The 115,343-nt window shown below is 42.3% G+C and carries 111 protein-coding genes, 1 tRNA gene, 1 other RNA gene and 6 pseudogenes (1 of these 119 cut by a window edge); 23 read left to right on the forward strand and 96 right to left on the reverse strand.

Going from position 1 to position 115,343, the window contains the following annotated elements; all coding sequences use genetic code 11:
* Positions 1 to 1,268: the 5' portion of an ABC transporter ATP-binding protein gene (locus I872_RS09535; RefSeq protein ID WP_015605880.1), read on the reverse strand. The gene continues 439 nt to the left of window position 1, outside the view; the window shows 1,268 of its 1,707 coding nt (coding positions 1–1,268); it begins with the start codon at positions 1,266 to 1,268; its stop codon lies beyond the left edge, outside the window.
* A gap of 158 nt (positions 1,269 to 1,426) precedes the next feature.
* Between I872_RS09535 and I872_RS09540 the strand changes: the two genes are divergently transcribed.
* Positions 1,427 to 2,443: an NAD(P)H-dependent glycerol-3-phosphate dehydrogenase gene (locus I872_RS09540; RefSeq protein ID WP_015605881.1), complete on the forward strand. Its 1,017-nt coding sequence runs from the start codon at positions 1,427 to 1,429 to the stop codon at positions 2,441 to 2,443.
* Positions 2,444 to 2,473: 30 nt separating this feature from the next.
* A complete protein-coding gene (gene galU / locus I872_RS09545; RefSeq protein WP_015605882.1) occupies positions 2,474 to 3,376 on the forward strand; it encodes a UTP--glucose-1-phosphate uridylyltransferase GalU in 903 nt (300 codons plus the stop codon).
* Between the two features lie 247 nt (positions 3,377 to 3,623).
* On the opposite strand, the gene I872_RS09550 is transcribed toward galU, so the two are convergent.
* The 14 genes from I872_RS09550 to I872_RS09610 all read right to left on the reverse strand — a co-directional run bounded on the left by I872_RS09550 (position 3,624) and on the right by I872_RS09610 (position 18,253).
* Complete coding sequence (locus I872_RS09550) at positions 3,624 to 4,307, reverse strand: rhomboid family intramembrane serine protease (RefSeq protein ID WP_015605883.1); 684 nt, start codon at positions 4,305 to 4,307, stop codon at positions 3,624 to 3,626.
* Positions 4,291 to 4,827, reverse strand: a complete 537-nt coding sequence (locus I872_RS09555; protein WP_015605884.1) for a 5-formyltetrahydrofolate cyclo-ligase — start codon at positions 4,825 to 4,827, stop codon at positions 4,291 to 4,293. Before I872_RS09555 ends, I872_RS09550 begins: the two co-directional genes overlap by 17 nt.
* Positions 4,828 to 4,847: 20 nt before the next feature.
* Positions 4,848 to 5,981, reverse strand: coding sequence for an N-acetyldiaminopimelate deacetylase (locus I872_RS09560; RefSeq protein WP_015605885.1), 1,134 nt, complete (start codon positions 5,979 to 5,981; stop codon positions 4,848 to 4,850).
* Between the two features lie 91 nt (positions 5,982 to 6,072).
* Positions 6,073 to 6,771 (reverse strand): 2,3,4,5-tetrahydropyridine-2,6-dicarboxylate N-acetyltransferase, encoded by a 699-nt coding sequence (dapD, locus tag I872_RS09565; protein ID WP_015605886.1) that lies wholly within the window; start codon positions 6,769 to 6,771, stop codon positions 6,073 to 6,075.
* Positions 6,772 to 6,953: 182 nt separating this feature from the next.
* On the reverse strand, positions 6,954 to 7,712 hold the full coding sequence (locus I872_RS09570) for a hypothetical protein (protein WP_015605887.1): 759 nt from the start codon (positions 7,710 to 7,712) through the stop codon (positions 6,954 to 6,956).
* A gap of 75 nt (positions 7,713 to 7,787) precedes the next feature.
* Positions 7,788 to 9,137 carry a hypothetical protein gene (locus I872_RS09575; protein WP_015605888.1) on the reverse strand — a complete coding sequence of 450 codons (1,350 nt, stop codon included), beginning with the start codon at positions 9,135 to 9,137 and terminating at the stop codon, positions 7,788 to 7,790.
* 392 nt (positions 9,138 to 9,529) lie between these two features.
* Complete coding sequence (locus I872_RS09580) at positions 9,530 to 10,339, reverse strand: hypothetical protein (protein ID WP_015605889.1); 810 nt, start codon at positions 10,337 to 10,339, stop codon at positions 9,530 to 9,532.
* 18 nt (positions 10,340 to 10,357) lie between these two features.
* A complete protein-coding gene (locus I872_RS09585; RefSeq protein ID WP_015605890.1) occupies positions 10,358 to 11,242 on the reverse strand; it encodes a hypothetical protein in 885 nt (294 codons plus the stop codon).
* 182 nt (positions 11,243 to 11,424) lie between these two features.
* Positions 11,425 to 12,774: a glucose-6-phosphate isomerase gene (locus tag I872_RS09590; protein ID WP_015605891.1), complete on the reverse strand. Its 1,350-nt coding sequence runs from the start codon at positions 12,772 to 12,774 to the stop codon at positions 11,425 to 11,427.
* Between the two features lie 723 nt (positions 12,775 to 13,497).
* An RNA gene (gene ffs / locus I872_RS11180) (signal recognition particle sRNA small type) lies at positions 13,498 to 13,583 on the reverse strand.
* A gap of 38 nt (positions 13,584 to 13,621) precedes the next feature.
* Positions 13,622 to 14,089: a tRNA adenosine(34) deaminase TadA gene (tadA, locus tag I872_RS09595; RefSeq protein ID WP_015605892.1), complete on the reverse strand. Its 468-nt coding sequence runs from the start codon at positions 14,087 to 14,089 to the stop codon at positions 13,622 to 13,624.
* Positions 14,090 to 14,370: 281 nt separating this feature from the next.
* Entirely contained in the window at positions 14,371 to 15,963 is a 1,593-nt protein-coding gene (locus tag I872_RS09600) for an ATP-binding cassette domain-containing protein (protein WP_015605893.1), read from the reverse strand.
* A gap of 139 nt (positions 15,964 to 16,102) precedes the next feature.
* Positions 16,103 to 16,747 carry an HAD family hydrolase gene (locus I872_RS09605; RefSeq protein WP_015605894.1) on the reverse strand — a complete coding sequence of 215 codons (645 nt, stop codon included), beginning with the start codon at positions 16,745 to 16,747 and terminating at the stop codon, positions 16,103 to 16,105.
* 213 nt (positions 16,748 to 16,960) lie between these two features.
* Positions 16,961 to 18,253 carry an adenylosuccinate synthase gene (locus tag I872_RS09610; RefSeq protein ID WP_015605895.1) on the reverse strand — a complete coding sequence of 431 codons (1,293 nt, stop codon included), beginning with the start codon at positions 18,251 to 18,253 and terminating at the stop codon, positions 16,961 to 16,963.
* Between the two features lie 302 nt (positions 18,254 to 18,555).
* On the opposite strand from I872_RS09610, the gene gshAB reads away from it, so the two are divergent.
* The 3 genes from gshAB (at position 18,556) to I872_RS09625 (ending at position 23,183) form a co-directional block, all read left to right on the forward strand.
* The gene (gshAB, locus tag I872_RS09615) at positions 18,556 to 20,808 is read left to right on the forward strand and encodes a bifunctional glutamate--cysteine ligase GshA/glutathione synthetase GshB (RefSeq protein WP_015605896.1); all 2,253 of its coding nucleotides are present in this window, start codon (positions 18,556 to 18,558) and stop codon (positions 20,806 to 20,808) included.
* 248 nt (positions 20,809 to 21,056) lie between these two features.
* Complete coding sequence (locus tag I872_RS09620) at positions 21,057 to 21,902, forward strand: hypothetical protein (protein ID WP_015605897.1); 846 nt, start codon at positions 21,057 to 21,059, stop codon at positions 21,900 to 21,902.
* Between the two features lie 24 nt (positions 21,903 to 21,926).
* Positions 21,927 to 23,183 (forward strand): toxic anion resistance protein, encoded by a 1,257-nt coding sequence (locus I872_RS09625; RefSeq protein WP_015605898.1) that lies wholly within the window; start codon positions 21,927 to 21,929, stop codon positions 23,181 to 23,183.
* Between the two features lie 289 nt (positions 23,184 to 23,472).
* Here I872_RS09625 and tpx read toward each other — a convergent pair whose 3' ends face one another.
* The 4 genes from tpx to I872_RS09645 all read right to left on the reverse strand — a co-directional run bounded on the left by tpx (position 23,473) and on the right by I872_RS09645 (position 26,628).
* A complete protein-coding gene (gene tpx, locus I872_RS09630; RefSeq protein ID WP_015605899.1) occupies positions 23,473 to 23,964 on the reverse strand; it encodes a thiol peroxidase in 492 nt (163 codons plus the stop codon).
* A 152-nt stretch (positions 23,965 to 24,116) separates the two neighbouring features.
* Positions 24,117 to 25,049, reverse strand: a complete 933-nt coding sequence (gene scbA / locus I872_RS09635) for a metal ABC transporter substrate-binding lipoprotein/adhesin ScbA (protein WP_015605900.1) — start codon at positions 25,047 to 25,049, stop codon at positions 24,117 to 24,119.
* Positions 25,050 to 25,070: 21 nt separating this feature from the next.
* Positions 25,071 to 25,907: a metal ABC transporter permease gene (locus tag I872_RS09640; RefSeq protein WP_015605901.1), complete on the reverse strand. Its 837-nt coding sequence runs from the start codon at positions 25,905 to 25,907 to the stop codon at positions 25,071 to 25,073.
* Between the two features lies 1 nt (position 25,908).
* A complete protein-coding gene (locus tag I872_RS09645) occupies positions 25,909 to 26,628 on the reverse strand; it encodes a metal ABC transporter ATP-binding protein (protein ID WP_015605902.1) in 720 nt (239 codons plus the stop codon).
* Between the two features lie 148 nt (positions 26,629 to 26,776).
* Between I872_RS09645 and I872_RS09650 the strand changes: the two genes are divergently transcribed.
* Entirely contained in the window at positions 26,777 to 28,669 is a 1,893-nt protein-coding gene (locus I872_RS09650; RefSeq protein ID WP_015605903.1) for a M13 family metallopeptidase, read from the forward strand.
* 71 nt (positions 28,670 to 28,740) lie between these two features.
* Here I872_RS09650 and I872_RS09655 read toward each other — a convergent pair whose 3' ends face one another.
* Together I872_RS09655 and I872_RS12355 are read right to left on the reverse strand one after the other, a co-directional pair.
* The gene (locus I872_RS09655; protein WP_015605904.1) at positions 28,741 to 29,262 is read right to left on the reverse strand and encodes a potassium channel family protein; all 522 of its coding nucleotides are present in this window, start codon (positions 29,260 to 29,262) and stop codon (positions 28,741 to 28,743) included.
* A complete protein-coding gene (locus I872_RS12355) occupies positions 29,205 to 29,405 on the reverse strand; it encodes a hypothetical protein (protein ID WP_231913937.1) in 201 nt (66 codons plus the stop codon). The genes I872_RS09655 and I872_RS12355 overlap by 58 nt, the downstream gene beginning before the upstream one ends.
* Positions 29,406 to 29,585: 180 nt before the next feature.
* Between I872_RS12355 and leuS the strand changes: the two genes are divergently transcribed.
* Complete coding sequence (leuS, locus tag I872_RS09660; protein ID WP_015605905.1) at positions 29,586 to 32,087, forward strand: leucine--tRNA ligase; 2,502 nt, start codon at positions 29,586 to 29,588, stop codon at positions 32,085 to 32,087.
* Between the two features lie 177 nt (positions 32,088 to 32,264).
* Positions 32,265 to 32,954 (forward strand): VIT1/CCC1 transporter family protein, encoded by a 690-nt coding sequence (locus I872_RS09665; RefSeq protein ID WP_041826840.1) that lies wholly within the window; start codon positions 32,265 to 32,267, stop codon positions 32,952 to 32,954.
* Positions 32,955 to 33,036: 82 nt separating this feature from the next.
* Here I872_RS09665 and tsf read toward each other — a convergent pair whose 3' ends face one another.
* Together tsf and rpsB are read right to left on the reverse strand one after the other, a co-directional pair.
* Positions 33,037 to 34,080 carry a translation elongation factor Ts gene (gene tsf, locus I872_RS09670; protein WP_005591546.1) on the reverse strand — a complete coding sequence of 348 codons (1,044 nt, stop codon included), beginning with the start codon at positions 34,078 to 34,080 and terminating at the stop codon, positions 33,037 to 33,039.
* 81 nt (positions 34,081 to 34,161) lie between these two features.
* The gene (gene rpsB / locus I872_RS09675; RefSeq protein ID WP_015605907.1) at positions 34,162 to 34,944 is read right to left on the reverse strand and encodes a 30S ribosomal protein S2; all 783 of its coding nucleotides are present in this window, start codon (positions 34,942 to 34,944) and stop codon (positions 34,162 to 34,164) included.
* A 274-nt stretch (positions 34,945 to 35,218) separates the two neighbouring features.
* On the opposite strand from rpsB, the gene I872_RS09680 reads away from it, so the two are divergent.
* Positions 35,219 to 35,289, forward strand: a tRNA-Cys gene (locus I872_RS09680).
* Positions 35,290 to 35,644: 355 nt separating this feature from the next.
* Here the strand turns inward: I872_RS09680 and nusG are convergent.
* The 4 genes from nusG to pbp2a form a co-directional block, all read right to left on the reverse strand.
* Positions 35,645 to 36,181 carry a transcription termination/antitermination protein NusG gene (gene nusG / locus I872_RS09685; protein WP_015605908.1) on the reverse strand — a complete coding sequence of 179 codons (537 nt, stop codon included), beginning with the start codon at positions 36,179 to 36,181 and terminating at the stop codon, positions 35,645 to 35,647.
* Between the two features lie 294 nt (positions 36,182 to 36,475).
* Positions 36,476 to 36,655, reverse strand: a complete 180-nt coding sequence (secE, locus tag I872_RS09690; protein WP_015605909.1) for a preprotein translocase subunit SecE — start codon at positions 36,653 to 36,655, stop codon at positions 36,476 to 36,478.
* Positions 36,656 to 36,664: 9 nt separating this feature from the next.
* Positions 36,665 to 36,817 carry a 50S ribosomal protein L33 gene (rpmG, locus tag I872_RS11195; RefSeq protein WP_015605910.1) on the reverse strand — a complete coding sequence of 51 codons (153 nt, stop codon included), beginning with the start codon at positions 36,815 to 36,817 and terminating at the stop codon, positions 36,665 to 36,667.
* Between the two features lie 60 nt (positions 36,818 to 36,877).
* Complete coding sequence (pbp2a, locus tag I872_RS09695) at positions 36,878 to 39,100, reverse strand: penicillin-binding protein PBP2A (protein WP_015605911.1); 2,223 nt, start codon at positions 39,098 to 39,100, stop codon at positions 36,878 to 36,880.
* A gap of 151 nt (positions 39,101 to 39,251) precedes the next feature.
* Between pbp2a and I872_RS09700 the strand changes: the two genes are divergently transcribed.
* Positions 39,252 to 40,139 (forward strand): RluA family pseudouridine synthase, encoded by an 888-nt coding sequence (locus tag I872_RS09700; protein WP_041826841.1) that lies wholly within the window; start codon positions 39,252 to 39,254, stop codon positions 40,137 to 40,139.
* A 481-nt stretch (positions 40,140 to 40,620) separates the two neighbouring features.
* Here I872_RS09700 and I872_RS09705 read toward each other — a convergent pair.
* The 44 genes and pseudogenes from I872_RS09705 to I872_RS09910 all read right to left on the reverse strand — a co-directional run bounded on the left by I872_RS09705 (position 40,621) and on the right by I872_RS09910 (position 79,241).
* Positions 40,621 to 41,817, reverse strand: a pseudogene (locus tag I872_RS09705) (acetate kinase).
* 35 nt (positions 41,818 to 41,852) lie between these two features.
* Complete coding sequence (locus I872_RS09710; protein ID WP_015605914.1) at positions 41,853 to 42,818, reverse strand: class I SAM-dependent methyltransferase; 966 nt, start codon at positions 42,816 to 42,818, stop codon at positions 41,853 to 41,855.
* A gap of 80 nt (positions 42,819 to 42,898) precedes the next feature.
* The gene (gene comGG / locus I872_RS09715) at positions 42,899 to 43,306 is read right to left on the reverse strand and encodes a competence type IV pilus minor pilin ComGG (RefSeq protein WP_015605915.1); all 408 of its coding nucleotides are present in this window, start codon (positions 43,304 to 43,306) and stop codon (positions 42,899 to 42,901) included.
* Positions 43,287 to 43,724: a competence type IV pilus minor pilin ComGF gene (gene comGF, locus I872_RS09720; protein WP_015605916.1), complete on the reverse strand. Its 438-nt coding sequence runs from the start codon at positions 43,722 to 43,724 to the stop codon at positions 43,287 to 43,289. The genes comGG and comGF overlap by 20 nt, the downstream gene beginning before the upstream one ends.
* Positions 43,708 to 43,977, reverse strand: coding sequence for a competence type IV pilus minor pilin ComGE (gene comGE / locus I872_RS09725; RefSeq protein ID WP_015605917.1), 270 nt, complete (start codon positions 43,975 to 43,977; stop codon positions 43,708 to 43,710). The genes comGF and comGE overlap by 17 nt, the downstream gene beginning before the upstream one ends.
* Entirely contained in the window at positions 43,967 to 44,401 is a 435-nt protein-coding gene (comGD, locus tag I872_RS09730) for a competence type IV pilus minor pilin ComGD (protein WP_041826842.1), read from the reverse strand. Before comGD ends, comGE begins: the two co-directional genes overlap by 11 nt.
* A complete protein-coding gene (gene comGC, locus I872_RS09735) occupies positions 44,361 to 44,678 on the reverse strand; it encodes a competence type IV pilus major pilin ComGC (RefSeq protein WP_015605919.1) in 318 nt (105 codons plus the stop codon). Before comGC ends, comGD begins: the two co-directional genes overlap by 41 nt.
* Positions 44,675 to 45,691: a competence type IV pilus assembly protein ComGB gene (gene comGB, locus I872_RS09740; protein ID WP_015605920.1), complete on the reverse strand. Its 1,017-nt coding sequence runs from the start codon at positions 45,689 to 45,691 to the stop codon at positions 44,675 to 44,677. The genes comGC and comGB overlap by 4 nt, the downstream gene beginning before the upstream one ends.
* Positions 45,639 to 46,580, reverse strand: coding sequence for a competence type IV pilus ATPase ComGA (gene comGA / locus I872_RS09745; RefSeq protein ID WP_015605921.1), 942 nt, complete (start codon positions 46,578 to 46,580; stop codon positions 45,639 to 45,641). The genes comGB and comGA overlap by 53 nt, the downstream gene beginning before the upstream one ends.
* Before the next feature lie 84 nt (positions 46,581 to 46,664).
* Entirely contained in the window at positions 46,665 to 47,036 is a 372-nt protein-coding gene (locus I872_RS09750; protein ID WP_015605922.1) for a DUF1033 family protein, read from the reverse strand.
* A 134-nt stretch (positions 47,037 to 47,170) separates the two neighbouring features.
* Entirely contained in the window at positions 47,171 to 48,439 is a 1,269-nt protein-coding gene (locus tag I872_RS09755; RefSeq protein WP_041826843.1) for a CapA family protein, read from the reverse strand.
* A 242-nt stretch (positions 48,440 to 48,681) separates the two neighbouring features.
* Complete coding sequence (comW, locus tag I872_RS09760; protein ID WP_015605924.1) at positions 48,682 to 48,909, reverse strand: sigma(X)-activator ComW; 228 nt, start codon at positions 48,907 to 48,909, stop codon at positions 48,682 to 48,684.
* Between the two features lie 173 nt (positions 48,910 to 49,082).
* Positions 49,083 to 50,519, reverse strand: a complete 1,437-nt coding sequence (locus tag I872_RS09765) for an MATE family efflux transporter (RefSeq protein WP_015605925.1) — start codon at positions 50,517 to 50,519, stop codon at positions 49,083 to 49,085.
* A gap of 13 nt (positions 50,520 to 50,532) precedes the next feature.
* On the reverse strand, positions 50,533 to 51,591 hold the full coding sequence (locus tag I872_RS09770) for an NAD-dependent epimerase/dehydratase family protein (protein WP_015605926.1): 1,059 nt from the start codon (positions 51,589 to 51,591) through the stop codon (positions 50,533 to 50,535).
* An 11-nt stretch (positions 51,592 to 51,602) separates the two neighbouring features.
* Positions 51,603 to 52,325, reverse strand: coding sequence for an IspD/TarI family cytidylyltransferase (locus I872_RS09775; RefSeq protein WP_015605927.1), 723 nt, complete (start codon positions 52,323 to 52,325; stop codon positions 51,603 to 51,605).
* Between the two features lie 2 nt (positions 52,326 to 52,327).
* Positions 52,328 to 53,608, reverse strand: a complete 1,281-nt coding sequence (locus tag I872_RS09780) for an O-antigen polymerase (protein ID WP_015605928.1) — start codon at positions 53,606 to 53,608, stop codon at positions 52,328 to 52,330.
* Positions 53,609 to 53,645: 37 nt separating this feature from the next.
* Positions 53,646 to 54,569: a LicD family protein gene (locus tag I872_RS09785; protein ID WP_015605929.1), complete on the reverse strand. Its 924-nt coding sequence runs from the start codon at positions 54,567 to 54,569 to the stop codon at positions 53,646 to 53,648.
* Positions 54,570 to 54,573: 4 nt separating this feature from the next.
* The gene (locus I872_RS09790) at positions 54,574 to 55,530 is read right to left on the reverse strand and encodes a glycosyltransferase (protein WP_015605930.1); all 957 of its coding nucleotides are present in this window, start codon (positions 55,528 to 55,530) and stop codon (positions 54,574 to 54,576) included.
* A gap of 3 nt (positions 55,531 to 55,533) precedes the next feature.
* Positions 55,534 to 56,355 (reverse strand): glycosyltransferase, encoded by an 822-nt coding sequence (locus I872_RS09795; RefSeq protein ID WP_111694594.1) that lies wholly within the window; start codon positions 56,353 to 56,355, stop codon positions 55,534 to 55,536.
* 6 nt (positions 56,356 to 56,361) lie between these two features.
* A complete protein-coding gene (locus I872_RS09800; protein ID WP_015605932.1) occupies positions 56,362 to 57,237 on the reverse strand; it encodes an NAD-dependent epimerase/dehydratase family protein in 876 nt (291 codons plus the stop codon).
* 6 nt (positions 57,238 to 57,243) lie between these two features.
* Positions 57,244 to 57,847, reverse strand: a pseudogene (locus tag I872_RS09805) (sugar transferase).
* A 14-nt stretch (positions 57,848 to 57,861) separates the two neighbouring features.
* Positions 57,862 to 59,669: pseudogene (locus I872_RS09810) on the reverse strand (polysaccharide biosynthesis protein).
* An 18-nt stretch (positions 59,670 to 59,687) separates the two neighbouring features.
* Positions 59,688 to 60,386 carry a tyrosine-protein kinase gene (locus I872_RS09815; RefSeq protein WP_015605934.1) on the reverse strand — a complete coding sequence of 233 codons (699 nt, stop codon included), beginning with the start codon at positions 60,384 to 60,386 and terminating at the stop codon, positions 59,688 to 59,690.
* A gap of 8 nt (positions 60,387 to 60,394) precedes the next feature.
* Positions 60,395 to 61,090, reverse strand: coding sequence for a CspC family polysaccharide chain length determinant protein (locus I872_RS09820; protein ID WP_015605935.1), 696 nt, complete (start codon positions 61,088 to 61,090; stop codon positions 60,395 to 60,397).
* Between the two features lie 28 nt (positions 61,091 to 61,118).
* The gene (cps4B, locus tag I872_RS09825) at positions 61,119 to 61,850 is read right to left on the reverse strand and encodes a capsular polysaccharide biosynthesis protein Cps4B (RefSeq protein ID WP_015605936.1); all 732 of its coding nucleotides are present in this window, start codon (positions 61,848 to 61,850) and stop codon (positions 61,119 to 61,121) included.
* Between the two features lie 3 nt (positions 61,851 to 61,853).
* Complete coding sequence (gene cpsA / locus I872_RS09830) at positions 61,854 to 63,311, reverse strand: LCP family glycopolymer transferase CpsA (RefSeq protein ID WP_015605937.1); 1,458 nt, start codon at positions 63,309 to 63,311, stop codon at positions 61,854 to 61,856.
* Positions 63,312 to 63,643: 332 nt separating this feature from the next.
* Positions 63,644 to 64,243, reverse strand: coding sequence for an anaerobic ribonucleoside-triphosphate reductase activating protein (gene nrdG / locus I872_RS09835; RefSeq protein ID WP_015605938.1), 600 nt, complete (start codon positions 64,241 to 64,243; stop codon positions 63,644 to 63,646).
* A complete protein-coding gene (locus tag I872_RS09840) occupies positions 64,209 to 64,754 on the reverse strand; it encodes a GNAT family N-acetyltransferase (RefSeq protein ID WP_015605939.1) in 546 nt (181 codons plus the stop codon). The genes nrdG and I872_RS09840 overlap by 35 nt, the downstream gene beginning before the upstream one ends.
* Before the next feature lie 9 nt (positions 64,755 to 64,763).
* Positions 64,764 to 65,261: a GNAT family N-acetyltransferase gene (locus tag I872_RS09845; protein ID WP_015605940.1), complete on the reverse strand. Its 498-nt coding sequence runs from the start codon at positions 65,259 to 65,261 to the stop codon at positions 64,764 to 64,766.
* A gap of 52 nt (positions 65,262 to 65,313) precedes the next feature.
* On the reverse strand, positions 65,314 to 65,454 hold the full coding sequence (locus I872_RS11350) for a hypothetical protein (protein WP_015605941.1): 141 nt from the start codon (positions 65,452 to 65,454) through the stop codon (positions 65,314 to 65,316).
* Between the two features lies 1 nt (position 65,455).
* Complete coding sequence (nrdD, locus tag I872_RS09850; RefSeq protein ID WP_015605942.1) at positions 65,456 to 67,651, reverse strand: anaerobic ribonucleoside-triphosphate reductase; 2,196 nt, start codon at positions 67,649 to 67,651, stop codon at positions 65,456 to 65,458.
* Between the two features lie 121 nt (positions 67,652 to 67,772).
* Positions 67,773 to 69,329 (reverse strand): glycosyltransferase family protein, encoded by a 1,557-nt coding sequence (locus tag I872_RS09855; RefSeq protein ID WP_015605943.1) that lies wholly within the window; start codon positions 69,327 to 69,329, stop codon positions 67,773 to 67,775.
* Positions 69,330 to 69,364: 35 nt separating this feature from the next.
* Complete coding sequence (locus tag I872_RS12045; RefSeq protein ID WP_167320503.1) at positions 69,365 to 69,505, reverse strand: hypothetical protein; 141 nt, start codon at positions 69,503 to 69,505, stop codon at positions 69,365 to 69,367.
* Between the two features lie 292 nt (positions 69,506 to 69,797).
* On the reverse strand, positions 69,798 to 71,333 hold the full coding sequence (cls, locus tag I872_RS09860; protein ID WP_015605944.1) for a cardiolipin synthase: 1,536 nt from the start codon (positions 71,331 to 71,333) through the stop codon (positions 69,798 to 69,800).
* A 180-nt stretch (positions 71,334 to 71,513) separates the two neighbouring features.
* On the reverse strand, positions 71,514 to 72,011 hold the full coding sequence (locus tag I872_RS09865) for an SP_0198 family lipoprotein (RefSeq protein WP_015605945.1): 498 nt from the start codon (positions 72,009 to 72,011) through the stop codon (positions 71,514 to 71,516).
* A gap of 60 nt (positions 72,012 to 72,071) precedes the next feature.
* On the reverse strand, positions 72,072 to 73,304 hold the full coding sequence (locus tag I872_RS09870; protein ID WP_015605946.1) for a bifunctional folylpolyglutamate synthase/dihydrofolate synthase: 1,233 nt from the start codon (positions 73,302 to 73,304) through the stop codon (positions 72,072 to 72,074).
* 374 nt (positions 73,305 to 73,678) lie between these two features.
* Positions 73,679 to 73,989, reverse strand: a pseudogene (locus I872_RS09875) (DUF1292 domain-containing protein).
* Positions 73,990 to 74,009: 20 nt separating this feature from the next.
* Positions 74,010 to 74,429, reverse strand: a complete 420-nt coding sequence (gene ruvX / locus I872_RS09880; protein ID WP_015605947.1) for a Holliday junction resolvase RuvX — start codon at positions 74,427 to 74,429, stop codon at positions 74,010 to 74,012.
* Positions 74,429 to 74,695: an IreB family regulatory phosphoprotein gene (locus I872_RS09885; protein WP_005592119.1), complete on the reverse strand. Its 267-nt coding sequence runs from the start codon at positions 74,693 to 74,695 to the stop codon at positions 74,429 to 74,431. The genes ruvX and I872_RS09885 overlap by 1 nt, the downstream gene beginning before the upstream one ends.
* A 167-nt stretch (positions 74,696 to 74,862) precedes the next feature.
* Entirely contained in the window at positions 74,863 to 75,420 is a 558-nt protein-coding gene (locus I872_RS09890) for an SP0191 family lipoprotein (protein WP_015605948.1), read from the reverse strand.
* 43 nt (positions 75,421 to 75,463) lie between these two features.
* Entirely contained in the window at positions 75,464 to 76,030 is a 567-nt protein-coding gene (locus tag I872_RS09895) for an SP0191 family lipoprotein (RefSeq protein WP_015605949.1), read from the reverse strand.
* A 264-nt stretch (positions 76,031 to 76,294) separates the two neighbouring features.
* On the reverse strand, positions 76,295 to 76,693 hold the full coding sequence (spx, locus tag I872_RS09900; RefSeq protein WP_015605950.1) for a transcriptional regulator Spx: 399 nt from the start codon (positions 76,691 to 76,693) through the stop codon (positions 76,295 to 76,297).
* 85 nt (positions 76,694 to 76,778) lie between these two features.
* Positions 76,779 to 77,927 carry a recombinase RecA gene (recA, locus tag I872_RS09905; RefSeq protein ID WP_015605951.1) on the reverse strand — a complete coding sequence of 383 codons (1,149 nt, stop codon included), beginning with the start codon at positions 77,925 to 77,927 and terminating at the stop codon, positions 76,779 to 76,781.
* 57 nt (positions 77,928 to 77,984) lie between these two features.
* Positions 77,985 to 79,241, reverse strand: coding sequence for a competence/damage-inducible protein A (locus I872_RS09910; protein WP_015605952.1), 1,257 nt, complete (start codon positions 79,239 to 79,241; stop codon positions 77,985 to 77,987).
* Positions 79,242 to 79,510: 269 nt separating this feature from the next.
* Between I872_RS09910 and I872_RS09915 the strand changes: the two genes are divergently transcribed.
* Positions 79,511 to 79,921, forward strand: coding sequence for a helix-turn-helix domain-containing protein (locus I872_RS09915; protein WP_041826926.1), 411 nt, complete (start codon positions 79,511 to 79,513; stop codon positions 79,919 to 79,921).
* 43 nt (positions 79,922 to 79,964) lie between these two features.
* On the opposite strand, the gene I872_RS09920 is transcribed toward I872_RS09915, so the two are convergent.
* From I872_RS09920 to ruvA, 4 genes are all read right to left on the reverse strand, one after another.
* On the reverse strand, positions 79,965 to 80,522 hold the full coding sequence (locus I872_RS09920; protein WP_015605954.1) for a GNAT family N-acetyltransferase: 558 nt from the start codon (positions 80,520 to 80,522) through the stop codon (positions 79,965 to 79,967).
* Positions 80,523 to 80,593: 71 nt separating this feature from the next.
* Positions 80,594 to 81,253: a CPBP family glutamic-type intramembrane protease gene (locus I872_RS09925; protein ID WP_015605955.1), complete on the reverse strand. Its 660-nt coding sequence runs from the start codon at positions 81,251 to 81,253 to the stop codon at positions 80,594 to 80,596.
* Between the two features lie 4 nt (positions 81,254 to 81,257).
* Positions 81,258 to 81,812 (reverse strand): DNA-3-methyladenine glycosylase I, encoded by a 555-nt coding sequence (locus I872_RS09930; protein ID WP_015605956.1) that lies wholly within the window; start codon positions 81,810 to 81,812, stop codon positions 81,258 to 81,260.
* Between the two features lie 9 nt (positions 81,813 to 81,821).
* Complete coding sequence (ruvA, locus tag I872_RS09935) at positions 81,822 to 82,412, reverse strand: Holliday junction branch migration protein RuvA (RefSeq protein WP_015605957.1); 591 nt, start codon at positions 82,410 to 82,412, stop codon at positions 81,822 to 81,824.
* Positions 82,413 to 82,581: 169 nt separating this feature from the next.
* Between ruvA and I872_RS09940 the strand changes: the two genes are divergently transcribed.
* Positions 82,582 to 83,088, forward strand: coding sequence for a helix-turn-helix domain-containing protein (locus I872_RS09940; RefSeq protein ID WP_015605958.1), 507 nt, complete (start codon positions 82,582 to 82,584; stop codon positions 83,086 to 83,088).
* Positions 83,072 to 83,647, forward strand: a complete 576-nt coding sequence (locus I872_RS09945) for an RDD family protein (protein ID WP_015605959.1) — start codon at positions 83,072 to 83,074, stop codon at positions 83,645 to 83,647. The genes I872_RS09940 and I872_RS09945 overlap by 17 nt, the downstream gene beginning before the upstream one ends.
* Before the next feature lie 132 nt (positions 83,648 to 83,779).
* On the opposite strand, the gene mutL is transcribed toward I872_RS09945, so the two are convergent.
* Positions 83,780 to 85,726 (reverse strand): DNA mismatch repair endonuclease MutL, encoded by a 1,947-nt coding sequence (mutL, locus tag I872_RS09950; RefSeq protein ID WP_015605960.1) that lies wholly within the window; start codon positions 85,724 to 85,726, stop codon positions 83,780 to 83,782.
* 184 nt (positions 85,727 to 85,910) lie between these two features.
* Between mutL and I872_RS09955 the strand changes: the two genes are divergently transcribed.
* The gene (locus I872_RS09955) at positions 85,911 to 86,351 is read left to right on the forward strand and encodes a LytTR family DNA-binding domain-containing protein (RefSeq protein WP_015605961.1); all 441 of its coding nucleotides are present in this window, start codon (positions 85,911 to 85,913) and stop codon (positions 86,349 to 86,351) included.
* Positions 86,348 to 86,818 (forward strand): DUF3021 family protein, encoded by a 471-nt coding sequence (locus tag I872_RS09960; protein WP_015605962.1) that lies wholly within the window; start codon positions 86,348 to 86,350, stop codon positions 86,816 to 86,818. The genes I872_RS09955 and I872_RS09960 overlap by 4 nt, the downstream gene beginning before the upstream one ends.
* Before the next feature lie 195 nt (positions 86,819 to 87,013).
* Here the strand turns inward: I872_RS09960 and mutS are convergent, their stop codons facing one another.
* Both mutS and argR read right to left on the reverse strand, forming a co-directional pair.
* The gene (gene mutS / locus I872_RS09965; protein ID WP_015605963.1) at positions 87,014 to 89,563 is read right to left on the reverse strand and encodes a DNA mismatch repair protein MutS; all 2,550 of its coding nucleotides are present in this window, start codon (positions 89,561 to 89,563) and stop codon (positions 87,014 to 87,016) included.
* A 72-nt stretch (positions 89,564 to 89,635) separates the two neighbouring features.
* Entirely contained in the window at positions 89,636 to 90,076 is a 441-nt protein-coding gene (gene argR, locus I872_RS09970; protein ID WP_015605964.1) for an arginine repressor, read from the reverse strand.
* Between the two features lie 125 nt (positions 90,077 to 90,201).
* On the opposite strand from argR, the gene argS reads away from it, so the two are divergent.
* Positions 90,202 to 91,890, forward strand: a complete 1,689-nt coding sequence (argS, locus tag I872_RS09975) for an arginine--tRNA ligase (RefSeq protein ID WP_015605965.1) — start codon at positions 90,202 to 90,204, stop codon at positions 91,888 to 91,890.
* A gap of 51 nt (positions 91,891 to 91,941) precedes the next feature.
* Positions 91,942 to 92,205 carry a hypothetical protein gene (locus I872_RS09980; RefSeq protein WP_015605966.1) on the forward strand — a complete coding sequence of 88 codons (264 nt, stop codon included), beginning with the start codon at positions 91,942 to 91,944 and terminating at the stop codon, positions 92,203 to 92,205.
* A 51-nt stretch (positions 92,206 to 92,256) separates the two neighbouring features.
* Here I872_RS09980 and nrdI read toward each other — a convergent pair whose 3' ends face one another.
* The 4 genes from nrdI to malQ all read right to left on the reverse strand — a co-directional run bounded on the left by nrdI (position 92,257) and on the right by malQ (position 97,311).
* Positions 92,257 to 92,718: a class Ib ribonucleoside-diphosphate reductase assembly flavoprotein NrdI gene (nrdI, locus tag I872_RS09985; RefSeq protein ID WP_015605967.1), complete on the reverse strand. Its 462-nt coding sequence runs from the start codon at positions 92,716 to 92,718 to the stop codon at positions 92,257 to 92,259.
* A gap of 73 nt (positions 92,719 to 92,791) precedes the next feature.
* On the reverse strand, positions 92,792 to 93,313 hold the full coding sequence (locus tag I872_RS09990) for an ABC transporter permease (RefSeq protein WP_231913940.1): 522 nt from the start codon (positions 93,311 to 93,313) through the stop codon (positions 92,792 to 92,794).
* 189 nt (positions 93,314 to 93,502) lie between these two features.
* Entirely contained in the window at positions 93,503 to 95,764 is a 2,262-nt protein-coding gene (gene glgP, locus I872_RS09995; RefSeq protein WP_015605969.1) for a glycogen/starch/alpha-glucan family phosphorylase, read from the reverse strand.
* A gap of 14 nt (positions 95,765 to 95,778) precedes the next feature.
* Positions 95,779 to 97,311, reverse strand: coding sequence for a 4-alpha-glucanotransferase (gene malQ / locus I872_RS10000; protein WP_015605970.1), 1,533 nt, complete (start codon positions 97,309 to 97,311; stop codon positions 95,779 to 95,781).
* Positions 97,312 to 97,636: 325 nt separating this feature from the next.
* Between malQ and I872_RS10005 the strand changes: the two genes are divergently transcribed.
* The 6 genes from I872_RS10005 to pulA all read left to right on the forward strand — a co-directional run bounded on the left by I872_RS10005 (position 97,637) and on the right by pulA (position 105,184).
* Positions 97,637 to 98,902 carry an extracellular solute-binding protein gene (locus I872_RS10005; protein WP_015605971.1) on the forward strand — a complete coding sequence of 422 codons (1,266 nt, stop codon included), beginning with the start codon at positions 97,637 to 97,639 and terminating at the stop codon, positions 98,900 to 98,902.
* Positions 98,903 to 99,049: 147 nt separating this feature from the next.
* On the forward strand, positions 99,050 to 100,339 hold the full coding sequence (locus I872_RS10010; protein WP_015605972.1) for a carbohydrate ABC transporter permease: 1,290 nt from the start codon (positions 99,050 to 99,052) through the stop codon (positions 100,337 to 100,339).
* A gap of 1 nt (position 100,340) precedes the next feature.
* Positions 100,341 to 101,183 (forward strand): sugar ABC transporter permease, encoded by an 843-nt coding sequence (locus tag I872_RS10015; protein ID WP_005592080.1) that lies wholly within the window; start codon positions 100,341 to 100,343, stop codon positions 101,181 to 101,183.
* Between the two features lie 104 nt (positions 101,184 to 101,287).
* The gene (locus I872_RS10020) at positions 101,288 to 102,100 is read left to right on the forward strand and encodes a DUF1189 family protein (protein WP_015605973.1); all 813 of its coding nucleotides are present in this window, start codon (positions 101,288 to 101,290) and stop codon (positions 102,098 to 102,100) included.
* Positions 102,101 to 102,109: 9 nt separating this feature from the next.
* On the forward strand, positions 102,110 to 103,093 hold the full coding sequence (locus I872_RS10025) for a LacI family DNA-binding transcriptional regulator (protein ID WP_015605974.1): 984 nt from the start codon (positions 102,110 to 102,112) through the stop codon (positions 103,091 to 103,093).
* Between the two features lie 15 nt (positions 103,094 to 103,108).
* The gene (pulA, locus tag I872_RS10030; protein WP_015605975.1) at positions 103,109 to 105,184 is read left to right on the forward strand and encodes a type I pullulanase; all 2,076 of its coding nucleotides are present in this window, start codon (positions 103,109 to 103,111) and stop codon (positions 105,182 to 105,184) included.
* A gap of 131 nt (positions 105,185 to 105,315) precedes the next feature.
* On the opposite strand, the gene I872_RS10035 is transcribed toward pulA, so the two are convergent.
* The 14 genes and pseudogenes from I872_RS10035 to I872_RS10105 form a co-directional block, all read right to left on the reverse strand.
* Positions 105,316 to 106,251 carry a YitT family protein gene (locus I872_RS10035; protein WP_015605976.1) on the reverse strand — a complete coding sequence of 312 codons (936 nt, stop codon included), beginning with the start codon at positions 106,249 to 106,251 and terminating at the stop codon, positions 105,316 to 105,318.
* Positions 106,238 to 107,992 carry an aspartate--tRNA ligase gene (gene aspS, locus I872_RS10040; RefSeq protein WP_015605977.1) on the reverse strand — a complete coding sequence of 585 codons (1,755 nt, stop codon included), beginning with the start codon at positions 107,990 to 107,992 and terminating at the stop codon, positions 106,238 to 106,240. Before aspS ends, I872_RS10035 begins: the two co-directional genes overlap by 14 nt.
* Positions 107,993 to 108,160: 168 nt before the next feature.
* Positions 108,161 to 108,388: a hypothetical protein gene (locus I872_RS10045; protein ID WP_041826845.1), complete on the reverse strand. Its 228-nt coding sequence runs from the start codon at positions 108,386 to 108,388 to the stop codon at positions 108,161 to 108,163.
* 225 nt (positions 108,389 to 108,613) lie between these two features.
* Positions 108,614 to 109,336, reverse strand: a complete 723-nt coding sequence (locus I872_RS10050) for a hypothetical protein (RefSeq protein ID WP_015605979.1) — start codon at positions 109,334 to 109,336, stop codon at positions 108,614 to 108,616.
* A gap of 275 nt (positions 109,337 to 109,611) precedes the next feature.
* Positions 109,612 to 109,904: pseudogene (locus I872_RS10055) on the reverse strand (DUF6572 domain-containing protein); the annotation flags it as partial.
* Between the two features lie 182 nt (positions 109,905 to 110,086).
* Positions 110,087 to 110,641, reverse strand: a complete 555-nt coding sequence (locus tag I872_RS10060) for a hypothetical protein (RefSeq protein WP_015605981.1) — start codon at positions 110,639 to 110,641, stop codon at positions 110,087 to 110,089.
* Positions 110,642 to 110,654: 13 nt separating this feature from the next.
* Positions 110,655 to 110,867, reverse strand: a complete 213-nt coding sequence (locus I872_RS12050; protein WP_015605982.1) for a hypothetical protein — start codon at positions 110,865 to 110,867, stop codon at positions 110,655 to 110,657.
* 105 nt (positions 110,868 to 110,972) lie between these two features.
* Positions 110,973 to 111,260, reverse strand: a complete 288-nt coding sequence (locus I872_RS10070; protein WP_015605983.1) for a hypothetical protein — start codon at positions 111,258 to 111,260, stop codon at positions 110,973 to 110,975.
* A gap of 22 nt (positions 111,261 to 111,282) precedes the next feature.
* Positions 111,283 to 111,477 carry a hypothetical protein gene (locus I872_RS10075; protein WP_015605984.1) on the reverse strand — a complete coding sequence of 65 codons (195 nt, stop codon included), beginning with the start codon at positions 111,475 to 111,477 and terminating at the stop codon, positions 111,283 to 111,285.
* 89 nt (positions 111,478 to 111,566) lie between these two features.
* Positions 111,567 to 112,142, reverse strand: a complete 576-nt coding sequence (locus I872_RS10080; protein ID WP_015605985.1) for a DUF6572 domain-containing protein — start codon at positions 112,140 to 112,142, stop codon at positions 111,567 to 111,569.
* A gap of 25 nt (positions 112,143 to 112,167) precedes the next feature.
* Entirely contained in the window at positions 112,168 to 112,509 is a 342-nt protein-coding gene (locus I872_RS10085; RefSeq protein ID WP_015605986.1) for a DUF2185 domain-containing protein, read from the reverse strand.
* A complete protein-coding gene (locus I872_RS10090; protein ID WP_015605987.1) occupies positions 112,496 to 113,029 on the reverse strand; it encodes an ankyrin repeat domain-containing protein in 534 nt (177 codons plus the stop codon). The genes I872_RS10085 and I872_RS10090 overlap by 14 nt, the downstream gene beginning before the upstream one ends.
* Positions 113,030 to 113,210: 181 nt before the next feature.
* Positions 113,211 to 114,582, reverse strand: a pseudogene (locus I872_RS11355) (IS3 family transposase).
* Between the two features lie 36 nt (positions 114,583 to 114,618).
* Positions 114,619 to 115,038: a hypothetical protein gene (locus I872_RS10105; protein WP_015605991.1), complete on the reverse strand. Its 420-nt coding sequence runs from the start codon at positions 115,036 to 115,038 to the stop codon at positions 114,619 to 114,621.
* Positions 115,039 to 115,343 lie beyond the last annotated feature (305 nt).

Genomic DNA, 115,343 nt, shown 5'->3' on the forward strand with positions numbered 1-115,343 from the left:
CGCAGATTGTCCGCAATCGTCCCCTTAAATAAAATAGCTTTTTGCAGAACGATAGAGACATTTTTTCTCAGAGAAGCTTCACTAATATCTCGCAAGTCCTTGCCACCAATTTTGATGGAGCCTTCCTGAGGATCAAAAAGACGCGGAATAAGCTGGGCCAGAGTTGATTTTCCTGCTCCCGTTGCTCCGACAATACCAATCATCTCTCCCGGTTTGACTTCAAAGCTAATATCCTTGAGCATGGGCTCTGTATCTGTCGGATAGGTAAAGGTCACATGGTCAAAGACCAGACTACCTTCCAGATCTTCGTCAACTTCATTCTTGAAGGTCATCGCTGGCTCTGTATCCAAGACCTCCTTGATCCGCCGAATCGACACCATGGCACGCGTAACGGTATTGCCCAAAAAGCCAACCATGATAATAGTAAACATGATTTGATTCAAATAAGAAATGAAAGAGACAATGGAGCTAACCAAGCCTGGATCCATCTGTATCATGCTAGACAAGAGCCACATGGTCAGATAGACAGCCCCGTAGCCAACGATCATCATCATCGGTTGAACGATCGAAAAGGCATAACCAATAAAGAGATTTTGCTCCAAAAGTTCATCTGAAACTTGCGTAAACTTCTGATACTGCTCTCTCTCCTGCACGAAAGATTTGACGACACGGACACCACGCAGGTTTTCTTTGGCAATCGAATTGATCTTTTCTAAGAGAACTTGGAATTTGGCAAAGCGTGGACCCATCAAGCCCATCATCACTCCTGTCAAAAAGAAGACCAAAAAGACCATCAGGACAATGACCCACCACAAGGAAGGAATGGTCACCACCGCCAGAATAAAGGAGCCTAAAAATAAAATAGGCAGGCGGAATAAAATCTGAAACATCATCATGACCAAATTTTGCACTTGATTGATGTCGTTGGTCATTCGGACGACTAGATTCCCCGCATTGAACTGTTCAATATTGGCATAAGAGAAGGCCTGGATTTTCCGAAAGGTTTTTTCCCGTAAATCCGACGACACACCTTGGGAAATATAGGCTGCCAGAGTCACATTTGCCCCACCAGCGAGCAAGCCAACCAGACCAAAGCCCAGCAACCAAGCCCCCAAACGATAGATTTCTTGCCGATTTCCTGCCAAAAGAGCATTCAAGACATCTTTGAGATACAAGGGCTGCAACAGCGAGCTAGCCAGCATCAGCGATGTCATCAGAAGAGATAAAAAGATAAATAATTTATAGGCTGATAAAGCTTTTCTGAACATAATTCCTCCTCGTAGATTTTTAACTTTGTTTAGCTTCCTTACTATATCACACATAAAAACAATGTCAAGTAAGAAATTTCAGTTATTATATGGTACAATATAATAAATAACTCTAAAAGCAAGTGAGGCCTTTTGTGGGTCTCGTACAAGGAGAAAAGATGGATAAACAACGAATTGCTGTGATTGGCCCCGGTTCTTGGGGAACGGCTCTATCGCAAGTCCTCAATGATAATGGCCATGAAGTCCGGATTTGGGGCAATATTGCAGAGCAGATTGACGAGATCAATAACCAGCATACAAACAAACGCTATTTCAAAGATGTTGTTCTAAGCGAAGAGATCAAGGCTTATCACAACTTGAAAGATGCTCTAGAAAACGTAGATGCTGTCCTTTTTGTCGTGCCGACCAAGGTGACCCGTCTGGTAGCCAAACAAGTTGCGCAAACCTTGGATCACAAGGTAAAAATCATGCATGCATCCAAGGGACTAGAACCTAACAGCCACCAACGGATTTCGACCATTCTGGAAGAGGAAATCCCTGCTGACTTGCGCAGCGAGATTGTCGTTGTTTCAGGTCCTAGCCACGCTGAGGAAACCATCGTTCGCGATATTACCCTGATTACCGCAGCATCCAAGGATCTTGAAACTGCTAAATATGTGCAGGAGCTCTTCAGCAACCACTATTTCCGACTCTACACTAATACCGATGTCGTTGGCGTAGAAACAGCAGGTGCTCTGAAAAATATCATCGCAGTTGGAGCCGGAGCTCTCCACGGACTGGGCTATGGTGACAATGCCAAAGCTGCCATCATCACACGCGGTCTGGCTGAAATTACCCGACTTGGTGTCAAACTGGGAGCCAACCCTCTGACTTACAGCGGTCTTTCTGGTGTCGGCGACTTGATTGTCACAGGAACTTCTGTCCACTCTCGCAACTGGCGGGCTGGAGATGCGCTGGGTCGTGGCGAAAAATTGGCTGATATTGAAGCCAACATGGGCATGGTTATCGAAGGAATCTCTACGACCAAGGCAGCCTACGAATTAGCTCAAGAGCTCGGTGTCTACATGCCAATTACCCAGGCTATTTACAAGGTCATCTATGACGGCCATGATATCAAAGATGCCATTCATGATATGATGAGCAATGAGTTCAAAGCTGAAAATGAGTGGTCTTAAGTTACAGTATTTTTTATAAAGGAGAAAGTTATGTCAAAAGTCAGAAAAGCAGTCATCCCTGCAGCCGGTCTCGGTACCCGCTTCTTACCAGCCACTAAGGCACTAGCCAAGGAAATGCTGCCGATCGTTGACAAACCAACTATTCAGTTTATCGTCGAGGAAGCTCTTAAGTCTGGAATCAAAGACATTCTGGTTGTTACAGGGAAGTCAAAACGCTCCATAGAGGATCACTTTGACTCAAACTTTGAATTAGAATACAACCTCAAGGAAAAGGGTAAGAACGACTTACTCAAGCTGGTGGATGAAACTACTGGTATTGGATTGCATTTCATCCGTCAGAGCCATCCACGTGGGCTAGGAGATGCTGTCCTTCAAGCTAAGGCTTTTGTCGGAAATGAACCCTTTGTGGTCATGCTGGGTGATGATTTGATGGATATTACCAATGACAAGGCAGTGCCACTCACCAAGCAACTCATGGATGACTATGCGGCAACCCACGCATCTACAATTGCAGTTATGCAAGTTCCTCACGAAGAAGTCTCTGCTTACGGCGTTATTGCACCGCAAGGCGAAGGAGTCAATGGCCTCTACAGCGTTGAAAAATTTGTTGAAAAACCGGCACCAGAAGATGCGCCAAGCGATTTGGCCATTATCGGACGCTATCTGCTCACACCAGAAATTTTTGAAATCCTAGAAAAACAAACTCCCGGCGCTGGCAATGAAATTCAACTGACGGATGCCATCGATACCCTCAACAAGACTCAGCGCGTTTTTGCCCGCGAATTTAAAGGTGACCGCTATGATGTCGGCGATAAATTCGGCTTTATGAAAACTTCTATCGATTATGCTCTCAAGCACCCACAAGTCAAGGACGATTTGAAACAATACATTATCGATTTAGGCAAAAAATTAGATAAGAAAACGAAAAAATAAATAAAAGCGCTCAAGCAATAGATTAGCTGATGCAAGAACTTTTAACACTATACAGAAAAGAGGCTGGGACAAAAGTCCTAGCCTCTCAATTGTCTTTGGATGTCGAGCAAGACGCAGTGGTTGAGTGGGTCCTACTAGGCTGATTTCATCAGCTTTTACAGCCCTACTCAACTGTGCGGAGGTGGGACGACGAAATCGAATTCTAACGAATTACCGATTTCTGTCCCACTTTCATTGGGTTCATTTCTTAAAAAATTGGTCTTTGAAAAGTCAGAAAAATCAGAATAGCTGCTAATCCAAGGTAGGCCGCTAATGCTAAAAAACGTTGAGACTTGCTAAAAGCGTAACGCTCTCCCGAAACTGGTAAGATCACAGCTCCTAAAGCTCCACCGACTAGACCGCCCAAGTGCCCTGCAAGACTAATTCCCGGTAAAAAACTCATGATCAGATTGACAGCCAGCAGGCTCATATAGGACTGACCCAGCTGCTGCAGATAGTAGTTTCGCGTAGCATAACGAAGCACAACAACGGAAGCAAAAAGGCCGAAAAGAGCAGTAGAAGCCCCAGCTGCCAGGCTGTCGGGTGAAAAATAGACAACAAATAAGTTCCCCATCACTCCTGACATCAGGTAGAGTATCAAAAATTTCCAAGAGCCGAAGATGGCTTCAATCTGTCGACCAAGGAAGTAAAGCGTCAGCATATTAATCACAAAATGCTCCAAGCCAATGTGGATAAAAATAGCAGCAAAAACCCGCCAAAACTGCTCCGGCAGCGCTTGAATCGTGTAACCGCGCACGGCGCCAAAGTAATACAAGGCTTCGGAACTGCTGTATTGAAAACCGTAGGAAAGAAACATCAAGGCGAAAACAAGGCTCGTTAGGATAAGCAAAATGCTTGTCACGGGATAGTCTCTATCAAAGATTTGTTTCATAAATGAGTAACTCCTTTACTGCAACATCATGTTGAGCTGGTGTAAAATCTGCCTGCTGGGCTGCATAAATAGTGCTGATGGATGCTCCTGCATAATCAGCCAGATAACGGTCATAGTAGCCACCGCCGTAACCAATTCGAAAGCCTTGAGAATTGAAAACAACGCCCGGCACATGAATCAGATCAATCTCCGGCTTCTCCACAGCCTCTTCGCTTATCGGCTCCATAAGGCCAAAAGAGCTCTTTTGCAGGCTGCTTTCATCATAATCCACAAAGATCATCCGACCCTGGCCGTAGGTTTTAGGCACTAAAACCCGCTTGCCGTCCAACTGAGCCTGCTTGATAAAGGCTGCAGTTGAGATTTCATGCGGCATGGAAAGATAAGTAGCGATAACCTGAGCTTTTTGATAAGCTGCTGAACTGAGCAAGTGCTGGGTCAGCCAGCTATCTGCCTGCTCTTTTTCTTTTCCTGCAAGTTTCTTCATCTGCTTCAGTACAGTTTGTCTCAACTCTTTTTTCATGCAACTCATCCACCTTGTTCTTATCTTTCGTTGATTTTATAATCTAGGAATTTCCCAATCTTTTCAATAGCAAAGGACAGTGCTGCCTCGTCCGGTGTCATCTTGGGATGATGGAGGGCATAGGGACTATCCACTCCCAGCCAGAACATGACGCCCTTGACCTTGCTGAGCAGATAGCCGAAATCCTCGCCTGTCATAGCCGGCGCAATATCAATCAACTGCACTCCTTCTTCCTTCTGGAAAAAGTCCATCAATTCATCTGCCAGAACTGGATCATTTTCTACGGGTAGGTAGCCGCCTTGCTTGAGTTCCAAGTCCAATTCCAGATCGAAACTTTGGGCTATGCCCTCTGCTATTTCCCGTAAGCGCTTTTGGGTCAAGAGGTTCATCTCCTGAGTCAGAGTCCGAATGGTGCCATGCAGAAAGGCCGTTTCTGCGATGACATTGTTGGTCGTGCCAGCATGGAGCGAACCAAAGGTCACAACCGCTCCCTCGATCGGATCGACATTGCGGCTGACAATGGTCTGCACCTGGGTGATAAAGTAGCTAGCTGCCACCAAAGCATCATTGGCTTCATGAGGAAAAGCCGCATGACCGCCCTTTCCCTTAAAAGTCAGCTTAACTTCACAGGTCCCAGCAAAGAGAGTCCCTCTGTTAGTGGCAATATCGCCGACCTTAAGGTCCGGCCGCACATGAAGACCGTAAAATTCATCTGGCAGCCAGTCGCCAAAGGCACCGTCTTCATACATGAGCATACCGCCAGCTTCATTTTCCTCAGCAGGCTGAAAGAGAAAAAGCAGATTGTGGATAGGCTGAGCACTCACAGCTTGCTCCAGCAATCCTAGAGCGACCGTCATGTGCATATCGTGTCCGCAGGCATGCATGCGACCTTCATGAGTGCTGGCAAAGTCCAGTCCGGTATCCTCCACAATCGGAAGACCATCAATATCTGTCCGCCAGCCAATCGTCTTATCTGGTGAACTTCCTTTGATAAAGACCAAAATACCAGTCCGCCAAGTTCGGATTTCCACAAAGTCTAGACCTGCTGTCAGTCCATCAATGACCTGCATCAGGTAGGCATGGGTCTTGTATTCTTCCAGACCGATTTCAGGTATCTGGTGTAAATCACGGCGAATGTTCAGATAATCAAGCATCGTTTCTTTCCTTTAAAATCTTGTCAGAGCAAATTAAGAGCTAGACCGCCCCTGATGCAATTCAAGGGCGGCAATATTCTTTTAACCAAAATTAAAGCGTACGCAAGGCATCTTCCAAAGCTGTCTTCTGCTGGGTCTTCTCGTCAATGGTCTTGATAACTCGCGCTGGAACGCCAGCAACCACTACGTTTTCCGGAACATCCTGGGTCACAATCGCACCAGCCGCAACAACCGATCCACTGCCAATTTGTACACCTTCAATCACAACCGCATTGGCACCAATCAGCACATTGTCCCCAACCCGAACTGGCTCTGCGCTAGCTGGCTCAATGACTCCCGCCAGAACTGCACCAGCACCGATATGACTGTTTTTGCCGACAATCGCTCGACCGCCCAAAATAGCACCCATATCAATCATGGTCCCAGCACCAATCTCCGCCCCGATATTGATGACTGCACCCATCATGATAACAGCATTATCGCCGATTTCGACTTGGTCACGGATGATAGCGCCCGGCTCAATGCGGGCATTGATGTCGCGCTTATCCAAAAGTGGCACCGCTGAGTTTCGGGCATCCTGCTCTACGACATAGGTCTTGTTTTCTTCTAAGTTTACGAGGAGTGGCTTAATTTCTTCCCAATCCCCAAAAAGAACATTCCCTAATTTCACAACAGACCAAGGAATCGCACCGTGCAATTCCCCGTTAAAGGTTACTTTGACAGGGGTTTTTTTCTTGGCATCAGCGATAAATTTGATGATTTCTTGAGCATTCATTTTAGTAGCAGACATGGCGTCACCTCTTTGTTCTTTCTATTCTTTGTTGGGAGAGGAAAGTCCCTCTCCTATCTCTTTTATTTCTCTATTATAACACAATTCGGTTATACAGTTAGGACTTTATTAGCAACTAGTATGCTATTTAGACTCTTGAACTTTATTCAAATGGAATTGTCCGTCCTTGCCCTTGACAAAGTTTAAATGGAAGAAGGTTTTATCCTCTGCCCTATACCCATAGACATACTGTAATATCCTTTCACCACTGCTTTGTAGTAGTTGTTGGGAAGTCCCAAATGTTCTATCACTTCTAGATCAGTGATGCCAGTTTCTTCATCTAACGTCATTCCCTTAAGGAAGGAAAACCGTTCACCTGTCAAATCCTCATTTTGATAAATATTATAAGCTATGCTAGTAAGATGTAGACCTGAACCAAAATCCCAGAATTGAATGACAGCAAAGCCACCTCCTTTTAAATCATAGATCAGTGATAATAATGTATCCTTCTTGCCAATTACCGTTTCATCACTGCTTTTAGCTAAACCATGTTGACGAACAAAATCGGACACTATCATATTTTTATCCTCGTCCTCTTCAATCTTATATTTTATAAAATCCCTTGGTTCCCAATCCAAAACTTCGGCATTTGAAGAAGAATATTTTGCTTCTGTTCTTACTAACGGATTCTTTTTGTAAGAATTGGTCCAATTCCCGATTAAGACAAGCAGGCCAATAACAAGACCTATCAGGGCTAGAGCACTCACTACCCTGAAAAAAGAGGATTTTTGTGATAGCTTTAGTTTCCTAGACTTCGCTTTATGAATTGGCTTGGATAAAGCCTTTGTCTGTTCGAGGGCAGCTCCTCCCCGTTCCTGCTGATTCTTGACCGACGAAGTGTTTCTGGCTTTAAACTTGGATTTATGTTCCCGCCTCAATGCTTCTAAATTTCTATCTTTCACCTTTTCACCTATCAACTAAAAACTTGATTGCTCATTCCCTTTCTACAAACGGCTGATTCTCCTGCTAGGCAAACACTACTGAGCACCTGCATCTTCCGCTTCACTTGCCAAACCTGAGCTGTCTTTCAGTCGATAGCTCTGAGTGTCATCTTTTTCAAAAGAAAAACTAACCTCCTGGCCATCCTCCAAACGATAAGAAATCGATAAAGTGGTATAGCTCAAGATTCCCCCATGCCAATCAAGGCGCTCTGGAAGTCCCAACTGACTAACAATCTCTTGATAGGTCTTTCCTTTCTCTATACCAGAAAGATCTTGACGAGTAAGCTGAGCATTTCGGTTAGGCAGTTGCGCACTACTGAGATGAGCACATTTTAGGGACTCTAACTTAGGAGTTTCAGAAGGACCAAGATAGCTCTTAAAAGAGAGCTTAACTTTCGCTTCCGTCCCTGCTTGTGAATAGTTTAAATCTATTGTCTTGATTAGGTCATTTTGGTTCGTTTCCCTACCAGACTCAGCTTTCCCTAACGTTGCAACCACCTCGTCGACCTTTGTCAGATTTGGAACCGATGAAGTGAAGTCTGAGAACAAAGAAGTGACATCATCATAGGTAATATGAAACTGATACTCCTCTTTTTTAGCAATCCATTCTGGACGATTAGCAGATTTTAAATCTTGATTCTTTCCATATGAGTCTAACATACGAGAAATAGCTGCAGCTTTTTCTTTATCTTTTACCTTTTCCATCTCTAGCCACGTTATTCCAGCCTTAGCCAAAAAAGCCATAATCCCCAAACTAGAAAGTACCTTCACCCATATCTTAGAAAAGAATCCTAGTTTTTTCTTCTTAAACTCAACTTTATCTATCTCTCTAGCAAGCTCATTAGAGCTTATTCGCGGAGAAAGCTTTGTCTGCTTTGCTTCCGTTACAAGGCCAGACACCGGCTGGCTAGCTTGATTTCCACGAAGGATTTGGTTTTGTTTGTTAGCTTTCAGTGATTCTAAGCTAGAAATGAGACGCTTCAGCTCTCTCTGCTTTAATTCCAACAAATTCTGTGACAGAAGCGACAGAGGCTCCTTTACCTGCTGAGCTCCTGCTAACTGCTCAGAAAACATCGGCTGGTCTTGAGAACTTGTTTTAGCCCCATAGTCGTTTTTGTCCTCTATCGAAGAGATGGCAGACCGCTCATTGCTTGAGCTCTCTATTGGAAAGACCACTTTTGATGGAGACGAACCTGAAGGACGAGCTTTATTTTTTTCTTGCCCTCCCTGCGCTTCTTTCAATCCAGCAGATGGTTTGATATGTTTGTCTTCCTTGGTTTTCCATTTAGATAGAAAGGATGATTGGCTTGCTGGCTTTTTCGTTTGCGCCTTCTTGAATTTTGATTGATGTTTCTGCCTCAAAGCTTCCAGATTTCTCTTTCCCATAACTCCTCCTCATCTATTGGCTCTTCTATCATTGAAAAGACGACTCTATTAACTTCACACTGCCTCTTCGCTGAATGCTGCTATTCTCTTTTCTATAACCATACCAGTCAAATAGCTACGCAAACTATCAGAATTTCTACCTTGTGTACTTAACTGTTTCAAGACAATAGCCTACCCTGAAACTTGTCATGCTAATATAACTTTATTCCAGTATATCATATTTTGAACCGGCTTAGCTTGAAAGCACACAAGCAAGAAGGCACGAACTCTCGTCCGTGCCCACAAAACCAACTATATATAACCATTTTTATTTCACTTTTTCAGCCAAAATACGACCGCTGTTGGCATCAATAGTCATTTTAACTTTCTATTCTATCGCAGATAAACGCTTCTTAATCGTCTCCTTTTTTAGCTAAGAGAAAGTTTCCATCTGCCTGCTTTATAAAGACTAACTTATAATCATCAGAACTTGATGTAGTAAATCTAATCGTCATTTTAGTAGCTATTTCATGAGTTTTATAAGCTTTATCTGCGGACATTGACAAAGACGAAATAGCATGCCCCTTTAAAACCTCCTTATAAGAGATTCCATCCTTTCCTGTTTTTGGATCTCCTACTTTTAACTTATCATAATAATCAGAAGTCATAGGATTCATTTTAGCTTCTTGGGAGTCCCCTGAATAAGAAATGTTTTGTAGATAGTAGCTATCACCTGCTTTTCTAAAAGTAAGGTTTATTTTACGAACTGTGTGATAATAAAAATCTTCATCCTCCTGGCGATCTTTATCCAACTCACCCCACTCTAAATTAATTCTGTCCCTTTGAAACGAACCTTTTAAGGCTTTTCCATGCTTATCAAGAACATCTTCAATGGAAGTCCCTAAATCTGGCTCATCAAATATGCCGAACTTAAGCTCAGTAAGATCATCGATATCCCAACTAAAATCTGCCTCTTCTGGGTTGATAAACTTATCAGCTACATCCCTTTTTGATACACCTGTATCAGTCCTTAGTCCGAGGATTGGATAGAGATGCTTGGTTACATTCATAACACCTACAGAATGGCCAAAAAATAGACCAACAATAAGGCCTAAAACCGCAAAAGCAATAATACCAGTAAGGAGTAGACCTTTTCTAGGCTTCTCGTGATCACGCTTTACTGGCACATCGAACTGTACCTGTGATTGATTCATGTTCATCATTCATTCATCTCCTCTAAATTAATAACGTTCCGAACCAATGTATAGGAAATCCCCATTTGGCTGTGCTAAAAATCGCATTGTCTTATAATCCCCATCAACTTTATAAGATACAGTTGCAAGCAATCGAGTAGATTTATAGCTATCATCAGCAGCATCCCTTTCTGTTTCAATTCGAACAGACTGTCTATGCTTCTTTAATAATTCAGATAAAGATGTACCACCTTTACCTGTCTGTACATTTCCTTTTCTCAGACTTTTATACTCTTCTGTTGTCAAATTAAGATCTTCTGCGGTATCATTCTCATCTTCATCCTCCGAATTCTCGTCAGGATAAAATTCACTCAATTCATAAGCATACACAGACTTCAAGTAATAATTTCCATCAACTTTTTCAAAAAACATAGAAACACTTTGTTCTTTTGAAGACTTTGATCTCCTCCAAGAAAGAGTAACCCCTTTCTTTTCATATTCTACACTAGAAGCTAATCCATAGGTATTAACAATCTGATCTGCTGTTAATCCACGGTCATTCTTATTGTTATAGCTCAACAAACCAAGATCTTTGAGAGTCCAAGTAAATACGACCCTGTCTTTATCTGTAATAAAACCAGTTCTTGTATCTTTAGCCTCTTTCTCGGCACGTTCTAGTCGCTTAGAGCGTTGGATGTCTGCTTCGGACTTAGATGATTGTCCCCAAAGATAGCCTGCACCTCCACCAATCAATCCACCAATACAGATAGCAAGGATCGAAAAAACAATAAGTTTAGCCCAACCAGATTTAGACTTCAGTTGAAAATCTTGAGAGCCCCCCTGTTGAAAGGCCGAATTATTTTCTTTTTGAAAAGGTTGTTGAATATTTTGACCTTCTTGCGATTTAATAGGCATCTTATCTTCTGTTGTCATAATATCTCCTTTACTAATCTCCTTTGCCCGGCATCTCCTACTTTTCGTGACCAAAGTTTAACGCGCAAAGTATAAATATAGTAGTTCTACTATATCATAAAACGATATAATCCGCCAATACTCCTGTAGTTAAAGATAGCTATATAAAAAGCGATCTATTTCTAGATCGCTTCATCTGTTCATTAGAGGCGTGCGTTGAGTTCTTTGCTCAATTCTTCAAATCCTGGTTTACCAAGAAGGGCAAACATGTTGCGTTTGTATGCTTCAACACCTGGTTGGTCAAATGGGTTGATGGCATTCAAGTAACCTGAAAGGGCGATAGCCAATTCGAAGAAGTAGATAGTGTAGCCAAGAGTGAAAGCATCTTGCTCTGGAAGGGTTACGTACATGTTTGGTACATCACCGTCTGTGTGGGCAAGAAGGACACCGTCAGTCGCTTTTTTATTTACAAAGTCAACGTCTTTTCCTTGAAGGTAACCAAGTCCGTCAAGGTCTTCTTCCAAGCTAGGGATAATCACGTTCTTACGTGGTTTGTCAACACGAACAACTGTTTCAAACATGATGCGAGTTCCTTCTTGGATAAATTGACCAAGTGAGTGCAAGTCAGTTGAGAAGTTAGCTGAAGTTGGATAGATACCTTTTTGGTCTTTCCCTTCTGATTCACCAGCCAATTGTTTCCACCATTCTGAGAAGTATTGAAGTGATGGCTCGTAGTTTACCAAGATTTCAGTTGCATAGCCTTTGCGGTAAAGGATGTTACGAACGGCTGCGTATTGGTAAGCTTCATTTTCTGAAAGTTTGTCTGAAGTATAATCTTTACGGGCTGCGTTAGCACCTTCCATAAGAGATTTGATGTCTGCTCCTGATGCTGCGATCGGAAGCAATCCAACTGCTGTCAAAACTGAGAAACGCCCACCGATGTCGTCTGGAACTACAAATGTTTCCCAACCGTTGGCATCTGCTTCAACCTTAACAGCTCCTTTTTGGCGGTCAGTTGTTGCATAGATCCGTTTGTTGGCTTCTTCTTGTCCGTATTTCTTAACCAAAAGCTCTTTGAAGACACGGAAAGCGATAGCTGGTTCAGTTGTTGTACCTGATTTAGAAATCACGTTTACTGAGAAATCTTTGTCAGCCACGTACTCTACCAAGTCAGCAAGGTAAGTAGATGAGATTGAGTTCCCAGCGTAAAGGATTTGTGGTGCTTTGCGCTCTTCTTTTGTTTGCAAGTTTGCAAAGTGGTGGTTCAAGAAGTCGATGGCTGCTTTAGCACCGAGATAAGATCCGCCGATACCGATCACAACCAAGACATCGCTGTCTGATTTGATTTGCTCAGCAGCCTTCAAGATGCGGTCGAATTCTTCACGGTCGTAGTTTTCAGGAAGGTCCAACCAACCCAAAAAGTCGCTACCAGCACCAGTTCCTTTGCGGATCAATTCGTCTGCTGCAGTTACCTGTGCTTGCATGTATTCCACTTCATGTGGAGCTACAAATTTATCTAAAACTTTTGAATAATCAAATTTAATATGTGACATGATATTCCTCCATTTTTTCTTCCACTCTATCATATCGCTTTCATACTTTTTTAGCAAGTAATTCCTTCAATGAAAACGCTTTAATATAAAATTTTGTTAATTTTTTTACAATTTTGCAAATCCTAGACCAGAAGCGAACGCAATCGTTTGCGCAATCTGCTATTTTTACCAGAAAATTCCTGTCCCCAATTTCATGAGCAGGTTGAGATCTTCAGCCTCCTTTAGGCTTGACTCGCTAAGAGGCTTGATTCGGTTTACAAGGATTAACGTATTCCCACCTTAACTAAATATTAGTCAAGCAATTCAACGCAGTAGCTGATTGGCTATTCTTTCGCTTTTCAAGCTTAGAAGAAAGCCTAATCATCCTTGCGGGGGGTGGAACTACAAACAGAAGTTCTGTTTCACTCCCATCCATTACTCTAAGATTCATCTGCCCCTTACACAGGCTTGATTTTGTAGTTTTCGGAACCTAGTTCTCGCTTCGCTCAAACTGCGTCAATGTCTCTAAACTCATCTTCCTCCTTCGGAGTTGATTCGTTAAGGTAATTTATTCGGTTTACAGCTTTTTCCCCTAACGGGAAAAACTGCATCCACTGCCCTAAGATTCATCTGCGCCTTTCAGGCTTGATTCATTAAATATTAGAACCTAGTTCTCGCTTCGCTCAAACTGCGTCAATGCCTCTAAACTCATCTGCGGCTTGCAGGCTTGATTCGTTAAGAGGCATAGAAAAAGAGCACACAGTTCAAATCGCTTAGGGCTGCTGGATTCCTCCCCTGACCCGCTTCACGCAGAACTGTTGCTCCACTAATTAGTATAACACAAACTTTCTTTTTTGGCTAATTTTCTTTACTTTTTCCTACGATTTCTGAAAAAGTTCTGCATAATCGTCGCACATTCTTCTTCTAAAAGGCCGCTTTCAACCTCTACGCGATGATTCAACCGCTCATCCGTCAGAATATCGTAAAGACTGCCCCCAGCACCGAATTTCTGGTTTTTCGCCCCATAGATCACCTTGGGAATGCGAGCCAGACCGATGGCGCCACTGCACATGACACATGGCTCAATCGTGACAAAAAGCGTCGTATCTAGCAGGCGCCAGCTATTTTCCTGCTGATTAGCCTCCTCAATGGCCATGATTTCCGCATGCATGACCGCCCGCTGCAGTTCCTCACGCGCATTATGCCCGCGTCCGATAATCTGACCATCCTTGACCAAGACACAACCAATCGGTATTTCATCATTTGCGAGGGCAATCTCCGCCTCCTTCAGCGCCTCCCTCATAAACATTTCTTTTTCCTCTATCGTGTAGTCCATCTCTTCCCTCTTCCTTTCAGTTCCTTTGTTCATTATACCACAGGCAGCTTATGACTCACAAAAAAGCCGCCGATTGGGCGACTCTTATGGGAGATTATTATGAAAAAGTTTAGGAGGTTTAAACAAAGTTAGGAGGTCTTTGTTTATGCTTCTAGTATAGCTGGCCTATCTTAAATAAAGCTTAAGCTTTTTGAATATTGATAATTTTCGCAATATCGCTACTTAGAATCTCAAAAATATCAGACAAATTGCTAGCTTACTACTCTTTGTCGCAGAAGCAACTATTGTGACATCACTCGTCCTTTACGTAACTCAAGGATTTGGTCATAACGCTCTTCTTCATCAATATGATGGGCTATTTCCAGCACAGTGATTGGTAAAGAAAAGATTAAGTCTCTAACCAGACGACTATTTTTTTCATCCAAAGCCGATGTCACCTCATCCGCTAATAAAATATCCTTCTCACGTAAGAGAAAACGCGCTAACTCTAATCTGACACGTTGACCTCCTGAAATGTTTTCACCATTATTATGAATCTCTACATTCAAAATATCCTGAAATTCATCTATTAAGCCAACTCGGTCCAATACCTCCAATAATTCATGATCCTGAAAAGGCTGACCAAAAGTTAGATTATAGCGGATAGTATCGTTAAACAGGAAGGGATGCTGACTAATTAAACCGATATTCCCTTGGAAATGACTCGTTATCTGATTGCCATTATACTGAACGAAAAAGTCTCCCTCATCACATGCTTCTTCTCCTAAAATCAAGCGAAAAAGAGTCGTCTTACCAGACCCACTCGGCCCTTTGATTAAGACCTTCTGACCTACTGAAATCGTCGCCGTCAAATCAGAAAAAAGTTGACGTCCAGCAAAGCTTTTTGAAATATGATTTAATCGCAAAGATTCAAGATTTTCGACAAATTGATCCTTTGTCTCTTCAAAATCAGGTTCTTCTTCGATAATCTTAAACAGGCGGTTCGCAGTTGGTAGGGCACCTTGGAGATTGGCTGCACTGTACATCAGAGTTTGAATCGGTTCGACCAGCATCCCCGCAGCCACATACATAGAGATGAGGCTTGTGATAGAAATAGAATTCCCCTGCAAACTCAAATAAAAGCCTAAAGCAAGAGGAACAACCTGACTAAAAAAGACCATAAAACCATTAAAGAAAAAAATAATATTATGTGTAAAACAAAATCTTTGGATGGCTCTTTGATATTCTCCGTTTAAATCATTCACTCGCTCTTCATTTAGCTTCATGGCCTGATTAATCCGTAAGGTTTGACTGCCTTGCATACTATCTGAGACAAGCCCATGTAATTTTGTTCTAAGTTTGGACCAGCTGTCTCCTGAATCTTGTAAACGACGATTCATAATGAACTGAGGAATGGGTCTCATAATCGTAAAAATCACGAAAATAAGTCCTAAGAGAAAATTTTGTGAAACAATGTAAGTGGCTGTGACAAGGGCTACAAATCCCCAACTCACCATAACATTTATATTTTCTAAATAATTATCACCCACATATTCCATATCTTGAGTTAGCAGACTAACTTTTTCATCATTGGAAAATTTAGGATTCAATATGACCTTTTTAAATAAAAGAGCACGGACACTTTTGTTGATTTCCCTTCGAAATATATTGTGCGAATGGTTTGAAAATAGCATCAGACTATAAATAACAAGATAGACAGACAAACCAAATGAAGCAAAATTGAGAATTTTTTCATAAGAAAGACCGTCTTGATCTAACTTCAAGGCCTTCGTTAAAATCAGAGGTTGCGCCAACACCAAACCACTGTTGACAATACGCCCTAGAAAAATAGGAAAAAGGTACTTCTTATCAATGTACTTGTAAATATTTCTCATAATCATCACCTATCAAAATAGAAAAGTGCAGATTCTAATAGATATCGTGACAAATTCACATCGTCACTTTTTTATCTGTGCAATTTAATTATAACTATTATACATTTATTGAAATAGTAAATCAAGAATCTCTAAAAGATTAGCCTATAAAAGCTGCAATATCGCTAACTTCTTGGGCAATATAGGTGGCGCCAACTTCTTCCAATTCTTCCCTGCTACCAAAGCCATAAAGGACACCGATAGAATCAAGCTTTTGCGCCTGAGCGCCAAGCACATCGTGCTCCCTGTCTCCAATCATGATAGTATGCGCCAAGTCTGTAATCTGATTTTGTTCTAGGGCATACTGGATAACATCGCTTTTTTTACTACGTTTTCTGTCCATGGTCGCGCCAGCGACAAAGTCAAAATAGTCATACAAACCAAAATGTTTGAGAATTTGAATGGAAAATTCTTCAGGTTTTGACGTAGCGACAATCAACTGTTTACCAGCCTGCTTCAAAGAAGCCAGCAATTCCGGAACGCCTGGATAGACCTCATTTTCATAAAGGCCTTTTTCGGAAAAGTACTCGTGATAGTAGTCAATGACCTTTAAACATTCTTCCTTAGAAAATCCATAAAAGCGCTCAAAAGAATCCTGCAAGGGCGGACCGATAAAAACTCTCAATGCTTTCTTGTCTGGCACTGCAATCCCATATTTTCCTAAGGAATAGGCCACCGAGTTGGTAATCCCTAGTTCTGAATTGGTCAAGGTGCCGTCTAGGTCAAATAAAATCGTTTGATACATTTTTTCTCTTTCTGTTTTCCAAAAGAGGCTGGGACAAAAGTCCTAGCCTCTCAATTGTCTTTGGATTGTCGAGCAAGACGCAGTGGTTGAGTGGGCTCTATTACGCTGACTTCATCAGCTTTTATAGCCTTACTCAACTGTGCGGAGGTGGAACGACGAAATCGAATTCTAACGAATTACCGATTTCTGTCCCACTCTATTGTCTTCATTTGCTTATAAACTAGACCAAACACTTTCCAAGATATTGGTCTGCTCGCGACCTGGTCCGACTGAGAAGGTCGAAATGCGGACTCCAACCAACTCGCTGACACGACGAACATAATTGCGGGCATTTTCTGGCAGGTCTTCTAGGCTACGGACACCAGTGATGTCTTCTGACCAACCTGGCAATTCTTCATAGATTGGCTTGCAGCGCTTGAGCTGCTCTAGACTTGCTGGGTAATGGTCGATTCGCTCCCCATCCAAGTCGTAGGCTACACAGATTTTGACTGTATCCAGACCACTCAAAACGTCAATGGAGTTCAGCGAAAGATTGGTAATTCCTGATACGCGGCGGCTGTGGCGCATAACAACGGAGTCAAACCAGCCCACCCGACGCGGACGACCAGTCGTTGTACCGTATTCATGACCCACTTCGCGGATGCGGTCACCCACTTCATCAAAAAGCTCTGTTGGGAATGGTCCATCACCAACACGGCTCGTATAGGCTTTGCAGACACCAACAACCTTGTCAATCTTGCTCGGACCAACACCTGAACCAATCGTCACCCCACCAGCAACTGGATTAGATGAAGTTACAAATGGATAGGTACCTTGGTCAATATCCAGCATGACGCCTTGAGCCCCTTCAAAGAGGACACGCTTGCCTTGATCCAGAGCGTCATTGAGGATGACAGATGTGTCAGTCACATACTGCTTGATTTGCTGACCGTATTCATAGTATTCTTCAAAAATATCGTCGATGTTCATAGCTTGGCCATCGTACAATTTCTCAAAGAGGCGGTTTTTCTCAGCTAGATTACGCTCCAAGCGCTCTCTGAAAATGTCTTTATCCAAGAGGTCTGCTATACGGATACCGACACGCGCAGCCTTGTCCATGTAGGCAGGTCCGATTCCCTTGATCGTCGTCCCAATTTTATTGTCGCCTTTAGCTTCCTCTTGCAGGCGATCAAGCTCGATATGATAAGGCAGGATGACATGGGCACGGTCTGAAATACGCAAATTATCTGTGGTAACACCTTCTTGGTGCAGATAAGCCAACTCCTTGACCAGAGATTTAGGATTGACCACCATCCCATTTCCAATCACTGAGATCTTTTCTGGGAAGAAAATTCCTGACGGAATCAAGTGCAATTTATATTTTTTCCCGTCAATCACAATCGTATGTCCAGCATTGTCACCGCCTTGGTAGCGGGCAATCACTTCAGCATTGGCCGAAAGGAAATCCGTAATTTTCCCTTTTCCTTCATCTCCCCATTGGGTCCCTACAACAACAACTGATGTCATAATTTCGTCTGAGCCGCGAGAGCTCTTCCTTTCTTAATCTACAAGGCAGGAGTTTCACCTGCAAACGTATCTTACACCTTATTATAAGAAAATTTTGATTTTTTTTCAAGATTGAGTGCCTTTTGAATTTGGATTTTCGCTTTTGAAAGCGAATTACTCTTTTCTAAAATTTCTATTTTCCTGAAATAATTCCACAAAACGCCAAGAAAAGTTCGGAAATCTCTCAGAACCGTAGTGAATAGTTGTTTTCTGGCCTTTTTTATAATAGACTGAAAGTACCATATTAAGGACGGAAAAACATGATGACTATTGATCGTTTACTCGAAAAGCTAGACCCTGCCAGCCCGATCTTACAGGCGACTTTTGGACTGGAAAGAGAATCCCTGCGCATGACAGAGGCAGGGACACTGGCATCAACTCCTCATCCCAGCTCTTTGGGCTCTCGGACTTTTCATCCCTATATCCAGACAGATTTTAGCGAGCAACAGCTCGAATTGATTACGCCCATTGCTTCTTCAACTAAAGAGGCTCATCGCCTGCTGGGTGCCATTACTGATGTGACTGGACGCTCCATCTCGCGAGAAGAACTCATGTGGCCCTTGTCCATGCCTCCCCAGCTCCGAGAAGACGAGATTGAGATTGCCCACCTCGAAAATACCTTCGAACTCCGTTATCGACAAGGTTTAGCGGAGAAGTATGGCAAGCGACTCCAGACTATTTCTGGGATTCATTACAATATCGAACTAGGAGAAGACTTGATGACAGCCCTCTTTGAGGCTAGTGACTTCACCTCCCTCAAGGATTTTAAAAATGCTCTCTATCTCAAATTAGCTCGTAATTTCCTCCGTTTCCGCTGGTTCTTGACCTATCTTTATGGTGCAGCTCCACTGGCAGAAGCTGGCTTTTACGACAAGCAAGTTGAGGCTCCTGTCCGTTCACTCCGCAATAGCCAGCATGGCTATGTTAATGAGGAGCATGTCCATGTGTCATTTAGCTCGCTGGAAAGCTATGTCTCAGACATCGAAGCCTATGTCGAGTCTGGCGACTTAAGTGCAGAAAAGGAATTTTACTCGCCCGTACGCTTTCGCGGTCAAAAACGAAATCGAGATTACCTAGAACAAGGCATTACTTACTTGGAACTGCGCTGTTTCGACCTCAATCCATTTAATGTCTTAGGTATTAGTCAGGAAACCTTGGACACAGTCCATCTCTTTCTCTTGGCTCTCTTGTGGCTGGATGACCTTACAGATAGCGATGCACAGCTACAAGCCGCCTATGCTCTCAACGATGCTATTGCTCTGGCTCACCCCTTGACTCCTCTACCTCCAGAGGCCGACAGCTCTGCTATTCTCCAAGCTATGGAAAATGTGATCCAGCATTTCAATCTGCCTGACTCCTATCACCAATTACTGGCACAAGTCAAGGCTACGCTGACCGAGCCCAAACTGACTCTGGCAGGCCAATTATTGCCTCATATTGAGAAGAATTCCCTCTTAGATTTTGGACTTGCAAAAGCACGGGAATATCGAGATTACGCCTGGACTGCACCCTACGCCCTCAAGGGCTATGAAAAGATGGAGCTTTCCACTCAAATGCTTATGTTTGACGCTCTCCAGAAAGGACTCCATCTCGAAATCCTAGATGAAAATGATCAATTTCTCAAACTTTGGCATGGTCAGCATGTAGAGTATGTCAAGAACGGCAACATGACCTCCAAGGATAACTATGTCATCCCTCTGGCCATGGCCAATAAAACAGTCACCAAAAAGATTTTGGCAGCAGCTGACTTTCCCGTTCCGGCTGGAGCAGAGTTTTCTTCTCTCGAAGAAGGACTAGCTTATTACCCTTTGATTAAGGACCGACAAATTGTCGTCAAACCCAAGTCAACCAACTTCGGACTGGGCATCTCTATCTTCCAAGAACCAGCTAGTCTGGGAGCCTACCACAAAGCCTTGGAAATTGCTTTTTCAGAAGACGCCGCCGTCTTAGTAGAGGAATTTATCGCTGGAACGGAATACCGCTTCTTTGTCTTAGACGGTCAATGTGAGGCGGTTCTCTTGCGCGTGGCCGCTAATGTGGTCGGAGACGGCCAGCATACCGTGAGAGAATTGGTTGCCATCAAAAATGACAATCCCCTGCGCGGTCGAGATCATCGGTCGCCGCTTGAAATCATTGAACTGGGAGACATTGAACTGCTCATGCTAGACCAGCAAGGCTATGGACCAGACGATATCCTGCCTGCTGGTGTCAAAGTTGACTTGCGGCGCAATTCCAATATTTCTACTGGCGGAGACTCGATCGATGTCACAGAAAGTATGCACCAATCTTATAAGGAACTTGCTGCGGACATGGCAAAGGCTATGGGAGCATGGGCCTGTGGCGTTGACCTGATTATCCCTGACAGATCTGCTATTTCCACCAAGGAAAATCCCAACTGTACCTGCATCGAGCTTAACTTCAACCCCTCTATGTATATGCACACCTATTGTGCTGAGGGGCCGGGACAAAGCATCACTCCGAAAATACTGGCCAAACTTTTCCCAGAAATGGACTGATAAAACACGAATCGCAAGGAACACCCTGCGATTTTTGCTTGTCTACTTGCAATAGACAACGAGCCTTTCGCTCGACAAACAAGGCTTGCTTTCGTGATAGGAAGCAAAGCTCTTTCTTGATGAGGCAAGCATTCTCAGCAAATCTAAAAACATATCTGAATATATAAAATCATTGCACTCTTTATCCTTCAAAAACCAGCTTTTATGTTAAAATAGAAATATCACATTGAGAAGAAAGAGAAAGGTTTATGTCGAGAAGAAAGAATAATTCAAACCAGCAGCCGGAATGGTTTAGCTGGATTTGGATACTTGCAATTATATTTGGTTCTGGAGTGGTAGCCAGCTATCTGATCCCCATTGCTATTTTGGGAGGTGTTGGCTACGGAATCTATCGCTACCAAAGACAGAAAAGAGTTCGTATTGAAGCTAAACAAGCCAGCATTGGCCGTATTGAAGATTTAAAAGCAGAGATTGGGCAGGCTGACCGCCGTATTAAAGAATTAGAAAGCTACCAAGAATACGGCAAGAAGGAAGATTACCAGGATTTAGCTCTGCAAATTCTTCCCCAACTCACCTATATCAAAAACGTTACTAAAGAATTGCGAGATGAAATCCCTGCCTCTGTCTACCAGCGCATTCAGACTAAAATTACTACTGTAACCGAGGAAATTGATAAACAACTGCAAAAGATTGAACGAGAGAAAAGACAAAAGGAAGCGCAGCCCAAGAAAACGAGTCTAGAAGAGCTAGCCCCAGAATTGGTCGCTACAGTTCACAATATTCAGATTGACCACGAGGCCATTCTTCAAAAAATCTCTCAATCCGAAAGCAATAATAAGGAAGAGCTGACTGCCATCCATCAGTCCCAGATGGAGCACTACGAAGATATTTTAGAAGGCTACCTCAAAATCAAAGCTGCTCCCAAAGATTTTTACAATGCAGAGGAGCGGCTAGCCAAGGCCAAAGCAGCTATCGAGCAGTTTGACTTGGACCTAGACGAAGCGCTGCGTCAGTTAAACGAAGCTGATTTGAGAGACTTTGACATTAGCCTGCGTATCTTAGACAAAGAAAAGCAAACAGACACTGGCTTTTAAGCTAGATAAACCAAAGGAGAAACTATGAGCCAAGAATTTAATTTTGACATTGATAAAATTGCTAACAATGCCATCAGCAAAAGCGACAAAACAACAGAAATTATCGAAGCCAACACGACTCAAGGAAATGGCCAGCTAACTTTTCTGGAAAAGCTGACTCCTGAACAACAGAGTGCGATTACGACTAAAGCTCCACAGCTAGTGGATAATTTCGTATCAGACCAGAATGCCTTGCTGGACTTTGGTCAATCTGCTGTCGAAGAAGTCAATAGCACTGTCAATCGTATCTTAGCCGAGCAGAAAAAATTGCAGATTCCTCAGGTAGATGAGCTCTTAAAAAACACCAACAAAGAACTCAATGGCTTTGTCGCAAAATACAAGGATGCTCAAGTAGCAGAATTGGACAAGAAGCCTAATTTCCTGGAAAAACTCTTCAAACAGAGCAAAAACACTCTTCAAGAATTCTATTTTGACTCACAAAATATTGAGCAGAAAATGGACGGAATGGCTGCAACCGTCGTCAAACAAGAAGATGTTCTGGCTCGCAACATCGTTTCTGCTGAAATGCTGATTGAGGACAATACCAAATCGATTGAAAACCTAGTTGGAGTTATTTCCTTTATCGAAGCTGCTCAGCAAGAAGCTGGTAATCGAGCGCTCAAGCTGCAGGCTGAAGTTGCTCAGTTAGATATGACAACTGTTGACTACCAAGTCAAATCGCAAGAATTAGCCCGAATGACAGAGGTGGTCAATACCCTAGAGCAGCAACACACTGAATATGTCAGCCGTCTCTATGTGGCTTGGGCGACAACGCCTCAAATGCGTAATCTGGTCAAGGTTTCCTCTGATATGCGCCAAAAGCTCGGAATGCTTCGTCGCAATACCATTCCAACAATGAAGCTGTCTATTGCCCAATTAGGTATTCTCCAGCAATCCATGAAGTCTGGTCAGGTGGCTGACGCCATTTCAAATGCTAACAACGCTGCCCTGCAAATGCTCGCTGAGACCAGCAAGGAAGTCATTCCTCAGCTGGAGCGGATTTCCCAAAGTCCTACTATTGCTGTTGAGTCTGTCACCAAGCTAGCAGAAAGCCTTGTCGCACAAAACCAAGGCATTATCGAAGCCATTGATAAAGGACGGGAAAAACGTGCTCTGCTAGAAGCTACTGTTATCCAGTCTGCAGAGACCATCAACAACTCTGTCAAACTGCGTGATCAAAAGATTATCCAAGCCCTGTTGGACCAAGGCAAGGAAGCCCAGAAAGAATTAACTTCAGAATAAGCCAAAGAGCCATCCAGGCTCTTTCAAATCGTAGAGGCTGGGACAAAAGTCCTAGCCTCTCAATTGTCTTTAGATTGTCGAGCAAGACGCAGTGGTTGAGTGGGCTCTACTAGGCTGATTTCATCAGCTTTTACAGCCCTACTCAAGTGTGCGGAGGTGGGACAGAAATCGAATTCTAACGAATTACCGATTTCTATCCCACTCTCTTTTTGTATTTTTGGTCAAGAAGATAAAAATGCACTCAGTTCTTAAGGAGAATTGAGTGCATTTTGTTGAAAAAGATGTTTCTTTATAGATTTTTGACTGCCGCAATGGCTGCTTCAAAGTCTGGCTCAGTATTGATATTGTCTACGTACTCGGCGTAGGTCACGGTGTTGTTTTCGTCCAAGACAAGGACTGCACGGGCTAAAAGATGCCATTCATTGATGAGGACAGCATAGTCACGGCCAAAAGAATGGTCAAAGTAGTCTGATAGCATAACAGCATTTTCGATGCCTTCAGCAGCACACCATTTGCCTTGAGCGAAAGGCAAGTCAACTGAAACCGTGATGACAACAGTATTGTCCAAATCAGCGAGCTCTTGATTGAAACGGCGAGTCTGAGTTGAGCAGACACCAGTATCGATAGACGGCACGATGCTGAGAACTTTCTTTTTGCCAGCAAAGTCAGCCAAGGTTTTCTTTGAAAGGTCAGTTGCTGTCAGGCTAAAATCACGGGCTGTGTCGCCGACTTGCAATTGCTGACCTGTAAAGGTTACAGGATTTCCGAGAAAGGTTGTCATTAAAAGTCTCCATTCATATTTTCTAGAATTATTTTACCGCTAATATGGATTTTTTTCGAGCAATTTGTCTGAAAAGACGACACCCGAATTTGGATGCCGCCTTTTATATTAGAAAACTGAGAATCAATGTATATCTAGCGAATTTTTCAGTCTTATTTAGACAGACCTTCTGCAATCTTTTCTAAGTTGTATTTCATCATGCTGTAGTAGCTATCGCCTTCTTCGCCTTCTTCTGCAACAGAGTCAGTGAAGATTTTAGCGTAGATTGGGATGTTAGTGTCTTTGGAAACTGTCTTCATCGGACGGTCGTCTACACTTGATTCCACAAAGAGAGATGGCACTTTCGTCTTGCGCAATTTTTCAACCAAGCTTTTAATTTGGTCTGGAGTCCCTTCTTCTTCAGTGTTGATTTCCCAAATGTAGGCTGATGGCACATTGTAGGCCTTAGAGAAGTACTTGAAGCAGCCTTCGCTGGTTACAATCATTTTCTTTTCTTCAGGAATGTTGTTGAATTTCTCTTTGGCTTCCTTGTCCAAATTACTTAGTTTTTCCACATAAGCTTTAAGATTTTTCTCATAAGTTTCTTTATTAGCTGGGTCTTTTTCGCTCAAACGTTTGGCAATATTTTGAGCATAGATGATACCATTTTCCAAGTTGAGCCAAGCATGAGGGTCTTCCTTCCCTTTTTCACTTTGGCCTTCCAAGTAAATCACGTCCACGCCTTCGCTGACAGCATAATAGTCCTTGTTTTCTTTCTTCTTAGCATTTTCTACTAATTTTGTGAACCAAGCATTACCACCTGTTTCTAGGTTGATCCCATTGTAGAAGATCAGATCCGCTTGGGAAGTCTTTTTGACATCTTCAGGCAGAGGCTCGTATTCATGTGGGTCTTGACCGACAGGCACGATACTGTGCAAATTGATCTTATCGCCAGCGATATTCTTTGTAATATCCGCAATAATCGAGTTGGTCGCAACAACATTCAATTTTGAAGAACCAGTCTCGGTACTGCTTTTTTGACTAGAGCAGGCTGCTAGGCCGACAAAAGCCAGCAAAAGCAGAACTAAGAAACGACATTTTTTCATTGGAAATCCTCCATAAATATATTATTTTACTTTTCTTTTTAAATACCGCTGCTTTGGTGCGATAAAAAATGAAACCAAAAAGATCAGGGCAGAGGTTAGAACGATACTAGAACCTGCTGCAACATTAAAACTATAACCGATGAAGAGACCTAAAACAGATGCACCAGCCCCCAAGGCAGATGACAATAAAATCATGGTCTTGAGACTCTTGGCATAGAGATAGGCTGTCGCAGCTGGTGTAATCAGCATGGCCACAATCAGAATCGTTCCGACACTTTGCATGGCTGTGACAGATACCAGAGTCAAGAGAATCATCAGTAAATAGTGGTAAAAATTCACCTTCATTCCCATAGCTTGGGCTAAGAGCGGGTCAAAGGAGGTCAGCAAAAGCTGCTTGAAGAAAATAGTAATGACCAGCAGCACCAAAATACCCACGCCAATACTAATCCACATATCAAGGTCTTGTACCGCCAAGATATTCCCAAAGAGAATATGGAAGAGGTCGGTCGAACTCTTGGCAACGCTAATCAAAATGATCCCCAGAGCCAAGAAGGAAGAAAAAGTAATCCCGATAGCCGTGTCACTTTTGATAATAGAATTGCCCTTGATGTAAGTGATAATAATGGAAGCTAGTAAGCCAAAGGTAATGGCACCGATGAAGAAATTAATCCCCAAAATATAAGACAGGGCCACACCGGGCAGCACCGCGTGAGAGATGGCATCCCCCATGAGCGACATGCCCCGCAGAATGATAAAACATCCAACAGCACCGGCCACCACTCCAATCACAATGGCCGTAATCAAAGCATTTTGCAGGAAATGAAAATCATGCAAGCCTTGAATAAATTCCTGAATCATCCTAGGCACCTCCATTCATAAAGAGCTGAGAGCCATAGGTCTTCTGCATATTTTCTTTGGTGAAGGTGCTCTCAGTTGATCCGAAAGCGACGACTTTTTTGTTAAGTAGCAAGACTTGATCAAAATAAGCGACCACCTTGCTCAAGTCATGGTGGACAATCAAAATCGTCTTCCCGTCTTTTCTTAGCTGGCGGAGGGTCGCCATAATAATCTCTTCACTGACCGAGTCAATCCCAACAAAAGGCTCATCTAGGAAAATATAGTCCGCCTCCTGAACCAAGCAACGGGCAATCAAGACCCGTTGAAATTGCCCACCAGACAACTGGCTAATCTGCCGCTCAGCAAAATCTTCTAAACCAACGATTTTCAAAGCCCGAGCAACCTTTTCCCAGTCAGACGCTTTGAGGCGTTGAAAGAGCTTGATCTTCGGATACAAGCCCAGAGACACACACTCCTTGACCTTGATGGGAAAATTATAATCAATGTGAATTTTCTGCTCTACATAAGCAATCTTGCTTAATTCTTGCTTCATGGGTTTTCTGTCCAGAAAGGTCTGCCCCTCACTCTCAACAATTCCTAACATACCTTTTATGAGAGTTGACTTTCCAGCCCCGTTTGGTCCGATAATCCCTGTGATAGTCGGTCCTTTTATGGTTAAAGAAGATGGTTCTAAGGCCAGCTGTCCTTGATAACTGACACTTAAATTTTTCATTTCAATCATTGTTACACCTCTTTTGTTTTAATATACATTAAAATGAAAATTAAGTCAAGTTAATTTTTGAAAAATCCTTGAAATCAATATAGGAAATATTTGAAAAAAGGAGCTAATTTTGATAAGGTTATATCAAAAGTATGAAAGTGAGAACAAGATGACACGTTTACAAGATGATTTTTATGATGCCATTAATGGTGAATGGGCCAAAACAGCGGTTATCCCAGATGATAAGCCCGTAACCGGCGGCTTCACAGATCTGTCCGATGAGATTGAAAAGCTGATGCTCTCCACTACTGATCAATGGCTACGGGGTGAGGAAGTTCCTGATGATACTATTTTGCAAAACTTTATCAAGTACCATCGTTTAACTGCCGACTATGACAAGCGGGAAGAACTCGGTGTCAAGCCTGTTTTACCTTTGATTGCGGAATACCAAGCACTCAACTCCTTTGCAGAATTTACCACAAAGATTGCCGAGTTTGAGCTGGCTGGCAAGCCCAATTTCTTTCCTTTTGGTGTAGCGCCTGACTTTATGGACGCCCGTATCAATGTCCTCTGGGCAGATGCGCCGGGTACTATTCTTCCAGACACAACCTACTATGCCGATGGGCATCCTCAAAAGGATAAACTTTTGAAAAAATGGCGCGAATCTTCCGAAGCCTTGCTGCAAAAATTCGAATTTTCAGCAGAAGAAATCCAAGATTTGCTGGATAAGGTTTTAGAACTGGATGCTCGAATTGCCAAAGTCGTTCTGTCACGGGAGGAAAGCTCAGAATATGCCAAGCTTTACCACCCTTACAAGTGGGAAGACTTCAAAGCCTTAGCACCGAATCTACCTTTAGATGCTATCTTCACCCAACTCATCGGGCAAATTCCTGACCAGATTATCGTACCAGAGGAGCGTTTCTGGCAGGCTGCCGACCAATTTTACTGTGAAGATGCTTGGCCTCTGCTCAAGGCCGTGCTTATCTTTAACGCTATCGCGTCAGCTGAAGCTTATTTGACTGACGAAATCCGTGTCCTAGCAGGCGCTTATCGTCGCGCCCTATCTGGAACACCTCAAGCTCAAAACAAGAAAAAAGCTGCCTTTTACCTAGCTCAAGCGCCTTTCAATCAAGCCATCGGGCTCTGGTATGCTGGACAGAAATTCTCCCCTGAAGCCAAGGCCGATGTCGAGCAAAAAGTAGCCAACATGATCCAAGTCTACAAGGAGCGACTCGCAAGCAATGACTGGCTGACACCAGAAACTCGGGACAAGGCTATTGTCAAACTCAATGTCATCAAGCCTTATATCGGCTACCCAGAGGAGCTGCCTGAGCGCTACGCAGACAAGATTGTTGATGAAAATCTTAGTCTCTTTGAAAATGCCCAAAAGCTTCGACAAGTGGAAATCAAGCATGGTTGGAGCAAGTGGAACCAGCCAGTGGATTACAAAGAATGGGGAATGCCAGCCCATATGGTCAATGCCTACTACAATCCTCAGAAAAACCTGATTGTCTTTCCAGCGGCTATCCTGCAGGCGCCTTTCTACGACCTGCACCAGTCTTCTTCAGCCAATTATGGCGGTATCGGAGCGGTTATTGCTCATGAAATTTCTCATGCTTTTGATACCAACGGCGCTTCCTTTGATGAAAACGGCAGCCTCAACAACTGGTGGACAGAGCATGACTACCAAGCCTTTACTGAGCGGACTCAGAAAGTCATCGACCAGTTTGAAGGTCTAGATTCCTATGGTGCCAAGGTCAATGGCAAGCTGACCGTTTCAGAAAACGTAGCGGACTTGGGCGGTATTGCAGCAGCTCTAGAAGCAGCCAAGAAAGAAGCTGACTTCTCTGCGGAGGAATTCTTCACTAACTTTGCCCGCATCTGGCGAATGAAGGGACGCGAAGAGTATATGAAGCTCTTGGCAAGTGTTGATGTCCATGCGCCCGCTAAACTTCGGACCAATGTACAGCTGCCTAACTTTGACGACTTCTTTACGACCTTTGATGTCCAAGAAGGAGACGGCATGTGGCGGAACCCAGAAGAGCGCGTGGTGATTTGGTAAGGGACTTCAATAATATTTCATCAAACAAAAAACCTGCTCAGGAAGGCATTAGAGCCTTCCCGAACAGGTTTTTATAGTTCTTTGATTTCTTTCATATAGCCGGCTGTGATGATACCAGCAGGCAGAGCGACAATGGCGATTCCTAAAAAGGAAGAAATCATGGTAATAATTTTTCCAGTCGTTGAAACTGCATAAATATAGCCATAACCAACTGTCGTCAGGGAAATGGTTGCCCAGTAGAGGGCGTCAAAAAAATTAGGAAATGTACTGGGCTCGACATTAAAAATGATAAGGGCAGAGATAAAGATATAGCCAAGAGCCAAAAGACCCACGATAATCAAACTGTCCTTCTGCTTTTTTAGGACATTGGTCAATATTTGAATATTTTTAGAATAGCGAATAAACTTAAAGAGCCGCAAACTATTATTTAACAAAAAGAGAGAAGGCAAAATGCAGAGCAAATCAGCCAGCGCCATAAAGGTGAGAGGATAAAGTAGAAAAGAAAGCTTTCCTTTTTCCAATTTATAATCAGCCGTTAGAAGCCGAAGAATGTGGTCAATAATAAAATAACCGTTGACACAAAACCCAACCACACGAAGATTCCTGTGTGACTTTTTGTGGTCAGGGGGATCAGGCTGACAATAATCGTCAGGAACATAAAGACATCATAGGCTTTTTCAATCGTATTTTCCTTTTGATGGGGCTCAATAATCTGAAATAAAGTCTTCCTTGTCATCCTCAACCTCACCTTTTTAAACTTGCTTTAATTCTATCTGTTTCTAAAAATAAGTCAAGGTCGATCAGTAAAGATTTTCTTCATTCTCCTTCGTCGGTTGCTTTCAAAATCCCTTGAAAATGGTATAATAGATAGAAACGTGTCTAGAACACGGAAAAGATCGTTGGAGAGTAAATGATTATGGCAACTTACAATCACAAAGAAATCGAGCCTAAGTGGCAGAAATACTGGGCTGAGCACCATACATTCAAGACAGGTACGGACAAGGACAAGCCTAACTTTTATGCGCTGGACATGTTTCCTTATCCATCAGGAGCTGGTTTGCACGTAGGACACCCCGAAGGCTACACAGCGACGGATATCCTCAGCCGCTACAAGCGCGCGCAAGGCTATAATGTCCTTCACCCAATGGGCTGGGATGCCTTTGGTCTGCCGGCTGAGCAGTACGCTATGGATACAGGGAATGACCCAGCTGACTTTACAGCAGAAAACATCGCCAACTTCAAACGCCAAATCAATGCGCTTGGTTTTTCTTATGACTGGGACCGGGAAGTCAATACAACAGATCCTAACTACTACAAGTGGACCCAGTGGATTTTCACCAAGCTTTATGAAAAAGGTCTGGCTTATGAAGCTGAAGTGCCAGTAAACTGGGTTGAAGAGCTGGGAACGGCTATCGCCAATGAGGAAGTTCTGCCAGACGGAACATCTGAGCGCGGGGGCTATCCAGTTGTCCGCAAGCCTATGCGCCAGTGGATGCTGAAAATTACAGCTTATGCAGAACGTTTGCTCAATGACTTAGAGGAGCTGGACTGGCCAGAGTCTATCAAGGATATGCAGCGCAACTGGATTGGCAAGTCAACCGGTGCCAATGTAACCTTCAAGATTAAAGGTACAGACAAGGACTTTACCGTCTTTACGACTCGTCCGGACACTCTTTTTGGTGCGACCTATGCTGTTTTGGCTCCAGAGCATGCTCTCGTTGATGCCATTACAAGTGCAGAACAAGCCCAAGCAGTTGCAGACTACAAACACGCAGCCAGCCTTAAATCCGACCTAGCTCGGACTGATCTAGCTAAGGAGAAGACCGGTGTCTGGACAGGAGCTTATGCCATCAATCCTGTCAATGGCAAGGAAATCCCAATCTGGATTGCCGACTATGTGCTTGCAAGCTACGGAACAGGGGCTATCATGGCCGTTCCTGCGCACGATGAGCGCGACTGGGAGTTTGCTAAGCAGTTTGATTTGGAGATTATTCCAGTTCTAGAGGGTGGCAATGTTGCTGAAGCTGCTTATACAGAAGACGGTCCGCATATTAACTCTGGCTTCCTAGATGGCTTGGACAAGGCTGCCGCGATTGAGAAGATGGTTGCTTGGCTGGAAGCAGAAGGTGTCGGAAATGAAAAAGTCACCTATCGCCTGCGCGACTGGCTCTTTAGCCGTCAGCGCTACTGGGGTGAGCCGATTCCAATCATTCATTGGGAAGACGGGACTTCAACAGCTGTTCCTGAAAATGAATTGCCGCTTGTCCTGCCTGTAACCAAGGATATCCGTCCGTCTGGTACCGGTGAAAGCCCTCTGGCCAATCTGACTGACTGGCTGGAAGTGACTCGGGAAGATGGTGTCAAAGGACGCCGCGAAACCAACACCATGCCTCAATGGGCTGGTTCCAGCTGGTATTACCTGCGTTACATTGACCCCCACAACAATGAGAAATTAGCAGACGAAGAGCTGCTCAAGGCATGGCTGCCAGTTGACATTTACATCGGTGGCGCAGAGCATGCCGTGCTCCATCTTCTCTATGCTCGCTTCTGGCATAAATTCCTCTATGATCTTGGAGTGGTGCCAACCAAGGAGCCTTTCCAAAAACTCTTTAACCAAGGGATGATTCTGGGTACTAGCTACCGTGACCACCGTGGAGCTCTTGTAGCGACAGACAAGGTGGAAAAACGAGATGGTTCTTTCTTCAACATCGAAACGGGAGAAGAACTGGAGCAAGCACCTGCCAAGATGTCTAAGTCTCTGAAAAATGTGGTCAACCCTGACGATGTAGTAAAGCAATACGGTGCTGATACCCTTCGTGTCTATGAAATGTTCATGGGACCGCTGGATGCTTCCATCGCTTGGTCAGAAGAAGGTCTGGAAGGTAGCCGCAAGTTCCTGGATCGGGTTTATCGTCTCCTTAACTCTAAGGAGCTGGTCTCTGAAAATAGCGGAGCTTTGGACAAGGTCTACCATGAAACAGTCAAGGCTGTCACAGAGCAGATTGAGGATCTCAAGTTCAACACAGCCATTGCCCAGCTCATGATCTTTGTCAATGCAGCCAACAAGGAAGAAAAACTCTATGTCGAATATGCCAAAGGTTTCATTCAATTGCTGGCACCTTTTGCACCGCACTTGGCTGAAGAACTCTGGCAGGCAGTTGCCCAAACAGACGAGAGCATCTCCTATGTAGCTTGGCCAACTTATGACGAAAGCAAGCTGGTTGAAGCAGAAGTCGAAATCGTCGTTCAAATCAAGGGTAAGGTTCGTGCTAAGTTAGTTGTAGCCAAGAACCTGAGCCGTGAGGAACTGCAAGAAATCGCTCTGGCAGATGAGAAAATCAAGTCTGAAATCGCCGGCAAAGAAGTCGTTAAAGTCATTACTGTACCGAATAAACTGGTTAATATCGTGGTGAAATAATTAGTTTGTTACAGCATTATAATAAATTTAGAAAGGAGTCGTTTGAAACGGCTCTTTTTTCAATACTTTTCTTCTCTTAAATAGTAGAACTTTTCTCATTTTTCGATTTTCTCTTGTATTAGTTCTAGGTTTTATTTATAATGATTATAAATAAAAAGAAAAGAGAAAAGTTTCAGAATGGAAGAACATAAGATTGACAAAAATTTTAGCGGACGCCTGAATATTTTGCGGGCTGGGGTTTTGGGAGCCAACGATGGCATTATTTCTATCGCAGGGGTGGTCATCGGGGTGGCCAGTGCAACGGAAGATATTTGGATTATCTTTCTATCTGGTCTGGCTGCTGTCTTTGCTGGCGCCTTTTCTATGGCAGGCGGAGAGTATGTATCCGTCTCCACTCAGAAGGACACTGAGGAGGCTGCAGTGGCTAGAGAGCGAGAACTCTTGGAAAAGAATCCCCATATTGCCAAACAGTCCCTCTATGCCTCCTACGTCCAAAATGGTGAGTGCGAGACTTCTGCCCAACTCTTGACCAATCGCGCCTTCTTGCAGGATCCGCTCAAGGCCTTGGTGGAGGAAAAGTACGGCATTGAGGTCGAAGAGTTCACTAATCCTTGGCATGCAGCTATATCCAGCTTTCTAGCCTTTGCCATAGGTGCAATTTTCCCTATGCTGACCATCGTTCTTCTTCCAGCTGCCTATCGGATTCCAGCAACCGTCCTTGTTGTAGCTCTTTCTCTCTTGGGAACCGGCTATACCAGTGCAAAATTGGGACAGGCACCCATTAAAAATGCCATGATCCGTAATCTCACTATCGGGCTTTTGACCATGACTGTCACCTATCTTGTAGGCCAATTCTTCTCAATTTAAAAGAAGAACTATTCAGGCCAGCACAATAAAAAGATTGAAAAGAAATAATTTCTCTTCAATCTTTTTCTATTTTAGACTTAGATTAGTTTTGGCCAAGAGCAGCTGCCATTGTTGCTGCAACTTCTGATTCGAAGTCGTTAGCTGCTTTTTCAATACCTTCACCAACTTCAAAGCGAACAAACTCAACTACTGAAGCATTCACTGATTCAAGGTAGGCTTCAACTGTCTTGCTGTCATCCATGATGTACACTTGGGCAAGAAGTGTGTAAGCTTGGTCAACTTTAGTGTTGTCAAGCAAGAAGCGATCCATTTTACCTGGGATGATTTTGTCCCAGATTTTTTCTGGTTTACCTTCTGCAGCCAACTCAGCTTTGATGTCAGCTTCAGCTTGTGCAATCACTTCGTCAGTCAACTGAGCTTTTGAACCATATTTCAAGTGTGGAAGTGCTGGCTTGTCAACCATAGCGCGGCTTTCATTGTCTTGATCGATAGCGTGGTTCAATTGTGCCAATTCATCTTTAACAAATTGCTCATCCAATTCTTTGTATGAAAGAACAGTTGGCTTCATCGCAGCGATGTGCATAGAAATTTGTTTAGCAAGAGCGTCATCGCCACCGTCAATCACTGAAACAACACCGATACGGCCACCGTTGTGTTGGTAAGCACCGAAGTGTTGAGCATCAGTCTTTTCAACCAAAGCAAAACGACGGAATGAGATTTTTTCTCCGATAGTCGCAGTCGCAGATACGTATGCAGCTTCCAGAGTTTCACCTGAAGGCATTGTCAATGCAAATGCTTCTTCATTGTTAGCTGGCTTGCCTTCTGCGATAACTTTTGCAGTAGCATTTACCAATTCAACGAATTGAGCGTTTTTCGCAACGAAGTCAGTTTCAGCGTTGACTTCAACGATAGCTGCAACGTTACCATCCACGTAAACACCTGTCAAACCTTCAGCGGCAACACGATCAGCCTTCTTAGCTGCTTTTGCCATCCCTTTTTCGCGAAGCAATTCAATCGCTTTTTCGATGTCACCATCAGTTTCAACCAATGCTTTCTTAGCGTCCATGACACCAGCACCAGATTTTTCGCGCAATTCTTTTACAAGCTTAGCTGTAATTTCTGCCATTTTTCTTCTCCTATGTTTACCATTTTTAAATAAAGGGGCTGGGCTCAGCCCCGCCCCTTTAGGTTAATTGACTTATGAAAATTATGCGTTGTCGCCTTCTACAACTTCAACGATTTCTTCGATTGAGTCTGCTTGAGTTTCAGTTGCAGCAAATTCTGCTTCAACAGTCGCTACAGCGTCCTCACCTTGACGACCTTCGATAACAGCGTCAGCCATTTTCGCAGTGATCAATTTAACGGCACGGATTGCGTCGTCGTTAGCAGGGATAATCACATCGATATCGTCTGGATCAGTATTTGTGTCAACCATCGCAACTACTGGAATACCAAGTTTCTTAGCTTCCTTAACAGCGATTTGCTCTTTATGAGGGTCAACGATGTACATTACATCTGGGATGCGAGGCATATCTTCGATACCACCCAAGAATTTTTCAAGACGAGCACGTTGTTTGTTCAAGAGTGCTACTTCTTTCTTAGGAAGAACTTCGAAGATTCCTTCTTCTTCCATACGTTTGATTTCTTTCAAACGAGCAACACGTTTTTGGATAGTTGTCCAGTTTGTAAGAGTTCCACCCAACCAACGGTGGTTGATGTAGTATTGACCAGCACGTTCTGCTTCTTCTTTTACAGCTTCAGCAGCTTGCTTTTTAGTACCAACAAACAAGATAACTGCATCGTTTGCAGCTGCATCACGCATGAAGTCATAAGCTTGATCTGCGTATTTTACAGTTTGTTGAAGGTCGATAACGTGGATACCATTACGCTCAGTGAAGATGTACTTAGCCATCTTAGGGTTCCAGCGACGAGTTTGGTGACCAAAGTGAACACCAGCCTCAAGAAGTTGTTTCATTGAAATTACTGCCATGAGTAAATTCTCCTTTTTGTTTTTTCCTCTTTTAGATTTCAGCTCGCAGAGCTACCAATCGGCAACGGCTCCACAATTCATCTAAAATGAGTATTTCTGCCGTTTAAACGGCATCTACTATCATATCAAATTTTCTAGCTTTTGACAAGCCTTTGGACACTATTTTCTCGCTTTGATTCAGCCCATCTGCTAGCCATCCTTCAAGAAATTCTCACCTAAGTCGGGTCAAGCTCTTGACGAACAGGCCTTTTTAAGGTAGAATAGTAAGAGTTGTGGCGGTATAGCCAAGTGGTAAGGCACGGCTCTGCAAAAGCTTGATCGTCGGTTCAAATCCGTCTACCGCCTTTTTTATCGGTTTAAATCCGACTTTATACTAACCAAGAGGCTGGGACAAAAGTCCTAGCCTCTCAATTGTCTTTGGATTATCGAGCAAGACGCAGTGGTTGAGTGGGCTCTATTACGCTGATTTCATCAGCTTTTACAGCCCTACTCAACTGTGCGGAGGTGGGACAACGAAATCGAACTCTAACGAATTACCGATTTCTGTCCCACTCTCTTTTTGTTTGTCTTTTTTACGTCATTGGTCAAGTTTAATGAATTGCAAAGATGCCAGAAGCACCAGTCTTTATCTAAGATCTCAGCGTTGCTAACAAAAAAGAAGCGGAAAATGCTTTCCGACTCCTTTTCATGCATTCAAAAATTATAATTCAGCAATTTGGCTGAGGTTGACTTCGGCAACCGTGTCATTTCCAAACATAGAGATAATCATCTTGACCTTATTATTGTCAATTTCCGTGATTTTACCAGTATAGTTAGCGAAGGCACCGTCAATGATGCGAACTGTATCGCCTACTTTGACATTCAAGTCAAATTCTTGAACCGTTTGTCCCATAGAAATGAGGATGTTACGGATTTCTTCCTCCAAGAGCGGAGTTGGTTTCGAACGGTTTCCGTGTGAGCCCACAAATCCAGTTACGTTTGGTGTATTCCGCACGACAAACCAAGCTTCGTCCGTCATGACCATCTCAACCAATACATAACCTGGGAAGCGGTTTTCTTCGACTTCCTTGCTCTTGCCGTTTTTCTCAACTTGCACGGTCTGAGTCGGAATTTCCACGCGCAGGATATTTTCCAGCATATTATAGGTCTGAGCACGTTGCAAGAGATTTTCCTTTACCTTATTTTCATAGCCTGAATAGGTTTGCAATACAAACCAGCCTTTATCAAAACTGTCCATGTTTTGTCCTTTCCTAAATAAAAAAGCCTAGGGCTTCTGCTTGATATCTAGCCTTATTATACCATAAAATCTAAAATTACAAAGCATTTTGGTAAATATTTTACAGACAAATGAGAGTGGGACAGAAATCGGTAATTCGTTAGAATTTGATTTCGTCGTCCCACCTCCGCACAGTTGAGTAGGGCTGTAAAAGCTGATGAAATCAGCCTAGTAGAGCCCACTCAACCACTGCGTCTTGCTCGACAATACATAGATAATTGAGAGGCTAGGACTTTTGTCCCAGCCTCATCTTTCTTATGAAAACATATTGATTATGCGGAAGAGACCGCTAGCAACTACCTTATCAAAAATGTAGATTAGCACAACAAAGAATGCTGTGTATTCCATTACGGAAAGGAAATCAGTCCATCTTTCTTTACGGGTAGGCCAAGTTGTATCTCTCAATAATCCAAAAACATCTTTAATGAATCTCACAACTGTCTCCTATCTGGTTTCTTTATGCAGAGTATATTTACTGCAGTGTTTACAATATTTATTTACTTCTAGACGCGTAGGTTTTGGAGTGCTACTGAGTTTGATTGAGTAGTTTCGCGACCCACAAACTGTACACGCTAGACTCGCTTTTTTTAATGCCATGACGCCTCCATTCCTCTTATTATAGCAGTTTTCTGCTTCTTTGACAAGCTGTTTAGCAGATTATTGGAACCAGCCGGTGACAGTGTCCCAGAGATTTTTGGCTTTTTCAGTAATACCAGACTCATCGATAGCCTTCTTAGCATCATCTACCAGGTTTTGCGCTCTTTCTTGGACTTCTTTTAGGAAGTCTTTATTTTCGCTAGTCGTATTCGTTTCTCCAGTACCGTAGGTATCGACTGGGGAAATGCCGTTCTCAGCATAAGCATTTTTCTGACCTGAGAAGGACGTTCCTTCCGTATAAGGCAGGATGGTGTTAGCTACATTGCGGAAAATGGCCGAAGCTTCATTGGCACTGGTTCCAGTCAGATAGTGAGTTTCATCCGTCTTAGGGAAGCCCAGCCATTGGCTGATCACTAGGTCTGGTGTGTAGCCGATGACCCACTGATCTCCTGACAAGTCAGGGTTAAAGTCAGTCTCTGTCGTTCCTGTCTTTCCTGCCATGGTATAGCCATAAGGAGCCGCATAGATTCCCGTTCCGTTTGAGAAAGTTCCCAGCATCATGCTGGTCATCTTTTCTGTGGTTGAGCGATTGAGAACGCGGGTAGAAGTCTGCCGGTGGGTTTTGACAACCTGACCACTAGCATTTTCTATCTTGGTGATAAGATGGGCATCATTCATAACTCCATCATTCGCAAAAACTGAATAGGCTTGAGCCATCTGAAGTGGATTGGTCGTCACGCCGCTTCCCAGAGCTACACCTAGATTCTGTTCTACCTTGTCCATATTAAGCCCAAACTTTTTGCCGTACTCAAAGGCCTTGCTCACGCCTAATTCATCCACTGTTGAAACCGCGGGAATATTGAGGGATTCAGCCAAGGCTTGATACATTGGAACCGTCGGTGAACTTTGGATATTGCCATAGTTATTAACTTTATAATCACCAAAAACTGTCCGACTATTGTCCAGTTCCTTATCCGTTGACCAACCGGCTGCTATTGCTGGGCTGTAGGCCACCAAAGGCTTGATGGTCGATCCTGGACTACGAGCAGACTGAGTCGCGTAGTTGAAAGTCCGAAAAGCAGAGCCATCAGCGCTGTTGACACGGCCAACCAAAGCCCGAACACCACCCGTCTTAGGATCCAGCGCCACGCTTCCGGACTCGGCCCGCGTCCCGTCTTCAGCCAGTGGGAAGAGATCGACATTGCTATAAATAACCTGCATGCTAGCTTGGTAATTTTGATCCAATTCGGTGTAAATCCGATAACCGTTGTTGACGATTTCTTCTTCCGTCAGACCGTAATCATTGATCGCTTCATTGATAACCGCATCAAAATAAGATGGGTAGCGATAGTCTTCTGACTTGCCTTCATAGGCATCGACTAGCTGGCCTCCAATGCCAACTGTCGCAGCCTGATCCGCCGTTGCCTGATCAATGTAACCTGCCGCTACCATATTTTGAAGAACGGTGTCACGACGGTTGGTCGCATTTTCGACTGAATACAGGGGATTATATAGCTCTGGTCCTTTGAGCATACCAGCTAGAACCGCTGATTGATCCAAGCTGAGCTGGCTGGCAGATACACCAAAATATTTCTTGCTGGCATCTTCCACGCCCCAAACTCCATTCCCAAAATAGGAGTTATTGAGGTACATGGTCAGGATTTCCTGTTTGCTGTATTTTTTGTTAATTTCCAAAGCTAGGAAAAATTCCTTGGCCTTACGCTCAATAGTCTGATCCTGAGAGAGATAGGCATTCTTGGCCAACTGCTGCGTGATAGTCGAGCCACCACCCGAACGCCCCGCAGTCAAAATGGCCAGAAAGAAGCGACTGTAGTTAATCCCGCCATTCTTATAAAAAGAACGGTCTTCTGTCGCAATAACGGCGTTCTGTAAGTCCTGACTAATCGCGTCTAATTCGACATAAGTTCCCTTTTGCCCAGACAAGCTACCCGCTTCGTTTCCATCCTTATCATAGATCAAAGTCGTAGCTTTCAGAGCATTCTGCAAATCTTTGACATTAGTCGTCTTGGCTACATAAAAAAGATAGCCACCGACCACCAGACCAAAGGTCAAGCCGAGAATCAAGAATATCTTGGTCAGATGGAACCTGCGCCAAAAGCGGCGGAAGGGATGTTGAGACAGGGGCTTCTTCCGATTCTTACCAGAGCGGCTATAGCTAGGCTCAGGCGTCTCGCCCTCCAGCTCCTCAGCAACCTTCTTCTCAGGCTGATCCGTTTTAAACATATTGACTAATTTTTCAAATATCTCATTTAATTTCTTCATAAAACATATTTTATCACCTTATCCATGCAGACACAAGGCGCGACTCCGCTACTTTCTATTTCTTTTAGCTTTCTTTAAGGAAATAGCAGAGCTGCTTTCCTTTTTACAGCTAAGCATTTCCAAATAGGCTAGTTTTTGCTACAATGAAAACATGAAATTTACCATTACCATCCCCGCAAGCCTACCTTCAATGACCGTCAAAGAATTACTAGAGGACCAACTGCTCATTCCTCGCAAGATTCGGCACTTTCTCCGAACTAAGAAACACATCTTAGTCAACGGAGAATCCATCCACTGGCAGAACTTGGTCAAGTCTGGCGACAGCATTCAACTGACCTTTGACAAAGAGGACTATCCAGAAAAAGAACTCCCTGCTGGCCAACCTCATCTGGTCGAGGAGCTTTATCAGGACGAGCATCTCATCATCGTCAATAAGCCCCACGGTATGAAAAGTCACGCCAATGAGCCAACAGAAATAGCTCTGCTCAATCATGTGTCAAGCTATGTCGGCCAGACCTGCTATGTCGTTCACCGTCTGGACAAAGAAACCAGTGGTGCTATCCTGTTTGCCAAAAATCCTTTTGTCCTCCCCATTCTCAACCGCCTCTTGGAAAAAAAAGAAATCGCCCGCGAATATTGGGCCCTTGCCCAAGGGAAATTTCCCAGCAAGACCGTCGTTTACAAAGATAAAATTGGACGCGACCGCCATGACCGACGGAAACGTCTCGTTGATCCGAAAAAGGGTCTCTACGCTGAAACTCATGTGACCCGACTCAAGGAGTTTGACAAGGCAACCTTGGTCAAATGCCAATTGAAAACAGGACGGACTCACCAAATTCGTGTCCATCTCGCTCATAATGGTCATCCCATCATTGGTGACCCTCTCTACCACCCCCAACCTCAAGGCCGTCTCATGCTCCATGCTCATCGTCTGACATTCACCCATCCGTTCTCCCTAGAAACCATCAGCGTGGAAGCACCGTCAGAAAGTTTTGAAGCAGAACTCAAACAGCACAGAAGTAAGTCTAGGAATGGATAGCTTACCTGATTGCCGAGTCTCCAAGGCTAGCACTCCAGACACTCAACTAGCTCTCCCTCTAGAAAAATTAAATTTTCCCCAAAAAGACGATTCCCCACCGGACATCGTCTTTCTTCTTGTCCTCTAACTCGCACCTAACTAGTCCAGATACACACAATCTGCCATCAGACCTTGATAGTCGTCTGACTTTTACCAAATTGATTTTCAGTCAATGCGTGATTATTAACGCTGACTGGAACAAACTCCATCTAGCTTTGGATTAATATCTTAGCAAATAAAAATCACAAAGTCACAAGAAAAGAGGGTGGGACAGAAATCGGTAATTCGTTAGAATTCGATTTCGTCGTCCCACCTCCGCACAGTTGAGTAGGGCTGTAAAAGCTGATGAAATCAGCCTAGTAGAGCCCACTCAACCACTGCGTCTTGCTCGACAATCCAAAGACAATTGAGAGGCTAGGACTTTTGTCCCAGCCTCTTTTGATTATTGATTTTTAAAGCGTTCTACATCACGCGCAATGACTAAACTCTTCATCTGTCGGGATAACTAGAACTCTGACTTTTAGCAGCTTCTGTTGAGATGTCTCCTGTTGCAACCAAAGAAATTCTTCTCTGGATCGACATCGCAGCCAAACCAAGAAATGCCTTCAATGACCATCTTACGAATCGTTACAGAGTTTTCACCGATACCAGCTGTAAAGATAATAGCATCTGCTCCGTTTAAGACAGCTAAATACTGACCAATGTATTTTTGAATGCGATCTACAAAGATTTCGTTAGCCAACAATGCCTTTTCATCACCCGCACGCATAGCTGTATGGATGTCCCGCATATCGCTTGAGCTTTCAGAAATCCCCAAAAGTCCAGACTCACGGTTCAGAATTCGACTGATATCCTCTGGTGTGTTAAAGTCATCTGTATGCTGCATCAAGTAAGGAATAATCGCTGGGTCAATATCACCCGTACGTGTTCCCATCATCACTCCACCAAGAGGCGTGAAGCCCATAGAAGTATCAACAGACTGGCCACCTTTAACTGCTGTAATAGAAGCACCGTTTCCGATGTGGCAAGTGATGAGTTTCAATTCTTCAATTGGTTTACCCAAAAGTTTTGCAGCCTCGTGGGCTACATACTCATGGCTAGTCCCGTGCGCTCCGTATTTACGAACCTTATTTTCAGTGTAATACTTGGTTGGCAATGGATAGCGATAAGCCTTTTCTGGCATAGTTGTGTGGAAAGATGTGTCAAAAACAGCCACACTGGTAATGTTTGGAAGAATTTCCTTGAAAGCACGGATACCGTCAGCATTGGCAGGATTGTGCAAAGGAGCCAATAGAGACAACTCTTCAATCTTCTCCAAGACATCGTCCGTCACAAGAGCAGATTCTTTGAAATACTCGCCCCCAGCTACGACACGGTGCCCAACACCTGTGATTTCATCGTAAGATTGAATAATTTCAAACCGTTTCAAATCGTCCAATAAAATCTTAACAGCCTGAGTGTGGTCAGCAATATCTAAGGTTTGGCGTTCAGAACGATCATTAAATTTAACCGTGGAAATTGAGTCCTTGAGACCGATCCGCTCAATCAAACCTTTAGCCAGCACTTTTTCCTCTGGCATTGAATAAAGTTGCCATTTTACACTCGAACTTCCAGCATTAATAGAAATAGTTTTTGACATCTCGTCACCTCTTTAAGCGTTTTCAAATTATTATATCAGAAATTTGTTCGAATTTCACTAACTTTGACCCAGTTTTGAAAACTTTCACGAAACTTCAAGATTTCATCCTGACTTTGCAGGTCCTGCAAAGGGTAGATAAAAGGCTGGATGTCTGATTCGCCTTGTTTCCTTAAGACAAATAGTGTCTTGGCACTCTGACGGCTTGCGAAAATCTTCTCTGGCAGGGAAATCATTGCCAAGAGCTGGGCGCTAGAAAGCAACCATTTTTTCAGCAGGTGACTCTGAGGGCTTGTCAGCAGATTATTTGGTGCAAGAAAGATAGCATAGCCTCCCGGTTTCAAATATTTTAGCGACTGCTCCATCAAGAGATGATGGGCGTAGGTATGCTCATCTGGGCTAGCAACCTCATAGCGAGCAGCTACTGCATCATCGGGATAATAACCCACTGGTAAATCACTGACAATCAAGTCGCTTTCTTTCAGAACCTGAGGCCGCACCGCATCTCCTTGAGCAAAGTGTGCCTTGGAATTCATGACTTCAGCAATACTGGCAGATAAATCAATCAGTAAGTCGTCAATTTCTAGGCCTAGATAATCCATATTTTTTTGTGTGTGGTTGAGCAGAGTCTCCGCCAAATTACCTGTTCCACTGCCGATCTCCAGCAAATCAACTCTCTCGTCTTGTGCCAACTGGTCAATCAAAAAACTCAGCAAGAAGCCGACCGAATCAGGTGTGAACTGATGATTGGCTTGAAGCGGCTCTGTCTGAGAAGCCTTCATAAAAATAAACTGATAAGCCCGCCGCCACTCTTCCTTGGTCAAATGCAGGGCACGAAGCTTGTCATTGTTTTTCAGAATTTCTTGTAAGTCCGTATCTCCATCCAGATAAATCCCATTTTGCTCAATCAAAGCATCATAAAAATTAGTTCCCAGCGCATTTTGGATATTTTGCACGTTTTCTAAAAGCAGGTGAAAAGCTCGTTCTATTTTTTCAAATTTCATGGCATCCTCCGTTGTCTTATGATACCAAAAAGAAGCCCTCTTTCCAAGGGCTATCGGATTACAAATCTTTTACATTTATATTAGTTGCTTCTCTTGTCAGTTGAAGGAGAGGGCTCTTTACTTTCTTTAGCATTTTTGGAGTCTTTGCCATCTTTTGCATCTTTAGCCTTCTTTTCTGGCTCCTTTTTACTCTCAAAATAGAAAGAATAGCTCTTCTGATTGGCGAGTTGGCTGCTAACTTCCAGTATATTTCCCTGCCTGCGATAATGGGTGCTCCCTTTGTCAAAGGTTAATTGTCCACTCTCCTCTGTGACAGTCTCCTTGGTCAAAACAGCCAAGGCATAGGCTTCTGCCCGCTCCCGATTAGCTTGAAAGAGGCGCTGATTGGTCACCTGCCGATTCAGATAAAACTGCAAGAGCAAGCTGAAGACCGCTGCCATGAAGAGGGCGTAGAGCAAGATGCCTGCCTTAACTTTTATCTTGGACACGATAAATGTACTCTCTTTCTAAATCATTTTCAAACTGGAAACGAAAGCGGACAAGATTCCCCTTTTGAGTAATCGGAGCAGCCTTGAGCCCATAAACCATGGGCTGATAGCCACGTCCCGAAGCATCCGTCTTGCGGAAATCATCACTCCTAGATTTTCCTAAAGCTATATTTTTGCCATCCTGTTTGACGTAGATTTTGTCGTTTTCGACCCTGTCAAATTGGCTGCGCGATAGCTCTGTCTCTAACTGATCGACAAATAAGAGCCATTCCTGCTGCTTATTTTCCTGTTGCTGTCGCAGTTCAAAAGCCAGAAGCTTGGTCAGCGACTGAAAGACTAGCATACTACCACTCAAGACCAGCAGAGCAACTAGCGTTTCTAAAAGTGTAAAAGCTTTGATTTTAACGTTTTTTAACACTGAGCACCTTCTCCTCTTGGTGGTAGACGGTTAATTGCTGGTCGGTCTTGACTTGACGGACTGTGATGCCGTTGACCGTTAGATTTTCCTGCCCCGTCTGCATGGCCATCCGAGCAACACGCAGCACTTCCTCCTCCTGCAATAAACGAGTCTGTTCCTGCCGCGACTGACTAATCTGGCCAAGCAGGAGGCTGGCAATAGCTGCAAAAACCGCCATTGCCACCAGAGCCTCCAGCAAAATGCTAGCCTTCATTCGTCGTCTTTTTAAATTTTCCGTTGCCAATATAAAGCTGGTAAACAACCCTTTTATCCTCCGTTTGAAAAACAATCTTGCTGAGCGAAGAATTCCCGCCAGCCTGATCAAACTGAATGGTCTGAGGAGCATGCTCCTGCAAGGTCTTGGGAAACTCCACCTGCTGGTAGCCATTGGAAATCTTACGCTCCGAAATGGTCAGCTTTATCTTTTCATGCCCAGCCAGACTCAGCTTTTGACTCTCCTGATAAAGATGCTCAAATTCCAGGAAAAATAATTGCTCCTGCACTTGATTGAAACCAGCCTGAACAGAGCCAGATAGACCTAATAAAATGAAGCTGACCACAAATAGAGCCAGGAGACTTTCCAGCAGCGTAAAAGCCTTAATCCGCAACTGCACGAGCTTCACTACTGTTTTTTCCATAGTAAGCCTTATAGGATGCCACCTGCTTATCGGTAATCCGACCATCAGCAACCAATTTTCCTAGAGTAGCTTTTTCATTAACATTCTTCAATTCATAAAGCTCAGCCTGACTTTCTACCACCTTGACTACGGCCGCATTGCCGCTTTCTGAGATAGTATCCTTTTGCTTAGTCAAATTCGGAACAAACAAGAGCATCAAGACGCTGATGATTAACAGGACAACTAACATTTCCACCAGAGTGAAGGCTTTAACCTTCAAAGCTTTTAATTTTTTCATAATTGAATCTCCATATTCTGATAAATTGGCAGCAACATGGCTGCATAAAGTAAAACGATCACGAGGGCGACAAAGACAAAGACGAGAGGCTGAATCAAATTCATGGCACGATTGATTCTCAGGAAAAACTCTTCCCAAGTCTTTTCGGCATATAGCTCCAATTCGTCGCCCAACTTGGACTTGACCTCGCCGTATTCAATGATTAAGGCCAACTCTTTCTTAAAGAAGGGATAGGTCCCGACCTTCTCGGCATAACCCTGACCTGCACCTAGAGCCGCCTCCAAGTCTCGCCCCAGCTCCTGAAAGAGCTGAGACGGCTGGTCCTGCATGATGAGAAAAATCTGACTCAATTCCAGCCCTTGCCCAATCATATTGCCCCATTCACGCGCATAGTAGGCTGTCAGATAGGCCCGCACTAAGGTGCCAACAAAAGGAAACTTGGCCAAACAACTGAAAAATCCCATCTTAGAGCTCTTGCGATAATAGAACCAGCCACTGCAAATCAGCAAGCCCAGCACCAGAACACCTCCCAAAAAGATTTGCGGTAGATAATGAATGAACTGAGTGGCCATATTTTGACTATCCAGCTGAGGCAGAAGGTAGTTGCGCAAGCCCAGCATAATTAGCACCAAAAACCCAAGCAGCATCAAGGGATAAGTCCCCACCTCAACCAATTTCTTACGGACTTTCGAAAGATTTTCTAAATAATCTTCGATTTTACCCAAACTAAGATTTAGATTTCCATGCAGCTCTGATAAAGACAGCTGGGTGACCACATTATCTGAAAAGCCCAAACGCTTCATAATCTGCGAAAACGACTGGCCAGCAGCCAAACCCGAACGCATTTCTGAGACATAAATTTCTTCTAAAAGGGCACTTCGGCGCAGGAAGTCGACAATCTCCGCCAAATGAAAACCACTGGTAAAGAGATTACGAAACAGCTCGATAATCTTCTTTTGCTTAGGCGTAGATAATTTTTTCCGCCTGCCTTTGATCAGCTGTGATATGTCCATCTGCAAAAAGCTGGTCAATCTGCTGGTTCCAGAGACTGGCTTCGTGCTTTTGATAGTCTTGGTTGACAAAGTCGATCACACCTCCTCCCCCGATTAAGCGCTGATAACAAACGCCCTGTAACACCATGCGCAGCTCGTCCTCACTGACACCCAGCTCCAGCAGGCGCTCATACACTCCGCGAATGCTCTTGGCATGGATAGTTGAAAAGACTGTGGCGCCTGTCAAACTAGCCCTTACCACCGCACGAGCCGTTTCTTGGTCGCGGATTTCACCGATAATCAAGAGATCTGGTCGGTGACGTAGAGATAGCTTGATGAGGCTGTCGTAGGTCATGCCGATGGTTTCATTCAGTTGAAGCTGGAGCATGTTTTCCTGCTTGATTTCAACAGGGTCTTCGATAGACATGACCTGTTGCTGCCCAAATCTCATCTGAGCCAGCTGGTGCATCAGCGTCGTCTTTCCACTGCCAACTGGCCCTGAAAACAGATAAAGGCCGCGAGAATTTACTTTTTTACGAAGATCAGGCAGATTGTCAAACCAGAAACGCAACTCACGCTCCTCATCGTGTAAGAGCCGAATCACCAGACTCTCATAGCCACGGTAATCGCCGACAGTTGATAGACGAAGCGAGACCGTCACATCTCCACAATCATAATCGCAGGAGCCTAGCTGGCTGCGCCTCTTCTCTCCAACATTCATGCCCGAGACAAACTTAAAATGGCTGATGACTGACGACAGTAAATCAAAATCATAGGTCTGAATAAAACGCCGCTCATCCCCCACCCGCATATAAAGCTCATAGCAGGAACTCTTGGGAATCAGATAGATATCTTGGGCCGCTTCCTGCCTGGCCAATTGAATCATTTCCTTTGCAATTTTTTGAACCATAAGTCCTCCTCACCTTACTATTCGCACAAAAAGAGAAAAAATAAAAAAGAATGAAGAAATTTTCTCCATTCTTTGACTTTTATCCTACCTAGCCCGCACTTTTATTTTGCAAATACGGTGTTTTTCAGTGGCATTTTGCTTGCGGTAGCCTGGACGATACTTGGTCTTGGGGATCTTGCGTTCATTTTCTAACAAAAGCAGGGAGTGGTATTGCTGAATCTCTTCATTGCACTCCTCACACCAACGTTGATCGGTCGGATCCCAGAAAATCGTCATCAGATCACTGCGGCTTTTATAAAGTGGCGACGCCTCAGACATCTCTAGCCAGCGGTTCTTATAGTATTTGAGGGCGGTATAATAATCATCGAAATACCTTTTCTCAATGATATCCTCCTCCCAACCGTCTAAAAACCACCAGGGCTCATAATCGCCATACATTTCTATTACGCTGTACATACCTGTCCCCTTTTGTATCCTATATTATATATAAATCTCTTTGATAATGAAACTATTTTGCTCGTGGGCCCTATAATAGTTCGTTTCTCATCAAAGAAAAGTAAAGAAACAAAAGGGAGTGTCCTTTTTTGTGCTTATTTCCAATTCAGATGCACATGCTCTTTCATTTCCTTATAGGCTGTATCAATCCGATCTTTGGTCGCCTGATCCAGCTGATTGCGATATTTTCCACCCTCGATGAAATCTTCTAAGATAAGAGTTTGATAAGTGTAAAGCGGGTAACCCTCTGGTGAGTAAGTTCCCTTTTCCACACGGCTAACCCAGCTTGGATGCGCCTGAGCTGTCTTGATAATGGTCCCCTTGTCCGTCTTTTCAATGGTAACATCCATCAAGACACCACGCTCGGTCCACTCAGCCGTATCCACACCAGCCATGGTTTCAATCCGCTGGTTAGAGATAAAATTCCCCATAGAGTAGATAATCAACTTCTTCTGACCATCTTTTTCAAGGACTTCTGAAGGCTGCACCACGTGCGGATGCCCACCAAAAATGATATCTGCTCCCCAGTCCACCATCTTGTGATAGAGCTCGACCTGCTCCTCATTTGGCTCCAGCTGGTATTCGACCCCTGTCTGCGGCATGACTACTGTAATGTCCGCTTCTTTCTCCGCCTGCTCAATCTCCGCCTTCATCTTCTCTTCATCAAAGGTAGACAGGTGATGATCAACCTCCTCCTGGCTGAGATTGGACTCCAAGCCATTAAAACCATAGGAGTAAGCCAGAATAGCAATCTTGATGCCTTTTACATCTTTGATCAGGATAGGCGATTTATCCCTGTTTTTGTGAGTATAGACACCGACTGGGCTAATTCCGTGATCTTCAAAGGCTTTGGCAGTCGTAAAGACTCCCTCAAGCCCTGAGTCTAGAATGTGATTATGGGCCAGATCCACTACTTGGTAGCCAGCATCTTTGATGGCGGGCACAACAGCCTCTGGAGCATTGAAAAGCGGATAGCCTCCCAAAGGATAGTCCGAGCGAATGGTTCCTTCAAAATCCCCCAAGACCAAGTCACCTTGCTGGAGCCAGTCCTTGACATAGGTGAAATTTTCCGAAAAATCATAGCTACCATCGGCTTTTTGAGCGCTCATATAAAGCCCATCATGATATAAAAGGTCGCCATTAGCCATAATGCGCACCCTTTTCGAGTCATCCTTCTTTCCTGCTACCGAGGAGGACTTGGGAGCATCTTTAGCAACATTCCTACCGCTTCCCTTAGGAATCCCCATGATGCTTTGGAAGAATAAAATTGCTGCCGCTGATACAAATACCGCTCCCAACAGGGCAAGGATAAAAGCACGGTTACTTCCTGCTGCTTGTCGCTTGATTTCAGATCTTTTCTCCATTTTGCCAACCTCCATATTACTTATATTTTATCATAAATTATCCTCCCAAGGGAATAAAAAAGAGTCTGGGACAAAAGTCCTAGCCTCTCAATTGTCTTTGGATTGTCGAGCAAGACGCAGTGGTTGAGTGGGCTCTACTAAGCTGATTACATCAGCTTTTACAGCCCTACTCAACTGTGCGGAGGTGGGACGACGAAATCGAATTCTAACGAATTACCGATTTCTGCCCCACTCTCTAAATATCAAGTCGAGCTCAGCATCAAGGACTGCAAATACCAGCGATAAGCTGCCCGATAATGATAGGCATTAAAGAACTTCATCTCCCCGATACCGTAGCGCATCAGATAGTAAATCAGATAACGCAGATGCAGACTTTCCCACTCCATACTAGCCTTTTGACAATGAGCATACTCAGCCTCAAGCTCCCCATAGTAATCTCTGAATTGATTATATATTTCTTGAATTTCCATTATAACTCCAATCTTTTTGCTTTTATACTAGTTTAACGCAAAAAGGAGAGGATTAGGGGCAAGAATCGTATCCTGTCTCATTTAAGAGCCAAAAGGTAGGGTAGAGCGCTAAAAAATGACATTTCAGGGAATATTTATGACATTTGGGAGAAATCTGCAACAAACAAAACTATCTACAAATTCTCAATATTATCTGGTAGTGATACGGATATCAATATTTGTTTTACACTTTTAATATCCTTTAATTTCAGTAATATATACACTATATAAACAATCAAATATGCAAGGAATCCTGTATGTATAGGTAGAAACCAACTAATAGTAATAAAGAGTAAAGTCATTAGTATCTCAAATCCAATATCTGTAAGAATATCTATACTAATTCGTCTTGATAAACACATTTCAGCTATAATACTACGTAACGCTAGTAATACTACTATAGAAAGAACCGTTAAAGTAAGATTTTTCATCCAAAGCGCTGTGAACACTGTTGAAACAAAACTACAGCACATAACAAATAAGTTTACTAAAAAAATTGTTTTTTCCATTCGCAACGCTTTCAGATATGTATTAATTAGCAAGGCCATTTTCCCCTCATAAACCGACATTGGAAAAATTAAAGCCATAAAAATAAGTGAATCATTATATACAGGTAGCCAATTATTTAATATCATTCGCAATGGATAGAAAAATAAAAGAATAGCAAAAAGTAATGGCATCAAAATGTTACGCAGACTTGCATAAATTTTAGGAAGATTGTCCGGATTTGTTCGTTTGAGTAAAGGAAAAATAACTAAACCAACCGCATTTATAAAGGTCATCATTAGGTTGGAAATACTGAGTGTTAAAGATACTTTCCCAAATGTTGCTATGTCCCAGATTTTTTGGATTCCCATGCGCACAATACCAATAATAAGCATACTCGCAATGTTTGATACCATTAAATTAATTCCAACACTAATATTTAAGAAAACTTCTTTTAAATCTAATTTAAATTTGGAAAAAGGCGATAAAGCAATATCCCGACAAAGATACAGAGCATAGCCCAATGAAACTATGCGACCAATAAGATCTGCATATACCATTACACGAAAATCTCTTGAACCTAAAACTACAAAGGAGATTAATAAAACCAGATATAATAGTCGATCCCCGCTAATAATGTAAGAACTTTCTTTAAGTCTGTTTGTCATTTGTAAAATGTATATAAAAAGAAAACGAATGTTAGTAAACAACATAGTTAAGGTTAACAAAGTATAAACAAACTTCAAAGAGGATTCTCTTATAAATATTGGGATTCCTATAAGCAAAAGAGCACCTAGTAAGGTAAGATACAGCATTAGCAAGATAAACTGAGAAAAAAAAGTATCTTTTTCCAGCTCATTGTAATCTAATCCACCATATCGTAAATATATTCCATCAATCCACCCCAGATGTAGGAAGCCTACATAAGATAAATAAAAAAGATACAATTGCCAATAGCCATATTCTTCTACCCCCATCACTTTAGGTAAAATTAGCACTACTATAGAAGACACCAACACAGTCAACAAGTTTGAACCAATAACATAAGAAAAGTTTGTTAAAATTGCTTTTATTTTTGTTGGCATTATTTCCTCCAGATTATAAACATTGTGATTTCATACTACTAATTAATCTCCGATACATGTCTGCGAGGCCAACTTCTGCTTTCCAGCCTAAACTCTCTAACTTAGATGTATCTAAGCGAATCTTCATCACAGGGTTGTAACCTATCTGTTCTGGATTTTCTACAATATCAAAAATTAATTTTGCCTTGTTCTGCCTATCTAACTCTAGTACCAACTCTGCCATATTCCTAATAGAAATCGCAGTCGTTTTATTAGCTACATTATAGGCCTCTCCAGATATCCCTTTTAGTAAAATATAAAACAGAGCATTTACAGCATCCATTGTATAACAATAACTACGTACGGTTTCCCCTAAGGTTCTGAGAACAATATCTTTACCCTCAATGACAGAGCGTGCAAACTGAGCAAATACTCGATTATCTAGATAGGATACTCCTGGTCCAAACGTTTGAGTTAATCTAGCAACACGGATAGGGACTTGATATTGCTTCAAATACGCAACACATAGACACTCTGCCATCCTCTTACTTTCAGAATAACTACTACGTACACTCATAGAGTCAAGGTAACCACTATCCGTTTCTAAAATAGTGTCTAAGTCAGGATCTGTAATACCATATACTTCTAAAGAAGAGAGATATAGAAATCCCTTTATCGGATGTTTACGTGCAAGTTCCAACATATTTTCCGTGCCAGTCATTGCTGTTCGAATTGTATCTACTGGAGTTGTTACAAAAGAAGCTGAGTCAGTCACACTCGCACCATGAATAATATAGTCAATTGGTTCATCAATATTAATTTCAGATAAAATATCTGCTTCAAGAAGAACTAAAGAAGAGTTCTCTAAGAGATCGGAAAACTGCTTGTAAGCCTTTTGTATATTTCTAACTACTGCTAAAACTCTTATTTGAACATTCTTTTGACGATTTACTTCTAGTAATGTTCGAACAATCTGATTACCGAGTAAACCAGTTGCACCTGTGATTAAAAAGGTTTCTTTATTCAACATCTCTAAAATAGAACTACTACTTACGAGGTGTTTAATATCTTCATCTATAATACTATTCTTCATATTTACCTAATTTATCCAAAAATTTGTTGATTTTCTCTTGCTTCATAAATTGCTCTAAAAATATAAAAATCAGACGGGGTTGTAATTTTTATATTCTCACTTCCACCCATTACCGTGTGTAATGATAAACCAAAGTGACGCGCCAAAGTTGCGGAATCTGTCATATCAAACAATCCTTTATCTTGTGCTTTTAGATGCAAATCATAGATTTTATTTAAAGGAAAAGTCTGTGGTGCAACTGCTGTCTGACAAGAAGTACGATCAATCACGTTTTTAATTATATTTTCATCATCTACTTGGATTACAGTTTCAATTACTGGTTTCACTGTAATAGCAGTTCCAAAAGTTTTAACTGTTGAAATATTTTTATTAATTAATTCTTGATCAATCAATGGACGCACACCATCATGAATTAGTACATAATCATCCTCTTTTTGATGTGTTTTTCGCAAGGCTGCTAGCCCATTGAAGATGGACATTTGTCCCGTTTCTCCTCCAGAAACGATATCTTTGACCTTTTTTATATGGAACTTTATCAACAAATCTTTCAAATAATCTATCCACCCATCTACACAGACTACAACAATATCTTCAATTTGAGGATTTTTTTCAAAATGCTCCAATGTATGAATAATAATAGGTTTACCATGCAGTTCTAAAAATTGTTTGGGTAAAGTTTTGGTATTCATACGAGTACCTGTTCCACCAGCGAATATCAAACCTGAAATAGTCATATTTAAATCTTCCTTTCTCTGATTTTAAATTTTACTCTACTCATCAACTTAATGAAGGAATAGATAATTAAAGCATAAATAATCCGATTAATATGAGTTGTCAATAATGACAGTAAAGTTTCTTGAAAAAATGAAATGACTAACGGATAGGCAAAGAGTGCAAAGATAATGACTTTCACGGGTGTGAACAATTTCCTCTTTATAGAATAATAAAAACTACCAAAGAAAAACCCATATAAAAGCTGTATAATTAGGATAGAAAAATAACCAAAATCTTTAATAAAATAATAATAAGTAGTGTAAACATTTGTTTTGTCACCATTAAAATTTACAACAGGTAAAAATGGGGTTAAATTATGGTGAGATAATCCTAATGATTTTAAAGTTCCATAAACGGAAATTAACGTATTCTCCCCAAATATTTGATTTTTCCCATATAAATAAGAATTTTTCAAAAAATAATCAAAGGCTTGGATGGGAGAACCCATATATTTAATAAGATTATCTAAAAAACCTAGTCTCGATTGATTATCTATACGATTTAAAACAAAAGCACCAACTACTACAAACAATAAAATAAAAACTAAACCGATAGTCAATAATGTTCTAAATAATTTTTTGCTATAATATATATCATTCCAAGAGTAATATTTTGAATAAAATAGAATATAAAGCACGGCATAGCCTGAAATAAGTCCTAACATTTCAGTTCTACCAGTCGACAAAAGAGAAATTCCCAAAGCTATCAAGCTTATTAATAATAATTTCCCTCTATAAATAATAGTATCCTTTCCTGAAAAAAGCGATTCACAGAAAAAGTAGAAGAAAACAATTCCTACTGAGAAGTTTATTCGTAATAGATTTAAACTTAAACGGCTCATGGAAAAGTCATAATTTGTCGTCATGTGTCGAGCCAACTCAATGGTTTTAAAAGGACTACTAAGCACTTGTTTACTCTGAGTAGCTAAATAAACCAATTCCATATAAATTGTTTTCACTGCAAATATAAAAAATAAAATCACTATAAGAATACAGATGGTATTCACTCGACTACGTGTTAATTTTTTAGAGGGATTAACCTCTGAAATTAATCCTGATGACAGTAACACTCCTATTAAAAAACTAGTATTACCAATAAGAATTATAATGATTGTTATTAAAGAAAGATCTTCTCCCCATTTTAAAGAGTAAAGTGCAGTTGAAATACTCGCTATCAACCAAACTGCTAAATATATAAATCCTGGGTTAGCATAGTCTTTTTTGGCCATCCTTATTGCAAACATGGTCAAGAAAAGGCTTCCTAAAATTAGTAAAAAACCATTATTTTCTCTCTACCAAATCTCTCCAATTATCTTTTAGTCTTACATGACGCTCCATCTGCTCTTTTTTATCAGGAAGTGCCATATAATCTCCATAACGATTTGTTAAATAACAATCGGCATCATTCGGTCCGTCAAATTCGAAACCTTCAAATAAGTACTTCTTTGCTGGAAAAAATGTTTCATAAGCCACTGTCTCTCCTAAATAACCTTTAACCCCATAAGCAATCGTAATTTTCGAGGTCTTCTTATTCGATCGTACTAGCCATTCCATCAACTTATACATATTAGAAGGGCCAATAATGTAGGAAGGAAAACCTACAATTCGTCGAATCCAAAGATTTCTTTTGAGTTCCTTAGATTTTTGGGACATATAAGTTAAATGAGGCGTAAACTTTTTATAACAGCGAGAACTATTATGTGACAAATCCAACATTCGGAAAAGCAAGCCTTTCATATTACGAAGTATGTTATTCTCAGGCACAAAATCAATAGGAAGCATATCTAGATAAAGATGATTTTCACGACTAAATCCTTCTCCTAGAACATCAAAGTAACTCAAGGATTTACTTTGTAACTTCATCACTTTAAAAACATGATCTTTAGTATCTTCTGGAGAAATTAGTTCAAAATATTCATTGTCTACAAAAACTTCTTTCAAACGATTATAATCTTCACGAAACATAACCAAATCAATATCATCATCCCAAGGAATAAAACCACCATGTCGCAATGCACCTATAAGGGTACCTGCTACCATGTAGGAAACTAATCCATACTCTTGACAAACCTTATCAAACTGCCTATACATTCCTAAATAGGCAGCTTGTAACGCCTTTAATTTCTCATCTGAAATTTTTTGATACATTGGATTAAAGCGTTCACTTAAAGCCAATTCCCATTCAATTTTACTTGTACTTCGCATTTATTTACCTTTTAATTATTTTTAACAACCACATTGCCCACCTATTCAAAGAAAAAGCATACACAATATCACTGACTAAGTCCTTTTCTCCTGCATACAAATGTTTATTCTTTAGCAAATACCACATAACAGATGGTTTTCTACACTGTAAAAATTTAATCCGCCATTGCGTCAGCTGTATAGCCTCATTTACTATATCTTCCTGATCTTGCCTCTTTAGTTTTAGAACTATTCGTTTAACAGATTGATAACGTGCTAACACTTTCTCCAAATAGTCGATTCTAGACTGACGAGTTTTATTAAAGCTTTTGCTATCTATTGATTGTGTTACATTGCTAAAATGAATTCTGTGCTGATCTAAAATTTTGTCCACTGCGATGACTTGCCCATATAGGGGAGCTAACATCCCAAATAGAACATCATGATAGTCAAATCCAGGAAGTTCTTGATAAGATTTATCTAAGATATCTTTCAAGACTTCCCCCCTAAAAGCTGTCTGGTAGCCTGAAGGCCATTTTTTCAAGAGAAAGCCCAGCTCTTTAACCTGACTATGACCACATAATGAAGGCCTCTCAATTACTTTATTATATTGGTCAATGATTTCTGATTGGTTGTAAGCCATAGCTACGCTAGGATCTAGCAAGTACGGAGATAGCGTCGAGACTTTATCTGGAAGCCAAATATCATCTTGATCAGAAAAAAAGACGAGCCCCTCCTGAACCTGAGTGACTAGATGTAAAAAAGTATTAAAATGTCCAAGATTCTCTTCATTTTGACTAACTTGCCAAGTTGATAGCTCATATTTATTAATATAATGCTGAATAAATTCATAGGTACCATCTGAAGAAGCATCATCACAGATAATCACTGCATCTGGTGCCAAATACTGAAGCCGAATAGAATCTAATTGTTGTTCAATAAACTTCCTTCCGTTATAAGTTGCCATTAAAATACTAATCATGTTTTACTTCCTTAATACTTTTTTATAAACTCTCTTTTTCAGGCTCAGGGGCATATAAACAAAAGCACTAATTAATAGTAGATTTTTTAACCATTCTTTTATATTAATCATTCTTTCCTTCAGCATAAAGTCATTGACCACTTTCCAGCTAGTAATTTGAGCTGGTTGGCTTCTCCGCACATGCATGCCATTCCCAATACGCGCATAAACCAATGATTGGCTAAGATTTGCAAATCGGCAACCTTGCGCAGCCATACGTACCCATAAATAGTAGTCTTCAACCAGTGGAAGTGGTTGATAACTACCAGCTTTTTGTACAGAAGATTTTTTAAAAAAGATTGTCATGTGACAAAATGGATTACGAGTCTTCATGTATGACAATATATCCTCATTAGTTAATGGCATTCTTTTTTCCGAAGCAACATCTTCTATTTCCGAATATATTTCCGTAACAGCGCTTCCTAAAACATCTATATCAGGATGCTTTTTGAGATAAGCTATTTGTTCTTCAAATCTATTTGGTTTGGCAATATCATCTGTATCCATTCGAGCAACCCAGTCATAGGTGCAATATTCTAAACCTTCTTTAAGTGCAATTCCCAAGCCTTGATTTGTCTCAAGAGTAACTATTTTAATTTTTGAAAAAAGGCTTTGATAACGTTCAATCACACTTTCTAACTCATCTGTCAGAGGACCATCTTTTACTAAAATTAACTCATCAGGTCTACAAGTTTGGTTAACTAAGATGCTCTCTAAACTGTCTGATAAGTAGCCTGGTTCTTCTTTTCTATATACTGACATTAAAACTGAAAACTTTATCATCATTATCTCCTATTCATTAACAGAATTTTTATTCCTCTCTGTTCTTTTAATAGAATCGGAAAAGGAAACAAGTTGATAAAACTCTGGATAATCCGAAAGTTCTTTCGCATAAACCAAATCAGAAAAAAGTTTGTTGAAAATTGGGAAAATCCTCCCCATTCCTCTTAGTAAGCGGTCAAATCCAGGTAATAAAAGAATACTTTTTCCATGATTCTGTTTAATTTCTTTTACCAATTGAGATGTGTTTACATAAAAACTATTCTGGGGATGGAAGGTACCTGCCTCCTCATTTTTTATTAGAAGTCGAATAAATTCACTCAGGTTATCAATATAAATCATACTTCTAGAGTTATTGACTTTTGGAAATATAAGCAATTTGTTTGCCAAGTTGGATAAACGTTGGTAATTTCCCTTTGCTCCTAACCCGTAAACCATAGGCGGACGAACAATTGCAACGTTAAAAGTCGGACTAGATAAATTCACAAGTAACTTTTCCGCTTCTAGTTTGCTTCTCCCATATAGTGATTGGGGGGCAGGAATAGTATTTTTCGTGATGACACCTGGTTCTTTTAAATCTCCGTATACACTCATACTACTCATGAATATGAATTGAGTTACTCCCTCTTCTTTGGCTTTCTTGGCTAAAGCAAATGGTAATTGAGTGTTTACTTGATGATAAATAGCATCCATCTCTTGCGAAGGATTAGCTAAATGAACAAGTGCTGCCACATGAAATATTACATCATATCCAGAAAAGGATAATTTTTCCCACGCATTTGTATGAACATCTAATTCTTCAACTATAATATCCTTAAAATCTGATACATAAGATAAAAAACTTCTCCCAATATAACTACCTTTCCCTGTAATTAAAACTTTCTTCATTAGCAGTTAATCCTTCTGTTCCATTGTTCCTGTCCCTCCTTCAACAACACCGTCACTTTTCAACACGCTCAGAATAGTTCCAAAGAAACAGCGAAAGTCTAGAGCAAAGGACATATTTTTACATAGTAGCCATCAAGTTCAGCTTTTTGTTTGATTGGTAGTTCATCACGACCATTAATCTGTGCCCAACCAGTCAATCCTGGTAACACATCATTAGCACCATACCTATCACGTTCCTCAATCAAATCATATTGATTCCAAAGGGCAGGCCGAGGGCCAATGATGCTCATGTCTCCAACAAAGATATTCCAAATTTGCGGTAATTCATCAAGAGATGTTTTACGCATGAATTTCCCAACCTTCGTAATCCATTGATCAGGATTTTCTAATAAATGAGTGGGAGTGTCTTTAGGTGTGTCAATCCGCATCGTTCTAAACTTTAAAATAAAAAAGTGTTTTTGTGTAATCCTATACGTTTTTGTTTAAAAAGTACTGGTCCCTTTGAATCTAACTTTATGGCTATAATCAGAACAAGAAATAGAGGTGATAGTACAATCATACCGCAAAAGGATAAAATAATATCAAGAATACGTTTAATAAATTTATACATATTTTATCTACCCCCTACTGTTGCGCAAATTTTATTAATTTAGCTTTCAATTCTGCTCCATCTAATTTGGAAATAGAATCAACGAAAGCTGTTACTTCTGAATTAGGTAAAGCTTGAACATTTCCTACAAATATTTTTTCATAGATTTGTTCGTCAACTCGCTCTTCGGTAGAGAGCAATTCCTCATACAATTTCTCTCCTGGGCGAATTCCAGCTTCTACAATTTGGATTTCCTCTTCCGTATGACCGCTCAAGGTAATCATTTTTTTAGCTAAATCTAAAATTTTAACTGGCTCACCCATATCTAACACGAAAATTTCTCCACCATGCATTAGCGCACCCGCTTGAATAACAAGACGACTTGCTTCAGGAATAGTCATGAAATACCGTGTCATTCGGAAATCTGTGACGGTAATTGGACCACCGTTCGCAATTTGCTCCTTGAACAAAGGCACTACACTACCTCGACTGCCCAAAACATTCCCAAAGCGAACCGCTGCAAACAAGGTTTTCCCTTCCTCATTCAAACTCGTAACAATCATTTCAGCCACCCGTTTTGTAGCTCCCATGACGTTTGGAGGATTCACAGCCTTATCTGTAGAAACCATTACAAATTTAGCAACTCCAGCTGCTTTGGCAGCTTCAGCCACATTTTTGGTTCCATAAATATTGTTTTTTACTGCTTCAGTTGGGTTGTATTCCATCAGTGGGACGTGCTTATGAGCTGCAGCATGGTAAACACGATCAGGTTGATATTCATGCATAATATGGAATATCCGTTCTCGATCTTGTATATCCGCGATAAGAGGCACAATCTCGACTTTATCTCCATATTGAGCAAGTAATTCTTTATGAATTAAATAGATAGAATTTTCTCCATGACCTAAAAGTAGCAACCTTGCAGGAGAAAAACGAGCAATCTGACGACAAAGCTCTGAACCAATTGAGCCTCCTGCTCCTGTTACCAAAATTGTCTTACCATCAATATTGGATTGCAAACTCGTTTGATCAAGTCTAACTTCTTTTCTTCCCAATAAATCAGCAATATCAATTTCCCGTAATTTATGTACTTTTAGCTTTCCGGTAACCACTTCTTCATATTTTGGCATGGCACTAACTTTAGCACCTGTCTTTTTACAAAGAGAAAAAATCTGCTCATACTCATCTGGTTTAAGAGAAGGAATTGCTAGGACAATCTGACTTATCTCATAATTTGCTACAATTTCAGGGATTTGCTTATCCGTACCAACAACTTTGACACCATGTAAAAACGAGCCTTGCTTACTTGTATCACTATCTACAACAGCAATAATCTTTAACTCAGGTGACTCTTTTAAAGCCGTTTTAATAAATAGGCTTCCACCATCCCCTGCTCCGACAACTAGCGTTCTACTTACTTTGCTTTCTTCAACCTCTGTATAGGTTGTTCCGTTTTTAAAACTAAACCACATTCTCCAGCAAAGACGTATGGACATAGTAAATAAAATAGAGAACATGCAACTAAGCAATAAAAAACGATAGCTTGTATGCAAGGATAGCGCAAGTTCTACTAAGAAAACAATAAAGTAAGTACCTACCAAGGTTAGACTGATCGTGCTGAGAGTTTTATAGTCCGTGTAACGATTGATAATCGAAAAGAGTTTCGTTTTGATTCCAATTAAAAAATAGAGCACTACTGTCATTGTTAAGGTTTGTACAAAACTCAAATCTGACAGCAAAACATATTCAGATAAAAAGAAGTATGCCACAAAACCACTAAATATATTAAAACAGCATCTGCTATCATCAGAATAATTCTTTTTTGTGATCGTGTTAATTCCATAATATCCCTTTATTTATTCTATTCTTCTTTCAGTCGATCCCCATAGTGTCCATAGGAACCATAGAAACCGTATTTGTCTGCTTGCACATTGTATTTATTTAAGACCACGCCAAGGAAAGGTGTGGATGATTGCTCCAATTGCGTTTTAGATTTTTGAACCATTTTACGCTTGACTTCATTTGTAGACACAACCAAAAGACTGGCATCGCAAACTTTGGCAATCAAGGTTGCGTCTACCACCATACCAATCGGCGGTGTATCCACGATAATATAGTCGTAATGACGGCGCAAGACGCTCATCATAGTGGTAAATCGCTCACTCTGGAGAAGAGCCGTTGGATTGGGTGACGCTTGTCCAGAGGTAATGACGAAGAGATTCTCCTCATCCGTTTCGCACAGTCCTTGAGACAAGTCTGTATTTCTCGCAAGATACTCTGTCAAGCCAGAAACCTTCTCACCGCTCTTAAAGACTCCACCTAGCATTTTTGAATTTCGGATATCTGCGTCAATCAAAAGTGTCTTATGACCCGCCTTAGCAAAGGTTAGAGCAAGATTGGTTGAAGTTGTCGTCTTCCCTTCACCTGGGAAGGTAGAACTAACAGCAATCACCTTGATATCTTCACCGCTAAGTTGGATATTGGTCCGAAGAGCATTGTAATACTCCTCTACCCGTGAAATAGAAAGTTTTTTCTTTTTTGCTAACTCTAGTATTGGCATTGTATCTCCTAACCTACCTTACTCATATCTGGGATGACACCAAGTAATGTCATGCCTAGGGTTTCTTCGATATCTTCTGGCTTCTTGACACGGTCATCAAGGATTTCCACGCTCACTACCACAAGAACCATCAAGACACCACCCGCAAGCACTCCAATGATGGTATTTCGACGAATGTTTGGAGAAGACGGTGTTTTCGGCGTCTCCGCTTCTTCCAGCGTTGTAACATCAGAGACCTTGGTAACAGCGATGATTTTCTCAGCAGCAACTTCACGCAAGGTATTAGCGATACGGCTTGCTTCTGCCGGATCCGCATGCGTAACCGTAATAGACACAATCCGAGTATCTGTCGGTACGGTCACAGTTACCTTAGATGCCAAATCAGATGGCGAACCTGACAATTTCAATTCTGAAATGACAGATGCCAAGACATCTTGAGATAAGATGATTTCCTTATAGTCCTTTACCAGATAAGAACCTGCCTGCAGGTCTTGGTTGGTCAAGGTAGGATTTTCTCCCTGCTGACGATTGACAACGTAGATACGCGTCGTGCTCTTATAAGTAGGCTTAGCAATAAAAACACTGTAACCTAGAGCTAAAATCCCCGTCAATAAGGCAGTTAAGATGATTAAAAACTTCCGTTTCCAAAGTGTCTTCAACAGAGACAACACATCGATTTCGATCATTTGATTTTCTTGATTCATGTATTTACTTTCTCCAGAGTTTGATTGATTAAATAAACTCGTTACTTAATAAGATTTCTTGGTTTGTCTTAAAGAGTTCTTCCGCACGCTCAGCGCCGTATTTTTTCGCGACAATCTGATAGGCCTTTTGCATATAAGGCGGTCTGTCATCAAGATTGTGCATATCGCTGGCAACGAAATGAACCAAGTCCCGTTCTAGAAAGAACTGAACACGCTTTTTCATAAATTTGTAACGATCACCAAAGAGCTTGGGTTTCAAAACATTTGAACTGTTGACCTGCATATAGCAGCCCATATTGATCAATTCGCTGACCCTATCTTCATCATTTTCCAGACAGTGATAGCGCTCGATATGAGCCACCACTGGGGTCATGCCGAGGCGGATAACATTGCCCAAGGCTGAGTGAATATCCTTATAGGGTGTATTCATACTAAACTCGATCAAGATATACTTGGTGCCACCTAGACTGGGAAATGTCCCCTCTTCCAGCTTTTGCAAGATGTCGCTAGTATAGTAAATCTCAGCTCCATATAGCACGGTCAAGTCGTCAGCAACTTGCTTGGCCAAGTCCTGCACTTGCTTAAAATTTGCTGCAATCTTTTCTTCAGGTGTTTCAAACATGCCCTTTCGGCGATGAGAAGTAGAAATAATGGTACGAACACCCTGACGATAGCTCTCTTCTAGTAGACGTCGGCTATCCTCTAATGTCTTAGGACCGTCATCCACATCAAAAATGATATGCGAGTGAATATCAATCATGCTTTACTTCCCTTCCATCACTTCTTGGATTGCTGCTTTGGCCGCTGCCAAGCTATTTTGATCAATTTCCATCATGTAGAGATTGGCTTCTGGCATGGCATAAGAAGGCAGACCTGTATTTCCAGTTCCGGTCAAGGCCTGAGAAGTCACATTATAACTTCCACCTGACTCCAACTGAGTATTGATCAGATTCATCATCGTTTCCAAGCTCATATCGGTCTGGACAGAATCCTGTAGCCCTGAAAGAATGGCGTTGTAATTCTTCAGTGCATCTGTCGAAGTCAGTTTCTTAATGACTGCTGCAATAACCTTTTCTTGGTTCTTACCACGATCATTATCTCCACCATTTAGAGAATAACGCTCACGGACGAAGCCTAGAGCTTGGTCAGAATTCAGATGGATCTTGCCTACAGGGAAATGGTAATTGCCGTGCAGGCTAGTAAACTCTTGGTCGTTCTCAATATCAATTCCGCCCAGCAAGTCAATCAACTTGAGGAAGGAAGTGAAATTCAGGCGCACGTAATAATTCAAATCAATGCCGTAGAGGTTCTCCAAGGTGTGAACTGAAGCATCCACGCCGTAAATACCCGCGTGGGTCAGCTTATCTGGCTGATTGAGGCCACCGTCCGCAATTGGAACATAGGCATCCCGAGGCGTCGTCGTCAGCAAGACTTTCTTGGTCTTACGATTGACTGTCATGATAATATTGACATCCGAGCGTGACACAGAAGAAATCGGTCCATAAGTGTCAATACCACTGACATAGATATTGAAGACTTCTGCATTAGGATCCTGCTTACCGATAGCTGTATCAATCTTCTTGCTCATCTTGTGAGTGTAGATTTTTTTAATCTTAGAAGCATAGTCGGGATCTTCACCACGAATGGTATCTTCAAAGACGCTGTTCAAGACCATAGCCTTGGCTTCACCAGAAGTCAGTGACTTATAGGCAGCTAGATAAGAAGAAGCTGTATCCACTGTCAGCTCATGCCCTTGTGTCTGACTGATATTTTTCATCAGTGCTTGGACATTGTCTTGGTCATTGCCCGATGGCGCCAAGACACTTGTCAACTGCTTGAGGTCCGTGACATCGCTATCTGCCGGCACCACGATACTCATCTCATACTCAGAGTAGTTGGAAGTGGAGTTGACACCAGCCGACAAGTCGACCAAGCCTTTTACAGCATACATAGATACCGAACCCACAAGTAGAGCTAGTATTAGGAGAGCGCTAGTCGCCCTCTCTGCCTTCCCCTTGAAAATGAGGAATCCTGATAGGACTGCCACTGCTAGGATGAGGACTGTCACTAAGACATTCACATAGCGAAAAGCTAGAAAATGATAGCGGAAAATTGTGAAAATCAAGAAAGCCGCTAACAAAGTATAAACACCCAACAGGGTGCTGTTAAATATTTTCAAGCGATTGCTTTTCTTTTTAGATTTTTTTGATCTCTGATACATTCACCTTACTACTTTCTGTGCGAAATTACTCTAGTCTATTATAGCATAAAAACATGGCTTTTTTAAGAATTTCTTAAGAATATTATATAATTGTAAAAAAATCCTATTCTTTTGTCAACGACTTCAACTTTGAAATCGAATTCAAGCCAAAACACAGAAAAATAAAGCGATACCAAGGCATTGACACTACCTTATTCTGGTAGATAAGATAGATCTCCGCTCATGAAATTCAGAGAGCTACTGGCATATAGTAAGCATATTTGAAAAATTGTAGACAAAATTGAACCAAAAGTCCTATTTTTATGCTGAAAGTTTTGCTCCAATCTAGACGATTATAACAAGCCATCTCGGTCCACTTGCTCATAAGCTTGCAAACCATCATTGAGCTTGTCCCAGATGACTACCTGTCCTGACTGAAGGGACTTCTGCACATCAATGATGCGTTGATTAGAGGAACCACGAAATTGTAGCATGAGATTTTTCTTCGTGATATCAAAACGGCCGTCCACCAAGATGTCAATCAGACTCAGCAGCTCCAGCTTATCCTCCGTTTCCAGCATCATCTCCTCCCAAGTGTAGCCCGTCCAGGACCAGATATCCTTGTCCGGCAACTCTCTCCGAATCCGCTTGACCAAGGGCAAGAGAATGCCTGTGTTGAGAAATGGCTCGCCGCCTAGAAGGGTCAGTCCCTGCACATAAGGCTCCGCCAAGTCTTTCATAATCTGCTCCTCCAGCTCTTGCGTATAAGGAATGCCAGCGTTGAAAGACCAAGTAGCCGCATTATAGCAGCCTTCACAGTGAAACATACAGCCACTGACATAGAGGGAGTTGCGGACACCTTCGCCATCCACAAAGTTAAAGGCCTTATAGTCAATGATTCGCCCTTTACTCAGCTCCTCACTTTTCCATTCTTGAGGTTTGGGATTGTTCATCTTCATCCTCCAAATCAATCCAATAACGCTGACTTCTGTCGATTGTATTTTCGTAAACACCGCCAGCAGAGAGAATGGTACGGCGGCTGGCTTCGTTGTCTTCATCGCAGGTAATCAGCACTCGTTCCAGTCCTTGCTTTCGAGCCTCTGCTAACCCGAGCTCCAGCTGCATCTTGGCCAAACCCTTTCTGCGTTGACTGGGCCGGATAGAATAGCCTATATGCCCACCCTCCACAAATAATTTGTCATTCAAGGACAAGCGCAGAGCTAAAAAGCCCAGAGGCAAGCCGGTCTCATCAAAGGATAAAAATTGGATGGCAGGAACCCAACCTGCTGGCAAGTTTGCCACATCTTCCTTCCGTTCTACAATTTTCAGCCAATCCTCATAATCCTTTGCTCGTTTCCAAGTAGAGCCCATGCCGCCGTGCATGTAGGATTTTGCAGCATCGAACTCCGCAATCATCTCTAATATCGCGTTTTTATCTTCCAAAGTTGGTCGTCTTAGCTCCATGCTCCCTCCTCAATCTAAATCAATCCAATAGCGCTCTTTACCAGCTCGAACATCTTCTAATACTCCTCCATTAGCCAGAATCACCGCTCGACTGGCAGCATTGTCACTATCACAAGTCACTAAAGCGCGTTTGATATTTTTACTTTTGGCTACTTGCAAGCCTTGCCGCAGCTGCTCTTTTGCCAATCCTTTCCCACGCGCAGAGGGACGGATACTATAGCCGATATGCCCTCCTTCTTGAAGCAAATGGTCATTGAGCCGCAAGCGCAGATTGAGAAAGCCCACTGCCTGACCATCTGCAGCAAAAGAGATTAGTTGGATGTAGGGCACAAAACCTTGTGGCAAGCCTAGACCTGCCTCAGCTAGCTGAATAGCCTCCAGCCAGTCCTCATAAACAAAATCCGCTCCGCCAAAGAAGCCGTCCTGCCGGCTGCCAGCCGCTTCAAAGTCAGCCAGCATCTCTAAAATCTTTTCCTTGTCTTCTAGTTTCGGTCGTCTCAGCTCCATAGTTCCTCCTGATACGAAGAGAGTGAGACCGCCTTGCGCCCCACTCTGACTTCTATTGTTTCTTGTTCTTTTCTAAAAATTGCTGACGCAGTTTGGCCAATCGCTCTTTTTTGCCATTGCCTCCCCGCGAATGTTTTTCATGGAAACGCTGCACCTGAGCCTTTCCTTTGTCATCCAATTGATACTTTCCCATCTTAATTTCCTTCGTACTTAATAGTTGAGCCATTCATGTGCTTGACCCGAGCTGATATTTCCTTGTGGCGGCCATTGACCATTGGGCGGGCTTGCGGATTTCCTAAGTAGCCGCAGGTTCGCTTAACCACGTCAACTGTCTTGGGATCGCTGTTGCCACAGTTTGGACAGGTGAAGCCCCGCTCGGTCGGCGTGAAATCTCCCTCAAAGTTACACTTGTAACAGCGGTCAATCGGTGTATTGGTTCCCAGATAGCCGACCCGATCATAGGCATAGTCCCAGACAGCTTCCAGTGCCTTTGGATTTTGCTGCAGCACAGGATATTCACAGTAGTGAATAAAGCCACCAGAAGCACCCACTTCAGGATAAATCTTCTCAAAGTCCAGCTTTTCAAAAGGTGTTGGATTCTTGCGCACATCGTAGTGGAAGGAGTTGGTATAGTATTCTTTGTCAGTAATATCTGGAACGATGCCAAACTTCTCTGTATCCAAACGGCAAAAACGGTCGGTCAGGCTTTCGGATGGCGTCGAGTAAACAGAGAAATGATAGTCATACTGATCTGACCACTCTTCCACACGGCGTTTCATATCTTTGACAATAGCAATCGTAAAATCCTTGGCTTCAGGATTAGTCTCCCAATTACCGCCGTAAAAGACTGCTGCCACTTCATACAGACCGATATAGCCTAGGGAGACCGTTGCACGACGGTGAGTAAAGAGCTGGTCTACCTGATCATACTTGCCCAGACGTTGGCCAAAAGCCCCATACTGATAAAGAATCGGTGCATTGGCTGGACTGGCTTCCTTCGTCCGCTCCACTCGGTAAACCAAAGCATCCTCAGCGATATTCATCCGCTCGTTAAAGATTTCCCAGAATTTATCCAGATCCCCCTCGGATTCAAGCGCAATCCGCGGCAGATTGACAGTAACGACACCCAGATTCATACGGCCGGAGTTGACTTCCTGACCATTTTCATCTTTCCAGCCTTGCAGGAAAGAACGGCAGCCCATCGGCACCTTGAAGGATCCGGTCAAGTCGATAATCTTGTCATAGGAAAGCACATCGGGATACATGCGCTTAGTGGCACACTCCAGAGCCAGTTCTTTGATGTCGTAGTTGGGCGTTCCCGGCTCTAGATTGAGCCCACGCTTCAGGGTGAAAATCAGCTTAGGGAAAATCGCCGTGCGGTGCTCGCTTCCCAACCCCTTGATACGGATATTGAGAATAGCCTTCTGAATTTCCCGCTCAAAACGATTGGTGCCCAGACCAAAGCCCAGCGAAGTAAAAGGAGTTTGACCGTTAGAGGTAAAGAGAGTATTGATCTCATACTCCAGCGACTGCATGGCATCGTAGATGTCCTTCTTGGTCTTCGCCCAGGCGTACTCTTCCTGCTTATCCGGCAAAACCCACTGCTCCGCATCCTTGAGATGCTTTTGATAATTAAGCTCAGCATAAGGCGCCAAGACTTCATCAATCCGGTCCGCTGAGCAACCTCCGTACTGGCTGGAAGCTACATTGGCAATAATCTGTGAGATTTGAGCTGTCGCGGTCTGGATAGACTTGGGACTCTCTACTTCTGCATTCCCAATTTTGAAGCCATTTTTCAGCATGCTGTCAAAGTCAATCAGACAGCAGTTGGTCATTGGTGTATAAGGGCTGTAGTCCAAATCATGATAGTGGATGTCCCCCTTCTGGTGAGCATTGGCCACATGAGGCGGCAGCATCTTAAGGCCGATGGACTTGCCGACAATCCCAGCTGTCAAATCCCGTTGGGTATTGAAAACATCGCTGTCCTTATTGGCATTCTCGTTAACCACCGTCCGATCTTTGTTGAGGAGCTTGTCAATGGTAAAGTTAATATCTGTTGCTTTTGAGCGCTCAAAATCCCGTTGGGTGCGGTAAGTGATATAGTTCTCCGCAATGGCATATTCCTTGGCATTCAAAAGCTCATGCTCAACGATATTCTGAATTTCATAGATTTTGACATACTTGGCGAAGCGACTGCTGATTTCTGCCACAACACGGTCTGTGATGGTTTCGAGCTTAGCCTCCAGCATGGGCGTCATGGGACCAAGGTCCTGAGCTGCCCGCACCATAGCCTTATAAATCTTGCTCACATCAAAATTCACTCTCCGGCCGTCTCGCTTCTCAACGTAGATGGCGGGCGCTGTATCAAATTTTTCTTCTCTTAAAATCATCACAAACACTCCCCTTCATCAATAAGTTATCTACCAAACATTATATCACTCCAAAATAAAAAATCAATATGTTGTGGTAAAATTGTTATTTTTTTATTTTATACACAACATATTGATTTAGTTACTTGCTTTGATAAAGCTTGAAGTGATTGAGTTCTAGGTCCACTTCTTCATAATCTTGAGAAATTTTCTTTTTTATATCTGAATAGAGTTTCACATCTTTATTGACTAAAATAAACTTCGGACTCGCCTCGTTTAAAGCGTTGCGCAATAAAATGCGATTCTCTTCCGTTCCTGTATAGAGCGACGGGCTCAGTAGAGAAATAGTTGATAAACGTTGCGCTTGTTGATAGAGACTTGCTGTATTGTCCCAAGCATAAATACTATCCTTGGCAGTGCTATTTTCACGGATATGTTGGGCTGCCAGATTTCTCTCCGCGGAAACTCCATTGGATAAAATATACTCATTTACAAACGGATAAGCTAGGAGGTAAAGCATCGCAAGCAAAGGTAGAAAGAGTTGCTTGCCCAAGTAACGATTCCAGCTAGAAGCATTGGTAGGCTTGCGGTGGCGTCTTTCATGTCCATCCCTGTCTCCACCTGTATCCAACCACAAGGCCAGCAGGAGCAAGGCAAAAGGCAGGGTTATCAACAACTGATAAGCGCCCTTCTCTGGCAGACCTAAAACTCCAACAAAGCTGATAGGGAGGCCTAATAGCCCAATAAAGCGCATACCACGCGCGTCAGTTGGTTCTTCTTTGAAAGCAAAAGCCGTCATCAGCGCTGTCAAAAAACCTAAACCTAGGAAGAGCAAGCCATAATAGAGTAAATGGTCTAATAAATAGTTGCTATTGAGACGAAAAGCCTCTAGAACATAAGTCACTTGGCTAATCGCCACACCAAAGGAACCATTCAAAACCGTATAGTAGCCCAGTGGATAAAAGACTAAAGAAAAACCTAATAGACCTGCCAGCAACTGGTAAAATCCACGCGCTTTTCGCTTGTCAGCGATACTGTACAGAAGCAAAAACAGCGTTGTCAATGAGTAAAAAAGCAGACTAAAAGCTGGCTCGATTAGAAAAGCCAAGGCTCCAACCATTCCAAAACGAATGAAAGATTCATCGCGGACACGCCCTTGTAAGTACTTCACTAGATGGGACAAACTCCAAAAGATAAATGGAAAGGCAAAAATCATAGAATAAGTTCCGCCAAATCCCAGCGTCAGTACAAACAAATAAAACAAGATTGTAATCTGGCGAGCCAGACCAGTCCTAACCGTTATATGCGTAATTGTTTGGAAGAGATAAATTCCTGCCAAGGTCAGGGCCACTACTTGGAAGAGTAGAAACACTACCGGACCAAGGAACAAATTCCCCAACCAGCTCAGCAAATAGTAGAGGAGACCGCTGGTTCCATATATGTTTGCATAGGCAACCTCTCCCTGAGCCAGCGCCCAGCCAGCGTACAGATTCTGCGACTGCAGGTTGGTAGCTAAGTTAGTCAGTAGAGGGTTGAACACGCTAGTCAGACTGACCAAGATGCTCCACACAAATAATCGAAAGGAGGGAAGCGGCTCGATTACTTTTTCTATCCGCCGTCTCTCATTCGTATTTTGCCAGGTCTCTGCGGACAAAGATACTGAAATTTCCACATTTTCCTGTCGGTTTCTATCATTCATAAAAGTTCTCCTTGATTTCCATACTATATAGTATATCAAAAAGCACTCTTTCTGTCAGCCTTATACTGGCTTCCTTTCTCCTTTTGTCCCTTCTTTGCCAAACGCTCCAAATCGCGAAATCTCAGGTAAACTGGCCGCTTTTCTGGACAAGGAAGCCGATAAATTATTTTTGCCATTTCCATCTTTAACCCTCCCTTGATTCTCTGCTCCCGATTTACTATTCGTAAAATCAAGACACTAATCACAAGAAAGCATGATTTGTAGCTAATATCTCAGCAAAAAACAGAAAAAAGAGGCTGGAACAAAAGTCCTAGCCTCTCAATTGTCTTTGGATTGTCAAGCAAGACGCAGGGGTTGAGTGGGCTCTACTGCGCTGATTTCATCAGCTTTTACAGCCCTACTCAACTGTGCGGAGGTGGGACGACGAAATCGAATTCTAACGAATTACCGATTTCTATCTCACTCTCTTTAAAGTAGCGGAGCAAATAATTGCATGATTTCCTTCAGTAAACGCTGGTACCAGCTATTCTGAAGGGTTTCAAGGGAGATTTCTTTGGAAACATCAAACAAGTCTTCAAAATCCTGCTTAATATCCGCAATCGATTCTGTTTGATACATAAGGACGGCATTTTCATAATGATGCACCAGACTACGGTAGTCAAAATTAATAGTTCCGACCACGGCTAACTCATCATCCGAAATAACGTTCTTACTGTGGATAAAACCAGGAGTGTACTCATAGATCCTAACACCAGCCTCCATCAAGTCTGGATAAGCACCACGAGTGACGATCTGAATCAGCTTTTTATCAGGAATAAATGGCGTCACAATGCGAACATCCACCCCTCTCATAGCTGCGTTTTTGATATCCTCTGTCAAATCATAATCAATAATCAAATAAGGAGTCGTAATATAGACGTAATCAATGGCTTGGTTGATGATATTCTGGTAGACAGCCTTGCCCACCTGTTCCTTATAAATCGGTTTGGGGCCACTACCATACGGGATATAAAGCCCTTTGCCTTCCACTCGCTGGCTATCAAAGTGATAACGGTCAAAGTCTGTAATTTCCCCGCGATTGATGTACCAATTCATCAAAAACAGACGCGTCAAGGCCTTCACTGCACTACCTTCCAGACGGACACCGCCATCTTTCCAATGCCCGAAACGCACGATATGGTTGATATACTCATCTGCCAGATTGATACCGCCTGTATAGCCGACTTGCCCATCCACCACCAAAATCTTGCGGTGGTCACGATTGTTATAGGCCACCGTCATCCGCGGAATCACCTTATTAAACTTATGGGCATCAATTCCCATCTTGCGCAGCCTTTTCGTATAATCTCCCGAAAGGGTTGCCATACAGCCAATATCATCGTAAAGCAGCTTGACTTCAACTCCCTGCTGGACTTTATCTACTAAAATCTCAAGGATACGATTCCACATCAAACCTGGATCAATGATATAAAATTCCAGAAAAATGAATTTCTTGGCCGAACGCAAATCATCTAGCATAGCCTCAAACATCTCTTCGCCAAGGGGGAAATACTGAGAAGCCGTGCCATCGTAGACATCAGCATTGTGATCCATACTCAGCAAAGACTTGACAATGCCAAAGGCTGATTTGTTTTCCTGCTTGAGTTCGACTCGCAGGTCATAGCTATTATCCTCTCGAAACTTCATTGAGTCCATTTTTTCCAGCTGCTGGATTTCTTTTTTGGAAAGGCGTCTCTCCCCAATCATCAGATAAAGCAGAAAACCAAAGACAGGTACGACTGCAAACAAGAGCCAAGTCACCTTGCTTTCGGGAGGCATATTCCGATTGACAATGGTCAAGATAGTCCCAATATATAAAGAAACAATGACAAGGGCTGACAACCAATTAGGCACCAACAGATTAAAATAGAAAAAGGCCGCAAAAACAAGAAATAATTCTAGTAACATGATAATGATGCTGAAACCATACTTGGACATCAGCAAACGAAACTTGCCTAGATCCATCTCAATCCTCCCTCGTTTCATATTTCATCTAGTATAACAATAATTAGCAGCAATTTCAAAATTTTTTCAAAAAAATAGCCTCTAGTCCAAGGTTAAAGGAAGTCCCAACACTCCGTTATTCACAAACGCAAAAAGCTGGAGCGTCTGTCCAGCCTTTTGTAGGATGTTCTTTTTTGAAAATTATTGTTTGGTGAAGACGATTGTGTCGTCATCATCGTTTTCCTGCGACAAATCTTCCAGAGTCAGTTGATTACCCTCTACTCGATAACGTTTAACGTCATCTCCAACAATCATGGTTTGATTGGTTGGAGCAATCTGCACCTGTTCAATTTCCTGGTCACCGTCGCGTTCGACTTTGGTCAGGGTTCCTTTATTTCCAGAAACTTCTAGGGTTAAGGCATCACCTTCATGAGTGGCCTTATAGGTCCCATCTAAGTCACTAGCAGCTGTTTGACTGGAAGTAGAAGCCTCTGAACTACTAGTATTTGCGCTACCGTTTGTATTGCTACTTGCCTTGCTATTTGATGACACTGTCTCAGATGACTGAGAAACAGAGGAACTCACTTGAGATTGAGCAGCCTGATTGGATGGATTTTGACCAGAATTGCCACAAGACACCAATACAAAAGCGGTCATAGCCGTAAGGGCTGAAAGAACTAATTTTTTTGAAACCTTCATTTTGTTTCTCCTTTCTTTGTTCCACTTCCATTTTACCAAACAAGGCTTTCTATGGTCAACTTATACACTCTGGAGGTAGGCTCGAACCTCTGCAATGAAATAGAGTGAGCCCGTTACGAAAAGAACTTGGTCGGCCGTCTGCTCTTGTTTGAAACTCTCAATAAAGGCTCTATAATCAGCCACATATTCAAAGTCCGCAGCTTCTGCCTGCCCCACAGATTCTCCGTAGTCAAAGCTAGTCACCGTCACCTGAACCTCTGGCAGAGCCTCCTGCAAATAGGCCAGCATACCGCTATAATCCTTGCGCTTCAAAGCTCCAAACAGCAGGCTGCATGTCTTGCCCTTCTGCCCCTTGATAAACTCGACCAAACGCGACAAAGCCGGTAAATTATGAGCACCATCCAAATAGATATTCGGGCTAATTTCCTCTAGTCGCCCCGCCCAATGGGTCTTCTGCAAAGAAGAAGGAAGCAGAGAAAAATCAATTTCCCAGTCCATTTGCTTCATAAAAAGCAGAAAGGCCTGCAAAGCCAGCGCTGCATTTTCTTTTTGGTAGGCACCTTGTAATCCCAAGATCAAATGCGATAAAAGCAGGTCTGTATTCTTAAAAGAACGATCAGAAAACCAAAAATCTCGCCCGTATTCATACAAATCCAAGTCCAAGCTTGCTGCCCGCTGCTCACAAACCCGACGAGCCTCCTCCGGCAAGGGGCCTATGATTGCAGAACGACCTTTTTTGAAAATACCAGCCTTCTGCTCTGCAATCGCTGTAAGCGTCTGCCCCAAGGTCTCCTGATGATCCAAGCCCACTGAGGTCACCACTGCAACTTGCCCATCCAAGACATTGGTCGTATCCAAAAGTCCACCAATCCCCACCTCGATGAGAGCCAGATCAACCTGCTCCTCTCTAAAATAAAGAAAGGCCAGCAAGGTCAAGATTTCAAAATAGGATAGCTGGTCGTGAGTCTTGACCAATTCACTCTCCATCTCCTGAATCTGCCGCCCTAAGCGAACAAAATCAGTATCCGAAATCGGCAGTCCATTGATACAAATGCGGTCATGAACACTGACCATATGCGGTGATGTAAAGCTAGCTACTTTTTTCCCCTGATCGGCAAATAAATTCCGCATAAAAGCAATTGTGGAGCCCTTGCCATTGGTTCCCGTCACATGAATGACGGGGTAAGCCCCTTCAGGATTCCCCAGCAAATCTACAGCTCTCTGCATCCGCTCCAGGCCTGAACGAAAGTTCAGGCCAATGCGACCGTTCAACCATTTTTCAATCTCATTCATCACTTTTCCTATATAAAAAGAGAAGCGAAGCAGACTTCAAATGTGAATCGCCACTCGCTTCCCTCTTTTCTATTCGTTAGAAAGAAACTATCTGTAGCCAAGCTGAGATAAACTCACAAGCTGGCTGATTTTCTAGTTTCTAAGCTCAGGCTAAAAAGGTCCCCCGGACCTTCCTCGCTTTCTAGTTTTCAAGCTCGGGCTGAGGCTGGGACAAAAGTCCTAGCCTCTCAATTGTCTTTGGATTGTCGAGCAAGACGCAGTGGTTGAGTGGGCTCTACTACGCTGATTTCATCAGCTTTTACAGCCCTACTCAACTGTGCGGAGGTGGGACGACGAAATCGAATTCTAACGAATTACCAATTTCTGTCCCACTCTCACTCCTCCATAAAGCTGTTGAAGACTTCTTCAATCATATCCCACTCTGCATCAGAGTCTTCTGGGATTGGTTCCAATTCGCCTTCTGTTCCGTCTTCATTTTCTATAAATGAGTAAGCTTGGATTTCAACTTCGCCGTTCTCATCTTCTTCAGCATTGACCGGTACCAAGAGTACGTAATTTTTCCAAACTCTTCTTTGCCATCAATGGTCAAAAGAATTTCAAATAAATTCTCGTTTCCTTGCTCATCTACCAAGGTAATCAATTCAGGTTTTTCCTGTTCGTGGTCATGGTTATGATCGTGTGCCATAATAATTTCCTCAATTCTTTCTAAAAATTTCTATCTAGATAATTCTGTAATATCAGCTGAGCCGCCAATTTGTCAATCACTTTTTTGCGCTTGCTGCGGCTGACATCTGCCTGTTCAATCAGCATGCGCTCAGCAGCCACTGTCGTCAGACGCTCGTCCTGATACTCGACTGGAATTTGGAAAAGCTCGGCAATTTTCTCGCCATAAGCCTTACTCGCTTCCACTCGTGGGCCGCTGGTATTGTTCATGTTTTTAGGGAGGCCAAGCACAAACTTGTCCACCTTATATTGCTCGACAAGCTCTGTCAAACGCTCAAAACCGAACTGCTCTTTTTCCTCATCAATCTGAATGATTTCAAGTCCCTGAGCAGTGAAACCAAGCGGATCGCTAATCGCAACGCCTACCGTTTTCGAGCCGACATCCAGTCCCATAATTCTCATCAGAGGTCAATGCCTTGCCCTTTCAAATAATAACGCACCAGTTCTTCTACGATTTCATCACGTTCGTATTTACGAATCTGGTTTCGAGCATTATTATAACGAGGCACATAAGCAGGATCTCCACTCAGCACGTAACCTACGATTTGATTGATTGGATTGTAACCCTTGTCATTGAGTGACTTGTAGACATCGGTTAAAGTCTCACTAATTTCTTTTTTATTTGAATCATCAAGATTAAAACGTACCGTTTCATCTGTAAATCCCACAATTACACCCTCTTTCTTTAAGAATATGTCTATTATAGCATAATTACAACATTTTCACAAACTTAATCCATGTAAAATTTCTACTTTTTCGACATTTTTTCAACTCTTTACCTCTTCTTCTCATCAAAAAACTAGCCCTTTTTAAAGACTAGTTTTCATCAGACATATTAGGATGGATTGCTAACTTCCTTACCCCCTTCATCTTGGAAGGACTTGATAAATTCTTCTGGCGTCTGGGACTTCATTTGTTTAAAGAGTGGTCCGTAGGTCGGTACCTTAGCAGCAGCATCGTAATCAAGAGTTGTCGGATCGATGATAAAATCAATATCAACAGTGCCCTTTTCAGTCACTTTAACCTGAACTTCAATGCCTTTCACTTGTTCAAGCTTATCGACTCCTGAACTTTGCTTGAAGCTCTTACTCACTTCTTCCTGTAAAGAAGATAAATCTTGACCAGCTAAGTACTCCTTAGCATCTTCTGGTAAATTTTGCGAAATAGCAATATTAACCTTTTCATACTTCTTGCCTTTGTAGGTAACCGTCAAGGTCATCGTTTGATCAAGTCCTTGTACCTTTTGATTTAACTGATAAGACTTGGTAACCGATTTTTCTTTTGACTCACTTTGAACAGACTGGTTGCCACCAGCTTTTCCTCCATTTGACTGTTGTCCACAAGCTGTCAACACCGCCAAACTAGCCATTAAAAGTACTACTGATTTTTTCATTTCTTTCTCCTTTTTGGTTTTCTATGATTGACAAGAAGCTTCCTTACTGTTGCTCCTCAGCTCCGTTCATCAATAAATTATCGATATATTCTTCCGGTGGCATCTGCGTCATTTCTTTTAGATTGCTATTTTTAAAATAGTTTAAAGTAAGTGCCTTTTCGATATCCAAATTGTCAAAATCGTAGGTTGAAGTGATTTTTAGTTCATTTTCATTGAGAATCTGGACATTTCCAGTGAAACCAGCAACTGTTTTGGCTTGGGTATAGTCCGTATCCTTTTGCATTGACTCATCCAAGAGCCGCTGAGTCTCCTCCAGCCCCACTTCTTTAATCGCATTTTTGATGCTATCATCGGTCGGAGTAATTCTCTCCATGATTAGCTTGAGAAACCGTTTCCCTTGATAAGTGATCGTTTGACTAGATTGAATTCCTTGCTCATCTTTTGGAAAAACCAGCTTTTTGGTAATAATTTCCTGCTTTTCAGCCTGAGTGATAATGGGAAGAGTTGTAGTAATCTCCTCTTTTTTCCCTTTTGGCTTGTCTGCTTTCTTTTGAGCACAACCAGTCAAAATCACCGCTGTTAAGCCAAGAATAAGTAAAAATTTTTTCACGTTCCGTCCTCCTCAGAGATATTGTATCATAGTTTAACCGCTTGTCAATGATTTTTATGTGATGAAAATAGGAAAAGAGGCTGGGACAAAAGTCCTAGCCTCTCAATTGTCTTTGGATTGTCGAGCAAGACGCAGTGGTTGAGTGAGCTCTATTACGCTGATTTCATCAGTTTTTACAGCCCTACTCAACTGTGCGGAGGTGGGACGACGAAATCAAATTCTATCGAATTACCGATTTCTGTCACACTCTCTATTTTTATCCATTTATAGAGCTGCCCGTAAGCGAGCTTCTGCATTTTCGACATTGCGCACTGCACGAGGCAAGAAGGCACGGATATCGTCTTCCTTGTAACCAACTTGGAGACGCTTATCATCCACCAAAATCGGACTTTTCAGAATCCGTGGTGTTTCCATGATAATGTCAATGACTTCGTTTACACTCAAATCTTCAATATCAACACCGAGTCCTTTTGCATAACGGTTTTTTGAAGATACAATGCTGGCAATGCCATTTTCAGTTTTTGCTAAAATATCAAGAATTTCTTCTTTGGTAATTCCTTCCTTACCAAGGTTTTGCTCCTTGTAAGTCAATTGATGGGCGTTTAGCCAGGTCTTTGCTTTTTTGCAGCTAGTACAACTTGAAACCGTATAAATTGTGATCATGCAAGTACTCCTTTCGCTACACGATACTACTATCGTAGTATATTATACCACAAAAACCATCGGTCTTGCGACCTATTTTGAAAAATTATTCCTCAATGTCAAAAGCATCATCTAGGTCAAGAGTGACTTCTTCCAACTTTTCAATAGGAGCCTCAGCCTTACCCTTCGCAGTTTCTGCCGCCTCATCATCTTCAATCAAACCGTATCGTACACGGACTTGACGGTCGATTTCGTCAAAGACTTCTGGATGATCAGCCAAGTATTTCTTGGCATTTTCAGAACCTTGGCCGATTTTTTCATCGTTGTAGGAGTACCAAGCACCCGCTTTTTTAATGATATCCAAATCAGTCGCAATCTTAATCAACTCACCTGTCTTAGAAATACCTTCTCCGTACATGATTTCCACAAAGGCTTCCTTGAATGGCGGAGCTACCTTGTTTTTAACGACTTTGATTTTGGTTTCCTTACCAACGTTGGTATCCTTGGCATCGCCAGTACCCTTGATCTGGGTATTACCACGAACATCCAGACGGACAGATGCGTAGAACTTGAGGGCACGTCCACCTGGTGTTGTTTCAGGATTTCCAAACATAACACCAACTTTTTCACGCAACTGGTTGATAAAGATGGCAATCGTCTTGGTTTTGTTGATAGAAGCAGACAGTTTGCGCATGGCTTGGCTCATCATCCGAGCCTGCAAACCAACGTGGCTGTCACCGATATCCCCATCGATTTCCGCACGAGGTACTAGGGCCGCAACCGAGTCGATAACGACCAAATCAACTGCACCAGAATCAATCAATTTACCAGCAATTTCAAGACCTTGTTCCCCAGAATCAGGCTGAGACAGCAGCAATTCATCAATGTTTACACCCAGAGCTGCAGCGTATGACGGATCCAAAGCGTGCTCAGCATCGATAAAGGCTGCAATTCCACCTTCTTTTTGCGCTTGAGCCACCGCGTGAAGGGCAACGGTTGTCTTACCAGAAGACTCTGGACCGTAAATCTCAATAATCCGTCCCTTAGGATAGCCACCCGCACCGAGAGCGATATCCAAAGCCAGAGAGCCTGAACTCATGACTTGAACTTTTTGCTCAGCTCGCTCACCCAGACGCATAATGGCTCCCTTACCGAAGTCTTTTTCAATGTTTTTTAAGGCATTGTCCAAAGCTTTTTGGCGTTCATCTCCAAATTTCTTTGTAATTTCATCCAAATTTTTCTGTTTTTTTGCCATTTATTTCTCCTGTTTTTTCTAAAATGTCTTTTGGCCATCTGTTCATTATACCAAAAATCAGTTCTTTAATAAAGTTTTTCGTACGAGGTTGAAGGCGTGCATGACAGCAATTTTCCGCACATCACGTCGGCTGCGACCAGCAATATTGACCTCAATCATTTCCGTTCCTGATTCACTCGCTAGGCCAATAAAAACTGTCCCAGCTGGATGGCCTTCCAGCGAATCTGGTCCTGCCACGCCTGTCAGACTGACAGCCAAGTCACTCCGAGTCAGCTTTCTAGCCTGCTCTGCCATTTTCCCAGCCGTAAAAGCAGAAACAACGCCGTGCTGCTCCAGCTCTTCCAATGGAATATCCAGCATCCGGCTCTTTTCCTCCATGCTGTAGGTGACAAAGCCACCTGAAAAAATGGAAGAAGCTCCAGCAAAATCAGCCAAGGTGGCCTGAAAGAGTCCTGCTGTCAGACTCTCCGCCGCCGAAATCGTCTTTCCTTGACTCTTGAGCAAGTCAAAGGCCACTTGAGCAAGCGAATTGTCGTCTCCATAACCGTAGAAAATCTCAGACAAAGGCTGTCCCTCAAAAGTCTGATGCGCCAAAATAGACTTTTCCACAGCCTCAAACTTGGCATCAGCTTCTGCCTGACTCAAAGCCTTGGTGGACAATCGCAAGGTCACTTCGCCCGTCTTTGCATAAGGTGCAATGGTCGGATCGCTTTGTTGCTCAATCATCTCGGCCAAAATAGTTACCAGCTGACTCTCGCCAATACCGAAGAAGCGGAGCACCCGTGAATACAATTTCTGTCCTGTGGATAGGAGGGGAACCAGCTCGTTATTGACCATAGGTTTGAGCTCGCTAGGTGGGCCAGGCAGGACCACATAGGTCACTCCGTCGGCTTCTAATAAACCGCCAACAGCTAAGCCAGTCGCATTTGGTAGCGGAGTCGAGCCTGTCACCAGCTGGGCCTGACGTTCATTGTTGGGCGTTCGGGCATAGTCCGGTCGGCTAGCAAAAAAACGATCTAACTTTTCCACAGCCGCTGGATCGAAGCTCAAATCTCGACCGACAAATTTAGCCAAGGTCTGCTTGGTCAAATCATCCTCTGTTGGTCCCAATCCCCCTGTCAGGATAATTAAATCACTGCGCTCTTTGGCAATTTCTAGGACAGAGAGAAGACGATTTTCATTGTCCCCCACTGCCGTCTGAAAATAGACATCAACTCCTAGACTAGCTAGCTTTTCAGATAAAAACTGGGCATTGGTATTGACAATCTGACCTGTCAGAATCTCTGTGCCCACAGCAATAATTTCTGCTTTCATAGAACCTCCTACCTTACTATTCGGAATTGGCTTTATTTTATCACAAAAAAGAGTAAAAAAGTTGATTTTCATGTCTGGAAATAAAAAGAGCTGTCAACTTTATTGACAAAGTTGTCAACATCCTGTGGATAACTTTTGAAATTCTGTTTGTTATGGAGAATAACTGCCTTGTTAGGCAGATGCTATTGGCAAAGGAGACTTTTCTTTTTATAATAAAAATGAAAAGGATGGAAAGAAAAATTATTTATGTTATTAGAAAGGGAATCATCATGAAAATCTCTCAAGTTCTCAAAGACATTCGTCAACAACATCAACTCACTCAGGAAGCCTTAGCAGAAAGACTCAAGGTTTCCCGCTCCGCCATTGCCCGCTGGGAAAGCGAAAAAGGTATCCCTGATATTGGAAATCTCATCGCTATCAGTCGGGAGTTTGATATCAGCCTGGACACACTCATCAAGGAGGATGGGCGCTTGGAGAAAAAGGTTATCGAAGACAGTAAGGCTAAGAAATGGCATTATTTAGTCATTCTCTACCTTTTTTCCATCTTGGTTTATATTGGTGTCTTTGCTTACTTGCACCATATCTTTATGGCTGGCTTCCTCGTCTCTACCCTCTTCATGCTTTTTTACGAGCTACGCATCTTTATCAAGGAAAAGATTTGGATGCAGAAAGAGGAATAAGAATATTCACAGGCTATAGAAAAAGCCTAGACAAGATATTTGTCTAGGTTTCTTTCTCGTCATTTTTTAACTTACTTTCATAGCGGAGACGGATGGTCGGCTCTCCGCGAAGGCTCAATCCCGCCTTTTCCCACATCAGGGTCATCCCAATTTTTTCTAAAACTCCTTGACTAGCAAGATTAGGCTTAGTCGTGTGGGCAAGAAATATCTTTACCCCCGGCATGTTCTGAGCCAATTCTTTCAAGGCTAAGGCTGCTTCAGTTGCGTAGCCTTTTCTATGATAGTTAGCATTGACAGTATAGCCTATTTCCGCCGTTTCTTGTTCCGTATCTATTCGAAGAGAGATATTACCAATTAATTTGCCTTCAGATTTTAACTCAATACCGTAGCGACCCAAAGGAGCGCTTAAATTATATAAAACAAGACTCTCTCGGCTCTCTTCTATGCTTTGGTGCTCTGGATAATCATATTTTAATAATTCTCCATCTGAAGTATATTCATGATAATCCAACAAATCATCCATAGTCATGGGACGTAGGAGGAGACGCTCCGTCTCCAAGATACGATTCTCCGCTAAATATACTAAGGCTTTATTATCCATCCTTCATTTCCTTTCTGAATAATCTTAAAAATGACTAAATCACAATATCTTCTTTTTATTGACTTAGCAGTCTACTGGCTTATTGAAAAAATTGTAATCACAAAAGCAATGATATTATTGCAACAATGAAGGGCAATTGGATACCAGATATTTTTGTCCTTTCTCAGATACAGGAGCGAGAGAAGAAGACCTCCGGCAATATAGGAAATAGCTGTCACCCACTCTGATAAGTCCCAGCTGTGCATATGAAGGGTGGCAAATAGAAAGGTTGTTAAGACAATACCGAGCCCGTCAGAGAATTTTGCCAAGAAGCTGCCTAGGAAAAAGCGACGGAAGAAAAACTCTTCAACGATTGGCCCAATAAAGCAGCCGATAAGCAAGATTAGAAAGGGATTTTTCAACAAGGCACCTTGAATATTGGCTTCATTCTGTCCCTGCAGTGGCAAGTCCAGACTATACTTGATGAAGGCTGAAAGAAAGTTGCAGGCAATGGACAGGAGGAAAACAAAGACCATATACAAGGAAATCGTTTTTAGAAATTCCTTCTTTTTAGTCAGAATCAAGGCTAGCTGCTCCTTTAATTCTTCCCGATAAGCTAAGATTCCCAAAATAAATAAAAGGAAATAAACTGGGTAAATCAACCAATTTATCCCAAGCAGTTCCAAGCCTCTACCTAAAAAGAAGATTGTATAGAGGGTGATAAAAATAAGGAGAAATTTTCTTGTTTTCATTGTTCTACTTCCAATCACAATCATTTTCATGGTCATTGATAAGGCCAGCTGCTTCTAGGAATGAATAGGCACAAACTGGACCGACAAATTTGAAGCCCTGCTTTTTCAGCGCCTTGGACATAGTTTCTGACAACTCTGTCTTAGTAGGTGCTTCCTTGTAGTTCGTAATTTGATTGTCAATCGTTTTGAAATCAACAAAGGACCAGACAAAGTCATTAAAAGAGCTAAACTGCTTTTGAACAGCCAAAAAAGCTTGGGCATTGGCCCTGGTCGCATAGATTTTCATCTTATTACGGACGATATTAGGATTATCCAAAAGAGCATCCAAGTCTGCATCCGTCATTTGGGCAATTTTCTGGGCGTCATAGAAATGAAAAGCTTCTCGAAAAGCTTGACGCTTATTGAGAATGGTCTCCCAAGAAAGCCCAGCCTGATAGGTCTCCATGCAGAGCAGTTCAAATAATTTCTGATCATCATGGAGAGGTTTGCCCCACTCCTCATCATGGTAGGCTACATACAAGAGGTTGTTCATCTTTACCCAGCCACAGCGTTTTGTCATATCTTCCTCCTATTTCACCAACATCTTAAGGGCAGACTTGATATAGTTTTCTGCTGTATCCGTTGTTCCTTCAAAGAATTTCTTGATTTTCTTGAGCTCAGCAGCTTTGTAGCCTAAAGCCAGCATAGCTTCCATGGCTTCCTCTAGCTCCTGATTATCCACAGTCCGGACGGGCGCCTTGCTTTCTGTCGGACCATCCGCCGCCACTACCTTGCCTTCTAAGTCCAGCACCATCTGCTGGGCTGTCTTCTTGCCAATCTTAGGAAACTTGGTCAGGTAGGTGATGTTTTTCTGCTCAATGGCTTGTACCAAGCCAGCATTATCATCAGCCGCAATAATAGCCAGGGCAGACACTGGGCCAATACCTGAGACTGAAATCAAGTTGAGAAAAAGTTGCTTCTCCTCCTCGGTTGCAAAACCATATAAGAGTTCCGCATCTTCTCTTACCACCTGGTGAACATAGACCTTAGCTTCCTGATGGAGATGTCCTGAGTAAGCATAAGGGTTGGCCACATGAAGAATATATCCGATAGAGTTGACTTCCAATACAATATATTTAGCTGTAATTTTGCTGATGATTCCTTTAAAATATTCGTACATAATCTTCCTTCTTTTTATATCATTTTGCCTATCTAGTATATCATATTTTGAGTCTGGAAACTGCAAATAGAAGTGCAACCGGTAGTTGACAAAATGTACAGGAAGCTGTATTCTCAAGATGACTAAAAGCTGTTAGGATAGAGTTAGCAAAGAAAAGGAGGCCGTCACGATGAAACTCGCTGATAAATTATTTGAACTAAGAAAAGAAAAAGGCTGGTCACAAGAAAAACTGGCTGAACAAATCAATGTCTCTCGCCAGAGCATTTCCAAGTGGGAATCTGGCCAAGCGCTGCCAGAGCTGGAAAAAATTGTAGAACTGAGCAAGATTTTCCAGGTGACGACAGATTATCTGCTTTTAGAAGACAGCGACAAGCCGGAAATAAAACCCATCCTCTCAGAAGACGAAAAAGACCGCTACTATAAGCAAGTAAAATCTTATGGCTTCTGGCATATTTTGTATATTCTTGTATCAGCCTTGGCTATTTATCTCTTTTCCGCAGGTTCTATCTTTCCAGCAAAATTCACTGCCCTAGTCTGGCTAACTTTTTTCCTCCTAGTCGCATCAGCAATGGCTATTAACAAGGCGCTAAAGATTAAGGAAAAGTATCTGGACAAGGTTATCGGCTTTGATGAGGATTCTAAGAAAGAAGGTGCTAAAGATGAAACTAAAAACTGATAATTCCTTACCTGTCAAAACGCGTCTGAAAGAACTCTTTGACGACTGGCTCTTTATCTCAGGCTACCTCATTGCTCTTTTTTTACTAGCTATAGGCTTTTACAATCTAGTTCTAGGAGGCATTCCTGCATTCACTGAAGCTCAGAGCCAACTTCTGGATTTTTCTACCTCAGTCCTTCCTCTATCTATCATCTTTGCTTGGTTAGACTATAGAAAAGGAAGTTTTGGCAAGCGTTGGGCAGGTTTACAGTTGGTTTACAAGCATAGGAGCCTTGCTCACAGCCTTTTGCGCTCTGCTATCAAGTTTTTCCCTTGGCAGCTGGGACATATGGGAGCTATCCGTAGTGCTTATCAAGCAGATACCCTGTCAATTTTCTTGTCAACATCAGCAGGGATTCTCTTCTTGATCTTTCTGCTGATGGGACTGCTCCGCAAGGACAAACGTCATCCAGCTGATTTGCTTGCTGGAACACAAGTTCAGCTTAACAATTCAAAACGAGGCTGGGACAAAAGTCCTAGCCTCTCAATTGTTTTTGGATTGTCGAGCAAGACGCAGTGATTGAGTGGGCTCTACTACGCTGATTTCATCAGTTTTTACAGCCCTACTCAACTGTGCGGAGGTGGCACGACGAAATCGAATTCTAACGAATTACCGATTTCTGTCCCACTCTCGTTTGATCTTCTATACAGTTTAGTATTTCCCTAACTCCCGCAGGCTAGTGTGATTTTCCTGAATACGGCGGAACATTTTTTCCATATCCGACTTGGTAAAGTTGACCAAGACCGGCCGGCCGTGTGGGCAGTTATAGGGATTGTCACACTGGGACAGCTGAAAGAGCAAGTCACGCGCAGAGTAGTCATCCAGACTGTGATTGGCCTTGATGGAGCGTTTGCAGCTCATCATAATGGCCAGCTCTGCCCGATATTTCTTGATGGAAACTTCCTTGGTCAGGAGAAGCATATCACACATTTCATAGATGCCGGCTTCAATCTCCTCTTCCTTGAACCAAATGGGATGCTCGCGGAGGATAAACTGATTGGCTCCGTACTCTTCTAAAAAGATGCCAGCATCTTCTAACAACTCCATCCGCTGCTTGATTCGCAACATATCATCCGCTGGAAATTCAAAGATATGAGGTACTAAGAGCTGCTGCTGGCTATTGTCCACATCCCCAATCTTCTCCCGATAATACTCATACTTGACTCGCTCTTGGGCGGCATGTTGGTCAATAATGTAAAGACCGCCCTTGCCCTGAGCAAAGAGATAGGTACCATGCATCTGGCCGAAATATTCTAACTCTGGGAAGCTTGACTTCTCTTCTTGTTCCAACTTATCCACAGCCCGCTCCAGACTAGCCTGATCTAGCTCTGGATGGTCTAGTTGGTCATGGCTGGCAGGCTTTCTCTCTGCAAATTTGACCGAAGTCGATTGTGGCAGTTCTGCTTTTTCATCTGTCGCTTCATGGACAGGCTCCGCTGATTCTTCAAAGAATAGCTGCTGCTCAGCCACCTGCGGCTTGAGGAAGAAATCATTCTGCTCCCTATCGTAGTAGAGGCGATTTTCTTTCAGCGGAAGACTGGTCTGTTCGGGCTTAGTCGCACGCTTAACAGTTGATTTGGCTAGATTTTCCAAAGCATCCGGAATCAGGTCTTGCTCCTTGAGACTAGTCGCAATGGCTTGTGAAATCAAGGTCATGAGTTCCCGCTCTTTAGAAATCCGCACCTCTTGCTTGGTCGGATGGACATTGACATCGGCCAGATAGGGGTCAATCTGAATATTGATGACCGCTAGTGGAAAGCGGCCTACCATAAGCTTGCTGCCGTAGCCATCCAAAATAGCACGATTGAGCAGGAAATTCTTGATATAACGGCCGTTGATGAGAATCGTAATATAATTACGATTTGCCCGAGTCAGCTCAGGCAGACTGACATAGCCGCTCACTTCAAAATCCAGATCTGAAGCAGAGATTTCCACCATTTTCTTGGCTGTTGCCAGACCATAGATACCCGCAATAGCCTGACGCAGATTGCCACTGCCGGCAGTCCGTGTCATTTCGCGGCCGTCACTGATAAGGGTGAAAGCCACTTCCGGATGGGCCAGACTAAGCCGATTAATCACATCAACAATATGGGACAGCTCAGCCTGCTGGCTCTTCATATACTTGAGCCGGGCTGGAGTATTGAAGAAGAGATCTTCTATCTTGATTTTCGTTCCTACCGGACTGCTGGTCGGCTCATGCTCTTCAATCTCACCGCCTTGGGCAACTAGTAGAGTCCCATGCTGGCCAGATTCAGTCGCTGTTTCAATGGTAAAACGTGAGACAGAAGCAATGGAAGGAATGGCCTCACCACGAAAACCCAGCGTCCGAATCCGAAAGAGATCCGCTTGCTTCTTGATTTTACTGGTAGCATGGCGTCGAAGGGCCAGAGGGACATCTTGGTGGTCAATGCCCTCGCCATTATCCGTCACCTGAATGCTCTTGAGTCCAGCTTCTTCGATTTCGATCGTAATCTGACTGGCACCCGCATCAATTGAGTTCTCCACTAGCTCCTTGACCACGCTGCTAGGCCGTTCAATGACTTCACCGGCCGCAATCTGATTGGCTAGAATTTCTGGAAGTTCGATAATTTTTGACATCTTGTTCTCCGTATTTGTTCTGCTATCTATTATAACACATTGGGCTCTTTCTAGCAGAAGGCAGCCTTTTCTTGACCATTCTGTCCGTCAGCCAAACCATATAGACACAAATAGCTGCCACATGGACAAAAGGGCTTGTTTTCTCTGCTTGGTTGCGGTTTAATAAAGGTGAAAGGAGGAAGTTATGAAAGTTAAGCTAAGAATCGATTCTCAAGTCTCAGAAGACTCTATCAGCATTGAGGCCCGCCTCATGACAGAAAGCATTCAGGAACTGGTCCACTTTGCTCAAGATCTAGGCAAAGTGGACAAGATTCATGTCAAGAAAGAAGATGAAATCTATCTGCTGGACACTAAGGAAATCCACCGAATCTACACAGAAAATCGTCAGGTTCGGGTCCGAACAGCAAAAGACAGCTATCGAGCTCAACAAGCTCTTTATCAGTTGCTGCAGATCCTGCCGGACTATTTTCTGCAGATTTCTCAATCGGAGATTATCAACAGTCTACAAATCAGCCATCTCAAGCTGACTCCAAATGGTCTGATTCAAATATTTCTGAAAAACGGCGACCAGACTTACTCGTCCCGCCGTTATCTCAAATCTATCAAAGAAAGGTTGCAATTATGAAAACTCGTCTTAAAGAACTCTTTTTCGGAGGAATTGGAGGGATTTTTATCGGTCTCTTCTTATCCATGATTGTTTCTTATTTTTACAATCCAGCTTATCTACCGCTGCACCCTGACTCGCCTATCGGCCACTTCTTTTTGAGCCAGCATGTCCATGTTTCCCTCATCATGCTCTACTGCATGCTTATCTGGTTTATCATGGGAGCTATTTTCAGATGGAGCGGAAGCTTCTTCCAAAGAGACTGGAGCATCCTGCGCTCCATCGTCAGCCACTATGGTGTGATGATTCTGACCTTTGCACTTTTGGCAAATCTAGCCGGATTTTTCCCAAGAGAAAAAATACTCAGCCTGACACTGACTGCCGTTGGGGAATTCACCCTCATTTATCTGATTATTTCAGGAATCATCTACTACCGCACCTACCGCAACATTCAAAAAATCAATAGCGGCTTGTCTAGCAAATCGTGAGAAACACAAAGAGCGAGAGTGGGACAGAAATCGGTAATTCGTTAGAATTCGATTTCGTCGTCCCACCTCCGCACAGTTGAGTAGGGCTGTAAAAGCTGATGAAATCAGCCTAGTAGAGCCCACTCAACCACTGCGTCTTGCTCGACAATCCAAAGACAATTGAGAGGCTAGGACTTTTGTCCCAGCCTCTTGTTCTTACAGCTTTTTCTTGAGCTCGGCTACCGCCGCCATGACTTCCAGGGGAGTCATATTATAGATGTCCAAGTCTCGGAGTTCAGTTAGGACTGGATTTTCCGGTCCTTCTGCGAAAAGAGACATCTGCTCAGCCACTTGTGACTGCTTCGGTCTGGATGCAGCAGGAAGCTCTGAGCCTAGTCCAGTGTCCTGACTCTCCAAATGACTCAAAATGTTATCCGCCCGCTCTAGTAATTTCTCAGGAAGTCCGGCAATCTTCGCCACATGAATTCCGTAGGACTTGTCAGCCGGACCCGGCTCAATCTTATGCAGGAAAGTCACCTGCCCGTCCTTTTCCAAGGTTGCCACATGGACATTTTCCAAATGCTCCAAGCTATTCTCTAAGGCTGTCAGCTCGTGATAGTGGGTAGCAAAGAGGGTTTTGGCCCCAGTATAGTGATGAATATGCTCGATAATAGCCTGAGCCAAGGCCATCCCATCGTAAGTAGCCGTCCCACGGCCCAGCTCATCAAAGAGAATGAGCGAACGCTCGCTGGCCTGTCGAATGGCCCGATTGGCCTCCATCATCTCCACCATAAAGGTGGACTGGCCGGACACCAAATCATCCGCTGCACCGATGCGAGTGAAAATCGCGTCGAATAGTGGCAGACTGGCAGACTGAGCGGGCACATAAGATCCCATCTGTGCCATGATGACGATGATTGCCAGCTGGCGCATATAAGTCGATTTCCCGCTCATATTAGGCCCAGTAATCAGCTGGATGTCTGTTTCCTGATCCAGCAGAATACTATTTGGAATGTAGCTTTGGGCACCCATGACCTTTTCTACGACAGGATGGCGGCCTTTTTCAATCTGCAGACGGCGCTCCGCAGTAAAGACAGGGCGCACCAAATGCTGCTGTTCTGCCACCGCAGCAAAGCTCTGCAGGACATCCACAGCTGCCAGCGTTTGTGCCAAGGCCTGCAAGCGCTGGATATATTTGCCAACTTCCTCGCGAATCCGCATGAAAATCTCGTATTCCAAGTTGGCAGATTTTTCACGCGCCTCCAACATCTCTCCCTCAATTCGGGCCAGCTCCTCCGTTCCGAAACGCTCCGAATTTTTCAGGGTCGCCTTGCGGAAGAAATGACTGGGCACATGAGCCAGCTGGGAATTGGTCACGTGGAAATAGTAACCATCTTTTTTGTTGTAATCAATCTTTAGATTGCTGATGCCGCTGTTGGCACGTTCTTTGACTTCCAGCTCTGCAATCCAGCCGGTCCCCTCCCTCAGCACAAGTCGATACTGATCCAAAGTCTCATCAAAACCGGTCCGAATGATATTGCCCTCGGTGATGACATGGGGCGCATCCGGTGAAATAGCTGAGCTAATCAAGCCCGCCAACTCTGGAATAGGATCCAAGCCCTCAATCAAAGGCACTAGATGCGGGCTGCCAATCCCTTGCAGAATAGCCTTAATCTGAGGCACATTGCCCAGGGTAGCTGCCAGCTGCAGCAGATCCTTGGGATTGGTCTTACCAAAAGAAACTCGACTAGCCAGCCGCTCGATATCATAGACTCCCTTGAGGCTCTCCGTCAAATCACTCCGCTCAAAGAAATGATCCAGAAAAACCTCGACGACATTCTGCCGCTGGATAATTCGCGCTTCATCAATCAGCGGACGCTGAATCCAAGAGCGCAGCATACGTCCGCCCATGGCCGTCTTGGTCTCGTCCATCAGCCAATAAAGACTGCCGTGCTTCTTGCCTGAGCGAGCATTTTCCGTCAAATCCAGACTCGCCTTAGTAGCATAATCCATTTGCAGAAAGTCCTTGATTTCATAATGCTGAACCTTCTTCAAATGGCTGAGCTCCCTCATCTGGGTCCGGTGCACGTACTCCAGCAGTTTCCCCGCTGCCTGACGTTCCATCGGAGACAGCTCCTCGTCCAGCAACTGGACATCGTCCAAGGCTGTCTGTACATAGGACAGTAAAAGGTTCATCTGTCCAGCCAAGACCTGCTCCTCACCTTCTGGCAAGGCATAGCCCAGCACCACTTCCCTAGCTTTCAAATTGCGGATTTCCCCGCAGACCAAGGCAAAGTCCTCTAAACTAGTCACCTGAAACTCACCAGTCACCAAGTCCATATAAGCTAGACCATAGAGACCATCTGAGTAATCCAGAGCCACCAGAAAGTTATTAGCAGAGTCGGGCTTATTGGAGTCCACCACCGTCCCCGGCGTGATAACCTGAACGACCTCCCGCTTAACAACTCCCTTGGCTTCCTTGGGATCTTCCATCTGCTCCGCAATCGCTACCTTATAGCCTGATTCGACCAAAACATCAATATACTGCTGTGCCGAATGATAGGGAACTCCAGCCATGGGAACAGGATTTTCTGCATTTTTATTTCGGCTGGTGAGAGAAATCTCTAAAATCTGGGCGGCATTGACCGCATCATCATAAAACAACTCATAGAAATCTCCCATCCTAAAGAGCAGAAAAGCATCTGGATAGTCCTTTTTGATATCCAAATACTGCTGCATACCGGGTGATAATTTTTCTGCTGCCATTTTTATCCTTTCTAAAAACAAACGAGGTCAGGACTTCCGTCTCAAACCTCTCCGTCAATTCTAAGCTTTTGGCTATTCCATGCCTTCTTTGACACTCGTCTCGATTTCTCTAGCGGCATCCTGATCCCGGCAAATCACCAGCAAGGTATTGGCCCCTGCAACGGTTCCTAAAATCCGACTATCCAGCGAACCATCTACCACATTTGCCAAGACCGTCGCTTCGCCCAGTCCTGTACGGAAAACCAGCGTAAACTCTGCTCGAGAAACAGCCTGAACATGACTGGCCAAAAATTCAGCTAAGTCCAGCTCTTCTGCTTCGTGGGCCAGCACATAATAGACTTGACCGTCCTTTTTCAACTTGGCCAAACCAATCTCCCTTAGATCACGCGAGAGGGTTGTCTGGGTCACAAAAATCCCCTCGTCTTCCAATCTTTTTTGAATATCCTTTTGTGTTCCTAACTTTTCTTCCTTGATCATCATTCTGACAAGTTGATGACGCTCGCTCTTTCTCATACTCGACCTCATTGACTGAATATTTATACTCTCAATTATATCAAAAAATCTATCTTATACCAAAAAAATTGAAGATTCCTCATAAAATGTGATAGAATAGTAACAAAAGACCCAAAGGAGCAAATATGGATAATAAACAATTAATCGCTAGCGAATTGGCCAAAGTTATTGACAGCTTGGACCAAACAGCTATCTCTAACCTACTAGAACAGCCGAAAAGTTCCGATCTTGGAGACATTGCCTTCCCAGCTTTCTCACTTGCTAAAGTAGAACGCAAGGCTCCTCAAGCTATCGCTGCGGATATCGCTGAAAAGATTGACCCAAGTCATTTTGAAAAAGTTGTCGCAACTGGACCTTATGTCAACTTCTTCCTCAACAAAGCTAAAATCTCTGATCAAGTCATCAAAGAAGTCATCAAAGAAGGCGCTGACTATGGGCAACAGAACGAAGGTAATGGCGGAAATATCACAATTGACCTTTCCAGCCCTAACATTGCAAAACCTTTCTCTGTCGGTCACTTGCGTTCGACTGTTATCGGAGATGCTCTTTCTAATATCTTCCGCAAGATGGGCTACAATACCATCAAGATCAACCACTTAGGTGACTGGGGCAAGCAATTCGGTCTCCTCATGGTTGCCTACAAGAAATGGGGCAACAAGGAAGCTGTTGAAGCCAACCCAATCGATGAACTCTTGCAACTTTACGTCCGCATCAATGCTGAAATCGAAAACGATCCAGCCTTGGACGACGAAGGCCGCCTCTGGTTCAAGAAACTGGAAGATGGCGATCCAGAAGCAACAGAACTCTGGCAATGGTTCCGTGACGAAAGTCTTGTTGAATTTAACCGCATCTATGAATTGCTCAGCGTTGAATTCGATAGCTTAAACGGAGAAGCCTTCTACAATGACAAGATGGACGAGGCCGTGAAAATTCTGGAAGACAAGGGTCTCCTGAAAGAATCAAAAGGCGCTAGCATTGTGGACTTGGACGATGTCAACCTCCCACCAGCTATGATTAAAAAATCAGACGGTGCTACACTTTACATCACCCGCGATATTGCCACTGCTATGTACCGTGCGCGCACTTACAACTTCGTCAAGAACGTTTATGTCGTTGGTCAAGAACAATCAAACCACTTCCGTCAGCTCAAAGCTGTCCTTAAGAAAATGGGATTTGACTGGAGCGATGACATGATCCACGTGGACTTTGGGCTGGTTACGAAGAATCGCCAAAAACTTTCAACACGTAAAGGAAACATCATCCTTCTGGAACCGACTCTGCAAGAAGCAATCAGCCGTGCAAAAGCTCAAATTGAAGAGAAAAATCCAAATCTGGAAAACAAAGAAGCTGTTGCCCATGCAGTTGGTGTCGGAGCCGTTAAATTCTACGACCTTAAGACTGACCGCCGCAATGGTTATGACTTTGATTTGGAAGCGATGGTTTCCTTTGAAGGTGAAACTGGACCTTATGTGCAATATGCCTACGCGCGTATCCAGTCTATCCTGCGCAAAGCAGACTTCAAGCCAAGTCTTGATGCCAACTACAACCTCAACGATGCTGAAAGCTGGGAAATTATCAAACTGCTCCAAGACTTCGCTCGCGTAGTTAAACGTGCAGCTGATAACTTTGAGCCATCTCTGATTGCCAAATACGCGATCAGCCTAGCTCAAGCCTTCAATAAATACTATGCTCACACTCGCATCTTGGACGAAACTCCTGAACGCGATAGCCGTCTAGCTCTTAGCTACACCACTGCTGTTGTACTGAAGGAAGCTCTCCGCATGCTTGGTGTAGAAGCTCCAGAAAAAATGTAACCCTACACAAACCTTCCAGTTTTGGGAGGTTTTCTTAGGAAGAGATATTTTATGAATGAAACTGCTTATATTTTAGTTGTCCTTAGCTTGGTCATTCTCTTTTTATACAACAAAAGAGAAAAGGTAAAGTTGCAGATTTTGCTGCAGCAGGAACTCCTAAAAAGTGATCATTTTCGACAAGCACTCCAAGAAAAAATGGCCACTAGTGAAAATCAAAATGACCTTATTGCTTACGTTAACAAAAACTACCGTTTAGGAATTTTATATTCAAAAGAGCTGGTCGAAACTATCGCCGGCGAGCAAGCAAAACAATAATACAAGCAAAAGCCGCTCGATCAACAACTGTTGACTGAACGGCTTTTTTATTTATTCTTTTATTTCATACAATTCTTCAATAATGCCAGCGACCTTTTTGATATCACCCAACATGCCACGCATTTCAAAATCAGCTAAAACTGGGAAACCGAAACGTTGGCTGTACTGCTTAGCGGTCAGACAGTATTGATTGTTAAAATTACGGTTGCCACTTCCGACAACTCCAAAACACTTGCTAGCATTTTGCCCATAGGCAATAAAATCGGCTACATCCGTCGTGAGAATTTCGACATCCCCATTATCCAGACCATTGCCACCTTCCAGATAGGTCGGTAAAAAGGCGATGAAAGGGTTGGTCATTTCAAAGAAAGGTCGCCCCTCTTTAACCAAATCTTTGATGTGGATTTTTTCAATCTCTAGACTGGGATGCTGCTCTAACAAATAATCACTCAAACGACGGACAAAACTCTCTGTATTGCCGCTCAAGCTGATATAGACTAAGGAAACTCTCATACTTGCTCCATTCTAAAAAATAACATTTATCTGCCCATCTAGATTGTAGCAGGTAAATGTTATTTGTCAAATCTTATTCTTCTTCAGCTACTTCTCCAGTCTCAGCTTCCTTTTGCTGCTTGATAAGCTTGAAGACAACGATAGAAAGGAAGATGAGGCTAAGAACGACGGAGAAGCCGACGCTCATATTCAGCCCCAGCATCTGAGACGATAGTAATGTTGGATCTGAAAAGGAAGAAGCTGCAATTCCTTTAGCTGCAACATAACTATAGGCTGTCCCAATCAGTCCAATGAGAATATCAGTAATGTAAATAAGATTTGCTTTAAAGATGTCTTTCTTAAAAACGAAGAACCAAGCTGCTATCAAAAGAAGCAGGCTAGCATAAAAGAAAACATTACTTATTAGCGAACCTGACAGTTCAGCACTCTTGCTAAAATAAGTTGCATACTGAGATTTTACTGGCTCTTCCATGCCTTTAAGCAAGGATTCCACTGCATCATTAGAAGAGGAGAACTTCGACACAAGCCCCCATAAGCTGCCAGCCGTTGCTAACCCCAGTAAGACGTAGAGATAAATCGGTTTCTTTTTCATCATAACCTCCTGTATAGAAATACTTTTTCCTATTATACACCCAAAAGGAGAGCCTGACAAGAGGGAAGATCTGATGCGATCCTAAAGCCAGTATTGGTAGAGTCCACTCAACCACTGCGTCTTGCTCGACAATCCAAAGATAATTGAGAGGCTAGGACTTTTGTCCTAGCCTCTTTTAAGTTATTCAATGTACTAGTTATCCAAATGCCAAATTTCGTCATTGTATTGTTGGATTGTACGGTCTGCTGAGAAGAAACCAGCTTTTGCGATATTGACAAGAACTTTTTCCATCCAAGCATCGCGGTCTTCGTAGTCTGCAAGCATTTGCTCTTTGACTTTGATATAGTCTTCCAAGTCAAGAAGAGTCATGAACCAGTCTTTGTTGATCAATTCATTGTAAAGGCGTTCCAAGCGCTCTTTATTTCCAGCTGCAAGAACAGCGTCGCTGATGATAAAATCAACCAATGGCTTGATAGCTGGACGAGCGTAGAATTCGCTTGATTTATATGCAGATTTAGCATAAAGATCGATAACAGTTTCTGAATCTTCACCAAAGATGTAGATGTTGTCTTCGCCAACCAACTCAGCGATTTCCACGTTAGCACCGTCCATGGTACCAAGTGTCAAAGCACCGTTAAGCATGAATTTCATGTTACCAGTACCTGAAGCTTCTTTCGAAGCAAGTGAGATTTGCTCAGAAATATCACCAGCTGCAATCAAGAAGCTTGATGCTGTAACGTTGTAGTTTTCAACCATAACCACTTGCAAGTGTGGTGCTACTGCTGGGTCATTTGCGATGACTTCTGACAAGCAAAGAATCAAGTGAATGATGTCTTGGGCAATTGTGTAAGCAGGAGCTGCTTTACCACCAAAGAAGACAGTGATTGGGCGAGCAGGAATATTACCAGCCTTGATGTCCAAGTATTTGTGGATAACATACAAAGCGTTCATTTGTTGGCGTTTGTACTCGTGTAGACGCTTGATTTGGATATCAAAGATAGAATCTGGATTGATTTCCACACCTTGAGCTTCCTTCAAGTGACGAGCCAATTTACGCTTGTTGTGAGACTTAATGCCTTCCAACTTTTCTTTCACTTCTTGCTTACCAGCAAAGTCAAGTAGGCCTTCCAACTTAGCAGCATCATGGTGCCAGTCGCGACCAAGAAGTTCATCTAAGTAGCTAGACAAACGTGGGTTAGCGTGCATAAGCCAACGACGGAATGTAATACCGTTTGTCTTGTTGTTGAATTTCTCTGGATAAATATCGTAGAAAGCCTTCAACTCAGAGTTTTTCAAGATTTCAGTGTGGAGAGCTGCAACCCCGTTAACACTGTAGCCATAGTGGATATCCATGTGGGCCATGTGTACACGATCATGCTCATCAATGATTTGTACTGCTGGATTTGTGTAAACTTCCTTGACACGTTTGTCAAGCTCTTTGATGATTGGAACCAGGTGAGGTACAACTTCTTCCAAGAAGTGCAATGGCCATTTTTCAAGAGCTTCTGCTAAGATAGTGTGGTTCGTATAAGCAGTCATAGACTTGACAATGTTTACAGCTTCGTCAAATTCCAAACCACGCTCTGTCAAGAGGCGAATCATTTCTGGGATAACCAAAGATGGGTGGGTATCATTGATTTGGATGACAGCGTAGTCAGCCAAGTCGTGCAAGTTGCTGCCTTTTTCGATCGCTTCATCAATAATCAATTGCGCACCGTTTGATACCATGAAGTATTGTTGGAAGATACGGAGCAATTCACCTTGCTTGTCGCTATCATCTGGGTAGAGGAAGAGAGTCAAGTTGCGAGCGATATCTGTCTTATCAAAGTCAATACCATCAGTGATGATACCTGCGTCTACTGAGTCCAAATCAAAGAGGCGAAGACGGTTTTTAGTTGCTGTCTTGTAACCTGGCACATCAATATCATAAAGAGTAGATGTCAAGGTGAAGTGAGCAAATGGCACTTGGTAGCTACGGCTTGAACGAACTAACCAGTTTTGCTCAGTCAACCAGAAGTTTGGAATAGTTGTTTGCTCATTGTTTTTAAGGACTTGTTGGAAAAGACCGAAGTGGTAGTTAAGACCCACACCGTCACCATTCAAACCAAGTGTTGCGATAGAATCCAAGAAGCAGGCTGCCAAACGGCCCAAACCACCGTTACCAAGAGATGGTTCCAATTCCACTTCTTCTACTTCGATCAGGTCTTTGCCTGCCGCTGCCAATTCATGTTTAACATCGTCATAAAGACCCAAGTTAATCAAGTTGTTTGACAAGAGTTTTCCGATAAGAAACTCAGCTGAGATGTAGTAGAGTTTCTTTTTACCAGTATTGACTGGCTTTTGAGCGCTAGCCAATTTTGTGTAGTTCAAGAGAGCCAAGTAAAGCTCTTCATTGCTACAATCAGCAATTTGCTTTTGATAAGTATTTTGGATATATGTTTGTAGGTTTGACATGATTTCTCCTAGTATTAGAAAGTATTTCTTTTATTTTCTTGTGGAAGTAAGTCAGTATTTAAACGACGATAGATTTTCGTCAGGTAATAAAGCTGCTCTTCCACAGCAGAATTTAGCTCTTCAGCTGTCATCCGCCATGCCCAGTTGCCGCCAATCGTAGATGGCAGGTTCATACGGGCAGAGCCATCCAACTCCAGCAAGTCCTGCATCGTTGCGATAGCCATGTAGCTAACAGAAGCAAAGGCTGTACGAAGCATTGCGTGTGGCACTGTTTCGTATTCTTTGCGGTTGGTGTATTGAGCCATGTATTCACGAGTTGGATCATCGATCTCATCCTTGTACCAGCCCAGTACGGTGTTATTGTCGTGAGTACCAGTGTACATCACAGAATTATGTGGCGCCAAGTGTGGACTATCAATGCTTTCATCATCTGGGTTGAAAGCGAATTGAAGAATCTTCATACCTGGGAAGCCAGTCCGCTCACGCAATTCAATTACTTCATCTGTCATGAAGCCAAGATCTTCTGCAATGATGTTCAAATCACCCAAAGCTTCTTTGACCGCAGCGAAAAGTTTATAATCTGGACCTTTGACCCAGTGACCAGTAGCCGCTGTTTCAGACTCCGCTGGCACTTCCCAATAAGACTCAAAGCCACGGAAGTGGTCAATCCGAACGATGTCGTAAATCTTGAAGCTTTCGCGCAGGCGCTCAATCCACCAAGCATAGCCATCTTGATCCATAGCTTCCCAATTATAAATTGGGTTACCCCACAACTGACCAGTCTCTGAGAATTCATCTGGCGGGCAACCAGCAACCTTGACTGGACGGCCTTGCTCGTCTGTCTTGAAGAAATGAGGTTGAGCCCAGACATCCGCACTGTCAGCAGCCACATAGATTGGCATATCACCAACGATTTCGATATGATGATCGTTGGCATATTTCTTAAGTTGCAACCATTGTTTAAAGAAGAAATATTGGGTTACACGATGGTATTCCAACTTGTCCGCCAATTGCTCACGGTAGCTAGCCAAGCTTTCTGGTTGGCGACGACGAATCGCTTCATCTGGCCATTCTGTCCAAGCTTTCAGATCAAAATGCTCTTTAACAGCCATGTATTCCGCAAAAAGCTCCAACCAAGCTGCATTTTCCGCAACAAAGTGACGGAATTTGTCAAGATCGCCAACTTTAAGGAAACGAGCAACCGCTTTTTCCAAAAGAGGACGACGTGCTTCAAATACTTTTGCATAATCTACAGCTTTTGGATCATCACCAAAATCAACGCCTTTTAGATCTTCTTCTGCCAACAGGCCTTCGTCAATCAAGAAATCCAAATCAATAAAGTGAGTATTCCCTGCAAAGGCTGAGAAAGACTGGTAAGGAGAGTCCCCATAGCTAGTCGTTCCCAAAGGCAAGATTTGCCAATAACGTTGCTTCGTTCTAACTAAGAAATCCACAAAATCATAGGCAGACTGACCAAAAGAACCAATCCCGTACTTGCCTGGCAAAGAGGAAATGTGCATCAATACACCACTTTGTCTCGCTTTCATATGTAACACCTCAAAAATTTTTTCATGCTTGTTTCCTACTTTATCTAGAGAAAACGTTTGCGCCGCTTGAATTATAACCTATTTTTTTTTCAAGTGCAAGCTTTTTAAAAAACTTTTTTATTTATTATACCATAGTTTTTTGATTTCTTTCCTTTATTATACTCAAATCTAACAATCTTTCCTTAAAATTTTTAAAAATTTTTCTAAAAAGACTTGCAAGCGTTTACTTTTTGTGTTAAAATTATTTTTAGTTCAAGAAAACGTTTGCGCTATGCAAGCGTGTTCTTAGATAGCATTATTTTTTTATTCTTTAGGAGGAATAATCATGAAAAACAAAATGTTGAAGAGCGTTGCTGTTCTCGGTACTGTTGCTGTAGCTAGCTTTATCTTAGCTGCTTGTGGTAACAAATCTTCTTCAAGCAAGTCATCTGAATCAGGCGACAAGAACGTTACAGTATACGTTGAAGAGCAGTACAAGCCTTACATGGAGAAAGCTGCTGCAGCTTTTGAAAAAGAAACTGGTTCTAAAGTTACTATTAAAACTGGTGACCAAATGGGTGGATTGGACAACCTTTCACTCGACAACCAGTCTGGTAAAGCTCCAGACGTTTTGATGGCTCCATACGACCGTGTAGGAAGCCTCGGTACAGATGGACAATTAAACGAAGTAAAATTAAGCAAAGATAGTAAGACAGATAAAACTACTGAATCTCTTGTAACAACAGAAGGTAAAACATACGGAGCACCTGCTGTTATCGAAACTCTTGTAATGTACTACAACAAGGACTTGATTTCAAAAGCTCCAACTACTTTTGCTGAATTAGAAGAGCTTGCTAAAGACAGCAAATATGCGTTTGCTGGTGAAGATGGTAAAACATCTGCCTTCCTTGCTGACTGGACAAACTTCTACTACGCTTACGGACTTCTAGCTGGTAACGGCGGTTATGTATTCGGTGATAATGGTAAAGATCCTAAAGATATCGGTCTTGCTAACGAAGGTTCTATCAAAGGAATTGAATACGCTAAAACTTGGTATGAAAAATGGCCTAAAGGTATGCAAGATACAGAAGGCGCTTCTAACTTGATCCAAACTCAATTCCAAGGTGGAAAAACTGCTGCAATCATCGATGGACCATGGAAAGCATCTGCTTTGAAAGAAGCTAAAGTAAACTATGGTGTTTCAACTATCCCAACTCTTCCAAACGGAAAAGAATACGCTGCTTTCGGTGGTGGGAAAGCTTGGGTTATCCCAACTGGTGCTAAAAATCCAGAAGTTGCTCAAAAATTCGTTGACTTCTTGACTTCAACTGATCAACAAAAAGCATTTTACGATGCTACTAACGAAGTACCTGCTAACACAGAAGCACGCGAGTACGCAGTAAGCAAGAAAGATGAACTGACAGACGCAGTTGTTAAACAGTTCCAATCAGCTCAACCAATGCCAAACATCTCTGAAATGAGTACAGTTTGGGATCCAGCTAAAACTATGTTGTTCGATGCTGTAAGCGGTAAAAAAGATGCTAAAACTGCAGCTGAAGATGCTGTTAAATTGATCAAAGAAACTATCGATCAAAAATTCGGCAACAAATAAGCAAGTTTAAATAAAGGGGTGGGAATTTTCCCTACCCCTTGTTTGATAGAATGAGGATTTATTCTATCTTCTAATTAAGAAAAAGCTCGGATTAGGACTTGTACTTACTGCAATTCCTCAATCTTTCTCGTATCTAAGGAGACTACAATGACAAAAAAAGATCCCAAACAAGCCATGTTGCGCTCCCTCATTCCAGGGTTGGGGCAAATCTATAATGATCAAAAGGCCAAAGGATACATCTTTCTTGGGGTTACGGTTGCATTTTTAGCTTATTTCGTAGCTATTGCCCTACCAGAAATTGAAAATCTCATCACTCTTGGTGAAGTCCGTGGGGACAACTCACTCTTCATGCTGATCCGCGGTGCCTTCCACCTCATCCTTGTGGCATTTTTCCTGATTTTCTATGGATTTAACTTGAAGGATGCCCGTACAGTTGCCAAGCAGTGGAACAATGATTATCCTGTTCATACTACCTTAAAGGAAATGACAAACGGAATCTATGAAAATGGCTTCCCTTACTTGCTGATTATTCCTTCTTATTTGGCGATGACCTTTGCCATCATTTTCCCTGTATTGGTAACACTCTTGATTGCCTTTACAAACTATGATTTCAAACACCTGCCACCAAATAAACTCTTGGATTGGGTTGGCTTTACCAACTTTGCTAACATTTGGCAATTGAGCACCTTCCGTGCGGCCTTTGGTTCTGTCTTGACTTGGACTATCATCTGGGCACTGGCAGCCTCTACTTTACAAATCGTAATCGGTATTTTCACCGCTATCATTGCCAACCAGCCATTCATCAAAGGAAAACGCATCTTCGGTGTTATCTTCTTGCTTCCTTGGGCAGTTCCAGCCTTCATCACTATCCTGACTTTCTCAAATATGTTCAACGATAGTATCGGGGCTATCAATACTCAGGTTATCCCACTTCTCGGCAAGGTTCTTCCTTTCTTGAATGGACATCTGATTCCGTGGAAGACTGATCCGACTTGGACTAAGATTGCCCTTATCATGATGCAAGGTTGGCTTGGATTCCCTTATATCTACGTCCTGACCTTGGGTATTTTGCAGTCTATTCCAAATGACCTTTACGAAGCAGCCTACATCGACGGAGCCAATGCTTGGCAGAAATTCCGCAACATCACTTTCCCAATGATCTTGGCAGTTGCGGCACCAACTTTGATCAGTCAATACACCTTTAACTTTAATAACTTCTCAATCATCTACCTCTTCAATGCAGGTGGTCCTGGTAGTGTCGGTGGAGGAGCCGGTTCAACCGATATTCTAATCTCTTGGATTTATCGTTTGACCACAGGTACAGCACCGCAATATTCAATGGCGGCGGCCGTTACTCTCATCATCTCCATCATCGTCATCTCTATCTCTATGATTGCCTTCAAGAAACTACACGCATTTGATATGGAGGATGTATAAGATGAATAGTTCTGTTAAATTTAAACGTTTTATCAACCATAGTTTGACCTATCTCTACCTTGTAGTGCTTTCCATTATCATTCTCTACCCGCTCTTGATCACGATCATGTCTGCTTTCAAGACGGGGAATGTCGTGGCCTTCAAGCTAGACACAGACATCAACTTCAGTCTGGAAAACTTCTCTCGTCTCTTCTCAGAGACTCTATATGGTACTTGGTACTTTAACACCATTATCATTGCCGTCTTGACAATGATTGTCCAAACCAGTATAGTTGTACTTGCAGGTTATGCATACAGCCGTTACAATTTCATCGCAAGAAAGCAAAGTTTGGTCTTCTTCTTGATTATCCAAATGGTACCAACCATTGCCGCTCTGACCGCCTTCTTCGTTATGGCGCTGATGCTCAATGCCCTCAACCAAAGCTGGTTCCTCATCTTCCTTTATGTAGGTGGTGGTATCCCAATGAATGCTTGGTTGATGAAAGGATACTTCGATACCGTTCCTATGTCTCTAGACGAGTCAGCTAAATTAGACGGCGCTGGTCATTTCAGACGTTTCTGGCAGATTGTCCTGCCCCTCGTTCGTCCAATGATTGCCGTGCAAGCTCTCTGGGCCTTCATGGGACCTTTCGGAGACTACATCCTCTCCAGCTTCCTTCTTCGTGAAAAAGAATTTTATACGGTTGCAGTTGGTCTTCGTACCTTCGTCAGCGATGTCAAGAATCAGAAAATTGCCTTCTTTGCTGCCGGTGCGATTCTCACTGCCCTTCCAATCTGTATTCTCTTCTTCTTCCTGCAAAAGAATTTTGTATCTGGTTTAACAAGTGGTGGAGACAAGGGATAATCTTGTCCCACCCTGTTTTTAATTAAAACGCGATTATAGTTATATGGCAGCCAATAAGTTCTTTATTGGCCACCACCTGATTATAATTTTAGAAAGAGGCAGCTATGTTACCTTATCCTTTTAATTATTTTTCGAGCTTGATTGGTTTTAGAAAAACCTTCGCCAATCGTCGCATGCTCAGCTGGTTCCAGCTCATCTTTACCAGCGTCTTTTTAATTTCTCTGTCTTTGATTCCTGTGGCCATTCAGACAGCGTCTTTGACAAGCTATGCGCTGGATACCTTTGTTGATAAGGCTTTTGACACTCTGGATGAAGACGTGATGATTGACTTTGACCATCATGCCCAGATGAAAGACCATGTGCTGACCACTGAAAATCCTGAAGGCATTCATCGCAATGCCGCTGGTACTGTCATTATCGGCCATCACGAGGAGCTTAAATTAGGCAAGGAGCTGACCCTTTACTTCGACAAAGAAAATCTCAAAATCACTAAAGAAGGAAAAGAACTGGCCAATATCCGCTACCAAGCCATTGACCAGAAGGCTCTAAAAAGTAAAGAAGCCCTGACCAAAGCCATTTCTAAAGACTGGTTCCAACAAAACCGCTTGGTGATCAGCCTCTTCCTAGTCCTCTCCGCGGGCTTCCTCTTTAGCATCAACTTTGCCTTTCTGGCGCTCGGTGCCTCCTTCTTGCTCTATCTGACCAAGAAATCACGGTTATTTTCTTTTAAAACCTTTAAAGAATGCTATCACTTTATCCTCAACTGCCTAGGATTACCAACGATTATCGGACTTATCTGTGGCTTATTTGGGCAAAGCCTGCCTACGATTATCACCGTCCAAAATATCTTGTTTGTTCTTTATTTGGTGATTATTTTCTACAAAACACATTTCCGTGATGAGGATTTCAGAAATTAGGAGGTTATTATGCGCGTTACGATTAAAGAAGTAGCGAAACTAGCGGGTGTGTCTCCCTCGACGGTGACACGCGTCGTACAAAACAAGTCAACCATCAGCGATGAAACTAAAAAACGGGTTCGTGCTGCCATGAAGGAGCTAGACTATCATCCAAATCTCAATGCTAGAAGTCTGGTCAGTCAGTCTACCCAAGTCATCGGCCTGGTGCTGCCCGATGATTCGGATGTTTTTTACCAAAACCCATTCTTTCCAACTGTCTTGCGGGGGATTTCGCGCATCGCGTCTGAACATGACTATGCCATTCAGATTAGCACCGGACAGGACGAAGAGCGTCGTTTAGAAAATATCAAACAAATGATTTTCGGAAAACGCGTTGATGGTTTGATTTTTCTCTATTCTAAGCCAAACGATCCGCTGGTTGACTTTGCGATTAAAAACCAGTTTCCTTTCTTGATTTTAGGGAAAGCAGTGTCACCATTTGTTTCTTTGGTCGATAATGATAATATCAAGGCTGGCTACGATGCAACCAAATATTTCCTAGATCAAGGTTATAAAAAAATTGCCTTCCTGGCTGGTAATAAAGAGCTCGTCGTATCCCAAGACCGCTTTGCTGGCTACAAACAAGCCCTGGATGAAGCAGGCATCTCTCTCGATGAAAATATCGTCAAGTTTTCTTTCGGTTTCCTCTTGGAAGATAGCAGTTATAAGATTATGGAAAAGATGCCTATTCAGGAAATTGAAGCCTTTGTGACATCGGATAGTATGGTTGCCGAAGGGGCTCTCCACTATCTCAAAGACATTGACTACCGTTTCCCTATTATCACTTTTGACTCTATCAAACCACGCATTGATGTAGATGCCTACATTAATATCAACACCCTCGAGTTGGGGAGGGAATCTTTCCGTACCTTGCTCCAAATTATTAAAGATAATAAGGATGACAAGCATACTTGCTATCGCCAAGTCATCCCCCACAGCATTCTTACTCGTTAGTTAAGGAGAAATTTCATGGTTTATCGTATTTTCCAAGCCTACTTAGATGATGAAAATAGCATCACTATCGAATTGGAAAAGTCCTTTGACGCTTATTCTATCCACTTCACTCTAGAGGACAAGCATAGCTCCAGTCCTTTGACCATCAAAAAAATTGAGAATCAAGAACATCAGATTATCTACACTCTTTCAGCCAATGATCCGATTGATTTGACTGAATCTTACACAGTCTATGATCAGGATCGCAATCACACCATTCTCCAGTATCGCCACATTGTCCAGAAGCCAATTTTTGATGAACTATTTAGCTATCAGGGAAGAGATTTGGGAGCTAGCTATAGCCCTCAGGCAACAGATTTCAAACTTTGGGCTCCTATTTCAGAAAAAGTCTTGCTGCATCTGGAAGAGCAGATTATTCCTCTCCAAAGGCAAGATAGGGGCGTCTGGCATACGCAGGTCCTTGGGGACTTAGAAGGCAATGCCTACTATTATATCCACAAGGTGAATGGAAAATGGATAGAGGTACATGACCCCTATGCCCTCTCTTCAGATGCCAACTCTGGCCATAGTTATGTCATTGACCGCAAAAAGATTAGCAGACCTATTCAGCGGGCTGCGAGCCAAGTAAAACCAACAGAAGCCGTTATCTATGAAATGAGCGTGCGAGACTTCTCTATGCAAAAGGAAGCTGGTTTTTCACAGCCTGGTAAATTTGCTTCTCTGTCCGAATCTCCAACTGTACACGGTCATACTTTTGGTCTAAAATACTTGCAGGATTTGGGCATTACACACGTTCAACTTATGCCTGTCTACGACTTTGGCAGTGTTGACGAAAAACATCCTGAACTCGTTTACAATTGGGGCTATGATCCCGTCCAGTATAATGTTCCTGAAGGCAGCTTGTCAAGCGACCCACACAATCCTTATAGCCGTATCTTTGAACTACAAGACGCGATTGCGGCTTATCACAAGGCCGATATGAGCGTCATCATGGATGTTGTCTATAATCACGTCTATGAAGCAGATAACTATGCTTTTGAAAAGATTGTGCCAGGCTACTTCTATCGTCTAGACGAGCGAGGCATACGGACAAACGGTACCTTCTGCGGAAATGATGTGGCCAGTGAAAAAGCTATGGTACGGCATTATATCCAACAATCCGTCCAGCAATGGGTTAGCCTCTACGGATTTGATGGCTTCCGCTTTGACTTGATGGGCATCCTCGACATAGCCACCATGAAGCAAATCGCTCAGGAACTAAAAACCATCTATCCAAACATCTATCTTTACGGTGAGGGCTGGCAAATGCCGACTGGACTTGATAGCGACCTTCTGGCTCACCAATTCAACGCTGAGCAACTAGCTGAATACGGCTTCTTCAGCGATCATTTCCGTGATACCATCAAGCAAACCATCGCCCAAGGTAGCCGACTGGACAAAGAGCATGCGACTAGCTGGCTAGAAAATGTCTTAACAGCCAATGTCGGCCTGACAGGAGAGCCACATTTTCTAGCACCTCATCAGGCGATCAACTATGTGGAATGCCATGACAATGCAACGGTGTTTGATTATTTTGATATTCAAAATCCAAATATCAGTCTCCGTCAACGCCTAGCCAACTCTCGTCTAGCTCTGCACATCGTTCTCCTAGCGCAAGGAGTTCCTTTCCTCCACAGCGGCCAGGAATTTTATCGGACCAAGAATCTGATTGACAACACCTACAACCTACCTGATGAGATCAACAAACTCGACTGGCTACGCTCTCTTCACTATACCGAAGACATTGAATTTTTGAAGCAACTCATTTCCTTTAGAAAGGCTCACCCACTTCTGACTCTGGCAACTAGCTCTGCTATTCAAAAAGCTTGTCAGGTCAAATGGCTCAGCCCTAGCCTCGTTGAATATAAGATTCAAAAAGATAAGCAAGCGCTGACCATCTTGATTAACTTTGGTACTGAAGCAGCGACTTATGAAAATAAAACCAAGCAAAGCATCCATCTTCAGTATCCGCACATTAACGCTAAAAAACCAATCGCCCCGCTAGCAGACTCTTATACAGTTCCTGCCAAGCAAGTCTTGGTTCTGAAATAAAGTAAAAATATAAAAAGGAACAGGTTCATTTTGGATGGAAAGACATCCAGCTGAACTTGTTCCTTATTTTATGTATAGGTGTAATCATTGGGTTTGAGTAGGATTCGAAAGCAATGTCGCAATACCTAGGCCTACTCTTCTACAAATCTTCCTAAAATATGTACGTTGTCAGATACGGAGACAAAGGCGGTCGGATCCGTCTGCTTCATGATGTACTTAAATTCGCTAAACTCAGCACGGGTAATGACTGTAATCAGTACTGCCTTTTGCTCGTGATTGTAAGTTCCCTCAGCCCCATTGATGATGGTCGCACCACGGTGGAGCTTGTGGTGAATTTTGTTAATCACTTCTTCAGGATGACTGGTGATAATCATGGCCTGCATCCGCTTTTGCTTGGTAAAGACCGCATCCGTCACACGGCTGGATACAAAGATGGTAATCATTGAGTAGAGAGCGTATTCCCAACCGAAGGTCAAACCAGCAATCAGCATAATAATGCCATTGACAATCAGGGAGATACTGCCAACGTTGCGGCCAGTTTTCTTGCGGATGGTCAGACTGACAATATCCGTCCCCCCACTCGAAATGCTTGACTTGAGAGCAAAACCAATCCCCGTTCCCATGACAGCTCCTCCAAACAGGGCGTTGATGATGGGATTGGTCGTCAATGTCACCTCTGGAACAAAGTGGATGAAAAATGAACTCATCGATACAGTGATGAAAGTAAAGACAGTAAACTTATGTCCGATTTGGTACCAAGCCAAAATCATCAGCGGAATATTGATGGCATAAAAAGTGATGGAAACTGGAATGGTAAAACCGATAAAACGTCCGCTGAGAGCCGATACAATCTGCGCCAAACCTGTTGCCCCGCTTGAATAGACATGCCCCGGTTGAAAGAAGAAATTGACCGCTACTGCTGAGAGAAATCCATATACCAGAGAGGCCGAAAATTTCTCATCATATTTTTCACGCGAAATACTTTTCAGGACTTCTAGCAACTTGACATGGTAGGCAAAGCGATGAAGATAATAGCGAAAAAGTTTCCGCAAACTAGTCTTTTTCATGTGATTCTACTTGTAAACTTAATTCCTCTAATTGTGCTGGAGCAACCAAGCTTGGTGCTTGTGTCATTGGGTCAGAAGCCTTGTTATTCTTAGGAAAAGCAATGACTTCACGGATATTTTCTTCACCGGCCAAGAGCATGACGAAGCGATCCAGACCCAAAGCCAGACCTCCATGTGGTGGGAAACCATAGTCCATGGCTTCTAGAAGGAAGCCGAACTGGTCTTGCGCTTCTTGAGCTGAAAAACCTAAAGCCTTAAACATCCGTTTCTGCAGATCTTTTTGGTTGATCCGTAGGCTACCACCACCTAGTTCATAGCCATTGAGTACGATATCATAGGCAATCGCGCGAACCTTGCTCAGGTCCCCTTCTAACTCTTGCTCAGAATCTTTTTGAGGCAAAGTGAATGGATGGTGGGCACTCATATAGCGACCTTCTTCTTCCGACCACTCAAACATTGGCCAATCTACCACCCACAAGTAGTTAAACTTAGCAGGGTCAATCAAACCTAATTCCTTGCCTAGGCGGACACGAAGAGCGCCTAGAGCTGCATTAGCAACATCCAAGGCATCTGCCACAAAGAGAACTAAGTCGTTTTCTTCAAGTTGTAAAGCAGTTGTCAACTCACTTGACAAGTCTGTCAAGAACTTGGCAACAGGGCCAGCCAGTTCTCCACCAGCAAATTTGACCCAAGCAAGTCCCTTGGCTCCATGCTGCTTAGCTTGATCTGTCAGCTTATCAATATCTTTACGCGAGTATTTGTCAGCAGCATTCTTAACCACAATCGCCTTGACAGCTGGTGCCTCAGAAAAGACTTTAAAGTCAACATCCTTGACAAGCTCTGTCAAGTCCTGCAATAACATGTCAAAGCGAGTATCTGGCTTGTCACTACCATAAAGAGCCATGGCATCGTCATATTTCATCCGTGGGAAAGGCAAGGTCACTTCAATGCCCTTGGTTTCCTTCATGACACGGGCAATCAAGCCTTCTGTAATGTCTTGGATTTCTTGCTCAGATAAGAAAGAAGTTTCCAAGTCAACCTGTGTAAACTCTGGCTGACGGTCTCCACGTAAGTCCTCGTCTCGGAAACACTTGACAATCTGATAATAACGATCAAAACCAGCATTCATCAACAGCTGCTTGGTAATCTGTGGACTTTGAGGTAGGGCATAGAAATGACCTTGGTTGACCCGGCTCGGCACCAAATAGTCACGCGCCCCTTCAGGCGTTGACTTGGTCAAAAATGGTGTCTCCACATCGATAAACTCCAGCTCATCCAAATAATTGCGGATGGAATGGGTCACTTTGGCACGTAACTTGAGATTTTCTAGCATTTCTGGGCGACGCAAATCCAAATAACGGTAGCGCAAGCGCGTATCATCATTAGCTTCAATACCGTCCTTAATCTCAAAAGGAGTGGTTTTAGCAGTATTCAATACCGTCAGGCTGTCCACGTGAAGCTCTACACTTCCTGTGGCCAGCTTATCATTGGCCTGCTCACGCGCGGCCACCTTACCAGTCACTTCAATGACAAACTCGCTGCGCAGGCTCTCAGCTGTCTTCATGACCTCATCTGAAACACTCTCAGGGTTAATAACTAGCTGCATAATACCTTCGCGGTCACGCAGATCAATAAAAATCAAGCCTCCCAAATCGCGACGGCGGGCAACCCAACCTTTCAAAGTAATTTCCTGACCGACATGCTCACTACGAACACGTCCCGCATACATTGAACGTTTCATCTTTACTCTCCAAAATTTTAATTCTTTTACTATTTTACCACAAAGAGCCTAGGAAAGCCCCCCTACCTGTCCTTTTTCTGAAAAAAATTAAAAGTCTTTATTTCCAGTGCCCACTTTTATAAAAAAGGTCTGGTGTCAATATCCCCAGACCTGCTAATGCTATATAGATTATTCCTTTTTCTTCCCATCCTCATAAAGACTGGGAGCCCGTGTTTTTATCACCATGGCCGTCAAGAAGCGAAAGGCTCCCGCTGCCAGACCAAAAATCGGCGCCAAAGCACGGAAGAAAAAATCTCCTCGCATAAAATAACAGAGCAGACCCGTTATCACAAACAAGGCCACTCCCTGTACTAGCGCTACAAACCATACTTTTTCATCTTTCCCTCGACTTTCTATAGACTATTATAGCATATTATACAGTGCAACAACTTTTAATGTATCATTAGATAAAAAGTCGCAATGTAGCTAAACAAAACACTTGCTATATCTTGTTCTAAAGTGCTTCTTTCTCATGTTCCAAGGAGAGTACACTTTTAAAATGTTATTCTCCATGCGTAGGTCGGATAGTGTATCCAAGGCTCACAAATCTGTTGTCAATAAATTTGGATTTTTACAATATTTTTAATCTAATTCATCGCTATCAGGATGCTTTTTTATATAAATAGCTGCATAAACCGCATCTACCATGACAGCTGGCAAAGTCAAGGTCAACAAAATTCCCAATAAAACACCAAAAGCAATCTGAATATAGCCTGTTAGGAGGGAGGGAATGATTGTTGCCCCAGCAAAAGCTACAGCAAAATTATTCCACCATGTTTTCTTTCTATCTCCCTTTTTCACTTGATTAAAAGCCCAGACTTTCCCCTGATTCTTTGGGAGATAATACCAAGAATAAAGACCACAAGCAATAATAAAAAGAAGCAACATAAAGATAACATAAAATGGAGTGAGAGAAGATTGATATACTTCCTTGGCTCCTATAGGACTACCGTCTGAAATAACCATTAGTAAACAAATAAAATTTAGACTTATTACTAAACTTAACACTGTGAGGGCTATCAAATAATATGTTAAAGCCTTCCATGCGTTTACCAAATAGGGAATAAAAGAAATGATAACACCAAGTATATTCACAACACCGCAAAACAAAGAAAGCCCTTTAAAGATACCTAGATTATCTTCATAACTTCCAACCAAATACATAAAACCGCTTAATGCTAAAGCAATCCATGGATAAATCTTAATATAGCCTAAGCTGACGCCATTTGTTATCAAAGGACCATGGTATCTTTCTTTTTCTATATCAGTAATCTTTGCTTTATTTTTTCTATTTCTCTTTGCCATTCACTAAACCTCCCTCCTATTGGTTTCAAGCCATTGCCAATTGCATCCGCAGAGTACCCTATCAGACCAGAGTTCTTCTATTTCTTCCACTCATGCCTCAAAACTATGCTTCACATTTTTTTTAGCTTTCAATGACCCATTCTCCTATCATCAGACTAGCCGTCTATATACCTTGTCCCATTATACCATATTGAATATTGAGCGCCGATGGGAGGACAAGGTCTGTCGCAAACAAAAAGAGAAGATGGTCGTCTCCTCTAAATTTGCTCTCTTTATCACTCCGGTAATTCTATCTTCAAAGACATATCCGTATTCTGCAATACCTTCTGAACCGCTGCGAGGAATGCTAGACCGTTGTCTGATGGAGAATACTGGAATGTGATATGAATGATTTTTTTGTCAAAGCTATCGCCATATCGCTCCACATACTGCTTGCTTTCGAGGAAGTAGATGTAGTTGTTGAGTTTTTCTTGAAGTTTCAACAAGTGTTCTTCTTCCAGAGACTCTATCCATTATTCTCATCAATCAATAACAACTCCAGATGGTCATCTGAAACACCCATCGCATAGAGAAGAGCATCCTTCACTTCTTTAGGTACATTTGCAAATTCTTTAAGAATATTTTCCTCAGTTAAATCTACAAGCACCTCATACTAATGGTATGCTTGATATCCCTCAGGATATGGCAAATCTCTAGTATTAAAATATTGTAAATTTTACAAAGCTGAACTCGATAGCCCTAGTTTAGATTTTAGTATGCTAAACCAAATTTTGTCCATTTTCTTGTATCTAGATCTAATAGAAAATTAAAACAATCACGACCGTAGGAATCTCGATTCTCCTCAATAACTGCATCGCAAACAACTTTTATTTGGTTACTAAGAACATCTGTGACATAGACCATAGTATAACCCTCAGGAGATTTAGCTTGATAAATGAGATTACCATATAAATCCAATATTTTCATTTCAGTAACCGAAGTCTGTTCAGACGAGATTCTATAAATAACTAAAATCAGTTTTTGATTGGGGTAGAAAGAGACTGATTCTTTATTAGGAATCTCTATTTCATGTTTTTTATTATAGCCCCAGGAAATAATGTCAGTCGACTCATGATATTGGAGTATTAACAACCCATCTATAGAGTAATAATAAAAATCTGATGCAATAAAATTTTTTCCAACTCCAATAAAAATAACATTTTTATCTTTATCAAAGTCTGCAAATATTATATTTTCTATGTGAATTTCTATAGTTTCTCCATTATTCTCCCACTTAACACTTTGGTCAGTATATTTAACCCTCATATAAACTACCCTCTCAATATTCTATATTACGAATTCCAATTATCTCTAAATGTTTCATTTTTTCTCTCCCCATCAACATTTCAATCTGATTGGGTCCACCTGGCAAATACATGTTGATTTCCAAATCTATTTGAGGTCCGATAGATCCTACATTTGCAGGTATTTCACTCCCTTCTTTGGCTCTATATTGAACAACTCTATCAATATCTTGAAAACCTCCTGTCATCTAGGACATTGTATAATTGCCATTTCCTTTTATTTGATTCATTTGGTAATACAACTTTCCCCTTCATATAAGTATGCTCAATGAAAAATATATCACTGTTTCTAATCAATCGATTTCCGAATCATCTAACTGAATTAGAGTTTCTTTTATCCAAAATGTTGTTTTTATCAAACGATAAAGTCGCTCTATTGCATCATTTTCATTTTTAAATTCATCTCTGATCCAGACACGTTGACGTTCATTAACTTCATAAACTTTATACTTCCTAGACTTATCATCATAATAGTATCCCAAAGTAAATTGACCTTCAAATCGTTCATCAAGCGCAATATGAAATGCCCCTATCTTATCTCTATGTTTATTAATAAAATTTACTAGTTCTTGTTGCGTCATTTTAAATTTTCCATGGTGTTTCCTATAGTTTCACTACCTTAAGTGGATTGTAGTATTTTTCCTTGAATTCCTTAAGGATCTTCTCTACCTTTTCTTCATCAGTTTCATTAGTGCCAGGCTTATATACACGTGGATTTTTTATTTCATAATAGCCTTGACGTTCAATCGCAGATAGAAAATCATCGTAAGAATACCCTTTTGTACCAATCGTTGGCATAAGTAGTTCGCTGTTTAGAACTGTTAAATAATCTTTTTATAAATATAGTCTCATTATACCACAAAAAGAGAGCGTTTCCGCTCTCTTTATCACTCTGGTAATTCTATCTTCAAAGTCATATCCGTCGGTTGCAAGACTTTCTGAGCAGCTGCGAGGAAGGCTAGACCATTGTCAGATGGAGAATACTGGAATGTGATATGAATGACTTTTTTATCAAAGTTATCACCGTATCGTGCCACATACTGCTTGCTTTCGAGGAAATAAATATAGTTGTTGAGTTTTTCTTGAAGCTTCAACAAATGTTCTTCTTCGGTATCTGGAATCCAAAGATTCCCATCTATTAATAAAAGTTCTAGGTGTGCATCACTAGTTCCTATTGCATCAATTTCTGAAACATCTAACTGAATAGGGACGCTTTTAATCCTACATCTAAATTTTACAACCTCATATAATTCTTTAATAGCATCCTCCTCTCTTTCAAAACTAGCTTTTTCATGTAACTGTTGACGTTCAGTCACCTCATACACTATAAATCTATTTGCACTTAAATCCTGATAATAGCCTATCGCAAACTGATCTAAAACTTTTTTATTTAAGTATATAGTATAATATCTAAGCTTGTTGCTATTAAATTTTAAAAAATCTAATAATTCCTGTTTTCTCATTAGTTCTCCTCCATCATTTCTATATTCAGCTAATGATTTCCTCGATAGTAGTTTCTCTATCTCTCACCAAATCATAAAATCCTACATGAACGCCTTCCTCATATAGCCAGCACAAGTCGGTGCCGTATGGAGCTTCAAAAATTTCCAGTATAACAGGAGCAATTTTTACAATGCTATTTGCTCCTAAAATTGTGAAATTTTTTGAATTAGCTAGGTAAGCTTCATCATCTTCGATTGATAACAGTGTCCAGCCATTTAATTGTGGAATAGCAGATTCCTCGCGATAAGAATAGCGAATAGCTTTTCCATCAAGAATATTGTTTGAAACGACAAAACCACCAAAATCATTGTTACTAATTTCTACCATCTTCATACTCCTTTATAATATCAAGCAGACTACTTCTCCATGAATATTCTTCCGCATAGTCTAGACACGATTTCCCAGATTTATTTTTTAACTTATAATCCGAACCGGCCTCCAGTAAAAGCTTATATAGAGGTTCTAACTCATCCGTTGCTAATTTTAATAACGTTACTGAGTAAGTCATCGGAATAGAACCAAATTTGTCAACTGCATTTACATCTATTCCTGCCTCAACGAGTAATTTCACCACCTCGTATGCATATGCTATCTTAGGCCGCCAATTGGCTTGGAAGAAATAATGAAGAGCATTTCTGTTTTCTTTTTTTGACAAAAAATTTACCTCTACTTTCTCAGAAAGCAGATATTTAATAATTTTCAATTTCTCTTCTGGTAAATCATCATTAAGCATGGATATACATAGCAAATTCAGTTTTGTATATTTATCAATTTGTGTTATGTCACCATCGTAACTTTTTATAAACTCATTATATGTCCCATTTTGAACAATATCGAAAATATCCATCTTGTCTCCTATTCAAACTTATGACTTCTATTGGCAGAAGGTTTTTCAATTCTAAAATTATCTGGATTAAATTGGAAGTCCTTTAATTCTTACAAAGTAATTTCACGATTTTTGAACTTTTTGAAATGAGTCCGTAAAAATACACTACCTTCAATTCGTTATCTGTACTGACCCCAAAAAGTTAGACAATTAATTTATCCAAAAGGATTTTAGTTCTGTATTGCACAGGGCTAAGTCCTTTTAGTTTTACCTTTAATCCGTTTGTTGTTGTAGTAATCAATATAGTCTACAATAGCTTGTTCCAATTGCTCAAGTGATTTAAACGAACTTCTCATAACCATAAAACATCTCAGACTTAAGAATACCAAAGAAGGACTCCATCATACCGTTATCTGGACTGTTTCCTTTACGTGACATGGACGGTTGGATTCCTTTATCCTCTAAAAAACGATGATAATACTGATGTTGATACTGCCATCCTTGATCACTATGGAGGATGGTATTTGTGTAATGTTCCTCTGTAAATGCCTGCTCCAGCATATCTTTCACTTGTATCAAATTCGGTGACGTAGAAAGATTATAGGCGATTAATTTCGCTAATTAAAGCCATCTAAAACTGGTGATAAATAGAGCTTTTGACTGCTTATCGGAATGGCAAACTCTGTCACATCTGTATAGCACTTTTCCATTGGTTTGGATGCTTCAAATTAGGCGTTGAATAAGGTTATCTGCTTTCTTGCCAACTTCTCCTTGGTATGAAGAATACTTGCGTTTACGACGAATCCGAGCTGTTAGACCAAGGACCTTCATTAGACGTTGGACCTTTTTATGGTTCACTACAAAACCACGATTCCTTAATTCGAGTGTTATTCGGCGATAACCATAATTTCCTTTATGCTCAGTTAAAAATAGCTTGAATTTCAGCCTTAATATCATTGATTTTTATCGCTTTTATCTAATTGCTTTAGCTGGTAATAATAGGTTGAACGAGCTAGCTTAATAATCTTTAGAAGAATCTCTAAGGCAAACTCTGTTACTAATCCTTGAACAATTTCTGCTTTTCTTCTTGATCCTTTTCGTCCCTCAATCGGAGTTCTCTCAACTTTTTTAGAATGGCATTCTCCGCTCTCAAATATTCTAATTCTTCCTGAAGTCGCTCTAGCTCTGTCATCTCTTCGGGCTTCTTTTTTGGTTTTACGTCCCATTTTAGGCGGTCTCCCTCTTGTTTTCTCAACAATAGTATACCCGTTTTTCTTATATTGTGCTATCCAATTAGGCAACATTCCAACACTTGGAAGAGCATAATCTAGAGACACCCTTATTTGTGAACGACCTTCAAGTAGAACTTTATCAATGATCTCTTGTTTTAGTTCAGGTGAATAGTAGCAATTCTTTCCTTTTTTGACGATTTCTATTCCATAACGATCAATCAATTTAATCATGTACTGAAGATTGGGAATTTTTATCCCAAATATATTTGAGAGCTCTTTGAAGCTTCGCCCTTGTTTTCTAAGTTCATAGATCTGAACTTTATCTTTATAAGTTAATTTCATAATAAAAACACCCCAAAAGTTAGATTTTTTTTCTGTCTAACTTTTGGGGTGCAGTTCAATCTTGACCTGACCCTTTTCATATCCTGAATACCAACTACTTTCAGGACTGACATATTCGGGCAATTCCTTTTGTGGCTGTTCTCCTAAAAGAGTCAAGGTCCCATCATGTATTAAACAAGAATAATGAACCGAATCTCTAGTAAATTCTTCATTCTCAGTATCAAATGAGTAAGTATATTCTTTACCGCCTTCCTTTATAGTGATCTGCTCACCTTCTATTTTTATCCATGATGTTTTATCTAATGAAGCCGTTTTAGTAGATTCATTTTTGACTATCAGATAGTAAATTCCATCATCTGATTTCATATCATCAAGAATAGTGGTAATAATCCCTAAAATCATTAATGCGGGAATAATCAAAAGAAACCATTTCCATTTTTTTGATTTATTTTTCATCAGTATCAATTACCTCCATTATCGATAATTTTTTTAATTCAGTACTTTTTTCAAACTTGTCAGATTTATTAAGAAAATTTTGAAAATCAACATCGACATATCCAAGGAAAATCACTCTTTCTAGCTCCTGTAACGGCCGTTAGCAAGAATATAATGCGGCTATAAATCGCTTCTTTTTTTACTCTAAGATATTCTTTGATAAGTAAGTCTTTTTCTTTCATGATAATCCTTTCGTTTACCGTGTAATTTTAAGCTGTATCTGGGAACCTTGATATTGCAGATAGACTTGGTCAACTGGTAGATTT

The sequence above is a fragment of the Streptococcus cristatus AS 1.3089 genome (genome assembly GCF_000385925.1).
Taxonomy (GTDB): domain Bacteria; phylum Bacillota; class Bacilli; order Lactobacillales; family Streptococcaceae; genus Streptococcus; species Streptococcus cristatus_B.

Excerpts from the sequence above, each read along its gene's own strand:
- I872_RS09540 (WP_015605881.1), top strand. The coding sequence starts at position 1,427 with ATGGATAAACAACGAATTGCTGTGATTGGCCCCGGTTCTTGGGGAACG.
- galU (WP_015605882.1), top strand. The coding sequence starts at position 2,474 with ATGTCAAAAGTCAGAAAAGCAGTCATCCCTGCAGCCGGTCTCGGTACC.
- I872_RS09550 (WP_015605883.1), bottom strand. The coding sequence starts at position 4,307 with ATGAAACAAATCTTTGATAGAGACTATCCCGTGACAAGCATTTTGCTT.
- I872_RS09555 (WP_015605884.1), bottom strand. The coding sequence starts at position 4,827 with ATGAAAAAAGAGTTGAGACAAACTGTACTGAAGCAGATGAAGAAACTT.
- I872_RS09560 (WP_015605885.1), bottom strand. The coding sequence starts at position 5,981 with ATGCTTGATTATCTGAACATTCGCCGTGATTTACACCAGATACCTGAA.
- dapD (WP_015605886.1), bottom strand. The coding sequence starts at position 6,771 with ATGTCTGCTACTAAAATGAATGCTCAAGAAATCATCAAATTTATCGCT.
- I872_RS09575 (WP_015605888.1), bottom strand. The coding sequence starts at position 9,137 with ATGGGAAAGAGAAATCTGGAAGCTTTGAGGCAGAAACATCAATCAAAA.
- I872_RS09580 (WP_015605889.1), bottom strand. The coding sequence starts at position 10,339 with ATGATGAACATGAATCAATCACAGGTACAGTTCGATGTGCCAGTAAAG.
- I872_RS09585 (WP_015605890.1), bottom strand. The coding sequence starts at position 11,242 with ATGACAACAGAAGATAAGATGCCTATTAAATCGCAAGAAGGTCAAAAT.
- I872_RS09590 (WP_015605891.1), bottom strand. The coding sequence starts at position 12,774 with ATGTCACATATTAAATTTGATTATTCAAAAGTTTTAGATAAATTTGTA.
- tadA (WP_015605892.1), bottom strand. The coding sequence starts at position 14,089 with ATGGACTACACGATAGAGGAAAAAGAAATGTTTATGAGGGAGGCGCTG.
- I872_RS09600 (WP_015605893.1), bottom strand. The coding sequence starts at position 15,963 with ATGAGAAATATTTACAAGTACATTGATAAGAAGTACCTTTTTCCTATT.
- I872_RS09605 (WP_015605894.1), bottom strand. The coding sequence starts at position 16,747 with ATGTATCAAACGATTTTATTTGACCTAGACGGCACCTTGACCAATTCA.
- I872_RS09610 (WP_015605895.1), bottom strand. The coding sequence starts at position 18,253 with ATGACATCAGTTGTTGTTGTAGGGACCCAATGGGGAGATGAAGGAAAA.
- gshAB (WP_015605896.1), top strand. The coding sequence starts at position 18,556 with ATGACTATTGATCGTTTACTCGAAAAGCTAGACCCTGCCAGCCCGATC.
- I872_RS09620 (WP_015605897.1), top strand. The coding sequence starts at position 21,057 with ATGTCGAGAAGAAAGAATAATTCAAACCAGCAGCCGGAATGGTTTAGC.
- I872_RS09625 (WP_015605898.1), top strand. The coding sequence starts at position 21,927 with ATGAGCCAAGAATTTAATTTTGACATTGATAAAATTGCTAACAATGCC.
- tpx (WP_015605899.1), bottom strand. The coding sequence starts at position 23,964 with ATGACAACCTTTCTCGGAAATCCTGTAACCTTTACAGGTCAGCAATTG.
- scbA (WP_015605900.1), bottom strand. The coding sequence starts at position 25,049 with ATGAAAAAATGTCGTTTCTTAGTTCTGCTTTTGCTGGCTTTTGTCGGC.
- I872_RS09640 (WP_015605901.1), bottom strand. The coding sequence starts at position 25,907 with ATGATTCAGGAATTTATTCAAGGCTTGCATGATTTTCATTTCCTGCAA.
- I872_RS09645 (WP_015605902.1), bottom strand. The coding sequence starts at position 26,628 with ATGATTGAAATGAAAAATTTAAGTGTCAGTTATCAAGGACAGCTGGCC.
- I872_RS09650 (WP_015605903.1), top strand. The coding sequence starts at position 26,777 with ATGACACGTTTACAAGATGATTTTTATGATGCCATTAATGGTGAATGG.
- I872_RS12355 (WP_231913937.1), bottom strand. The coding sequence starts at position 29,405 with ATGACAAGGAAGACTTTATTTCAGATTATTGAGCCCCATCAAAAGGAA.
- leuS (WP_015605905.1), top strand. The coding sequence starts at position 29,586 with ATGGCAACTTACAATCACAAAGAAATCGAGCCTAAGTGGCAGAAATAC.
- I872_RS09665 (WP_041826840.1), top strand. The coding sequence starts at position 32,265 with ATGGAAGAACATAAGATTGACAAAAATTTTAGCGGACGCCTGAATATT.
- tsf (WP_005591546.1), bottom strand. The coding sequence starts at position 34,080 with ATGGCAGAAATTACAGCTAAGCTTGTAAAAGAATTGCGCGAAAAATCT.
- rpsB (WP_015605907.1), bottom strand. The coding sequence starts at position 34,944 with ATGGCAGTAATTTCAATGAAACAACTTCTTGAGGCTGGTGTTCACTTT.
- nusG (WP_015605908.1), bottom strand. The coding sequence starts at position 36,181 with ATGGACAGTTTTGATAAAGGCTGGTTTGTATTGCAAACCTATTCAGGC.
- rpmG (WP_015605910.1), bottom strand. The coding sequence starts at position 36,817 with ATGGCATTAAAAAAAGCGAGTCTAGCGTGTACAGTTTGTGGGTCGCGA.
- pbp2a (WP_015605911.1), bottom strand. The coding sequence starts at position 39,100 with ATGAAGAAATTAAATGAGATATTTGAAAAATTAGTCAATATGTTTAAA.
- I872_RS09700 (WP_041826841.1), top strand. The coding sequence starts at position 39,252 with ATGAAATTTACCATTACCATCCCCGCAAGCCTACCTTCAATGACCGTC.
- I872_RS09710 (WP_015605914.1), bottom strand. The coding sequence starts at position 42,818 with ATGAAATTTGAAAAAATAGAACGAGCTTTTCACCTGCTTTTAGAAAAC.
- comGE (WP_015605917.1), bottom strand. The coding sequence starts at position 43,977 with ATGAAGGCTAGCATTTTGCTGGAGGCTCTGGTGGCAATGGCGGTTTTT.
- comGD (WP_041826842.1), bottom strand. The coding sequence starts at position 44,401 with ATGGAAAAAACAGTAGTGAAGCTCGTGCAGTTGCGGATTAAGGCTTTT.
- comGC (WP_015605919.1), bottom strand. The coding sequence starts at position 44,678 with ATGAAAAAATTAAAAGCTTTGAAGGTTAAAGCCTTCACTCTGGTGGAA.
- comGB (WP_015605920.1), bottom strand. The coding sequence starts at position 45,691 with ATGGACATATCACAGCTGATCAAAGGCAGGCGGAAAAAATTATCTACG.
- comGA (WP_015605921.1), bottom strand. The coding sequence starts at position 46,580 with ATGGTTCAAAAAATTGCAAAGGAAATGATTCAATTGGCCAGGCAGGAA.
- I872_RS09750 (WP_015605922.1), bottom strand. The coding sequence starts at position 47,036 with ATGTACAGCGTAATAGAAATGTATGGCGATTATGAGCCCTGGTGGTTT.
- I872_RS09755 (WP_041826843.1), bottom strand. The coding sequence starts at position 48,439 with ATGGAGAAAAGATCTGAAATCAAGCGACAAGCAGCAGGAAGTAACCGT.
- comW (WP_015605924.1), bottom strand. The coding sequence starts at position 48,909 with ATGGAAATTCAAGAAATATATAATCAATTCAGAGATTACTATGGGGAG.
- I872_RS09765 (WP_015605925.1), bottom strand. The coding sequence starts at position 50,519 with ATGCCAACAAAAATAAAAGCAATTTTAACAAACTTTTCTTATGTTATT.
- I872_RS09770 (WP_015605926.1), bottom strand. The coding sequence starts at position 51,591 with ATGAAGAATAGTATTATAGATGAAGATATTAAACACCTCGTAAGTAGT.
- I872_RS09775 (WP_015605927.1), bottom strand. The coding sequence starts at position 52,325 with ATGACTATTTCAGGTTTGATATTCGCTGGTGGAACAGGTACTCGTATG.
- I872_RS09780 (WP_015605928.1), bottom strand. The coding sequence starts at position 53,608 with ATGTTTGCAATAAGGATGGCCAAAAAAGACTATGCTAACCCAGGATTT.
- I872_RS09785 (WP_015605929.1), bottom strand. The coding sequence starts at position 54,569 with ATGCGAAGTACAAGTAAAATTGAATGGGAATTGGCTTTAAGTGAACGC.
- I872_RS09790 (WP_015605930.1), bottom strand. The coding sequence starts at position 55,530 with ATGATTAGTATTTTAATGGCAACTTATAACGGAAGGAAGTTTATTGAA.
- I872_RS09795 (WP_111694594.1), bottom strand. The coding sequence starts at position 56,355 with ATGATGATAAAGTTTTCAGTTTTAATGTCAGTATATAGAAAAGAAGAA.
- I872_RS09800 (WP_015605932.1), bottom strand. The coding sequence starts at position 57,237 with ATGAAGAAAGTTTTAATTACAGGGAAAGGTAGTTATATTGGGAGAAGT.
- I872_RS09815 (WP_015605934.1), bottom strand. The coding sequence starts at position 60,386 with ATGCCAATACTAGAGTTAGCAAAAAAGAAAAAACTTTCTATTTCACGG.
- I872_RS09820 (WP_015605935.1), bottom strand. The coding sequence starts at position 61,090 with ATGAATCAAGAAAATCAAATGATCGAAATCGATGTGTTGTCTCTGTTG.
- cps4B (WP_015605936.1), bottom strand. The coding sequence starts at position 61,850 with ATGATTGATATTCACTCGCATATCATTTTTGATGTGGATGACGGTCCT.
- cpsA (WP_015605937.1), bottom strand. The coding sequence starts at position 63,311 with ATGTATCAGAGATCAAAAAAATCTAAAAAGAAAAGCAATCGCTTGAAA.
- nrdG (WP_015605938.1), bottom strand. The coding sequence starts at position 64,243 with ATGAACAATCCCAAACCTCAAGAATGGAAAAGTGAGGAGCTGAGTAAA.
- I872_RS09840 (WP_015605939.1), bottom strand. The coding sequence starts at position 64,754 with ATGGAGCTAAGACGACCAACTTTGGAAGATAAAAACGCGATATTAGAG.
- I872_RS09845 (WP_015605940.1), bottom strand. The coding sequence starts at position 65,261 with ATGGAGCTGAGACGACCGAAACTAGAAGACAAGGAAAAGATTTTAGAG.
- I872_RS11350 (WP_015605941.1), bottom strand. The coding sequence starts at position 65,454 with ATGGGAAAGTATCAATTGGATGACAAAGGAAAGGCTCAGGTGCAGCGT.
- nrdD (WP_015605942.1), bottom strand. The coding sequence starts at position 67,651 with ATGATTTTAAGAGAAGAAAAATTTGATACAGCGCCCGCCATCTACGTT.
- I872_RS09855 (WP_015605943.1), bottom strand. The coding sequence starts at position 69,329 with ATGAATGATAGAAACCGACAGGAAAATGTGGAAATTTCAGTATCTTTG.
- I872_RS12045 (WP_167320503.1), bottom strand. The coding sequence starts at position 69,505 with ATGGCAAAAATAATTTATCGGCTTCCTTGTCCAGAAAAGCGGCCAGTT.
- cls (WP_015605944.1), bottom strand. The coding sequence starts at position 71,333 with ATGGATCTAGGCAAGTTTCGTTTGCTGATGTCCAAGTATGGTTTCAGC.
- I872_RS09865 (WP_015605945.1), bottom strand. The coding sequence starts at position 72,011 with ATGAAGGTTTCAAAAAAATTAGTTCTTTCAGCCCTTACGGCTATGACC.
- I872_RS09870 (WP_015605946.1), bottom strand. The coding sequence starts at position 73,304 with ATGAATGAGATTGAAAAATGGTTGAACGGTCGCATTGGCCTGAACTTT.
- ruvX (WP_015605947.1), bottom strand. The coding sequence starts at position 74,429 with ATGAGAATTATGGGACTGGATGTCGGCTCGAAAACGGTAGGCGTTGCG.
- I872_RS09890 (WP_015605948.1), bottom strand. The coding sequence starts at position 75,420 with ATGAAAAAATCAGTAGTACTTTTAATGGCTAGTTTGGCGGTGTTGACA.
- spx (WP_015605950.1), bottom strand. The coding sequence starts at position 76,693 with ATGATCACAATTTATACGGTTTCAAGTTGTACTAGCTGCAAAAAAGCA.
- recA (WP_015605951.1), bottom strand. The coding sequence starts at position 77,927 with ATGGCAAAAAAACAGAAAAATTTGGATGAAATTACAAAGAAATTTGGA.
- I872_RS09910 (WP_015605952.1), bottom strand. The coding sequence starts at position 79,241 with ATGAAAGCAGAAATTATTGCTGTGGGCACAGAGATTCTGACAGGTCAG.
- I872_RS09915 (WP_041826926.1), top strand. The coding sequence starts at position 79,511 with ATGAAAATCTCTCAAGTTCTCAAAGACATTCGTCAACAACATCAACTC.
- I872_RS09920 (WP_015605954.1), bottom strand. The coding sequence starts at position 80,522 with ATGGATAATAAAGCCTTAGTATATTTAGCGGAGAATCGTATCTTGGAG.
- I872_RS09925 (WP_015605955.1), bottom strand. The coding sequence starts at position 81,253 with ATGAAAACAAGAAAATTTCTCCTTATTTTTATCACCCTCTATACAATC.
- I872_RS09930 (WP_015605956.1), bottom strand. The coding sequence starts at position 81,812 with ATGACAAAACGCTGTGGCTGGGTAAAGATGAACAACCTCTTGTATGTA.
- ruvA (WP_015605957.1), bottom strand. The coding sequence starts at position 82,412 with ATGTACGAATATTTTAAAGGAATCATCAGCAAAATTACAGCTAAATAT.
- I872_RS09940 (WP_015605958.1), top strand. The coding sequence starts at position 82,582 with ATGAAACTCGCTGATAAATTATTTGAACTAAGAAAAGAAAAAGGCTGG.
- I872_RS09945 (WP_015605959.1), top strand. The coding sequence starts at position 83,072 with ATGAAACTAAAAACTGATAATTCCTTACCTGTCAAAACGCGTCTGAAA.
- mutL (WP_015605960.1), bottom strand. The coding sequence starts at position 85,726 with ATGTCAAAAATTATCGAACTTCCAGAAATTCTAGCCAATCAGATTGCG.
- I872_RS09955 (WP_015605961.1), top strand. The coding sequence starts at position 85,911 with ATGAAAGTTAAGCTAAGAATCGATTCTCAAGTCTCAGAAGACTCTATC.
- I872_RS09960 (WP_015605962.1), top strand. The coding sequence starts at position 86,348 with ATGAAAACTCGTCTTAAAGAACTCTTTTTCGGAGGAATTGGAGGGATT.
- mutS (WP_015605963.1), bottom strand. The coding sequence starts at position 89,563 with ATGGCAGCAGAAAAATTATCACCCGGTATGCAGCAGTATTTGGATATC.
- argR (WP_015605964.1), bottom strand. The coding sequence starts at position 90,076 with ATGAGAAAGAGCGAGCGTCATCAACTTGTCAGAATGATGATCAAGGAA.
- argS (WP_015605965.1), top strand. The coding sequence starts at position 90,202 with ATGGATAATAAACAATTAATCGCTAGCGAATTGGCCAAAGTTATTGAC.
- I872_RS09980 (WP_015605966.1), top strand. The coding sequence starts at position 91,942 with ATGAATGAAACTGCTTATATTTTAGTTGTCCTTAGCTTGGTCATTCTC.
- nrdI (WP_015605967.1), bottom strand. The coding sequence starts at position 92,718 with ATGAGAGTTTCCTTAGTCTATATCAGCTTGAGCGGCAATACAGAGAGT.
- I872_RS09990 (WP_231913940.1), bottom strand. The coding sequence starts at position 93,313 with ATGATGAAAAAGAAACCGATTTATCTCTACGTCTTACTGGGGTTAGCA.
- glgP (WP_015605969.1), bottom strand. The coding sequence starts at position 95,764 with ATGTCAAACCTACAAACATATATCCAAAATACTTATCAAAAGCAAATT.
- malQ (WP_015605970.1), bottom strand. The coding sequence starts at position 97,311 with ATGAAAGCGAGACAAAGTGGTGTATTGATGCACATTTCCTCTTTGCCA.
- I872_RS10005 (WP_015605971.1), top strand. The coding sequence starts at position 97,637 with ATGAAAAACAAAATGTTGAAGAGCGTTGCTGTTCTCGGTACTGTTGCT.
- I872_RS10010 (WP_015605972.1), top strand. The coding sequence starts at position 99,050 with ATGACAAAAAAAGATCCCAAACAAGCCATGTTGCGCTCCCTCATTCCA.
- I872_RS10015 (WP_005592080.1), top strand. The coding sequence starts at position 100,341 with ATGAATAGTTCTGTTAAATTTAAACGTTTTATCAACCATAGTTTGACC.
- I872_RS10020 (WP_015605973.1), top strand. The coding sequence starts at position 101,288 with ATGTTACCTTATCCTTTTAATTATTTTTCGAGCTTGATTGGTTTTAGA.
- I872_RS10025 (WP_015605974.1), top strand. The coding sequence starts at position 102,110 with ATGCGCGTTACGATTAAAGAAGTAGCGAAACTAGCGGGTGTGTCTCCC.
- pulA (WP_015605975.1), top strand. The coding sequence starts at position 103,109 with ATGGTTTATCGTATTTTCCAAGCCTACTTAGATGATGAAAATAGCATC.
- I872_RS10035 (WP_015605976.1), bottom strand. The coding sequence starts at position 106,251 with ATGAAAAAGACTAGTTTGCGGAAACTTTTTCGCTATTATCTTCATCGC.
- aspS (WP_015605977.1), bottom strand. The coding sequence starts at position 107,992 with ATGAAACGTTCAATGTATGCGGGACGTGTTCGTAGTGAGCATGTCGGT.
- I872_RS10050 (WP_015605979.1), bottom strand. The coding sequence starts at position 109,336 with ATGGCAAAGAGAAATAGAAAAAATAAAGCAAAGATTACTGATATAGAA.
- I872_RS10060 (WP_015605981.1), bottom strand. The coding sequence starts at position 110,641 with ATGAGGGTTAAATATACTGACCAAAGTGTTAAGTGGGAGAATAATGGA.
- I872_RS12050 (WP_015605982.1), bottom strand. The coding sequence starts at position 110,867 with ATGACAGGAGGTTTTCAAGATATTGATAGAGTTGTTCAATATAGAGCC.
- I872_RS10070 (WP_015605983.1), bottom strand. The coding sequence starts at position 111,260 with ATGACGCAACAAGAACTAGTAAATTTTATTAATAAACATAGAGATAAG.
- I872_RS10075 (WP_015605984.1), bottom strand. The coding sequence starts at position 111,477 with ATGCCAACGATTGGTACAAAAGGGTATTCTTACGATGATTTTCTATCT.
- I872_RS10080 (WP_015605985.1), bottom strand. The coding sequence starts at position 112,142 with ATGAGAAAACAGGAATTATTAGATTTTTTAAAATTTAATAGCAACAAG.
- I872_RS10085 (WP_015605986.1), bottom strand. The coding sequence starts at position 112,509 with ATGGTAGAAATTAGTAACAATGATTTTGGTGGTTTTGTCGTTTCAAAC.
- I872_RS10090 (WP_015605987.1), bottom strand. The coding sequence starts at position 113,029 with ATGGATATTTTCGATATTGTTCAAAATGGGACATATAATGAGTTTATA.
- I872_RS10105 (WP_015605991.1), bottom strand. The coding sequence starts at position 115,038 with ATGAAAAATAAATCAAAAAAATGGAAATGGTTTCTTTTGATTATTCCC.